This window comes from Marinobacterium sp. xm-d-564 (genome assembly GCF_013283345.1).
Classification (GTDB): domain Bacteria; phylum Pseudomonadota; class Gammaproteobacteria; order Pseudomonadales; family Balneatricaceae; genus Marinobacterium_E.
On record NZ_WBYO01000005.1, the window covers coordinates 57,548 to 172,890 of the forward strand.

The following is a 115,343-nucleotide window of genomic DNA, read 5'->3' on the forward strand; positions in this document are numbered from 1 at the left end:
TTCAGAGGTGAAAATCGAATATTCGCTCATGAGTAAATCCTATGGGTTAGGTCGAGCCGCACATGCACAGCTCTCAAAATGTGGCAGCCATTGTAACCGGTTAAGAGTCGAGTTCTAAGTAAAAAGAGCTCTACTTCGATGAAACCTTTGATCATTACCCATGAAATTGAGTCATTTTAGCTAATGTCATTTGAATCTAAGCCCCGTCTGCGAGAGAATTTACCCCTCAATTTTTAATACCCCCCGCAGGAGTAGATTAATGTCATCTCGCCGTGAGTTAGCCAATGCGATCCGCGCATTGAGCATGGATGCTGTTCAAAAAGCCAAATCTGGTCACCCAGGTGCCCCAATGGGTATGGCGGATATTGCCGAAGTACTCTGGAATGAGTTCATGAAGCATAACCCAAGCAACCCTCACTGGTTTGATCGCGACCGTTTCGTACTGTCAAACGGCCACGGTTCGATGCTGATCTATTCCTTGTTGCACCTAACCGGTTACGACGTCAGTGCAGAAGATCTGGCTAACTTCCGCCAACTGCATGCTAAGACGGCGGGTCACCCAGAGTATGGTTACTGCCCAGGCGTAGAGACGACGACCGGTCCATTGGGTCAAGGTATCACTAACGCCGTTGGTATGGCTGTCGCTGAGAAGACACTAGCGGCTCAATTCAACCGCCCGGGTCATGAGATCATCGATCACCACACCTACGTGTTCATGGGTGATGGCTGCCTGATGGAAGGTATCTCACACGAAGCTTGTTCACTCGCGGGTACTCTGGGTCTTGGCAAACTGATCGCATTTTGGGATGACAACGGCATCTCGATTGACGGTGAGGTTGAAGGTTGGTTCAGCGATGACACCCCTGCACGTTTTGAAGCTTACGGCTGGCAGGTGATTCGTGGGGTTGATGGTCACGATGCGGAACAGATCATTGCTGCTGTTGAAGCAGCTCAAGCAAACGAAGATCAGCCAACGTTGATCTGCTGTAAAACGATCATCGGCTTTGGTTCGCCAAACAAGCAGGGCAAAGAGGATTGTCATGGCGCACCTTTAGGTGATGACGAGATCGCTTTGGCTCGCCAAGAGTTGAACTGGCCACACGCCCCATTTGAGATCCCAGAAGAGATCGCAGAGGGTTGGGATGCACGTGAAGCGGGAAGCGTTCTTGAAAACGAGTGGAACGAACGCCTTGCAGAGTACTCTGAAGCCTTCCCAGAGCTTGCTGCTGAGTTGATGCGTCGCCTATCGGGTGAATTGCCTGCCGATTTCTCTGAAAAAGCGGATGCTTGGATTGCAGAAGTGGCAGAAAAGGGTGAGACCATCGCGTCTCGTAAGGCTTCTCAAAACGCTCTAAATTCACTGGGACCTATTCTGCCAGAGTTCTTGGGTGGTTCTGCCGACCTAGCGGGCTCTAACCTGACACTGTGGTCTGGCTCTAAAGCAATTAGCGCTGATGATGCGAGCGGTAACTACCTACACTACGGTGTGCGTGAGTTTGGTATGAGTGCGATCATGAACGGCATCGCACTGCACGGTGGTTTCATCCCATACGGTGCGACCTTCCTAATCTTTATGGAGTACGCTCGTAACGCGGTTCGTATGGCGGCTCTGATGAAGCAGCGCGCTATCTTTGTTTACACTCACGACTCTATCGGTCTGGGTGAAGATGGTCCTACTCACCAACCGGTTGAGCAGGTAGCTAGCCTGCGTATGACGCCTAACATGGAGACATGGCGCCCTTGTGACGCGGTTGAATCCGCTGTGGCTTGGCGTAACGCGGTTGAGCGTGCCGATGGTCCAAGTTCATTGATCTTCTCGCGTCAGAATTTGCCGCACCAATCTCGCAGTGGTGATCAGATCGCAGCGATCTCTAAAGGTGGCTACATCTTGCAAGATTGTGCCGGCACACCGGATCTAATCCTAATCGCGACAGGTTCTGAAGTTGAGTTGGCTATGGCATCAGCCGAAGCACTGACAGCAGAAGGCAAAGCGGTTCGCGTAGTCTCTATGCCATCAACTGATCGTTTTGATGCTCAGACTGCTGAGTACAAAGAGTCTGTTCTACCGGCTGCGGTTACAGCTCGTGTAGCGATTGAGGCGGGTATTGCAGACTTCTGGTACAAGTACGTTGGCTTTGGTGGCGCGATTGTTGGTATGGAATCCTTTGGTGAATCTGCACCGGCTGGCGAGCTCTTCAAGCACTTCGGCTTCACGGTAGAGAATGTTAAACAGAAGGCGCTAGCCCTCGTTTAAGTTGATCACGCCGGTTTTTAACCGGCGTTTTACTCTCTGAGAGGTGAGATGAGCTACCGAATAGCGATTAACGGTTATGGTCGAATTGGGCAGTGTCTGCTCAGGGCTCTGTTTGAGCGTGGCTTAGAGACTAAGCTTCAACCCATTGCGATTAATGAGTTGGCTGAGCCTGAGACGGTCTCCTATTTGACGCGTTATGACACGACGCATGGCCGCTTCCCGGCACCGGTGTCTCTTAAAGATGATCAGCTAGTTATTCGTGACCACGCCATCCAAATCTTAAATACTCCCAAGCCCGACCAACTCCCTTGGCGTGAAATGGGTATTGATCTGCTGATGGAGTGTTCTGGCTCGTTCAGTGACCGTCAAACAGCTGAGTTGCATCTGAAGCAGGGGGCCAAGCGCCTACTCTTTTCACAGCCCGCTACGGCTGAGGTAGACGCTACCGTTGTGTTTGGCTTAAACCAAGATTCAATAAACGTGAATCATAAAGTGGTCTCAGCCGCCTCCTGTACGACCAATTGTGTGATACCTATATTAGATCAGCTCGATAGGCATTTTGGCATTGAGCAGGGTGTGACCACGACGATTCACTCGGCGATGAATGATCAGCCAGTGATCGATGCTTACCATCACACCGATTTGCGACTAACCCGCAGTGCTCTGCAGTCGATTATTCCGGTGGATACAGGGTTGGCAAAAGGGATCGATCGCCTACTGCCGTCGCTGGAAGGGAAATTTAAGTGCCTCCATTTACGTGTGCCAACCCTTAATGTCTCACTGATGGATATGTCGATCAGCTTAGAGCGTGACACCACTGAAGAGGAGATCAACCAACTCTTTAAATCGCTCTCTGAAGGTCCGTTAAAAGGGTTGTTGGGATACACAGAGGAGCCGCATGCATCGACCGACTTTAACCACGACAGTCGCTCAGTCGTTGTTGATGGCACCCAGACTCGATTGTCCGGCAAGCGTTTACTGAAGCTGGTCTGCTGGTTTGATAATGAGTGGGGCTTTGCCAACCGAATGTTGGATATTGCTGAGCATTGGCTCGCACTGAAACAGAATTAATTAAATGATTGGAGAATAACAATGAACGTAAAACTGATGAAAGATTTGGATCTTGCAGGCAAACGCGTATTGATTCGTGAAGATCTGAACGTTCCTGTTAAAGATGGCAAAGTCACTTCCGATGCTCGTATTCGTGCGTCACTACCGACTATTCAGCTAGCGCTAGAAAAGGGTGCGACAGTGATGTTGATGTCACACCTTGGTCGTCCAACCGAAGGCGAATATGAAGAGCAGTATTCACTAGCCCCTGTAGCGGCCCACTTGGCGGGTCTGTTGGGTCGTGATGTTCCACTGATTAAGGATTGGGTTGATGGTGGTTTTTCAGTAGAGCCGGGTCAGGTCGTTCTTCTAGAGAACGTTCGTTTCAACGCGGGCGAGAAGAAGGATAACGAAGAGCTATCTAAGAAGATGGCCGCGCTCTGTGATGTCTATGTCATGGATGCTTTTGGTACTGCGCACCGCGCACAAGCATCAACTCACGGCGTGGCACGTTTTGCGCCAATCGCCTGTGCAGGCCCACTGCTAGCGAATGAGCTTGAAGCTTTGGGTAAAGCACTGGATAACCCAGCGCGCCCATTGGTGGCTATCGTGGGTGGTTCAAAAGTGTCTACTAAGCTTGAAGTACTTAACTCACTCTCTGAGAAGTGTGATCAGCTCATCGTTGGTGGCGGTATCGCCAACACCTTCTTGGCTGCAGCGGGCAAGCCCGTTGGTACGTCACTGCATGAAGCCGATCTTATTGATACTGCGAAAGCGTTAATGGCTCGCTGTGAAATTCCAATTCCATCGGATGTCGTGACAGCGACTGAGTTTGCAGAGAGTGCGGAAGCGATTACGAAGTCAGCGGACGACGTCGCCGACAATGAAATGATCTTGGATATTGGTCCAGAGACTGCGGGTCAGTTGGCACAAGTATTGCAGAATGCCGGTACCATCATCTGGAACGGTCCAGTAGGCGTGTTTGAATTTGATCAGTTTGGTAACGGTACGGAAGCGTTATCAAGAGCGATTGCTCAAAGTAACGGCTTCTCGATTGCAGGTGGCGGTGATACTTTAGCGGCAGTAGATAAATATTCTATTGCAGATGATGTATCCTACATCTCAACAGGCGGTGGTGCTTTCCTAGAGTTTGTTGAAGGTAAGGTACTGCCGGCAGTCGCTGTGCTTGAAGCACGCGCTAACGGTTAACAGCAAACGATTAATAGCAAATAGGTAAAAAATGGCTCTTATTTCAATGCGACAGCTGCTCGATCATGCAGCAGAGTATGGCTACGGCATTCCAGCGTTCAACGTGAATAACCTGGAGCAGATGCGCGCCATTATGGAAGCAGCTGATCGTGCCGATGCCCCTGTCATCGTGCAAGCCTCTGCCGGTGCGCGCAAGTACGCGGGCTCTAACTTCCTTCGCCACATGATCTTGGCAGCGATTGAGGAGTTTCCACACATTCCTGTCTGTATGCACCAAGATCACGGCACAAGCCCAGCAGTCTGTCAGCGCTCCATTCAACTAGGCTTCTCATCGGTCATGATGGACGGTTCACTGGGTGAAGACGGTAAGACACCGACCGACTACGACTACAACGTTGAGGTGACTCGTCGTACCGTTGAGATGGCTCACGCATGTGGTGTCTCTGTCGAGGGCGAGCTTGGCTGTCTGGGCTCACTAGAAACGGGTGAGGCTGGTGAAGAGGACGGTATCGGTGCAGTCGGTAAGCTTAGCCACGATCAGATGCTGACTGACCCTGAAGAGGCTGCGCAGTTTGTGAAAGCGACTCAGGTCGATGCGCTTGCCATTGCAGTGGGTACTTCACACGGTGCTTACAAGTTTACTCGCCCACCAACGGGAGACATTCTTGCCGTTGATCGTATTCGTGCGATTCACGAACGTATTCCTGGTACTCACCTTGTTATGCACGGTTCATCTTCCGTGCCACAAGAGTGGCTAGAGGTGATCAACCAGTTTGGTGGTGAGATTCCTGAAACTTACGGTGTTCCGGTTGAGCAGTTGGTTGATGGTATCAAGCACGGCGTGCGCAAGGTCAACATCGACACTGATCTTCGTCTAGCGTCGACCGGTGCTGTGCGTAAGTTCTTGGCTGAAAATACCGCTGAATTTGACCCACGTAAGTACCTAGCGAAAACGATCACAGCGATGTCTGATATCGCTTACGCGCGTTACGATGCCTTTGGTGCGGCGGGTAATGCTAGCAAGATCAAAGCGATCAACCTTGAAGATATGACAGAGCGTTACATCTCAGGTGAATTGGACGCAAAAGTGAATTAATCCAAGTCCAATGAATATCAAGGAGGCTTAGGCCTCCTTTTTTGTCTCTAGTGTACGGATTCAGTATGCAGCTTACTCCAGGGCTCGGTGATGTCGTACCAGATGACCGCACTGAAATACTCCATCTGTCCCGCTTCTAGCTGCTCATAGTTCACTTCAAAACTGTGAAGCGTCTGTAGGCCCTTTTGGTGGGTATGGTGATCGACGATCTGAAGGGATTGCCACTCTCGCTGCAGTCCCATCCTGCGCAGATGCTCACCCAGTAACTCCAGTAGATCAGAGTTGCCATTAATGGTGGAAGAGTGCACGACAAAAGGAGTCTCTGGCCAGCCTGTCCCTTCGGTTATGTTGAGCTGATAATCGGTTGTTCTGCGCATGATCTGATCCTTAATTAAATATACTTACGTTTCATCACGCTGAATCGATTGGTGCAATGATAGAATAGCGTCACAACAGAGCGATGGAGCCATAAGATGGAGAGCAAAACCCCCTTCTACTCAATGACGCCTGACCGAGTCATCGATGCGGTCGAGTCACAGGGGTGGCTGAGTGATTTCCGTATTCTTGAGCTAAACAGTTACGAAAACCGCGTCTATCAAGTTGGCATTGATCAAGCGGAGCCTTTAATTACTAAGTTCTACCGCCCGAACCGATGGAGTGATGCGCAAATCCAAGAGGAGCATGACTTCTGTTTTGAGTTGGCTGATGCCGATATCTCCGTCGTTGCACCCTTGAAAAATAGCGAAGGGGATAGTCTGCTCAACTTTGATCAATTCCGTTTCACCCTCTTTCCGCGACGTGGAGGACGGGCTCCCGAACTGGATGATCCTGAACACCTTTATCAGCTGGGTGTGGCCCTCGGCCAAATACACGCTGTTGGCGCAGCTAAGCCGTTTGTAGATAGACCCTCTTTAGATGTCGATAGCTACGGTTGGCAGAGTCGAGAGTTGTTACTGTCTGAACATATTCCACAGAGTCTTCGTGCAGCCTATGAGTCGATCTCACAAGAGGTGCTCGATAGGGTAGAGCAGCGTTTTTCAGACTATTCAGACCTAAAAGCCATACGCGTGCACGGCGATTGTCACAGTGGCAATGTACTTTGGCGTGATGATCGACCGCACTTCGTGGATTTCGATGACGCGCGTATGGCTTCCGCTATTCAGGATATCTGGATGCTTTTGACGGGCGAGCGCCATCAGATGGAGATGCAACTGAGTGAAGTGATTGCCGGCTATGAAGAGTTCTTTGAGTTCAATCCTCGCGAGCTCAACCTTGTAGAGCCACTTAGAACACTCAGAATGATGAACCACGCTGCTTGGATCGCAAAACGTTGGGATGACCCCGCTTTCCCCAAAGCCTTCCCATGGTTTAACACAGAGCGCTACTGGGGAGAGCATCTGCTCGATCTTAAAGTACAGCTTTCAGCACTCGATGAACCGGTACTGAAACTGCTTTAGATTTTACGAGCTCTTGCTGGCTTACCTTTAAGAGGGCGCTGGCGCAGGATCTCAACAGCGCGATCAGCCAGTGTTCTTGGCACGGCTACGTAGCTGTTAAAGTCTTGTACACTAATGTTGCCGATCTGATCGCCTTTGATCTCTTTTGTTGCGGTGAGTGCACCGACAATGTCTCCGGGGCGAATCTTGTTCTTGCGGCCCATTGAGATTGAAATGGTGCGCAGGTTCGATTGCAGCTTAATCACATTGTTAATCTGTGGGCGGGGCATCGGTTTCGCTTCCAGTGACAAACCAACTGCTGTATTGATCTTCTCTAAACGGAACCCATCTTTAGCGCCGACCAGAGAGATAGCTTGGCCCTTACGACCAGCACGGCCCGTTCGGCCACAGCGGTGTGTGTAGACAGCCGAATCACCGGGCAGGCTGGCATTGAGTACCAGATCAACCGAGTCGATATCCAAACCACGTGCGGCAACATCCGTGGCGATCAAAAATCTTAACGTGCCGTTACTGAAGCGAATCAGTACCTGATCACGATCACGTTGTTCCATGTCACCATGTAACACGCCCGCTTTTAGACCGTAAGAGCGTAGCTCTTGCCCTAACTGGTTACAGCTCTCTTTGGTATTACAGAAGATGATGGCGGATTCCGGCATTACGGACGTCAATACCGCCAAAGTGCCTTGCCCCATTTGAGTTCGATCGCACTGGTAGGCACGATGCTTAATCGTGCTGATATCGGGATCTTTGGCAGCGATGCGCACCTCTTTAGGGTTGCGCTGATACTCTTTACTCAGTGCTTGGATGTTCTCAGGGTAGGTAGCCGAAAACAGAAGTGTCTGGCGATCTTTCGGCATTTGGCCAAGGATACGATCTAGGTCATCTTGGAAACCCATATCGAGCATACGATCCGCTTCATCAAACACCAGTGTTGAGACTTGTGATAGATCGAGAGTACGTTTGCGCAGGTGATCAACGATTCGCCCCGGTGTACCGACGATGATGTGTGCTCCGTGCTCTAGTGAACCAATTTGCGGGCCGATAGGTTGGCCACCACAGAGTGATAAGATCTTGATATTACCGGGGTGGCGCGCGAGTTTACGAAGCTCATCGGCGACCTGGCCGGCCAATTCGCGTGTTGGGCATAGCACTAACGCCTGAATGCAGAAACGTTTGGGCTCTAGGCGCTCCACCAGTGGCAGACCAAAGGCCAATGTTTTACCACTTCCCGTGGCTGCTTGTGCAAGCAGATCAGTACCCTCAAGGCTGTAAGGAAGACTTTCAGCTTGGATCTCGGTCATCGACTCGTAGCCGATCGAAGCCAAATTGTTTAACTGGCCTTCAGAAAGGGGGAGGGATTTGAACGATTTAGATTTGCTCACGGGTATGCCTTCAACTTGATAGTGCGCGAAGTATACCAGAGCTGATATCAACTAGCGCCAATCTATTCCAAGCAGATTAGCGACCTCTTCAAGGGTGTGATTAATCTCAGCATCGATTTTGAGGTCTAGCATCTCATCGGCACGAGTCACTCCTTGCGTCAGCGCCGCTTGTGGAATCTGTTGTTGCCGTGCATGGCGGTTAAAGCGAAATCCGGAGAACACCTGTAGTGAAGTGCCAATACAGAGCAGCGCATCTGACCCCTCCAAAGCATCAATCGCACTGAAGACAGTCTCCTTGGGAACGTTATCGCCAAAATAGACCACTCGTGCCTTCATGACGCCACCACAATCAGGGCAGTTCGGCACATTGAAGTGACTAAAATCGGCTTCAAGGTCAGCATCCCCATCGGGTCTTGGCGACGAGAGCGGGACGTTAAACTCTGGATTTTCACGACGACACCACTGGTGCATCTCGTCTCGGGTAATCTCATGATCACACTCAATGCACGCCACAATATCAGCACGGCCATGCAGATCGACCACCTTCTGGCTACCCGCTTTTTGATGCAGACGATCGACGTTCTGGGTCACCAGCAGTTCAACGCGGTTCTGCTTTTCAAGTGCGGCCAATATTTTGTGTGCGTTACTCGGCTGAGCATCACGCATCGTATGCCAACCGGCTAAGCTTCTTCCCCAGTAGCGTTGACGTACCGCTAACTGACTGATGAATTGACCATGCTGCACCGGTGGAGGCGATTGCCAGTTACCCTCCGCATCGCGATAAGCCGGAATGCCTGAGCCAGTACTGATGCCCGCTCCCGTTAGTATGAACAGTTTTGGGTATCGCTCTATAAAGTCGGCCAGCTGTTGGCTCTGAGGGTTAAATTTTGTCATCAATTGCTTTCTAAATGCTTGCTTATTCTCTGATTTAGGCATGAAATGCAGATCTTATCTTTTTGAGTTCATCCCTATGTCACCTGCTCAACCCCTAACTGAATTACAAACCTATGCAGATGAAGAGGTTCTATTTGAACAGATCGCCAATAACCTGCAAAGCCAAGGCTATGCCATCTGCCCAGCGTCACTGCCGATTGAGCTGGGGCAGGAGATCTGTGAACAGTTATACGGGCTAGATGAAACTGAGTTCACTGCCGCGGGTATCGGTCGTCAAGATCAGCACATGCACAATGAATTTGTGCGAACGGATCGTATCTGTTGGTTTACAGGCGAGACTCCGACAGGCGCTCGCTGGTTAGCTTGGGCAAATCGGTTACAAGGCTATTTGAACCGTCGTCTATTCCTAGGCTTGTTCTCATTTGAAAGCCATTTGGCTCACTACAGTGCTGGTGACTTCTATAAGCGTCACTATGATGCGTTCCGAGATCAGCGTAACCGGGTGCTGTCGATGGTCGTATACCTCAACCCTAATTGGGGTCCGGATGATGGCGGTGAGCTGGTGCTTTACCAAAATGATGCAGATACCGAAGGACTTAAAGTCACCCCATTAATGGGCACGGTTGTTCTGTTTTTGAGTGAAGAGTTTCCTCACGAAGTGTTACCCGCACAACGAGATCGCTACTCCATTGCGGGCTGGTACCGCGTCAACGGTACAACCCCAGATCGAGTCGATCCACCTAGATAAAAAAACGGGCCCTAGAGGCCCGTTTTTGATCGTGCGGAGTTATCTATTAACGAGCCGCTTTTAGCTCTAGACGACGTGCGTGTAGTGCTGGTTCTGTGTAGCCGTTTGGCTGTTTGCAGCCATCGATGACCAAGTCACACGCCGCTTTGAACGCGATGTTGTTATCGATGTCGTCGCACAGTGGCGTGTAAGTTGGGTCGTTCGCATTCTGGCGATCAACAACAGCCGCCATGCGTTTTAGAGTCTCCATTGCCTGCTCTTCTGAACAGATGCCGTGACGAATCCAGTTCGCGATGTGCTGACTAGAGATACGCAGTGTTGCGCGGTCTTCCATTAGGCCCACATCATTGATGTCTGGCACTTTAGAACAACCGATACCCGAATCAACCCAACGAACAACGTAGCCAAGGATACCCTGTGCGTTGTTGTCCAGTTCCGCTTGGATCTCTTCTGCACTCCACTGTGGGTTTCGCTCGACAGGGATGGTTAGGATATCGTCTAGTGAAGCGCGTTCGCGCTTAGCCAACTCTTCCTGACGACCGAAGACGTCAACCTTGTGATAGTGAAGAGCGTGCAGGGTTGCACCAGTGGGTGATGGAACCCATGCGGTGTTTGCACCCGACATTGGGTGGCCAATCTTCTGATCGAGCATGTTCGCCATCTGATCAGGCATCGCCCACATACCCTTACCGATCTGCGCTTTACCGCTTAGGCCACAAGCAAGACCGATATCTACGTTCCAGTTTTCGTAAGCAGCAATCCAAGAGGCTGCTTTCATATCACCTTTGCGAATCATTGGACCCGCTTCCATCGAGGTGTGGATCTCGTCGCCGGTGCGATCTAGGAAGCCAGTGTTGATGAAGACAACGCGCGAGCTTGCGGCACGGATACACTCTTTCAAGTTGATCGTTGTACGACGCTCTTCGTCCATGATGCCAACTTTAATGGTGTTCTCTGCTAGGCCTAGTGCCTGTTCAACGCGACCCATAAGCTCGTTGGTGAAGGCCACCTCTTCAGGGCCGTGCATCTTCGGCTTAACGATGTAGATAGAGCCTGTGACGGTGTTGTTGAATTTGCCATTGTGCTTCACGTCGTGGATAGAGATCGTTGACGTGATCATGCCATCCATGATGCCTTCAGGCACTTCGTTACCCTCTTTGTCGATGATCGCGTTGTTGGTCATTAGGTGGCCAACGTTACGAACGAACATCAAAGAGCGGCCCTTCAGTGCCATAGGCTGACCATCTTTACCGGTGTATTCACGATCACCGTTGATGGTACGAGTGAATGATTTGCCACCTTTTTCGATGGTCTCGCTGAGTGTGCCTTTGATCAGACCCAACCAGTTGCGGTAAACCAGCGTCTTATCTTCAGCATCAACCGCAGCAACAGAGTCTTCACAGTCCATGATGGTTGTTAGCGCCGACTCCATCACAATGTCTTTAACGCCGGCTTTGTCTTCAGAACCGATCTGGCTTGATGCGTCGATCTGGATTTCAAAGTGCAGACCGTTGTTGATCAATAGAACCGATTCTGGAGCTGCAGCATCGCCTTTGTAGCCAACGAACTGCTCAGGGTTAGCCAGAGCAACGGCTTGGCCACCAATGGTAGCTACCAGTGAACCCTCTGCAATGGTGTAGGCTGTTACATCAGCGTGTGAACCTGAGGCAAGTGGTGCGGATTCGTTAAGGAAGTCGCGGCCGAATGCGATTACCTTAGCACCACGGGCTGGGTTGTACTCTTTAGTGATCTCGGCACCGCCATCGGTAGAGATCGCATCGGTACCGTACAGCGCATCATATAGGCTGCCCCAACGAGCGTTAGCCGCGTTAAGTGCAAAGCGTGCATTCATTACCGGTACTACCAGCTGTGGACCAGCCATGGTCGCCATCTCAGGATCGACATTCGAGGTCGTGATCTTAAAGTCAGGACCTTCCTCAACCAGGTAGCCAATCTCTTTTAGGAAGGCTTTGTACTCAGCAAAGTCGTAACCATCCTGATGCGCGCGGTACCACTCATCCATCTGCTCTTGGATCTGATCACGTTTAGCCAGCAGTTCGCGGTTGCGAGGCGCTAGATCGTGAATAATTGATGCGAATGAGCTCCAAAATGCATCGGTGCTGACGCCTGTGCCTGGAAGTACTTCGTCGTTAACGAAAGTGTAGAGTTCTGTAGCGACCTGTAGGCCATTAACTTCGGTACGTTGAATCATAATTACTCCTGAGTTTCGCGTAGGCCGGCATCTTTTCGCCGATGGGGTCGCGGTTTCAATTTGTGCTATGCAACATTAAACGACTGCTGCTTATATGTAACCCACCTTTAGTCTCAAGTGTGAAATGTTCTATTTCATACTGTGGAAAATGGGTCTTTTTTTCGTAGTGTGAAATTAGAAATGAAAAAGCCCAGCATCGCTGGGCTTTGGTCACTCTTTAAAGTCGACTTAGAAGAGTCGGCGGCAGCGAATCGTGCCATCAATTTCAGACAGTTTTTCAACCGCAATTTTTGAGCTGTCAGCGTCGACATCGATCACAACATAGCCCACTTTTTCATTGGTCTGCAGGTACTGACCGACGATGTTGATGTCATTTTCCGAGAAGATGTTGTTGATCTTAGAAAGGACACCCGGCACGTTTTTGTGAACGTGAAGAAGGCGGTGTGCATTGTTGTGGCCAGGAAGAGCCACCTCTGGGAAGTTAACCGAGGTGATCGACGAACCGTTGTCAGAGTACTTAACCAGCTTCTCTGCCACTTCGTAGCCGATGTTCATCTGCGCTTCCATTGTCGAACCACCGACGTGTGGCGTCAGGATGACGTTGTCGAACTGGCGCAGTGGGCTGATGAACTCATCATCATTTGAACGTGGCTCAACTGGGAATACGTCGATCGCAGCGCCCAGTAGTTTGCCGCTCTCTAGCGTTTCACAGAGTGCATCGATATCAACCACGGTTCCGCGAGCTGCGTTGATTAGGATTGAGCCCTGTTTCATCGCTTCAAACTGAATTGGCCCCATCATGTTCTGTGTTGCAGCAGTCTCTGGAACGTGAAGCGAGACAACATCACACATGCCTAGAAGCTCGTGCAGAGTGCCGACCTGTTTCGCATTGCCCAGTGGCAGCTTAGTGATGACGTCGTAGAAGTAGACCTCCATACCCAGGCCTTCAGCCATAACACTTAGCTGAGAACCGATGCTACCGTAACCGATAATACCGAGCTTCTTACCACGCACTTCGAAGCTATTCTTAGCCGTTTTCTGCCAACCACCACGGTGTGCAACCGCATTTTTCTCTGGTACACCGCGCATCAGCATGATGGTCTCAGCAAGAACCAGTTCAGCCACAGAGCGAGTGTTTGAGTAAGGTGCGTTGAAGACCGCTACACCGCGTTCAGTCGCTGCTTGCAGATCAACCTGGTTGGTGCCGATACAGAAACAGCCAACTGCGACCAGTTTTTCGGCCGCATCAAATACTTTTTCAGTCAGCTGAGTGCGCGAGCGAATGCCAACGAAATGAGCATCAGCGATGCGCTCTAGTAGCTCCTCTTCTGGAAGCGAGCCGGTGTGGAACTCAATGTTGGTGTAGCCTTGCGCGTTCAATGTATCAACGGCTGACTGGTGCACACCTTCCAATAGAAGAATTTTAATTTTGCCTTTTTCTAGAGACGTCTCTTTGCTCATTTTTGCCACTCGATTCTGAGGTTTAACCACTAGGGCTTAAAAATTTAGGGGCGCGATTATAGCACAAACGGGCGATTGGTCGGCTTTTATACAATCGTAGTGGGCGAAATATTCTCAGGTTAAGCTGAAGAATTTTGATTTAACAGGCGCCATTTTGTTCTGAACGAATCTTTAGACATAAAAAAGCCCTCTTTAAGAAGAGGGCCTTTTAAAAATGCCGGTTAGCTGTAGTAGCAGAGGTAAGCAGTTGCTGTTGCTACTTTGACATCGAATGAGCTGTTAGCGGGAACATTGAACTGGCTGCCAGCTGGAAAGCTTTGGAATTCAGTGGCTTCAGGGAGGCGAACAACCAGTTCACCGTGTACCACCTTCATTACTTCGTTCTGGCTAGTGCCAAACGTATATTCACCCGGTGCCATAACACCAGAGGTCACAGGACCGTCGGCTGACTCGAAGCCGATCGATTTTACATTGTCATCAAAGTAAGAGTTAACTGACAGCATGGGTGTCTCCTAAAAAATTGAACGCAAATAGTATTCAGAGTTGTTGGGTTTGTCACTACCGATCTAAAGGAGTAGGCTTCGCCCATTCATTGCACGGATTGCAGATTAACCATGATTGAAGCGAACAGCCGCGAATATTGGCGTGCCACCTTGGCCCTCTGTTTAGGGTCGTTCATGATTTTTGCCAATGTCTACATCACTCAACCTCTCCTACCGACCCTAGCCGAAGAGTTTCAGGTCTCAGCGCTAGAGGCCAGTTGGACCTTCACCATCACTACGCTGACCTTGGGTCTATCCTTGTTGTTCTACGGTGCACTGTCAGACTCTTTAGGGCGTCGAGGCATCATGATTCTGACGCTGGCGGGTGTGATGGGCTGTGGATTTGCGTTGAGTCAGGTTGAAGGCTATCACCAACTTCTAATACTACGGGCCGCTCAAGGGCTTTTATTAGGTGGGTTGCCTGCCATTGCTATCGCTTACATGAACGATGAATTTACTCCACGCGCACTCTCTTTGGCGGTGGGTCTGTACATTGGCGGTAACACCCTTGGGGGAATTGGCGGTCGCTTAATTGGTGGCTTTGTGGGTGAGTCATTGGGGTGGCAAGGCGCCTTTCTAGTGATGGCGCTGATCAGCCTAGCCTGCGTGGCGACCTTTGTTTATCTGCTACCTAGATCGAAACGCTTTGAATCCAGACCGTTAAGAGTAGGCCCCATGCTACGATCAATGGGCGATCACCTCTCCAATCCGATGTTGCTGAGCGCGTATCTCATTGGCGGCCTCAACTTCTTTATCTTCATTAATCAGTACAGCTACATTACCTTCGTTTTGGCGGATGATCCCTACAACTTGCCTGCCAGTCTGCTGGGTATGTTGTTTTTGACCTATCTGACCGGCACTTTTGGCTCAGCCATTTCGGGCAAAGTGTCAGACTATCTTTCTCAGCCGAGAGCGATGGCGTTGGGTATTGCCATTTTAGCGGTGGGCAGTTGTGTCACTCTGTTTGATTCGCTCATTATGATCATCATCGGCTTCTTAATTAATAGCTTTGGCTTCTTCTTTAGCCACTCTACTGCCAGCAGTTGGGTCAGCAAGCAAGCAACGCATGCCAAAGCGAGCGCCTCTTCACTCTATCTACTCTTCTACTACCTCGGCGCTAGTCTGGGTGGTTTCTATCTGCAGCCCTTCTGGTCGATCTGGCACTGGCCAGGTGTGATTTTAGGCTCTTTGATCGTGTTAGTTCTGACCTTCAGCTACTCAATCCGCTTAGAGAGAAAACGTCAGGCCCTTGCGGGTTAGAGAACCTGACAGCAGTTTGCATCCAGAACGCTGTTTAACGCGTATCTTTTAATTTTGGACGCACCATGGCCGATCTTTTAATCATAGGCAGTGGCGGAATTGGTCAGGCGTTTGCTGAACAGTCCACCATTCGCAGCCCTGACACTCGAGTGCTCACAACTACAAGATCCTCATCGGGTGACGAGCCGATAGTCCTTGATCTAACCGATACTAATACTTTTAAGCCCTGTATCGATCAGTTGAAAGAGCTTGAATTTGATCCCGTTAGAATCATTTTTTCTCAAGGTTTGCTGCACAACGAGACTCAACGTCCAGAGAAGTCTCTGCGCGAAATAGATCTTGATTGGATGACACAAGTAATGCAGGTCAATGCCCTCGGCCCAATGGCGTTTCTGGCCCAGTTGATGCGTCTTATTCCGCGTCAGTCAGAGCTGCAGATAGCTTTTCTATCGGCACGTGTTGGCAGTATTTCCGATAACCAACTAGGCGGTTGGTACGGCTATCGAGCATCTAAAGCGGCTCTGAATATGCTGATTAAAACCCTCAGTATCGAACTTGCAAGAACTCACCCTAAGGTTCAACTGTTGGCGCTGCACCCAGGTACAACCGATACAGAACTGTCTAAACCCTTTCAGGCCAGAGTACCGGAAGGTAAACTCTTTACTACGACCTTTGCCGCCAGTGCGCTACTGGATGTTATGGAGAGTGCTCGCGGGGGGCAGAGTGGTCAATTTTTAGCTTGGGATGGCTCTTCAATACCCTGGTAAGCCTTTAAGGAGTTTGTATGCTTTGGATTAAGATGTTTCACATTCTGGCGATGACGAGCTGGATGGCCGGTATTTTCTATCTACCTCGTATATTCGTGCACTATGTAGAGGGTAAGGCTGCAGGGCAAGATGTTGCGCGCTTGTCGATTATGGCGTCAAAACTCTACGGTTTTATGACCATTATGGCGATTTTCACACTGGGCTTAGGGCTCTGGTTATGGCTAGGATATGGCTTTAGCGGTGGCTGGATGCACGCTAAATTGCTGTTTGTTGGTTTTTTGATCGGTTTCCATTTCTGGTGTCGATCTTACTTACAGAGACTAAAGCGCGATGAGCTTACTCAGAGTGGCCGTTACTTTCGACTCTTTAATGAGTTACCACTACTCATCTTCGTGCCGATACTTATCTTTGTTGTTGTGAAGCCTTTCTAAGCGCCTTTTAACAACCTCTCTAAACGGCGCTCGATCAACTCAGCTCTCTGCTTCAGTTGTCGAGTGTCGTCAATAAACCCTTCAAACTCAACGCGCGTTGGCAGCAAGTTGATCTCCTCTTGGAGGTACTCTTTGGCGGTCGTTGTCAGAGTCTGACGACTGCTGTTTGCCCACTCGATCGACTGATTGATCGGCTTCATAACTATAGCGGCAGGAAGATCACCGATTTGATCTGCTAACCAAGCTTCCCAGTCTAGGCTTGGGTTATCAAATGCGTGAGAGAGGCGTTGTAGCAGCGCGGAATCGCCTTTTACCTCGACGCCTTGACCGAACATGACGCTATTGGGGTCATTCAGTAGTTTAAGCAGATCTGAGGCTGCTCCCGTTAAATGAGTGGTAGGTTCGCCATCGAATTCACGCATGACGGCGACTTGGTCATCGCTAAAAATCAGTGTGATTCTCAGCTCTTGTGGTATCAGGGTGATTCCTAAACTCTGACCGGCGAGCTTGCTGAGCGTGTTACGAGCGCTAGGACGCGTAGCGAGATAAGCGTTTATCGCTGATTCAATGGAGCCTGTTAGAGTCGCATCGATCAGATTCATAAACCTCTCCTCTCAACCGACTCTGTTAGGGTTTAATCCCAGTGTGAAGTGCGACAATGCCTTGGGTCAGGTTGCGGTAACGCGTCTGAACAAAGCCGGCACTGTCCATCATCCCTTTCAGAGTCTCTTGATCAGGATGCATGCGAATCGATTCTGCCAAGTAGCGGTAGCTTTCGGCATCGTTAGCAATCAACTGCCCCATTTTCGGCAGTAGATTAAAGGAGTAGAAGTCGTAGGCTTTTGTCAGTAGTGGGTTCTCAGTTTTAGAGAACTCCAACACCATCAATTTACCGCCTGGCTTCAGTACCCGATTCATAGAGCGCAGTGCAGCGTCTTTGTCGGTCACGTTGCGGAGGCCAAAGGCGATGGTGATGATATCGAAGGTGTTGTCTTCAAAAGGGAGGCATTCGGCATTGGCTTGAACGTACTCAACGTTGCCCGCAACGCCTTTATCGATCAGTTTGTCGCGACCCACTTTTAGCATGGAGTCGTTGATATCCGCCAACACCACCTTGCCTGATTGGCCAACGATCTGTGCAAAGCGGCGTGTTAAATCACCTGTTCCGCCAGCGATATCGAGAATTTTATGTCCAGGACGAGCACCGGAACTTTCGATCGTAATGCGCTTCCAAATACGGTGAATACCGCCCGACATCAGATCATTCATCACGTCATACTTAGCGGCTACCGAGTGAAATACGTCGGCAACACGGTTAACTTTTTCATCAACCGGTACCTCTTGGTAGCCAAAGTGCGTGGTGTTTTTCTGATTGTCTGACATGGGGTTGGATCCACTTAACTGTTCAATGGGGCTATTGTAACGACTGAGTGGGAGCTTGTCGTTAACCTATCGCAATCATTCCGTTGTCTCGGCTAGCACCGGCTGCATCAAGTCGAGCGAGATAATCACTCCAATACTGCTGTTGATTGTGCGCTAGGTCGTGGAGGTAGGCCCAGGTATAGAGCCCAGAGTCGTGCCCATCATCAAAGATCAGCTTCAGAGCATAGTTGCCGCTTGCTTCGACACCTTTAAGTCCAACCAAGCGCTTGCCAGTCTGAAGGACCTCTTGACCAATGCCATGCCCACGAACCTCTGCAGAGGGGCTATGAACACGCAAAAACTCTGCGGTCAGCTCATAGTTGCCATCTTCATAAACCAACTCAAGAGTCTTAGAGCGCTTGTGAAGATGGATCTGTTTAGGCATGGGCACAGAACTCATGGGGTAACCTCGTATTACAGAATGTAGTGACTCAAGTCCTCGTCGGCGCTCAGTTCACCAAGGTATTGGTCTACAAAGTTACGATCAATTTCGACGGTTTGACCACTCTTATCCGCAGCGCTGAAAGAGAGCTCCTCAAGTAGGCGCTCCATCATCGTGTGCAGACGTCGTGCTCCAATGTTTTCGGTCTTCTCGTTCACCGACCAGGCGAGCTCGGCGATGCGCTGAATCCCCTCTTGAGTAAACTCAATCGAAACGCCTTCAGTAGCCATCAGGGCTTTATATTGCTCTGTAAGAGCGGCTTTGGGCTCGGTCAAAATACGAGAGAAGTCTTCTGGTGTCAGTGCTTCCAGTTCTACACGAATCGGTAAGCGACCTTGGAGTTCTGGAATCAGATCTGATGGGCGAGCCAAGTGGAAGGCGCCTGACGCAATGAACAGTATATGATCGGTTTTGATCATGCCGTGCTTCGTGCTGACCGTACACCCTTCGATTAGTGGTAGAAGATCTCTCTGTACCCCTTCACGTGATACGTCAGCGTTACCAGACTCGGCGCGTTTACACACCTTGTCGATCTCATCTAAGAAGACAATGCCATTCTGCTCTACCGCTTCTAGCGCTTGCTGTTTGAGGTCGTCCTCTTTAATCAGCTTAGCGGCTTCCTCTTCGGTTAGAAGCTTGAAGGCTTCTGATACTTTAAGACGGCGCGACTGCTTCTTATCCTGCCCCATGTTGGCGAAGAGGCTCTGCAACTGATTCGTCATCTCCTCCATGCCTGGTGGTGTCATGATCTCAACACCAACTTTGGGTTGAGCAATTTCAATATCGATCTCTTTATCGTCGATCTGACCTTCACGCAGCTTTTTGCGGAAGATTTGGCGGGTTGCTGAGTCTGTTTTGTCTAGCTCTTCACTACCGATAGGGCGTGCTTCAGGTAGCAGTGCGTCCAGAATGCGCTCTTCTGCAGCCTCTTCAGCACGGAACTTGTTCTTCTCGATCGCCTGTTCACGCAGCATTTTGATCGATTGGTCGACCAGATCGCGGATGATGGTCTCAACATCACGACCCACATAGCCGACTTCGGTGAATTTTGTCGCTTCAACCTTAATGAATGGAGCGTTGGCAAGCTTCGCCAAACGACGTGCAATCTCAGTCTTACCCACACCGGTTGGACCAATCATAAGAATGTTCTTTGGGGTAACTTCTCCGCGCATCTCTTCATTCAGTTGCATGCGGCGCCAACGATTACGCAAGGCAATTGCAACAGAGCGCTTAGCGGAATCCTGACCAATAATGTGACGATCGAGTTCTGATACGATCTCGCGAGGGGTCATAGCTGACATAAAAGGCTCCTTAAGCGACAGACTCGAGTTGTTCGATGGTTAGGTTGGCGTTAGTGAAGACACAGATATCTGCTGCGATCTGAAGGCTCTTCTCAACGATGTCACGTGCGTTTAGTTCACTGTTATCGACCAGCGCGCGAGCTGCCGCAAGAGCATAGTTACCGCCTGAACCGATCGCAATGACACCGTCTTCAGGTTCGATCACATCGCCACTGCCAGAGATTAGAAAGGTCTTCTCAGAGTTGGCCACCAGCATCAAGGCCTCTAATCGACGCAACACTCGATCCGAGCGCCACTCGCGAGCAAGGTGGATAACCGCGTTCACAATGTTGCCTTGGTGTTTATCAAGCTGTTGCTCAAATAGATCGCGAAGAGTAATCGCATCGGCAGTACTACCAGCAAAGCCTGTGATGACTTTGTGTTTATCGATGACATTAACTTTACGGGCGCTACCTTTCATTACGGTATTACCCAGAGAGACTTGGCCGTCGCCGCCTACAACGACTTGATCACCGCGGCGAACAGAAACAATAGTGGTCATTAGAGATTTTCCCAATCATAAGCTTATCTGCATTTATTGGGATGAATCGCCCGTTTTCAAGGCTAGTTTACTTTGCGCTTAACTGGGTGGATGTTCAGCTTTTCGAGTTTGGCTGTGGCGCTTTTTAACTCGTTATAGGTCGAGAAGTTTCCAGTCGATACTCGGTACCAAACGCCGTTGCTCCCCTCTGTACGGGACATGGTCACGTTTGGCAGGCCAGAAAGTGCCAGTCGTGCACGCTGAGCTTCAGCATCGCGTGCATTGCGGAATGAGCCTGTCTGCAGTCGGTAAACGGCATCCAGTGAAGCCGTTTTGGGGGTCGAAACATAGGCTGACTCTTCAGGTGTTTGGACTTCGCTCTCTTCTAATAGCTTGTAGAAACCAAACCGCTCATCCTGTGACTCTAGGTCGATGTTATCTAAAGGCAGAGATTCCCCAGGTTGTCGGGGTTCGACTTTAGCGGGAATCACGGGCTCCAGTGTTGGAACCTGCTGAACCGCTTTGCTATTGCTCGTTGGTGCCGGTTGTTTAATCAAAAAGAAGATCAGACCAGCAAGCAGACCCAAAGCCACGACAACAGCAAGCACTAAACCTGCAGATACTCCTGAAGGTTGAGGAGCAGCCGGTGTTTTGCGAGCGCTCGAAGTGGTACGAGTGGCACCAGCTCGAGGCCTATTTGACTTGGGTTTGGATGCAAAGTCTCGATTCGACATGGTTACATCTGTTCAGGTGCTGACACACCCAAAATGGTGAGACCGTTTGCGATGACTTGGCGCACCGCCATGGAAAGCGTGATGCGTGCATTACGCAGTGCTTCATCCTCAATCAGCATCTTATGGCCGTTATAGTAGGCGTGGTAATCCGACGCGAGGTCACGCAGGTAGTTAGCCAGTTGGTGGGGCTCGAAGTTGGCTGCAGCCTGTTTAACCGTCTCTGGGTATTTGCTCAGTGCGGTCACAAGGTCACGCTCCGCTTCGCTATCCAAACGCTCCAGTGATGCTAAGCCCATCGCTTGGTCCCAAGCCATCCCTTCACTCTCTAATTTGCGCAGTACCGAGCAGATGCGAGCGTGAGCGTACTGGATGTAGTAGACCGGGTTATCCTTAGATTCTGACTTGGCAAGGTCTAGGTCAAAGTCCATGTGCTGATCGGCTTTACGAGTAACATAGAAGAATCGACAAGCGTCATTGCCCACCTCGTCGCGAAGCTCACGCAGTGTGACGAATGAACCTGAACGAGTCGACATCTGAACGCGCTCGCTACCACGGTAAAGTATGGCGAACTGAACCAGTTTCACGACCAGACGCTCTGGATCGTATCCAAGTGCCTGAATGGCCGCTTTGACACGAGTGATGTAGCCGTGGTGATCGGCACCCCAGACGTTAATGACCGTTTGGAAGCCGCGCTCAAACTTGTTCATGTGGTAGGCGATGTCAGAGGCAAAGTAGGTGGTTTGGCCGTTGGCACGTTTAACCACACGATCTTTATCATCTCCGAAATCGGTCGATTTGAACCAGATATTGCCACCCTCTTCGTAGAGGTAGCCCTTATCATCAAGGCGTTTCAGTGCCTCATCAACATCACCGCTGGAAGTAAGTGAGCGCTCACTAAACCAGCACTGATAGTTCACGCCGAACTCACCCAAGTCTTCGCGAATATCGCCTAGGATAGAGTCCAGGCCGGCATCGAATAGGGTTCTGTACTGTGCGCCAAGGATGTTTTGAGCGCGATCGATAAGCCCATCGATGTGAAGCTCTTTATCGCCGCCTGCCGGTTCATCAGCAGGGACATCGAGATAGAGATCATCGAGTGAACACTGCAGTGCATCACCCTGAGTGGCTTTTAAGCTAGCAGCGATGTCACGAATGTACTCACCCTGGTAGCCGTTGGCTGGGAAGGTGATGGTATCGCCAAGCAACTCGAGGTAGCGAAGAAAGACGCTGACCGCCAGAATGTTCATTTGGCGACCCGCATCGTTGACGTAGTACTCACGCTCAACGTTCATACCACCGGCTTCCAGTAGGTCGGCCAGTGTTGCACCGTAAGCGGCACCGCGGCCATGACCTACGTGCAATGGTCCTGTTGGGTTAGCAGAGACAAACTCTACCTGTACACGATCATCGCTGGTTGGTTTACTGCGGCCAAACTGGTCAGTCTGCTCCAGTACATCGGCAACTACTGAGTAGATTGCAGCATCGTTGACAAAGAAGTTGATGAAGCCAGGACCAGCGATCTCAGCTTTATCAACGACCGTTGAAGCTGGAAGAGCTTGCAAAATCATCTCTGCAATAGCGCGTGGGTTTTGGCGAGCCGGTTTGGCCAGTGTCATCGCAAGGTTGGTCGCAAGATCACCGTGCGCCTTGTCACGTGTGTTTTCAACTTGGATGTTTGGCTCAAGATCAGCAGGGAGTTTGCCCTCTGCTTTCAGTGCTTCAATGGCGCCGTTTAACAGGAGCGCTATCTGTTCTTTCATGTCTTTACTCAGTGAAATAGATCGATGGTGTAGTCTGTCACTACAAAGTTGGCTGCATTATATCGTTTTGCAGCCCTTAAAAGCTATCGACAGGGTCAATGTCTATGTTCCAGCGAACGCGACTCGACTCTTTGTCTTGCTCCAACCAATTTTGTGCCGCTTTCAGAGTGCCTTGGATCGACGTGCGAGAGTCTCCCGTGAACATCAGTTGTGCTCTAAACATGCCAGCGCGCTTCTCCATGAAGGAGGGGAAGGGGCCGCTGATCATCGGAAGCTGCTCTCTTGGGTAGGACGCCTCTAGGGATCTCCTTAAACGCATAAGGTGTGCTTCGGCCCAGCCCTGTTTTTTCGCTTCAGCACGGATAATCGCTTGGAAAGCAAAAGGGGGGAGTTGAGCCTGTTTGCGACTCATCAACTCCTGTTCTGCAAAGGTGAGATAGCCAGAGGTTACCAAGGTGTTTAGTAGAGGGTGATCAACCTGGTGGGTTTGTAACACCACTTCGCCCGGACGTTCCGCTCGCCCCGCTCGGCCGGCAACCTGCATAATAAGTTGCGCGGTACGCTCCATGCCACGAACATCGGCACTGAATAGGCCTGCGTCGGTATTGACGATGACGACCAGTGTGACGTTCGGAAAGTGATGGCCTTTGGCCAGCATTTGAGTACCGACCAAGATGCATGGATCGCCACTGTTAACTTCGTTCATCAAGGACTCAAAGGCTTGGCGAGAGTGGGTTGAATCACGATCCACACGTTTGATGCTGGTATGGGTGAATAGCTCTGACAATCTCTGTTCGATTCTCTCCGTACCGCTACCGGCCGGTCTTAGTTGATCACTGCCACAGTGCTGACAGTGGCGCGGGATAGGGGTTTGTCGATCACAGTGATGGCAGTGCAGCTTTGGTGGTTTGCGGTGCAGCGTCATGCGTGCATCACAGCGTGTACAGTCAACGGTTGATCCGCAATCCTGACAGGTCAGCGTTGGGGCAAAGCCGCGGCGGTTGATAAATACCAGGACTTGGTTGCCAAGGGTAATGTGATCGTTAATGCGACTGATAATCTCTGGAGCGAGGCCAGTATCTAACTCAACACCTTTCGTATCAAACAGCTCAAAGCTGGGCGCCGCTGCTCGACCCGCACGCTGTGTCAGTTGTAACTCTTTGAAGCGGCCCTGTTGAACGTTAAGTAGCGATTCCAGTGCCGGTGTCGCACTGCCCATGATGACCGGTATATCAAGCTGTTTTGCACGAACCAGAGCAAGGTCTCGTGCGTGATAGCGGAAACCCTCTTGCTGTTTAAACGATGGGTCGTGCTCCTCATCAATAACGATCATCCCAAGATTAGCAAAAGGAATGAAGATCGCTGAGCGTGTACCAATGACGATGCGTGTCTCCCCGGACCGGATCGACTGCCAAGCCTCAAAGCGCATTCGATCCGTAAGGCCTGAGTGCAGTGAAGCAATGTTCGTGTTGAAGCGAGCAGTAAAGCGCTCAACCAGTTGTGGGGTTAAGCCAATCTCGGGCACCAAAATCAGCACTTGCTTGCCGTCGGCCAACGCCTGCTCGATCGATTGTAGATAGACTTCGGTTTTTCCCGAGCCGGTCACGCCGACTAATAGAATTGGGCTGAATCCCTCGCTCTGTTTGATCTGATCAACTGCTCGTTGTTGCTCAGCATTCAGTGCCAAGCCTGCAACGCTAGGTAGGACAGTGTTGACCAGCTGTGCACCGATTAAAGGCGCTTCACAGGGTTCGATCTGCTCCGATTCAATCAGTGCCTTTTGCACTTGTGACGTGAATTCAGCCTCTCTAATTGCGGATGTGCTGATTGGCTGTCGGTTTTTAATGAGCGTAAACAGGGCGCGCTGTCTGACGGCCCGTTTGGGCAGCGATTCAATATCGGCGTGCTCGGTTAAACGCCAGTAATCGGGGGCTGAGAAGGGGTGCTGCTCTTTGCGTGCTAAGTTGGGTAGAAGGTGAATTAAGGTATCGCCCAGTGGGTACTTATAATAGCTTGCCGCCCACTCACCGAGTTGTATCTGCTCATCATCGACGAGGGGCTCCTGATCGAGTAACGCTTCGAAAGGTTTCAGCTTATTTAGTGGCACCTCGGTCTGCTCGCTAAGACTATGAATCATCCCTATCAAGCTGCGCTGCCCGAATTTGACCAGCACACGAGCTCCGATAGCGGGCACAGCCACTCCTTGCGGAATGGCGTAGTCAAACAGACGGTTTAGGGGTACCGGTAGTGCAACACGTACGATCATGGTCAAAATGTCTAATAAGCGAAGGGCAAGTCTAGCACCCATCGGGCAGTTGGAAATAGCGGCTTCAAGGTATTGGGTGATCAGTGGTTGTTATTCGTACAGTGCCTGCGTATAATTGCGCGCCTTGACATTTCCCGGCGAATTTTTCGTCAGTCGTGCGGTGCTTAAGCAGCATAATATATGCATCAAGCGTTAAGTGGCGGCACATAAAACATAGAGGTTTAATACTATGAAAGCTGGTATCCACCCAGAGTACAACGAAGTTACCTTCAACTGTTCTTGCGGTAACGTAATGACAACTCGCTCTACTATGAAAGAGAGCACAATGGCTGTCGACGTTTGCAGTCAGTGTCACCCTTTCTACACTGGTAAGCAGAAAGAAGCTCAGACCGGTGGTCGAGTGGATCGCTTCAACAAGCGCTTCGGTGCTCGCAGCCTCAAGAAGTAACTTGGGTCTCTGCATGCAGAACATTAAAAAGGCACTCATCGCGAGTGCCTTTTTTATTGCCTGTCAGTCAGCGCAAGCGAGTAGTTGTACCCCACAAGGTGCATCTGAATCGGTACGGGTAGCCAAAGTGGTCGATGGCGATACCGTTCATCTAACCGATGGGCGAAAGGTGCGCTTGATAGGCGTTAATACCCCTGAGCTCTACTCAAAGCCAAGGGCTGAAGAGGGGGCCCTGCAGGCTAAACGCCAATTGCAATCTTGGGTAAACGAGTCAGAATCTTTGCAGCTCTATTTCGGACGTGAGCCTAAAGATCGTTACGGTCGTGTATTGGGCTACTTGTTCGATGGATCGAAAACGCTCTCGCAACGTTTGATCCACGAGGGTTTGGGTTGGGCGATCAGTGTTCCCCCTAATGATCGACTAGCGGATTGTCTCTTCTCATCTGAAAACAGACCAAGAACTCTAGGAAAAGGAGTATGGTCAAAATCCATTGCTGCCGCTAAAGAGATTGAACAGGGTGGTTTCAATTTGGTGTCGGGACGCATTACCAAGATTGATCAGGCTAAAAAGTACCTCTACGTCGAACTGGATGATCGATTGGCGGTTCGCATACCGAAAGAGTGGAGCAGGAGTCTCACCTTTACATTGGGCAACTCACTGGAGGTGCGAGGCTGGATTTTGGATCGCCGTGACTCTTTAAAGCCGGGCTCGTTATTTAAACCCTTTTTGCTGCCGGTTTTAGATAAACGGCATATCAAAATGTGAAACGGTTATAAGCCCAATTGCTTAGACAGTTTCCAAGAATAGACCTTTCTACCGAGAGGTTATTTTTATATCATCCCACAACGACCTTTAACTAGAACATAACTTAGCCTATCTGCATTATGCCTATGGGCCTATAACCATTCAGGATTCTACAATGTCTCAAGACTTTAAACAGGCAGCACTGGATTACCATGAGTTTCCAATGCCAGGTAAAATCAGCGTAGAACTATCTACACCTGCTGAAACTTCACGCGACCTATCTCTTGCATACTCTCCAGGTGTTGCTGAGCCAGTGCGTGAGATCGCTAAAGATCCTGAAAATGCTTACCGTTACACAGCCAAAGGCAACCTGGTTGCCGTTATCTCAAACGGCTCTGCTATTTTGGGTCTTGGCGACCTAGGTCCATTGGCTTCTAAGCCAGTCATGGAAGGTAAAGCGCTTCTATTCAAACGTTTTGCAAACATCGACTCTATCGACATCGAAGTGGATGCTGAGAGCCCACAGGCGTTTATCGATACTGTCGCTCGCATCGCTGATACCTTCGGTGGTATCAACCTAGAAGACATCAAAGCACCAGAGTGTTTTGAAATCGAACGCACGTTGATCGAGCGTTGTAACATCCCAGTCTTCCACGATGACCAGCACGGTACTGCGATTGTTACCGCTGCCGGTATGATCAACGCACTTGAGCTTGCTGGTAAGAAGCTAGAAGAGGCATCGATTGTATGTCTTGGTGCTGGCGCTGCAGCAAGTGCTTGTATGAAGCTGTTGATCAACATGGGTGCTCGCAACGAGAATATCTACATGATCGACCGTAAGGGTGTTATCCACTCGGGTCGTGATGATCTAACTCCCGAGAAAGCGATCTTCGCAACTGAAACGGATAAACGTTCACTTGAAGATGCTATCGATGGCGCTGACGTATTCCTTGGTCTATCAGGTCCTGATCTGCTTTCAGCAGAGAACCTAGCTAAGATGGCAACTAATCCTGTTGTCTTCGCTTGTGCAAACCCTGATCCAGAGATCAAGCCAGAACTTGCTCGCGCGACTCGTGAAGATGTCATCATGGCAACAGGTCGTTCAGACTACCCTAACCAGGTAAACAACGTGCTAGGTTTCCCATTCATCTTCCGTGGCGCTCTAGATGTTCGTGCAACAGCGATCAACGAAGAGATGAAAGCCGCAGCCGTTATCGCACTAGCAGAACTTGCTAAGCAACCTGTTACACAAGAAGTACTGGATGCTTACGGCCTAGAGAGCCTAGAGTTCGGTCGTGAATACATTCTGCCGAAAGCGACAGATTCACGTCTTTTGGGCGCGGTATCTTACGCAGTGGCTAAAGCAGCGATCGATTCAGGTGTTGCCGTTAAAGGCATGCCAGAGAACTACCCACTGAGCTAATCACTCTGAGGTAAACAAGAAGGGAAGCCATTGGCTTCCCTTTTTTTGTGTTATACACATTACAGAACCTAAGTGATTATCGGAACAGCTCTTCAGAAGTAGGAGGGGCGACTTCACTGCCCGGTTTAGGAGCGACCTCAGTCGGTACCTGCTCCTCTTTGAAAATCTCGTTGTAAGCGTTTTTCTGTCCTTCGTAAGCTAGTAGTCCTGTCGCAGGATCAATCAGAGCCGTCGCAATACCTGCCGGTTCAGGCAGGTAACTTTCAGGGATGTTACGAAGAGCATCTCCCATGAAGTCGATCCACATAGGCAGTGCAGCCGTGCTACCCCATTCGCGCTTACCTAGATGAGACGGTTGGTCAAAGCCGACCCAAGCCGTTGCGCTCAATTTAGGGGTAAAACCGCTGAACCAAGAGTCTTTTTGATCATTGGTTGTTCCCGTTTTACCCGCTAGGTCACCACGTTTCAGAGCCAGTGCTCGACGACCAGTACCCTTTTTAATGACGTCGCGCATCATGTCGTGAATGATGTAAGCGGTGCGTTCATCTAGCAGACGTTCAGCGAGAGGTTGTCCCGTTAACGTCACTAGTTGCGGGTCACTCTCGGTGCTGGCTTGCGCCTCAGAAGCTGTATCATTGGAAGCCATGTCGGCGAGCTCTTGAGCGATTAACTCTGCTTGCTGGCGTTCAGGACAACTACCGCAGGCAATACTCGGATTGGCAGCAAACAGAGGTAGTCCTTCACGGTCTAGCACCGACTCAATGATGTAAGGATTGATTTTGAATCCACCATTGGCAATCGAGGCGTATCCTGTTGCAACCTGAAGCGGAGTGGCATCAGCACTGCCTAGCGAGAGTGATAAGTTTTTAGGAAGCTTATCCTCTTCAAAACCAAAACCGAGTATGAAGTTTCGTGTCTCTTCGATACCCAAAGCACGCATCAGACGAATAGAGATTAGGTTACGTGAGCGGTATAGAGCCTCACGAAGTCGAGTCGGACCACCAAACTTTCCATTATCGTTCTCAGGCCGCCAGTTACCCTCTAGGCTGACGTCATGGAAAACAACGGGAGCGTCATTGATAACTGACCCCGGAGTGTAGCCATTGCTCAGAGCGGCGCTATATAGGAAAGGTTTAATATTAGAACCTGGCTGACGGTACGCTTGAGTGGCTCGGTTGAACTTGTTTAGATAGAAACTAAATCCGCCGGTTAGGGATTGAATTGCGCCATTCTCAGGATTGATGGCAATGAACGCACCTTGCACTTCGGGCAGTTGCGAGAGACGCCAGCCTTCAGCGGTTTGGCGAATTCGAATCATATCGCCAACAGCCAGCACTTCGGATGCTTTTTTCGGTTCAGAGCCGGTTGAGTTAACCCCTTTATATGCTCGAGCCCAGCTGATACCTGACCAGCGCAGCGTCGTTTCACTGCCATCACCGAGTAGTAGTGTCGCTTCAGAATCATCCACCGCTTTCACCAGAGCCGCCTCAAGTCCGCCATAGGCTGGTGTCGCTTTAAGTTTTTTCTGCAGTGCAGAGGGTTCAATCTCTGTTAGATCAAAATGCTGCTCTGGACCACGGTAGCCGTGGCGTTCCGTGTAAGCCAGCAGCGCCGTTCTGAGCGCTTGATTGGCGCTGCGCTGCATGGTGCTGTCAATGGTCGTGTAGGCTTTCATACCCTCGGTGTAGATCCTTTCACCGTAGGTTTCATAGAGCTCCGCACGAACCATCTCTGCAACGTAAGGCGCAGGGATTTCAATATCAGCACCGTGGTAGCTAGCCGTAACCGGTTGATTGACCGCGTCGGAGTAGTCAGTCGTTGTAATGAAGCCTAGCTCCTGCATTCGACCAAGAATCCAGTTACGACGTTCGAGGGCTCGTTGCGGGTTAGTAATGGGGTTATAGGCTGATGGCGCTTTAGGTAAACCTGCGATCATTGCCAGTTGAGCGATGTTGAGCTGATCAATGGTTTTGCCATAGTAGACCTGTGCGGCGGCTTGTATGCCATACGATCGGTGGCCTAGATAGATTTTGTTGATGTAGAGCTCAAGGATCTCTTGTTTAGAGAGTGATTGTTCAATGCTGAGTGCTAACAGAATCTCAACAAATTTACGCTCAAAGGTACGCTCGCGCGTTAGGAAGAAGTTCTTAGCCACCTGCATGGTGATGGTCGAGCCGCCACTCTGAATTTTGCCAGAAGTTGCTAGCTGAAAGGCTGCACGAAAAAGCCCGCGAAGATCGATCCCTTGGTGTTCAAAAAATCGTGCATCCTCTGCGGCTTGAAGAGCATGGATAAAGTGTTGCGGGATATCGGCATAGCTGATTGGCGTTCGGCGCATTTCTCCAAACTCAGCAATCAACTTTTCATCTGCACTGTATACGCGCAGAGGGGTTTGAAACTCAACCTCACGCAGGGTCTCAGCGTCAGGCAATTGTGGGCTAAAGTAGTAGTAGATTCCGCCGGCTGCCAAAACGGCTCCCAGCAATCCAATTGCAGCCAGTGCCATCAACCATTTAATAATTTTTTTAATTATGCGCATTAATCTGCAAATTTCTTAAATTGAGCTAGGATTATAACGAGAACTTGATTTAGGTCCATAATGTCACTTGTAACTTTTGTGACCTAGTCTAGAGTGAAGTTAGATAATATCCACTAATTATTAGGTATTTTTGTGTTCAAACTCTTTGGTGGTAACAAACAAAGTGTTTTGGGAGTTGATATCGGGAACTCCTCTCTTAAGCTTGTTGCTTTAAGCTTTCGTGGAAAGACGCCTGTGCTGGACGGCTTTGGCGTCATCTCTCTGCCAGAAAAATCCTTTGTAGATGGCAGTATTGAGAAACCTGAAGAGGTTGCCGATGCCATTGTCAAAGCACAACGTCTGGCGGGTGTGAAAGCCACGCGAGCCATCACATCCGTAGCCGCCTCTGACGTGATCACAAAAGAGATTCAAATTTCTGAACTGTTCTACGGCTTTGACCTTGAAGAGCAAGTTAAAATTGAAGCCGATCAATTTATCCCCTATCCAATAGAGGATGTTGCACTGGATTTCGAGGTGCTAGGGCCTGTGCAAGGTAATCCGGCATTTAATCGAATTGGGATTGTCGCTTGTCGTCGCGACGGCGTCTCTGCTCGAGAGGATTGCCTAGATTTGGCTGGGCTCCAATGCGATGTGGTTGATGTAGATACCTATGTCTATGAACGCGCACTCCCACCAGAAGAGCTGGTGCCTGGAAGAGCCTGTGCGATTGTCGATTTTGGCGCTCATAATCTTACCTTTTACGCTTTTAAGGATGGCTTGATTAGCTACCATCGTGAGCATACCTTTGGGGGCGAGGAACTACTGCAGCAACTGCAACTCTACACAGAGCTGCCGCATGATGAATTGGCTGCACAGCTGCGACACGGTGAACTAGATCCCTCGCTTATCAGTCTCATGGAGAGCTTTGCTGATTCAGCGGTTCAGCAGGTCTCTAGAGCTTTGCAGTTCTATTCAGCTTCGGGGTCCCAAGAGCAGTTATCGACACTGTATATTACGGGCGGTCTAGCCTCTCTACCTGGTATTAAAGATAAATTGAGTAGTGAGTTAGGTATCAGGGTTCATGGTTTAGATCCGTTTGAGAGGGTAGAGATTGCATCCCAGATTAATATGGATCGATTAAATGCCGAGAAGAACGCTTTGACTAAAGCACTCTCTTTAGCCTTGCGTGGTGTCGGGGGGCAATATGAGAACCATTAACCTGAGACCTTGGCGTGAAGAGCGAAATGCTTTCCTGCAAAAACGTTTCTACACACAACTTATCGTCACTGCTCTGTTGGCCGCTTCGATTGTCGGAGCGAGTTACTACTACCTAACAGTTATGTTGAATAGGCAGCAGGATCGAAATGCCTATTTAACCAGCGAAATTTCGCGCCTAGATGTCAAACTGAAAGAGATACAAGAGCTTAAAAATAAGCGTGAACGCCTGCTAGAACGACTGACTGCAATTCAAGAGCTGCAGGGTACACGTCCTATTATTGTTCGCACCTTTGATGAGTTGGTAGAGGTTATGCCTGATGGCATTCACTACCAGTCACTGAACCGCTCTGGCCAAGAGATGTCGATCAATGGCCTTGCGGTTGCTAATGAAGATGTCTCGTCGTTGATGCGCACATTAAATGACTCCATCTGGTTTGGTGAGCCCTCGTTGTCGAAAGTCGCGACACAGAATGGTTTGAAGAGTTTTAATTTGCGAGTGCCGCTTGAGCGCCCCAATGTTGAGGAGGCTGCACAATGAGCTCAGTTTCCCTAAAACAGAAGTTTGAACGCGCGTTTCGCGGTTTTGACATCAATAACTTAGATCTGTCCGAAGCTTGGAGCTGGCCTTATGGCGTAAAAGCGATCGCGTTTGCTCTTTTGTTCATCGTTATTAATGGTGTCGGCTTTAACTTCTTAGTGATGGATCAAAAAGAGTCGCTCGACAGAGAGATTGGTAAAGAGCAGACACTCAAAACTCAGTTTGAAGCGAAGTCCTACCAAGTGGCCTCACTGGATGCACTGAGACGTCAAATGGCGGACGTTGAGTTGCGCTTTGCTGAGATGCTGGCGCAACTGCCAACAGAGAAAGAGGTACCGGGTCTGCTCGAGGATATCAGTGCGACAGGTCGAAACGCGGGACTTGAAATAGACTCCATCGCGCTGCAGCCAGAACGCAAAGCCTCATTCTATGTCGAGCTACCGATCGCCATTCAGGTTAAAGGTACCTACCATCAGATGGGTCAGTTCGTGTCGGGTGTTGCCAGCGTTAAGCGCATCGTAACCCTACATGATTTCAACCTTAGCCCAGCCAATGGTGATCTTTTGACCATGAGCATCAGCGCTAAAACTTACCGCTATGATGATGAGGAGTGATGTGATGAATAGAACAATCAAACATCTCTCTCTCATCGCGCTATTGGCATCTCTTTTGCAGGGTTGTATCTGGGTAGATGATTCGTCGGACCTTAAACTCTTTGTTCGTGAGAAGCTGGCGGCGCCTGGAGGTGGCATTGAACCGCTGCCTGAGCTGATCGCCTACGAAGCCTTTGTTTATGAAGGACCTTGGCAGCGTGATCCCTTTGTACCGCTATTGCCACAACAGTTTCTCGATGACGATGAGGTCGTGGTTGCACCAACAATCATGCCTGATTTCAATCGTATTAAAGAGTACTTGGAAGAGTTTCCGGTTGAGCAGTTGCAGATGGTAGGAACAATTACCTCGCCAATGGATGGTCAATTGATCGCCCTAGTCAGAGACAGTAACTCTGAAGTGCATCAGATTAAAATGGGTGCTCGCATGGGCATCGATTATGGTGTTGTAGTGAATATTGATGAACGCGGTATTGAGTTGAAAGAGATTGTATCGAACGGCCGCGGCGGCTGGATGAGCAGACCCAGAGTCGTCAAACTGCCGGGATTGGAGTAAGCCATGAATATGAAGAGATGGAAATTAAATATGTCGGTTCAGCGTTTAGTTACTCTGGTCACTTTGATGCTTATGTCGACGATGGCGTCGGCGCAAACGTTAAATGCTGTGGTTGCGACTGCGCTGCCGGGCAATCAGACAGAGTTGAGGTTTGACTTCACGGATCAACCGGCCGAACCAAAAATTTACGCAGTGGATACACCTGCGAGGTTGGTGGTTGATTTGTGGGGTGTTGATAAATCTGAGCAGTTGGATCGTTCAATCAGTGTTGGCTCTGGTCCCGTATCAAAACTGCTTTTTGCAGAAACCAACGATCGCCTTCGTGTCGTTGTCGAGCTGACGGAATCGGTTGGCTACCAAACCTCAGTGCAGGGTAATCAATTGATCCTCTCAATGGGTAACTCAACTCAAGCTTCAGCCGCTACTGCAGCAACGGCATCTAAAGCAGCTCCTGCTCAAAAAACCACTGTAGATGACACAACACGAGTAGTGGGTGTCGATTTTGAGCGTCTAGAAGGCAATCAAGGTCGGGTGACGATCTCTCTGAGTGACGATCGTGCTGGATTGGATATTATCGAAGAGGGTAACGGCGTCATTGTTAATCTGGTCGGGGCAACCTTGGCACCCGGGCTGTCTCAAAAGCTTGATGTCAAAGCCTTTGCGACACCGATTAACTTTATCGACTCGATGAATGCTGATGGCAGTGCGGCAATTTTGATTCTGCCCTCTAGCGACCCTTACGATTACCTCGCGTACCAATCCAACAACCAACTAGTGCTGGATTTCAAACCGATCTCGTTGAGTGCTCAAGCGGATCTTCAGAAAGATCTGTTCCCGTTTACCGGTGAAGAGATCGATCTAAACTTCCAAAATGTAGAGGTGCGCTCTGTACTCCAAATCATTGCAGAAGTGGCAGAGAAGAACCTAGTGGTAGGCGATGAAGTGAGCGGTAATACCACGCTTCGTCTGAAGAATGTCCCTTGGGATCAGGCGCTGGATATTATTTTGAAGACCAACGGGCTGGATAAGCGTGTCGTGGGTAACGTCATGCTAGTGGGCGATGCAACACAAATCGCCGATCGTGAACGTCAAGAGCTTGAAAACCAGCAACAGGTTAAAGAGCTGGCGCCGCTGGTAACCGAATACATCCAGATCGACTACCGCCGTGCCTCTGAGATGAAAGAGTATCTTTCGGCGGCCAATCTGATCAGTGAGCGTGGTTTTGTATTGGCTGATGACCAAACCAACGTCCTAATGGTGCGTGAGACTAACGCAGCCATCGAAGATATCCGCCGTACTCTGAAGCGCTTTGATGTTGAAGTCGCTCAGATCATGGTGGAGGCGCGCGTAGTCACGGCTTCGGCGAACTTCTCAGAAAGTCTTGGTGTTAAATGGGGTTTTGCTAATGGCCCAACCACCGTATTGGGTGATGGTCAGCTCTCTTTTGGTTCAGGCATTACGGCTCCAGGTGTGGCGGGCGTCACTCAGTCTGGTTTGAATGTGGACTTCGGTGTGGCAGGACCCTCTCTAGCGGTCGGCTTTATCAAAAACTCGCTACTGCTCTCGGCTGAACTTTCTGCGCTTGAGAGCTCAGGTAATGGTGAGGTGATTTCACAACCTAAGGTGATTACAACCAATGGTAAGGCGGCGAATATCACCTCTGGGCAACAGATTCCGTACCAAACTGTTGAAGACGGTACAACGACAACCGCATTCAAAGATGTCGCGCTCTCGCTTAACGTTACACCCCAGCTAAACCCAGGTGACCGAATCGCTATGGATCTGGCAATTAATCAGGACAGTGTGGGCTCAACCCTGGCTAATGGTGAAATTTCTATCAATACAAACCAATTAACTACTTCGGTTGTGGTTAACGATGGTGATACCATAGTGCTTGGTGGGGTATTCCGTACTGAAGCATCCGATGGTGTTCAGAAGGTTCCAGGTCTAGGTGACCTGCCTGTTATTGGTGCTGCGTTTAGAAATCGACAGACAACAGAACAGAAGAACGAGTTGTTGATCTTCATTACCCCGAAACTGATTCGTGAGTCACTGAACGTGCGGTAGTGTAAGGCTGTTTTTTGAAAATATTTTTAATTGGCCCTATGGGATCTGGAAAGAGCACCATAGGGCGTTTGCTTTCTAACGAGCTGAAATTGGAGTTTATTGACTCCGATAAAGTGATTGTTGACCGTGCTGGCGCCGATATTCCTTGGATCTTCGATGTTGAGGGTGAAGAGGGCTTTCGCGATCGCGAGCAGACGGTTATCGATCTAATCACTCAGCAAGATGACATCGTCTTAGCGACGGGCGGTGGTGCTGTGATGCGCCCAGCCAACCGAGAATTCCTCCGCAGCCGTGGTTTCGTTATCTACCTAGAAACCAGTATTGATCAGCAGATTGAGCGCACCGCGCGTGATCGCAACCGTCCTCTGCTGCAAACCCAAGATCCTCGCAAGACACTAGAGACCCTTTTAGAAAAACGAGATCCACTCTACCGCGACACCGCCGATATGATACTGCGCACTGATCGCAGACATCCGCGTATGGTCATCAGTGAGATCGTCAAAGCCCTTAAAAAACATCGCGTTCTGAAAAGCGCGTAGTCAGGATTCATCGCATGCAAGAGTTAAAAGTCGACTTAGGTGACCGTAGCTACCCTATCTACGTAGGCGACCATCTTTTTCAGAAAGTAGATATTGCGGGTGCGGTTCGGGGTAAGCAGGTAATGATCGTCACCAATGAGACGATTGCTCCACTCTACTTGAGCGCGCTGCGTGACCAGCTTCCTGGCCTTCAAGTGGACGAAGTGATTCTGCCAGACGGTGAGTCATTCAAAACTTTAGATACTCTTAACCTTATTTTCGATGCCTTGTTGCAGATGCGCCACAACCGCACGACCACACTGATCGCTCTAGGTGGTGGAGTTATCGGAGATATGACTGGTTTCGCAGCGGCCTCCTATCAGCGTGGTGTCGATTTCATTCAGATACCGACAACCTTGCTCTCTCAGGTAGACTCATCGGTGGGGGGGAAAACGGGCGTTAACCATCCGCTGGGTAAGAATATGATCGGTGCCTTTTATCAGCCCAAAGCGGTATTGGCCGATACCGATGTCTTGAAGACACTCCCAGAGCGTGAGTTGGCCGCGGGTCTTGCTGAAGTGATCAAGTACGGTTTGATCTACGATGTTGAATTTCTTGCTTGGCTGGAGAAGAACATCGATGGACTTAACGACTGTGATCCTGAGTTGATGGCATATGCCATTAAACGTTCTTGTGAAATCAAAGCAGAGGTCGTTGCACAAGATGAGCGTGAAGGCGGTATTCGTGCCATTTTGAATCTTGGTCACACCTTTGGCCATGCCATTGAGACTGATCAGGGCTACGGAAATTGGCTGCATGGTGAAGCGGTGGGAGCAGGTATGTGGATGGCTGCAGATCTTTCGATGCGTCTCGGTTGGTTAGAGCCTGCTGATTTAGCACGTGTTGAAACACTCTTGCGTCGAGCGAAGTTGCCGATAGCACCTCCAGCAGATATGACGCCGGATCGGTTTATTGAGTTGATGTCGGTTGATAAGAAGGTTTTAGACGGTCAGATTCGACTCGTCTTGCTGCAACAGCTAGGTCAGGCAGTCGTTACCAGCGAGGTCGACCCCGAAGCCCTAAAATCGACACTAAAGCAGCACTACAGCGGCGAATAAAAAAATTCCGACTTACAAAACGCGCCAACTTGGCGCGTTTTTTGTTTTTTCTTGGTCGATTTGTAGCCAGAGCCGTAGAAGTGTAGAATTACGGTCCCATTTTGCCTCTGTGTCATTTCTCTAGAGGTGTATTCAGGTTTTAAGTGCCTGATTTTATTTAAGTTTTTAGGTAGGAATAGCGTATGAGCAACGGTCTGTATCGCGCGGATGAATTTAAAGATAACTGCGGTTTTGGTCTAATGGCCCACATGCAGGGCGAAGCAAGTCATAAGGTACTTGATAACGCCATTGAAGCATTGGCCTGCATGACTCACCGTGGTGGTATTGCAGCGGATGGTAAGACGGGTGATGGCTGTGGTCTGTTGATGCAGATGCCACGCGATTTCATGCGTGCAGCCGCTAAGAATGAGTTGAATGTCGACCTAACTGACACCTTTGCTGTTGGCATGGTATTCCTATCTAAGGATGCCGCGGCGGCTGACAATGCTCGTACTGTCATGAATCGCGAACTTGAAGCGCAGGGCCTTACCGTTGCTGGCTGGCGTGTAGTTCCGACGGATGACAGCTGCCTTGGTCCTATCGCGAAAGAGACGCTTCCACAGATCGAACAAGTTCTGATCAATGTGTCAGACATGGATGCAAAAGCGCTTGAAGTTGCGCTGTTTGTGGCTCGCCGTAAAGTTGAGATCGCTCTGTCTGATGATGCAGATTTCTACATCTGTACCCTATCTGAGCGCGTGATCAGCTACAAAGGCTTGATGATGCCGGTCGATCTTCCTGTGTTCTATAAAGACCTTGCAGATCCTGAGTTGAAGACAGCGGTGTGTACCTACCACCAGCGCTTCTCAACGAACACAGCACCGCGCTGGCCTCTTGCACAGCCATTCCGTTTCCTTGCCCACAATGGCGAGATCAACACGGTTGAAGGTAACCGCAACTGGGCACGTGCTCGCGCCTCTAAATTTGCTACTCCATTGATTCCAAATCTTGATGAGCTACAGCCAATCGTTAACACCACCGGCTCTGACTCGTCATCAATGGATAACATGATCGAATTCCTACTGGTTGGTGGTATCGATATCTACCGCGCGGTTCGTATGATCATTCCACCTGCGTGGCAGAACGTTGACACCATGGACACTGAGCTACGTGCATTCTACGAGTACAACTCGATGCACATGGAAGCTTGGGATGGTCCTGCTGGTATGGTTATGACTGACGGTCGTTACGCGGTCTGTCTTCTAGACCGTAACGGTCTTCGTCCATCTCGTTGGGTGATGACCAAAGATGGCATGATCTGTACCGCTTCTGAGATCGGTGTATTCAGCTACGAGCCAAGCGATATTGTTGCTCAAGGTCGTGTTGGACCGGGTCAGATTCTAGCAATCGATACAGAGACAGGTGATGTACTGCACACTGATGATGTCGATAATCGTCTTAAGAAGGCACAGCCTTACAAGCAGTGGTTGAAAGAGAACACACTGCGTCTAGAGAACACGATGAATCTTTCCGTTGAAGCGGAAGCGCTCAGTGATATGTCCCCAGAAGAGACTAAGACTTACATGAAGATGTTCAATGTAAGTTTTGAAGAGCGTGACCAGGTGCTTCGTCCGTTGGGCGAAAGTGGCATGGAAGCGGTTGGCTCAATGGGTGATGACAAGCCGATGGCCGTGTTATCAGAGAAGATTCGTTCGCCATACGATTACTTCCGTCAGCAGTTTGCTCAGGTGACCAACCCACCAATCGACCCACTACGTGAAGCGATCGTGATGTCACTAGAGACCTGCCTAGGTCGTGAGCAAAACGTATTTGAAGAGACTGCGGATCACGCTCGTCGTGTTGTATTGACGATGCCAGTACTCTCTGCAAGCAAGTTCTACCGTATTCGTGACAACGATGAAAAAGGGTTTGAAGTTGCTGTTATCGATCTTAACTACAACCCAGAAGAGTTATCGCTTGATAAAGCGATCGTTGCTGTCTGTGATAAGGCGGAAGCTGAGGTTCGTGCTGGAAAATCGATCATCATCCTATCGGATGCCAACATTGAGAAAGGTAAGTTACCTATCCATGCAGCGATGGCGACGGGTGCCGTTCACCACCGTCTAATCGATACAGGTATCCGTACTGATGCCAACATCATTGTAGAGACTGGTACGGCTCGTGACCCACACCATTTCGCAGTTCTATTCGGTTTTGGTGCTACCGCGGTCTACCCATACTTGGCTTACCGTGTGCTGACTGATCTTTGTCGTACTGGCGAGATGCTACAAGATGCTCTACAAAGCCACGAGAACTACCGTAAAGGTATTGATAAAGGCCTGTTCAAGATCCTATCTAAGATGGGTATCTCGACCATCGCGTCGTACCGTGGTGCTCAGTTGTTTGAAGCGATCGGTCTTAGTGATGAAGTGGTTGATCTCTGTTTCAAAGGGGTTACTAGCCGTATTCAGGGCTCTAAATTTGCTCACTTTGAAGAGGACCAAGCGGCGTTGGCTAAAACAGCCTTCATCGCACGTAAGCCAATCACTGATGGCGGCCTACTGAAGTACAAGTTTGGTGGCGAGTACCATGCTTACAACCCAGACGTGGTTCAAGCAATCCACGAAGCGGTTAAGTCGGGTGATCAGAAGCACTACGACCGTTACGCTAAACTGGTTAACGAACGTGGCATTGCGACGATTCGTGACATGCTTAAGCTTAAAGATGTCACTCCGATCAGCATTGACGAAGTAGAACCCGCTGAAGCGATTTACCCACGTTTTGATACAGCGGCAATGTCGCTCGGTGCACTCTCTCCAGAGGCGCATGAAGCTCTAGCGGTTGCTATGAACGAACTGGGCGGTCGCTCTAACTCAGGTGAGGGTGGTGAAGATCCTGTCCGTCACGGCACCATTAAGCGCTCTAAGATCAAGCAGATCGCATCGGGCCGTTTTGGTGTGACACCGGAATACCTGGTGAATGCTGATGTTATGCAGATTAAAGTGGCTCAGGGCGCGAAACCAGGTGAAGGTGGTCAGCTACCAGGTGGTAAGGTTAACAGCCTAATCGCGCGCCTACGTTACTCGGTGCCAGGTGTGACATTGATCTCGCCTCCACCGCATCACGATATCTACTCGATCGAGGATTTGGCGCAGCTTATTTTCGACCTTAAACAGGTGAATCCTGAAGGTCTGGTCTCTGTGAAGCTCGTCTCTCGTCCAGGTGTCGGTACCATTGCCTGTGGTGTTGCTAAAGCCTATGCAGATTTGATCACAATTTCTGGTTACGACGGTGGTACTGCGGCATCACCTCTAACATCGATTCACTACGCAGGTTCACCTTGGGAACTTGGTCTAGCCGATACTCACCAGTCACTGCGCGGTAACCATCTGCGTGGTGCGATTCGTCTGCAGACAGACGGTGGTTTGAAAACGGGTCTAGACGTTGTTAAAGGCGCGCTACTGGGTGCAGAGAGCTTCGGTTTCGGTACCATGCCAATGGTTGCATTGGGTTGTAAGTACCTACGTATCTGTCACTTGAACAACTGTGCGACCGGTGTTGCGACGCAGAATGATCGTCTACGTAGCGATCACTTCCGCGGTACTGTAGAGATGGTTAAGAACTACTTCCGCTTTGTGGCAGAAGAGGTTCGTCAGATCATGGCTCAGCTGGGTCTGCGCACTGTCGAAGAGATGGTTGGCCGTGTTGATCTACTAGAGATCATCGAAGGCAAAACAGATCGTCAGAAATCACTGGATCTTTCGCCACTGATCAGCGATGCCGGTGTGCCAGCAGATCGTCCACAGACGGTTCAGCAAGAGCGCAACGTTCCGTTTGATGAAGGCCGTCTAAACACTGACATGCTAGCGATGGCGCAAGCAGCAATCGATTCAGCAGCCGGCGGTGAGTTTGAGCTGACAATCACTAACTGTGACCGTTCAGTCGGTGCACGCACCTCGGGCGCTATCGCTAAGAAACACGGCAACTTGGGAATGGAAAACAACCCAATTACCTTTAAGTTCCGTGGCCATGCAGGTCAATCATTCGGTGTCTGGAACGCCGGTGGTCAGAACCTTCTTCTAGAGGGTGATGCGAACGACTACGTTGGTAAAGGCATGGCGGGCGGTAAGATCGTCATCAAACCATTCTCAGAAGTGACTTACGCCTCACAAGAGACTGCGATTATCGGTAACACCTGTCTATACGGTGCAACAGGCGGTAAGTTGTTCGCAGCGGGCTGTGCAGGTGAACGTTTCGGTGTTCGTAACTCAGGTGTACACGCCGTGGTTGAAGGCGCCGGTGATCACTGTTGTGAGTACATGACAGGCGGTTTGGTAACGGTTCTGGGTGATACAGGTTACAACTTTGGTGCAGGTATGACGGGCGGTTTCGCTTATGTACTGGATAAAGATCGTAGCTTCGTGGATAAGTACAACCACGAATTGGTTGATATTCACCGTATCCACACCGAGCACATGGAGCAGTACAAAAACCACCTACGCTCAGTGATCATCGAATTCGTTCGTGAAACGGGCAGTGCGTGGGGTCAGGAAATTCTTGATAACTACGAAGATTTCCTCGGCAGTTTCTGGCTGGTTAAGCCAAAAGCGGCGAGCCTAGATGTTCTGCTAAACAGCATGACACACGCTCCAGAGTAAGATTTAGGTTTATTAGATTATCGCCCAGATGCGTCTGGGCTTAGACAAGAGGTGGGACTATGACTACCCGTCTTCACAACAATTTTCAGTTTGTTGAAGTAGGCCGTAAGGGCCCAGAAAAGATCGAAGCAGAAGTACGCCGTGGCGAGTTTGCTGAGATCTATCAGCCGTTTGAACAAGAGGACGTTAATGCACAGGCACACCGTTGTCTTGAGTGTGGTAACCCATACTGTTCATGGAAGTGTCCGGTACACAACCACATCCCTAACTGGTTGAAACTGGTATCAGAGGGTAACTTGTTTGAAGCGGCTACTCTGTCGCACCAGACAAACTCACTGCCAGAAGTGTGTGGCCGTGTCTGCCCACAAGATCGCCTCTGTGAAGGTGCTTGTACACTCAACGAAGAGTTTGGTGCGGTGACCATCGGTTCGGTAGAGAAGTACATCACGGATACCGCTTTTGCGATGGGCTGGCGTCCAGACATGTCCAATGTGACCTGGACTGATAAGAAGGTTGCTGTCATCGGTGCAGGCCCTGCAGGTCTTGGTTGTGCCGACATCCTTGCGCGTAACGGCGTTAAGCCAGTGGTATTCGATCGTAACCCAGAGATCGGCGGTCTACTGACCTTCGGTATTCCTGAGTTTAAGCTTGAGAAAGATGTCATGGTTCAGCGTCGTGAGATCTTCGAAGCGATGGGTGTTGAGTTCAAACTGAACACTGAAGTGGGTAAAGACATCACGATGCAGGAACTGGTTGATCAGTTCGATGCAGTCTTCCTTGGCATGGGTACTTACACCTACATGAAGGGTGGTTTCCCAGGTGAAGATCTTGACGGTGTCTACGATGCACTGCCTTTCTTGATCTCTAACGTAAACCACTGCCGTGGCTACGAGAAAGATGCTTCTGAATACATCAGCATGGAAGGTAAGAGAGTTGTTGTGCTTGGTGGTGGTGACACTGCGATGGACTGTAACCGTACCTCGATCCGTCAAAAAGCGGCGAGCGTAACCTGTGCTTACCGCCGTGACGAAGAGAATATGCCAGGCTCTAAGCGCGAAGTCGAAAACGCGCGTGAAGAGGGCGTCAACTTCATGTTTAACCGTCAGCCCGTTGAAGTGGTTGGTGAGAACGGCAAAGTAACCGGTATCAAAGTGGTTACGACTCAGATGGGTGAGCCCGATGAGAACGGTCGTCGTCGCGCAGAAGTGGTCGAAGGTTCAGAAGAGATCCTACCTGCTGATGCGGTATTGGTTGCATTCGGTTTCCGTCCTAGCCCAGCGCCTTGGATGGCTGATTTCGGTATCAACCTTCACCAAGACGGTCGTGTCGATGCTGCACTAGAGGGTGATCGCCTGCCGTTCCAGACGTCAAACCCTAAAGTGTTTGCCGGTGGTGATATGGTGCGTGGCTCTGACCTGGTCGTAACCGCGATTTACGAAGGCCGTAACGCAGCTGAAGGTATTCTTGATTACCTAGAGGTTTAATCCTCGCTGATCTACATCAAAAGCCGCTGACCCCAGCGGCTTTTTATTAACTGCTTAACAGGCTCAAAGCAGGTACAATCTGCGCAGTTATTTTTAGGAATTTGCGAACATGTCTGAATTGAAAAATGATCGTTTTCTTCGTGCTCTATTGAAAGAGCCAGTCGATTACACGCCAGTATGGATGATGCGCCAGGCGGGTCGTTACCTTCCTGAGTACAAAGCAACACGCGCCCAGGCGGGTGACTTCATGTCACTCTGCATGAACAAAGATCTAGCCTGTGAGGTGACCATTCAACCTCTAGAGCGTTTCGATCTGGATGCGGCGATTCTATTCTCTGACATTCTGACTATTCCAGATGCGATGGGTCTAGGTCTCTACTTTGAAGCGGGTGAAGGCCCACGCTTTAAGAAAGAGGTACGCACAGAGGCAGACGTTGACGCGATTCCGGTTCCAGACCCAGTCAAAGATCTTGGCTACGTGATGGATGCGGTGAAGACCATTCGTTCCGAGTTGAACGGCCGTGTTCCTCTAATCGGCTTCTCTGGTAGCCCATGGACACTGGCGACTTACATGATCGAAGGGGGCTCTTCTAAAGACTTCCGTCACATCAAAGCGATGATGTATTCACAACCAGAAGTACTCCACAAATTGATGGATAAGCTTGCTGAGTCGGTCACGCTCTACCTAAATGAGCAGATTCGCAGCGGTGCTCAAGCGGTTCAGATCTTTGATACTTGGGGTGGTGCTCTGAGCGGTCCTATGTACCAAGCCTTCTCACTCGACTACATGAAGAAGATCGCCGATGGTCTGATTCGTGAATACGATGGTCGCAAAGTACCGGTGATCATGTTCACTAAGAACGGCGGTCAGTGGCTTGAGTCGATGGCTGATGCGGGTGCGGATGCACTGGGTCTTGATTGGACAACAGACATTGCAGATGCGCGTCATCGTGTCGGTGATAAAGTGGCCCTGCAGGGCAACATGGATCCATCGGTACTTTATGCGCCGGCTGATACTATTCGCGCTGAAGTGAGCCGTATTCTTGAAGGTTACGGTTCGGGTACCGGTCACGTATTCAACCTTGGCCACGGTATTCACCAGTTTGTGAACCCAGATCATGCCAAAATCTTTGTCGATGCAGTGCATGAGCTGAGTGCCCCTTACCATAAATAAGAAGCGCCACAAATAAGAAGCACCAGGATTAAACTGAGACTGCGGTAGACGAGAGACTATGAAAAAACTGAGTGGGCTGTTTGAAAAAAACCGAGGCTGGTCGGAAAAGATCCACCGGGCTAATCCAGAGTTTTTCGCAACCTTGGCAGCACAGCAGGCGCCGGAGTACCTCTGGATAGGCTGTGCTGACAGTCGCGTCCCTGCCAATGAGATCGTGGATCTTATGCCGGGTGAGCTGTTTGTTCACCGCAACGTCTCGAATCTTGTCGTGCACTCAGACATGAACTGTCTGTCGGTGATTCAATACGCAGTCGATGTATTGAAAGTCAAAGACATCATGGTCGTGGGTCACTACGGCTGTGGTGGTGTCGTTGCCTCTATGGAAGATGAGCGCCACGGCCTCATCGATAACTGGCTAAGCCATATTCGTGATGTCTACTACAACCATCGCAAGTTCCTCGGTCAGTGGGAAGCGAAACCTTACCAGGTTGATCGTCTTTGTGAGCTGAACGTCGTCGAGCAGGCGTTAAATGTCTGTAACACCACTACGGTTACCGATGCTTGGGCGCGGGGCCAAGAGCTCAATGTGCACGGCTGGATTTACGGTCTCGGTGATGGCCTATTGCGTGATCTTGGCTTCACGGTTAGCGGCAGAGAGATGATCCGTCCTACCTTTATCGACGCGGTCAATCTGATTGAAGCGAAAGGCAAGCAGGTTGAAGGTCATACCTGCAGTACCTTCTGCGATCACGATTAGATCCAGTAAACAGTAAAAAGCCCGCATCAGCGGGCTTTTTGTTGGCTCTTCTTCGTATTAGACGCTTGCTAATGCCTGATCCAGATCGGCAATCAGGTCGTCAACGTGCTCAATACCGATCGATAGGCGCACCATATCCTCAGTAACACCGGCAGAGGCTAACTCTTCGGCATTCAGCTGACGGTGAGTCGTTTCGGCGGGGATAGAGGCGAGTGACTTACAGTCACCGATGTTCACTAGGCGCAGGAAGATCTGCAGCGCATCGTAGAATTTACGCGTTGCTTCACGACCACCTTTGACACCAAAGCTCATGACACCCGATGCATTACCGTCCATGTATTTTTTAGCCAGAGCGTTATCTTGGTGCGAGGCAAGGCCTGCGTATTTCACCCAAGTTACCTGATCGTGATTCTCAAGGAACTCAGCGATTTTCTGTGCGTTTGAGCAGATGCGTTCCATACGCAGTGGCAAGGTCTCAATGCCCTGTAGCAACAAGAAGACGTTCATTGGTGAGATCGCTGCGCCGGTATTACGCAGAGGCACTACGCGACAGCGACCGATGAATGCAGCCGGACCAAAGGCTTCTGTGTAGACAACACCGTGGTAAGAGATGTCTGGTGTGTTAAGTAGTGGGAAGCGGTCCGCGTGCTCAGCCCAAGGGAAGTTGCCGGAGTCGACAATCACACCACCAATGGAGTTGCCGTGGCCGCCGATGTATTTAGTCGCAGCAGTCACGATGATATCGGCACCCTGTTCAATGGGACGCCAAAGAGCAGGGCTTGGAACGGTATTGTCACAGATCAGCGGGATGCCATGACGGTGTGCAACCTCTGCCAGTGCTTCGATGTCTGCAACACGACCCGATGGGTTGCCAACCGATTCACAGTAGAGCGCTTTGGTACGCGCATCAATCTTAGATTCGATAGCGGCAATGTCATTGCTGGCAACAAAACGAACCTCAATGCCTTGGCGCGGCAGTGTGTGTGCAAATAGGTTGTAGGTGCCGCCGTATAGATCACTGGCCGAGATGATGTTGTCACCGACTTCGGCAATGGTCTGAATGGCGTAAGTGATCGCTGCCATACCTGAAGCGACGGCAAGACCGGCAATGCCACCTTCTAGCGCTGCGACACGCTGCTCTAAAACGTCAGTCGTTGGGTTCATGATGCGCGTATAGATGTTGCCGACTACTTTAAGGTCGAATAGGTCAGCGCCATGCTGTGCGTCGTCAAAAGCGTAAGAGGTTGTCTGGTAGATAGGTACCGCAACCGACTTGGTGGTTGGATCGATTTGATAGCCCGCGTGTACCGCTTGTGTTTCCAATTTCATTTATCTTTCCTTCTCTTCTTATTGATCTACGCTTAATGCAAAATAGATAGACATCTTGTACGCGTAATCCAAACCTTACGCAACTTCTATGGAGTAATAACCTTATATGGCAAAGGCAAAGTTAGCCTACGTCTGTGACGAGTGCGGAGCTGATTACAGTAAATGGCAAGGGCAATGTACTGCCTGTAAAGCTTGGAACTCATTGAAAGAGGTGCGTCTTGGCTCTGCACCGGCAGGTGGTGCTCAGGCTGCCGTGCGTCGTCAGGGTTATGCCGGTGAAGCGGGTCAGTCGAAAGTGGTGAGCCTCTCAGAGGTGGAGCTGAAAGCGACAGATCGTATCAGCAGTAAGATCGGTGAATTGGACCGAGTCCTAGGGGGCGGCTTAGTACCTGGATCTGCCGTGTTGATCGGTGGGCATCCCGGCGCCGGTAAATCGACTCTGTTGTTACAAACCATGGCCGCACTGGTGGCCGATATGCCAGCGCTCTATGTGACCGGTGAGGAGTCACTGCAACAGGTCGCCATGCGTGCTAAACGCTTAGGCCTAGCGGTTGGGGATCTGAAGATGCTCTCTGAGACCTCTGTCGAGACCATCTGTGATGTGGCGGATCAGCTCAAGCCTAGGGTGTTAGTCATCGACTCAATTCAGGTGATGCACGTATCCGATGTGCAATCGGCGCCGGGCTCAGTATCTCAGGTTCGTGAAAGTGCGGCCTATTTAACGCGTTACGCCAAACAGACGGGTACGGTGATCTTTCTGGTAGGCCACGTGACCAAAGATGGCTCATTGGCTGGCCCCAAAGTACTTGAGCATATGATCGACTGTTCACTGCAACTAGAAGGCGAGAGCGACAGCCGATTCCGCACACTGCGCAGCCATAAAAACCGTTTTGGCGCTGTCAACGAGCTGGGTGTGTTTGCCATGCTGGAGACAGGGTTAAAAGAGGTTAAGAACCCCAGTTCTATCTTTCTAAGTCGTGATGATAATGCAAGGCCAGGCAGCGTCGTGATGGTGGTCTGGGAGGGCACCCGTCCGATGCTGGTTGAGCTTCAAGCCCTAGTCGATACATCGCACCACTCCAACCCCAAACGTGTGGCTGTCGGAATGGATCAAAATCGACTTGCGATGCTGCTAGCGGTATTGAACCGTCATGGTGGATTAATGACCGGCGATCAAGATGTCTTTATCAACGTGGTTGGCGGTATACGAGTCATGGAGACCAGCGCGGATTTGGCGCTATTAACGGCGATTGTCTCCAGTTTTCGTGATAAGTCACTGCCAACCGACTTGATCGTCTTTGGTGAGGTTGGCTTGTCCGGTGAGATTCGCCCTGTGCCAAACGGGCAGGAGCGAATCAAAGAGGCGGCTAAACACGGCTTTACTCGTGCGATTGTGCCCAAAGGGAACAGGCCAAAAGAGAGCGTTCCGGGTATGAAGATCATCGCCGTTGATCGCCTCTCAGAAGCGCTGGACTCTATCTAATCTGAGTAAGCAGTAATGATTTCACAACAGGTACAACATCTACTCTCATGGTTAACCAATTATCATCAGCTTGGCACACGGGTTGTCATCGCTGTGGTTGGCCCGCCCGGTGCCGGTAAGTCGACGCTCTCTGAGGAGCTGGTCGACACTATCAATGACACTAAAGGGGATGGACAGGCCGCTGTTATCCCAATGGATGGATTTCATCTAACCAATGAGGTCCTGGTCGAACGAGGTCGTTTAGATCGAAAGGGTGCTCCAGACACCTTCGATGTAGAGGGATTGATCAGCCTGGTACGACGTATTAAACAAGCGGATGCTGATGTACGTTACCCAATTTTTGATCGCTCAATTGAGGCGAGTCATATCGATGCGGGTCTTCTGCCTAAAGGGTGTGAAGTGGTCGTAGTAGAGGGTAACTACCTTTTACTAGACGAAGCGCCTTGGTCAGAGTTGGCCCCCTATTTTGATCTGACAGTGTTCACATCACCCACATTTGAAGAGCTGGAACGTCGGCTGATTCAGCGTTGGTTAGATCATGGCTACACACAACAGCAGGCTGAGCAAAAAGCTTGGAACAACGACCTTCCGAACGCTAAAACGGTGGTAGAACGAAGCCGAAAGGCAGATTTGGTTTTTGATCAGGATTGAGAGATAAAAAAAGCCGCTGAGAAGCGGCTTTTTTGATGGTGATAGGAGCTTAGCTCATGCGGCGATACTTGATGCGCTCTGGCTGGTGATCCTTGCCGAAGCGTTTCTTGTAGTCTTCCGCGTACTCAGTGTAGTTACCTTCAAAGAAGGTCACCTGTGAGTCACCTTCGTAGGCGATCATGTGAGTACAGATACGGTCAAGGAACCAACGGTCGTGGGAAATCACTACCGCAGAACCTGGGAAGGCTAGAATTGCCTCCTCAAGTGCACGTAGCGTTTCGATATCCAGGTCGTTGGTTGGCTCATCGAGAAGCAGTACGTTGCCACCCTCTTTAAGCAATTTCGCCATATGCAGGCGGTTACGCTCACCACCTGACAGATCTTTGACAAACTTCTGCTGATCGGAACCGCGGAAGTTGAAGCGACCACAGTAGGCGCGTGAAGGGGTGGTGTAGTTGCCTACCGTGATCATATCAGAACCGTCAGAGATCTCTTCGAAGACCGTCTTGTTGCCATCTAATTCACGAGACTGGTTGACGTAGGCAAGCTGTACCGTTGAACCAAGCTCGACAGAGCCTGAATCTGGCTGCTCTTCACCGGCAATCATGCGGAACAGAGTCGATTTACCCGCGCCGTTGGCACCGATGATGCCGACAATTGCACCCGGTGGAATTGAGAAGTTGAGGTTTTCAAACAACAGCTTATCGCCGTAGCTCTTAGTCACGTTATTCAGTTCGATCACCTTGTCACCTAGGCGTGGGCCAGGTGGAATGTAGATCTCTTGTGTCTCGTTACGAGTCTGAAACTCTTTAGAGTTCATCTCTTCGAACTGCTTCAAACGCGCTTTCGATTTCGATTGACGACCTTTAGCGCCTTGGCGAACCCACTCAAGTTCCGCTTTGATCGCTTTCTGGTGAGCCGCTTCTTGTTTCGCTTCTTGCTCTAGACGTGCATCTTTCTGCTCTAGCCAAGAGCTGTAGTTGCCTTCCCATGGAATACCATGGCCACGGTCCAGTTCCAGAATCCAACCAGCCGCGTTATCAAGGAAGTAACGGTCGTGGGTAATCGCAACCACGGTGCCAGGGTACTCCTGGAGGAAGCGTTCGATCCATGCGATCGACTCAGCATCCAGGTGGTTGGTCGGCTCGTCGAGTAGCAGCATGTCTGGGTGATCAAGCAGCAAACGACACAGAGCAACACGACGGCGCTCACCACCAGATAGGTGTTTTACCTCAGCATCCCAAGGCGGTAGACGCATCGCATCGGCCGCACGCTCTAATGCTGTATCAAGGTTGTGACCATCTTTGGCGGTGATCAGGTTCTCTAATTCGCCTTGGCGTTTAGCTAGGGCATCAAAATCAGCATCTGGGTCAGCGTATGCTGCGTAGACTTCGTCCAGCTCAGCCATAGCGCCTTTAACATCGGCCACCGCCTCTTCGATCACTTCACGAACGGTTTTTGTCTCATCCAGCTCAGGCTCCTGCGGTAGGTAACCGACGTTAATGCCGGGCATTGGGCGCGCTTCACCGATGTAATCCTGATCAACGCCTGCCATGATTTTTAGCAGCGTTGATTTACCTGCACCGTTAAGACCGAGGACACCGATCTTCGCGCCAGGGAAAAAGGATAGAGAGATATCTTTAAGAATTTCGCGTTTAGGTGGGACCACCTTACCAACGCGGTTCATTGAGTAGACAAACTGTGCCATGTGTTGATTCCTAGCAAAATATCTGGGCTACAACGCCGTTGCATGACCCATTTAAAAAGGTTGCGCAGAGTATACCAGATAGGGGGCGGTCAAATCACAGGGCGGCACACTTAAACTTGAGAACAATTGCAGGTTGACCTGATCGCTTTTCAAGTGATTTTTCTACCCGTTTTGCCTTATAATGCGCGCCATCAAAATCTTTCGAGCTGACCAGGCTTCTCGATTGCAGCCAAAGTCGTCAGATCGTTGAACCAATACAGGGGATCTCCATGTTTAGTAAGGATATGAACATCGCTAGCTACGATGCAGAACTTTGGGCAGCAATGCAGTCTGAAGAGACGCGTCAAGAAGAGCACATCGAGCTCATTGCGTCAGAGAACTACACCAGTCCACGTGTTATGGAAGCGCAGGGTTCAGTTCTTACTAACAAGTACGCGGAAGGTTACCCAGGCAAACGTTACTACGGCGGTTGTGAGTACGTTGATAAAGCAGAAACGCTTGCGATTGAGCGTGCTAAAGAGCTTTTCGGTGCAACGTTTGCAAACGTTCAGCCACACTCAGGTTCACAAGCTAACGCGGCTGTATTTATGGCGCTTTGTAAAGCCGGCGATACTATTTTGGGTATGAGCCTTGCACACGGTGGTCACTTGACTCACGGTGCTGCAGTCTCTTTCTCAGGCCGTATCTACAATGCCTTCCAGTACGGTCTTGATGAGAACGGTGACCTAGACTACGCGGAAGTTGAGCGTCTTGCTCTAGAAAATAAACCGAAAATGATCATTGCCGGTTTCTCTGCTTACTCGCGTGTCGTTGATTGGGCTAAGTTCCGTGAAATCGCTGACAAAGTGGGTGCATACCTATTTGTCGATATGGCACACATTGCAGGCCTAGTGGCTGCTGGCGTTTACCCAAGCCCACTGCCATACGCTGACGTCGTGACAACAACGACTCACAAAACACTGGGCGGACCACGTGGTGGTTTGATTCTATCTGCGCGCGCTGATGAAGAGCTGCAGAAGAAACTGAACTTTGCGGTATTCCCAGAGTCTCAGGGCGGTCCATTGATGCACGTTATCGCGGCTAAGGCTGTCTGCTTCAAAGAGGCGATGGAGCCAGAGTGGAAAGCGTACCAAGCACAGGTTGTTAAGAATGCACAGGCGATGGCTGAAGTATTCCAGCAGCGTGGCTTTGATGTCGTTTCTGGCGGTACTGATGACCACCTATTCCTACTGAGCCTAATTGGCAAAGAGTACAGCGGTAAAGATGCTGATGCGGCACTAGGTCGTGCTAACATCACTGTGAACAAGAACTCGGTTCCAAACGACCCACGTTCACCGTTCGTCACTTCAGGTCTACGTATCGGTACTCCAGCCGTTACTCGTCGTGGCTTCAAAGAGGCTGAAGTGGCTGAGCTAACTAACTGGATCTGTGACGTGCTTGAGAACATCGACAATGATGATGTGATCAACCGCGTGAAAGAGCAGGTTAAAGCGATCTGCGCGAAGTACCCAGTTTACGCTTAATTGTGGATTTGAGAGTTCGCTCTCAACCACATAGAATACCGAGGGCAGCATTGAGCTGCCCTTTTTCGCTCTTTTAACAGCACTGAGAGGCCAATATGCATTGTCCCTACTGTGGCGCATCGGACACCAAAGTGAACGACTCAAGACTGATCTCAGAAGGTCAGCAAGTTCGTCGTCGTCGCGAATGCGTGAGCTGTCATGAGCGATTCACCACCTTTGAAGCGGCTGAACTGTTAATGCCGCGTCTGATTAAGAATGATGGCAGTCGCCAGCCGTTCGACGAAGAGAAACTCCGTTCAGGTATTACACGTTCCCTAGAGAAGCGCCCGGTCAGTATTGAACAGATTGAAGCCTGTTTGAACCGTGTAAAGCAGCGTTTGCGTGCACCGGGAGAGCGTGAAATTGAGTCAAAACTGGTCGGCGAAGCGGTCATGGCTGAACTGCGTAAGCTTGATCAGGTCGCTTACGTTCGTTTTGCTTCGGTCTACCGTGACTTCCAAGACATCAATGAGTTTAAACTTGAAATTGAGCGTCTAGCTGAGCCCGAAGTAGTTGAGACTAAAAGTGCCTCGAAATCGGCACTGACGGCTAACGCCCAACCAGAACCTAAATCGAAACCGAGTCGTAAATCTCGTCAGAAAAAACAGGAACCACAGGTTCCAGATAGTCCAGATCTGTTTGGAGACGAGCTACTTTGAGTTTTACGATCGAAGATCGCCAGTACATGGCAAGAGCCATACAGCTGGCGGCTAAAGGCACCTACACCACAGACCCTAACCCCAGAGTCGGCTGTGTATTGGTGCGCGATGGTGTGATTATCGGCGAGGGTTACCACCAGCGCGCCGGTGAGGGCCATGCAGAAGTCAACGCGTTAAAAGCGGCCGGTGATGCAACCGGTGCGACTGCCTATGTCACTCTGGAACCCTGCAGCCACTTTGGTCGGACGCCACCCTGCTCTCAAGGACTCATCGACGCCGGAGTGACGCGTGTCGTTGCGGCCATGGTTGATCCAAACCCTGAAGTCGCCGGAAAAGGCATTGCAATGTTGAAAGCGGCGGGAATCGATGCGGCTGCCGGGTTACTTGAGAGTGAAGCGCGGGCACTGAATCCTGGGTTTCTTTCCAGAATGGAGCGCGGCCGTCCTTTTGTTAGATTGAAACTTGCCACCAGTATTGATGGCCGAACGGCCATGGCATCGGGTGAGTCGCAGTGGATCACTGGCCCTGAAGCGCGAGCCGATGTGCAACGACTGCGAGCCCGCAGTAGTGCAGTGATTACCGGGGTCGGATCGGTTCTACAAGATGATTCTGCTTTGACGGTTCGGGAAGCTCAGTTGCCGGCATCGGTTGTGCCGCTGACTGAAGGTCGTCAACCCTTGCGCGTGGTACTGGATTCGCAGGGCAGGCTGCCAGCCTCAGCACAGATGCTGGCGCTGCCTGGCAGAACCTTGCAGGTTGTCGCTGCAAACAACTGCAACCCACTTGAGGGTGCTGAGCAGGTTCAACTAGCGAATGAAGCAGGGCGTATCGATTTGCCACAGTTGCTTAGCTATTTGGCCGAAAAAGAGTCCTGTAATGAGGTGTTGGTGGAGTGTGGCTCCCAGTTAGCCGGTGCCATGCTAGCAGCAGGGTTAGTAGATGAGTTGGTTCACTATATGGCACCTAAATTGATGGGGTCTGATGCCCGCCCTCTAGCTGAGCTTCCATTAACTGAGATGTCTGAAGCGATCGAGATGAAACTGAAAGATGTCCGACAGTTTGGTCATGATCTTCGCATGACCTGGACAGTTTAGGAGCAGAAGGTGTTTACCGGAATTATAGAAGCGATCGGTACCGTCGCTGCCAAACAAGAGGTTGGTGGCGACCTTCGATTGACCCTAGCAACGGGTCAATTGGACATGTCCGATGTGGCGTTAGGCGACAGTATTGCCACCAATGGGGTCTGCCTCACCGTGATTGAGTATGATCAACAACATTTTACGGCCGATGTTTCGCAAGAGAGTCTGGCACATACTCGATTGATGGATCTGCGACCCGGTGAAGCGGTCAATCTGGAAAAAGCACTGCTGCCAACAACCCGTTTAGGCGGGCACTTAGTCTCTGGACATGTCGATGCTGTGGGTAGCATCGCTTCCATTGAGCGCGATGCCCGCTCAGTGCGCATAGCCGTCGACATGCCTAGCTCGTTAGCTCGCTATATCGCGCCGAAGGGATCGGTTACAATAGACGGTGTAAGTTTGACGGTGAACAGCGTTGATGAACACAGCTTTTACCTCAACATTGTGCCTCATACGGCAGATACAACGATCATTAGTCAGTATGAAGTGGGGCATGGTGTTCATATCGAAGTAGATATGATCGCTCGCTACTTGGAGCGTTTGCTTCAAACGAAGCAGGAATCTGAATCGTCCAGTGAAGGGATTTCATTGGAGATGTTGGCCTCTGCAGGCTTTATGCACAGGCGTTAATTTAGGAGTGGATATGCAATTAAACAGCGTCGAAGAGCTACTCGACGACATTCGCCAAGGTAAGATGGTTATCCTGATGGATGATGAAGATCGTGAGAATGAAGGTGATCTAGTGATTGCGGCCGAAATGGTGCGTCCAGATGACATCAACTTCATGGCAAAGAATGCCCGCGGTCTAATCTGTCTTACCTTGACGCGTGAACACTGTGAACGTCTGAACCTCCCGCTGATGGTGCAGAGCAACGGTGCAGCCTACTCCACCAACTTCACGGTCTCTATTGAAGCGGCTGAAGGTGTGACCACGGGTATATCAGCCGCTGATCGTGCTCATACTGTGCGTACAGCCGTGCGTGGTGATGCTAAACCTGAGGATATCGTTCAGCCAGGTCACATCTTCCCATTGATGGCACAGCCAGGTGGTGTATTAAGCCGTGCAGGTCATACAGAAGCGGGTTGTGATTTGGCTCGTATGGCAGGTATGAGCGCAGCGTCTGTGATCGTCGAAGTGATGAACGAAGATGGCACCATGGCGCGTCGTCCCGACCTTGAGATCTTTGCCAAAGAGCACGGTTTGAAGATCGGTACTATTGCGGATCTAATCCACTACCGTACGACTAATGAGCAGACAGTGACGGTGGCAGACACAGGTTCACTGGAGACAGATTACGGTCAGTTTAATTACACGACCTATAACGATGAGATCCTCGGCTGTACCCACCTTGCACTTCACAAAGGTGATATCAGTGCTGATGAGCCGACTATGGTTCGTGTACACAACCGCTCTGAAGTTCTGCGTGACGTGGTTGGCGTAGCTGAGGAGAGTGAAGCTAAGTGGACACTGCGTCGCGCACTAGAGCGTATCGCTGCAGAAGGTAAGGGTGTTGCCCTGCTTCTGGATAGTGGTAATCGCATCGATCTTGGCGACTCTATCAGCCAGATCACCAGTGGTTCTAAACCGTCTAAAGTGAATGTCAGCGCGTCCGGCGCTTACCTGACAGTAGGTACTGGTTCACAGATTCTACGTGATCTTGGGGTAGGCAAAATGCGCCTGCTCAGTTCACCAATGAAATTTAATGCAATCTCAGGCTTTGATCTTGAGATTGATGAATACATCCCTTTTGCAGAGTAAAAGATCATGAGTGTAAAAGTAGTTGAAGGCGATTTTGTCGCTGCAAATGGTCGCTACACAATCGTTGTTGGCCGTTTCAATTCATTTGTCGTAGAGAGCCTATTAGAAGGTGCTATCGACGTTCTTAAACGCCACGGCGTTTCTGAAGATAATATCCGCATCGTTCGTGTACCGGGTGCGTTTGAGATTCCATTGGCGGTTAAGCGCGTCGCTCAACAGAAACAAGATGATGCAATCATCGCACTGGGTGCGGTAATTCGTGGTGGTACGCCACACTTTGAGTACGTCTCTAACGAAGCGTCTAAAGGTGTAGCCCAGGTATCTCTCGACTTTGATATCCCAGTTGCAAACGGCGTTCTGACAGTGAACTCTATCGAGCAGGCAATCGAGCGCTCTGGCACGAAAGCAGGTAACAAAGGCGCTGAAGCCGCGCTATCAGCTGTTGAGATGGTGAGTCTTCTTCGCCAACTTGAGGTTTAAGATGAGCGAAGAACAGGCTCCTAAGCGCAAAAAAGTCTCTAATACAGAGAAGCGTCGCAACGCTCGCAGCTTTGTGCTGCAGGCACTCTACTCTCAAGAGCTGACAAAAAACCCAACGAATGAGGTAGAGGCTCATTTTCGTGTCGACAACGACATGAGTGAAACCGATGTACCGCTCTTCTCTGAACTGTTGCAAGGCGTGAATGCGCAAAAAGCAGAGCTTGATCAAGCGTTTAACATCTATCTGGATCGTAACGTCGAAGAGTTAGATCCGGTGGAAGTGAGCGTACTTCGTATCGGTGCTTATGAGCTGATCAATCGTATCGAAGTCCCTTATAAAGTCGCTATCAACGAGAGCGTTGAGTTGGCGAAAATTTTTGGGGCAACCGAGAGCCACAAGTACGTTAATGGCGTCCTCGATAAGCTGGCGCAAAAAGTCCGCGCTGTCGAGATCAAAGCCAACCGCGGTAAGTAATGCCAGGCGAATTCGATCTGATTCGCCGCTATTTTGACTCCATCAGTGGCGATCATCCCAGTGTTCAACTCGGCATTGGTGATGATTGCGCTCTGTTAACGTCCAGTCCCCATACCGAACTCGCTATCTCTGTCGATACGCTGGTTGAAGGTGTTCATTTTCTACCGGACATCGATCCAGAAGATTTGGCGTGGCGATTAGTTGCCAGTAGTGTCAGCGACTTGGCGGCAATGGGGGCATTCCCCAAATGGCTGACACTTGCCTGTACACTGAATGGGCCTACGCGAGAGTGGTTAGCAGCCTTCTCAAAAGGTTTAGCAGAGGCCTGTCATCACTACTCACTGATATTGGTCGGCGGGGATACCACCTCAGGGCAACAACAAGTGTTTACGGCTCAGGTGCATGGAGAGGTTCCGTTAGGCATGGCGCTTAAACGTAGCGGTGCTAAAGCTGGCGATGCCATTGTGGTCAGCGGCACTCTAGGCGATTCCCGAGCCGGATTAGCGCTATTAACTGCTGAGTGTGAAAGTGGGTCTGATTACCTACTTGAACGCTACTATCGCCCAACCGCGCGACTTGCGCTGGGTGAGGCGCTGCGTGGAATTGCGAATTCAGCCGTGGATGTGTCGGATGGTCTATTAGCGGATCTTGGGCATCTATTAACCGCTTCGGGTGTTGGGGCAGAGATCCATACTGAGTCACTACCTCTATCAGCCGACATTAAAGATCTTGCCCCAGATTTGGCAGAGAGATGGGCGCTTTCAGGCGGTGAGGATTTTGAACTCTGCTTTACACTTCCACAGGATAGAGTGCCTGAACTTCAACAAATCAGTGAACGTCTAGCACTACCCCTGACTCTAGTAGGCAAGATCACACAACAAACAGGGATCACACTGTTGAAATCGGGCGAACCTGTGCCTCTGCCTGCCTCATTGGGTTTCAACCATTTTGGAAACGAACATGAATAGAGCGCCTGCCAGTATCTGGCGAAACCCCATTCACTTTTTAGCCTTTGGTTTGGGCAGTGGTGCCGCGCCAAAAGCACCCGGCACCGTCGGTACGCTTGCGGCCATTCCTATTTGGTACCTATTCAACGATTGGGCACTGATACCCTATCTTTTATTAATGTTGGTGACCTTTTTATTGGGTTGCTGGTTGTGTGGCAAAACCTCAGACGATCTGGGTGTTCATGATCATGGCGGCATTGTCTGGGATGAGTTTGTTGGCCTATGGATTACCTTTATTGCGCTTCCGACGGGCTGGGAGTGGGTCGTGTTCGGGTTTGTGATGTTCCGTCTATTCGATATCTGGAAGCCCTGGCCGATAGGCTGGGCAGACCGACGCGTCTCGGGTGGCCTAGGCATTATGTTGGATGATCTATTGGCTGGATTGATGGCGCTAGGGGTCGTGCAAGCGGTAAACTATGCTGTATAGCAATCTGCTTTAGTGATCTGGTCGTAATACCTTTCACTAATTCAGAGGTAAAGATGCAAGGATGCATCGAATTGAGGATAAGATTTTGGATATTAAACTGATAGCGGAATGTAAATTGCCAATGCCTATGGGTGTATTCCGTATGGTTGGTTTCGAAGAGGTCGAGAGCGGTAAAGAGCACATCGCGCTGGTATACGGTGATGTTGCAGGTGACGAACCCGTTCTAGCCCGCATGCACTCAGAGTGTCTAACAGGTGATGCCTTGTTCAGCTTGCGCTGTGACTGTGGCTTTCAACTGCAAGAGGCCCTAAAGCGCATTACCGAAGAGGGCAAAGGCGTTCTGCTCTACCTACGCCAAGAGGGCCGTGGTATCGGTCTTTTGAATAAGGTCAAAGCCTACAACCTGCAAGACTCTGGCTGTGACACGGTAGAGGCCAATGAGCGCTTAGGTTTTGCCGCTGATATGCGTAACTACTCAATGTGTCAGCCAATGTTGGATGCGATCGGTGTTAAGAGCGTTAACTTAATGACCAACAACCCGCGTAAAGTCGCTGCACTCGAAGAGTATGGTGTGAATGTCTCGTCGCGTGTGCCACTGCAAGTCGGTAAGAACCGCTACAACGAGCACTACCTAGAGACGAAAATGGGTAAACTCGGTCATATGATGAGCGAAGTGCATTTCAAACCGGATGCTTAATGGCATAGGTTGGTACTGATTTGGTGCATTGATAAACCTCAGCAGCAGTGCTGGGGTTTTTTTAGGTCTGTAGAAAGTGCTCTATCTGCTCTCGAATTGAGTCAGCATCTAAGCCGGCATCTTGTAACTGTTCATCCCGAGTCGCATGCTCAATCCAACGATCGGGAATGCCAAGGTTAAGACAACGTAAGTTCTGGCCATTATGAGTCAGCCACTCATTCACAGCACTGCCCGCTCCGCCCGCAATAGCCCCATCTTCCAGGGTGATAAAGTGAGAGTAAGTATTCACTAGCTCTTCAAGCATAGCTTCATCGAGTGGTTTGACGAAGCGCATATCGATTAAGCCAAGATCCAACTGATCAGCGACCTGCTCGGCTGCTGGTAAAAGAGGGCCAAAGTTGAGTATGACGCCACCTTTACCAACTCTTACCAACCGGCTTTGACCCATGGCTAAGGACGCTAATGGAGTTCTGCTCTTAACGCCTTCGCCTCGAGGGTAGCGGACCACAGCACAGCCATTGTATTGGTAGCCTAGAGTCAGCATCTGCTGCTGCTCATCCAGTGTGGAGGGCGTCATAATGACAACCTCGGGTAGCGAGCGAAGCATTGGGATATCGAAGATACCTGAGTGGGTTGGACCATCTTCCCCAACCAATCCTGCACGATCTACAGCGATCAAACAGTCGAGATTTTGCAGGGCGATATCGTGGATGACCTGATCCAAAGCGCGCTGCAAAAAAGTTGAGTAGATTGCCAGAACCGGTTTCATCCCACCTACCGCAAGGCCGGCTGCAAAGGTGGCTGCGTGCTGTTCTGCAATGGCAACATCAAAGTAACGTGTTGGGTATTGGTCAGCGAATTGCACAAGGCCAGAACCCTCCCTCATGGCCGGGGTAATCGCGACTACTCGAGGGTCACTTGAAGCAGTTTCACAGATCCATTGGCCAAACTGATCGCTGTATTTCAGATTAGGAGCACTGATCTCTGATGGTTTTTCCAGTTTAGTGATGGCGTGATAGCCGACCGGATCCTCTTCAGCTGGCTTAAACCCAAACCCCTTACGAGTTCTAATATGCAGGAATTGAGGCCCTGTTTGGCTCAATGACTGCTTAAGGGCAGGGATTAATTGGCTCAGGTCATTACCATCAATAGGGCCAGAGTATTCAAAGTTCAGTGCTTCAAATAGAGGCATCACAGGGTTAGTGGGTGCTTGCTCACGTAGATTCTTGGCTAGATAGGTGGCCAATCCCCCTTGGTTGGGCGAGATCGACATGTCGTTATCGTTCAGAATGACGAGTAGATTCGCATCAGTATGTGCTGCGTGGTTGAGTGCTTCAAAGGCCTGACCAGCCGTCAGAGCCCCATCACCTATAACAGCCACCGATTTACGATCATTGCCTTGCAGTGTGTCGGCAATCGCCATGCCGAGAACGGCGCTGATAGAGGTGCTGGAGTGCCCAGTGCCAAAGCAGTCGTAAATACTCTCAGCTCGATCGGGAAAGGGAGTAAGCCCCTCTCGTTGCCGTATGTTAAGCATCGCCTCACGACGACCCGTCAGAATTTTGTGCGGATAGGCTTGGTGACCTACATCCCAAACCAGATGATCGTCTGGTGTGTCTAATAGCTGGTGAAGCGCTAGTGTCAGTTCGACAACCCCTAGTCCGCCACCAAGATGTCCCCCAGTCTGACCGACACAGAAGAGCAGATAGAGACGTAACTCATCCGCTAGCTGCTGTAATTGGCCCAGATTCAACCCTTTTAAATCTGAAGGGGTGTCAATCTGGTCCAACAGTGGAGTCGCAGGACGTTGTGTGGGGATATCAGTAATCATTAATGGTTACGGGCAATGACAAAATCAGCAAGGGCTATTAATGACTGGTTACGTTCACCGAAGGTTTCTAGAGCTTCAATCGCCTGTTGGTGCAATTCATTCAACCACTGCTTGCTTTGAGTAAGCCCAATAAGTGCAGGGTAGGTGGCTTTGTCTCTCTCTTCATCAGAACCTTGGGGTTTGCCCAGTTGTTCTGTGGTGCTTTCGATATCTAAGATGTCATCTTGAATCTGAAATGCTAGTCCAATCTTTTGCGCGTAACGATCGAGTGCCTCTAGATCCGTATCGGTAGCATTACCACTGGCTAAAGCGCCTAAACGCAGAGCTGCACGAATGAGTTCGCCCGTTTTAGCTGCGTGCATGCTTTTCAGCTGCTCTAGACTCAGTCTTTTACCCTCTGAGCCTAGGTCAAAGGCTTGTCCATCAACCATACCCAGATCACCACTGCATCTAGCTAGGGTATGAACCATCTGTAACTGAGTGGACGCTGGTAGTGCATCAATAGGCTGGCTGAGCAGTTCAAATGCCCAGGTTAGCAGTGCATCACCGGCTAATATGGCGGTCGCTTCATTGAACTGGATATGGCAGGTTGGTTTGCCGCGGCGCAGCTCATCATTATCCATAGCCGGTAGATCGTCATGCACCAGTGAATAGCTGTGAACGCACTCCAAAGCACACGCGGCCGTATCCGCTTGCTCAATTTGTCCACCTAGTAACTCAGTGGCCAGGTAGACCAGCGTGGGACGAAGGCGCTTGCCTCCATTCATCAGGCTGTAGTGCATCGCCTGATGAAGGCTAGGGTCAATCCCGTTACGTTCAGCTAAACGTCGACTGAGCTCAGCTTCAACTCTCTGTCGGTACAGGGCTAACATCGGTTGCGGCATTAGGCTTGTTCAGATTCGTTAAACGGTTGTTCAACCAGCTCGCCGGATTGCTCTGTTAGCATCACGACTTTCTGTTCGGCCGATTGCAGAATGTTTTGGCATTCGCGGGTCAGGCTGATCCCCTCTTCAAAGGATTTTAGTGCCTCTTCGATAGAGAGATCCCCCTTCTCCATCTCTGAAACCAGGGCTTCTAACCGTTTTAGGGAGCCTTCGAAGTCCGTTGTCTGTTTGCTTTCTGCCATGATTACTCAGTCCTTAAATTTAGGAAAACTGCGAACAAGCTTTGTAGTATACCCTGTCCTTAAGCAAAGGTCCGTGCAATACCGATGGTGCTGGTAATGATCAGCACTGTGCCAATAATTTTGAAGAAACGGGCGGAATCGGTCTTGACCAGATAGCGGTGCAGCTTTTGCCCAAGAAGGTGGCCGATGAATGCGCAGGGCAGCAACCAGAGGTGGTGGATTAACTGCAGATCGACGCCTACGACAAAGAAGGATCCCATCTTGATAACCACCAGAATGAACCAGAGAACAAACAGAGTATCGCGCAGTTGCTCTTTAGCGACATGGCTAGCGTAGACGGCCATGACCAGTGGCGCTGCAATCAAAGAAGTACCACTGACATAGCCTCCCAGCATTAAGAAGAGGTTATCGATCCAAGCGGAGTTGCTTTTAAAGGGTTTATTAAGAATGTAACCAATTGAATAGACGATGACGATGACAAAAATTAGCCCAGACATGATCTCGTTGGGCAGTGTTAAGAGCCCGAATACCCCAATCAGCTTCGGGATAATCATCACTTTTAGGGTTTTCTTCAGATAGGGCCAATCGACATTCTCTTTGAGCCCACTGGTTCCCAAACGCTTCGCTTTGAAATGATTCCCCAGCGTAATAGCCCCTGAAAAGATGAGCAGGTGCACGGCGATTATGGGCAGAAAGATGAGGGGATCATCAACGATTAACAGCAGAAACGGTAGGGCGAGTACGGCACCACCAAAGCCAAGGCCGGTTCGAACAAAGCCGCTCCAGACAAAGATGAGTGCAATGAGAAGGTATTGCCACCAGATTAGATCAGACAAGCTGTACCCCGAGAGTTTTTAAGAGCCGCTATTGTATGCCAGAAAACAAAAAACCGGCACTAGGCCGGTTATTTGTAGAGACGTCTAAAACTTATTTAGAGGAATCTAGCATGTGTTGGATAGCGCCCTGAAGTTCAGCATCAGAACAATCCATGCAAGTACCCATTGGAGGCATTGCGTTGATACCCGTCTTAGCAGTCGCTAGAAGCGCATCGATACCTTTAGCGGCACGTGGAGCCCATGCTGCAGCGTCACCCATTTTAGGAGCGCCAGCAACGCCAACCATGTGACAAGCTAGACAGTATGTGTTGTATACAGTTGCGCCATCACGCTCAGCCATTGCAGTTGCAGGAACCATAAGAGCAGCGGCTGTTAGGCCAAGTAGAGTCTTTTTCATTATATCCACCTCAATTCATGAACTTTCGTTTGCTCTTATGGAGCTAAATTTAGCTTAGAGCGCCCGATCGAATAAGTTTATAACCAAAGGTTCGTGTAAGTCCAATTAATCTACGAAGATGAGGGGCTATTGGAGCAATTAGCGTCTAAAGTCGCATCGCAAAGCTTGCTTGCGAGTGTTGAGCTAGACCTCTTTTAGAGGTTTCATGCTCGCGTTCGATCTTTTTCAACGCAGCATCAAGATCGGTGCGGTCAATATTAGGTTGGTTTTTAAGCTCAGAAACGTTAAAGCCACGATGGTGCATTCTTACTAGCGCATCACTATGATTCATTGTGCAGCTACCTTTTTATTGTTTATCAATTTAGTAGCGTGATTAAACGCCTTAAACATGACAGTTTGGTGACGTTTGGGTTAACAATTAATAACAGCGAGTCAAAGAAAGTTAGCGGGGTTAGTCATGAGTCATTTGGAATTAATAGCGTTACCGAAAGCTCATCTACAAAATCAAGGTTCTCAGCTCGATATATTAACGGGCGACATAAGGACTGAGTTTGGTGTGGCTCGATCTGCATGGTTTAACGACCGTCTCCTTTTTCTTGGGTTTTATGAAGGGGATGAGGTTTGTGGTTGGGATGATTTAAGCAAACGATTTGCCAACGCAAACTGGTACATCTCGAATGAGAAGGCGGTTGAGTTGTTTGGGAGTTTTTGTCATCAACCCAAACCTTCAGCATGGGTGATCGGTACAGAATTTCAAAAAGAGGTCTGGCAAGCGGTTTGTCAGATTCCAGAGGGTGATACAGTGAGCTACTCGCAGCTTGCTTTGAACATTAAAAAGCCAAAAGCCGTTCGTGCGGTTGGATCAGCACTGGGTGCAAATAACATTGCTTATTGGGTGCCATGCCATCGTGCGGTCAGAAGTGATGGCTCATTAGGGGGTTACCGTTGGGGGGTATCTTTAAAGGCTAAATTGCTATCTGCTGAAGCTACTGATCTTTGATTTTTTCAAAAGTGATGAAGCGCAAAGCATAAAGTGCAAAAGGTGGGATTGATAACAGTAGAGCAGCTATTTCATAAGCATTAAAAGCCTCTCTCTCGGTAAACACCGTAGTGATAATTAACCATAGAACGGCTAAAAAAAACGGCAAGATAAGAATTTGATTCTTACCACTGAGTGACAGTTTTGTTTTGCACCTTGTACAAATGTAGTCAGTGCCCATACCCTCTTCACGTTGAATAGGGCGTCGAGTTTCACAAACTGGACACCAACCTTTCATGCAATCAGGCTCCTTTAAGTGCGTCCGCTGCTGCGGTAATACCCAACTTGTAGCTGGTCAAACCAAAGCCTGATATCTGACCAATAACGACCTGTGAGAAGACCGATTTATGTCGGAACTCCTCGCGCGCGTGAACGTTGGACATGTGCACCTCAACGATAGGGCCTTTGTCTTTGAATATCGCCAACGCATCGGTGAGACCGTAGCTGTAGTGAGTCCAAGCACCTGCGTTGATAACGATCGCATCAACATCTTCCAAAAACGCTTGATGAATTTTGCGTGCCAGCTCACCTTCGATGTCTGTCTGGTAGCACTCAAGCTCACACCCCTGCTCAGCAGCCCAATTAGCTGCGGCCGATTCGATATCTTGCAGCGTAAAGGTGCCGTAATGTTTCGGATCACGCTTGCCGAACATTGCGTGGTTGATGCCGTGAAGCAGAAGTATTTTTGCCATGGTTCTATCCTTAACTGTTTGCCAGACAACTGGTCGCTTTGGAAGCCTGCGAACAAGTCCATGGCATCTCAGGCTTACAGTCAAATTCATTATCAAGGCGTGTTTTCGAAGGCCTAGCGGGCTAAGTCGAGAAAGCACAACGCTGAAGATGGATTTGACTGTAAGCCCCGCAGGGCGTGACCTGTAATGTGCATCTACTGTGTTGCTCTTCTTGCTAAGGACTACGGCCATTAGCGGCAAAAAGCGCCTTGTATCTACACATTTCAGATCTCGCTGAGATGCTATGGACTTATTCGCAGGCTTCCTAGTCTAAGATCCTGCCACATGAGTGCAACATCTTTTGTACATAGATTGAAAAAGAGCCGTATACTTTGAAGCTCTTTATGTTCAGTGCAGGTTTCCCTAATTGATTGAATTTGGAAGTACAGCCTTTGTCATTGCGTTGATTGCCGCCTGGTTTGTTGGCCTATCAAAAGGTGGATTGCCCATCATTGCTATGTTGTCGGTGCCGATCCTCTCCCTAGTGATGTCACCTATGACGGGTGCCATTCTGTTGCTACCCATCTATATCATCAGTGACATGGTGGCGGTGTGGCTCTATCGAAAACACTTCTCAATGATCAATCTGAAAAATCTTATCCCCGCGGGTCTGCTAGGGGTGTTTATTGGTTGGGCAACGGCATCCATTGTCTCTGATCAGTTTGTCGCCTTGCTGATTGGTATTATGGGCCTCACGTTTGTCTCCTATATCTGGTTTGGTAAGCGCCAAGTAAAAGAGGCGAAAAAACCGACCAAAGTGGGCGGTTGGATCTGGGGCACCATTGCCGGTTTTACCTCGTTTATCTCCCATACTGGTGGCCCACCCTTTCAGGTCTATGTTCTGCCACAAAAACTGGAGAAACTGGTGTTTGCCGGGACAGCAACGCTCTTCTTTGCTGTGATCAACCTCTCAAAACTGCCACCCTACCTAGCGCTTCGTGGCTACTCCACAGAGGATTTAACGCTGGCGCTTTGGATGGTGCCCAGTGCACTGTTGGGTACCTTTATGGGGGCTAAGCTGACTAAGATTTTGAAGGATCGATGGTTCTTTGGCTTAGTAGAAGTCGGACTGCTGCTGGTCTCTATAAAGCTGATCCACGGAGTAGTAATCGACTCATTATGAGTAACATTGGTGACAGGCTTCAGCCTGTCATCCGCATTCTTGTTACGCTCAGAATTAGCAGGTGCTGATAAAGCGGATGACTGGTTAAAACCAGTCACCGGAGCGATGGCAAACTATTTTAATTTAATAAACGTGCTCTGAATGTCAAACTCTTCAATGAAGCGTCCCAAAGCTTCATGACCATCGGCTTTGATGCCAGTAAAGGTATCAAAGGCATCAATGCCCTGGTGGAAGAAGAGGTCAAAGCCACTGACGATATCTAAACCCGCTTCGTGTGCAGCAGTCAAAAACTCAGTCTCTAATGGGACATAGACCGCATCAAACGCCCACTCTTGGCCACCAAATAGTTCTGGATCAAGTGGGATACCTGGTGTAGCGTAATGTCCTACGGGCGTACAGTTGACCAAACCGTTTGCGGCTTTAGCTGTTTCGGCTAGCTGCTCTTTAGAGATAACCTCAGCGTTGTACCCTTTAGCCCGTACTGCAGCCGCTAACGCTTCAGCCCCTTCAATGTTCAGGTCAAAGATGTTCAGCTTAGTTGCGCCACAATGGAACAGTCCAAAGGCAACCGCACGTCCGACACCGCCGGCGCCTAGCATCAGTACTTCACCTGCTGGCTTGTCACCACGTTGAGCTTTGTAGCCGTGAATAAAACCGGTGTAATCCGTGTTTGTTGCCTTTACAGCACCATTGGCTAGGTAGAGTGTATTGGTTGCACCTACTTCACGTACCGCTTCATCGGGCTCATCAACGAACTCAACGGCAATGGATTTGAAGGGGAAGGTGACGTTGCAACCGGTAAATCCATCATTACGAAGTGATTGAAGCATGGTTTTAAATGCCTCTTTGTCACTTTGACCCGGATCCTTCAAGTCGTAAGAGACATCAAAGCCATAGATATCGCCCAACATCTTGTGCAGGAAAGGGGCACGCGATTGTGAGATTGAGTTACCGATTAAACCCAGTTTAAGTTGCTTCATAGCTGTCATCCTTTACAGCAAGCCCAGTGCTGTTGGTAATCCAATCACCAAATCTGGAACGAACGTGATAATAATAAGAACTAAAAGCTCCACTAAGAATAGCGGCAAAATCACCTTGCTCAGCTTCGCCATACCGACCTTAGCGATGGAGTCCGCGACAAACAGGCAGAGTCCCATTGGTGGTGTGATCAAGCCAATCATTAGGTTGAAGATAATTATGATGCCAAGGTGAGTTGGGTCGACGCCTAGACTCACAGCAATTGGGTGCAGAATCGGCACCAGTACCAACATTGCCGCGATGCCCTCTAGGAACAGACCGACCACTAAGAAGAGAATGATGACGCCGACTAAGAACATCCACTGAACCGTCATGTACTCCAAGGCGAAGTCAGTGATCATGTTGGGAACGCGGTTGTAGTTCATCAACCAGTTAGCAGCAGCAACCGCACCGATAACGACCATGATGATCGAGCTGTCGCGCATCGCTCGGGCGAAAAGACCGGCCAGTTTAGAGACTTTCAGCTCTTTGAAGACAAAGATTCCGACAAACAGGGCGTAGGCCACGGCAAAGCTGGCCGCTTCCGTTGGCGTCACGACCCCCATCAGTATTGAGCCAACCACGAAGACAGGCATCAATAGAGGAATAATCCCTTGGATCAGGACGCGAGAGTTGCTCTGCTTTTCGCCAAGTTCGTGCTCTGTGCCCTGCTTCTCGTAGTGGCCTTTGAAGAAGTAGACGTAGACCGAAAGGAAGATCGCAAGCATTACACCGGGAACCACACCGGCCATGAATAGCGCGGGTACCGAGACACCCGTCACAGTCAGGGCATAGATGATGACAGGAATCGATGGTGGAATAATCGGACCAATGACGGAAGAGGCCGCCGTAATGGCAGCAGCAAACTCACGTGGGTAGCCTTTCTTCTCCATCTCTGGAATAAAGACACGACCAATCGCCGATGTATCCGCAACCGCAGAGCCAGAGAGACCGGCAAATATGACCGAAGCCCAGATATTCACCATGGCTAAGCCGGCACGCATTTTGCCGACCAAAACGTTCGCAAATGCGATGATACGACTGGTGATACCCGACTCATTCATCAGCTCGCCGGCAAGAATAAATAGAGGGATCGCCAATAGTGGGTAAGAGGCCATGCCACCAAACATCTGTGTTGCCACGATGCGAAGGTGGTATGGGAATTCGCCCACAGCCATGAAGTAGAGCAGTGCAGCGATGATGGCAAAAGCGATGGGTAGGCCAATAAAGATACCGCCTAGAAGAATGGCATAAGTCATTAGAATGCGCCCTCCGCTTCATGTTGATCGGTATTCGCAGCTCGATTTAGCAGGCGCAGTAGTGCTGCTACTGCAAGCATGGCGCCACCCAGCACCATAGCGAAGTAGTAGGGGTACATCTGCCCAAGAACCGCAAGCTGTTCGATACCGAATAGATCTCGAAGTTCACGCGCACTTGAAAGGATGCTGGATGCATCGACTTTGCCGCGCTTCATCATGAAGAGGTAGCCGGAGTAGCTCAACAGCGCACCTATAACGACCATGCAGAGGTCCACAAAGAAATTGATCGGTTTGTGGGCTGCTTTAGGCAGCAGACCCGCGACAAGATCAAAAGAGACATGGCGATCGAGCAGGTAAGCCCAAGCCATGCCAAACATAATTCCGTAGACTGCCAGGTAGACGGGTAACTCCTCGCCCCATGGGATCGACTCTCCGATGGTGTAACGGCGTACTGAGTTTATGAAGATGATCAGGAACACTGAAGCCATAGAGATGGCTGAACCTGCTGCAAAAAAGGTACCGACGAAGCGGGTCACCTTACGCAATAGAGTGTGCATAAGTCATACCGACAGTTATAAGTTTTTTGAGAAATAGGCTCCGACCGGATGGTCGGAGCCGTGCAAACCTGAAGAGGTTTGGAGTATTACTTAGAAGCAGCTTCTACAGCAGCGTCTAGTTTAGCGATCCACTCATCGCTACCTAGCTCTTTAGCAAGCCACTCTTTAACCGCTGGCTGTGCAAGCTTCTTGAACTGAGCCATTTCGTCAGCTGTTGGTGAGTGTACTTTCATACCTTCAGCAACCACTTTCGTTACGCCTTCAGCCGTGTTGAACTGCTGAATTGCGCGACCCATTAGGCCTGCAGTACGAGCGGCTTTAGCAATGATGTCCTGCTCAGCAGCGCTTAGAGACTGGAAGAGTTCGTCGTTGATTACGATGAAGTCAGCAGCGTAAACGTGGCCATCAAGAACCATGTACTTCTGTAGCTTGTGAAGGTTGTTGTTGTAGATAGTGCCGACAGGGTTTTCCTGACCGTCAACAACACCAGTTGTAAGTGCGTTTGGAAGTTCAGACCAAGCGATAGGCGTTGGTTCACCGCCAAGACCTTCAACCATCTCTACGTATAGAGGGATTGGCTGAACGCGGAACTTAAGACCTTTCATGTCTGCTGGAGATTTGATCTCACGAACGTTGTTAGTGAAGTTACGGAACCTGTCTCACCGTATGCAAGTGTGCGTAGGCCAGTCTCTTCTAGACAGTGTGCAGCAAGATCTTGACCAAACTGACCGTCAAGTACGTCCCAGGCGATCGTTGCGTTTGAGAATGTGTAAGGAATGTTTAGAACGTCAGCTTCTTTACAGATTTTAGCCATAGCGCCAGAAACGATCGCCATGTGCGTAGTGCCTTCCTGTGCTTGCTGAACTAGATCGCCTTCGTTACCTAGAGCTTTTGCTGGGAAAAGTTCTACTTTGATATCTGTCTCACCTTCAACAATGTTTTTGAAGATGACACCAGCAGCACCTTTTTTAGATGTCTGCCAGTCAGCGCCGTCAACGTGACCTAGTTTGATAGTGGGTGCTGCAAAAGTTGAAACAGAAGCAGCGGCTACAGCAGTAGCAACAAGAGTTTTTAGCATCGCCTTTTTCATTGGGCTCTCCAATTTATTATCGTTTCACGCCTAGAGATGACGTTTCCAAGATTTTTTGTAGCAAGATGTCTAAAACCACCTACCCCAAGCAAGCTGGTTTTATTGTCTTGCTCTTAGCTTTTGTACTACTTGGTTAAAACTAAGTAGTGCAAATTTGCCATAGCCCTATACAGGCATTCAAGCTTTTTGTACTATTTGGTTAAAACAATTTGTTAGAACCTTTATAACCGTTTTTTAAACGTTTGGTTAAAAGTAAAATGAGTATCCCTTCTACATCGAACCGTTCAGCCGCAAAAAAACGTAATCCTGAAGCAGTTAAAGCCAATATCCTGCGTGTCGCCACCGAAGAGTTTGCCACCTCAGGCTATGCCGGTGCGCGGGTCAATGTGATCGCTGAAAAAACCGATACATCCAAGCGGATGATCTACTACTACTTTGGCGATAAAAAAGAGCTCTACCGTACCGTTCTTGAGGCTGCCTACCGAGATATCCGTTTGGGCGAGCAACAGCTGCATTTGAATGATCTCAATCCCGAGCAGGCGCTTCGCTCACTGGTGGCGTTCACTTTTGAACATCAGCGCAACAATCCGCAGTTTATTCGCCTGGTTATGATTGAGAACATTCACGAGGGACGCAATCTGATCGCAAAAGAGGCGTTTGAGGAGGTTAACAACCCTGCCATCGATCGGCTTGGCGAGATCTACCAACGAGGTGTTGAGGAGGGTGTTTTTCGATCGGGCATCAGTGTCATTGAGCTTCACTGGTTGATCAGTTCAGCCTGTTTCTTCAATAACTCAAACCGCTCAACCTTCAGTGCAGCCTTTGGCAACGATCTATTTACGGAAGAGGGGCAAAGTCATCTTAATCAGCAGGTACAAGAGATGATCCTGCGCTTTGTCGCCAACTGATATTTAAGAACATTTTGGATTGGTAACTTCATTACAGCTTCGCTAGATTGAAGCTCTTTTTAGTGAGTTTTACATGCATCCTAGCCGCCTTCTTTTAATTCTCTGTTTTATCGCGTTCATCTCCTTAGGCCTGCCTGATGCGCTGCTCGGTGTGGCTTGGCCCACTATGGCCGATGAGTTCTCAACCACTCTGGATCGTCTCGGAATCATCATGACCGGCGGAACCGTCGGTTATGCTCTGAGCAGCTTCATGATCGGTGCAATTGTTAATCGTATTGGATTGGCTGGCCTGCTGATTCAAAGTGCTTCACTTACCGTCATCGCATTGGTGCTGTTTATGGTTGTGCCTGACTGGTATTGGATGCCCTTTGTCGCACTGATTGCCGGTCTGGGCGGTGGTGGTATCGATGCGGGCCTCAATGCCTATGTGGAGAAACACTACTCAAGCCGTATCATGCAGTGGTTGCATGCCAGTTTTGGTGTCGGAGTCACTCTAGGTCCTGCCATCATGACCCTATCGCTGGCGATGACAGGTCTGTGGCGGCCTGGCTATCTGTTGGTCGCGTTTTTGATGTTATTGATGCTTTCTGCTTTTATCCACTATCGCGGCTTATGGAGTGACCAGCCTAGTGCTGGTGAACCGGAAGAGCAGGGTAATGCCAGCATGCTCGCCACGCTCAAACTACCGGCGGCATGGCTAAGTATGTTGGCCTTTTTTCTCTACACCTCGGCCGAAATTGGTTTGGGCTTTTGGGCATTTACCCTGTTGACGGAATCGCGGGATGTGGTCCTTGCCACGGCAGGGCTTTGGGTAACGATCTATTGGGGCTCTTTTACCCTTGGTCGAATCCTTGCTGGCCTGCTTGCGCCCAAGTTTGGTGAGATGAACCTGACGCTCTTCGGTCTGTTAATGTCACTGATTGGATTGGTTCTGTTCACCCTTCAATTAGGTGGGCCAGGTGGGGTCTATGGGCTTGCTCTGGTCGGCCTTGGCTTTGCACCAACCTTCCCAGCACTGCTTTCAACCACCTCAGAGCGAGTCGCAAAAGCGCATGTGACCAACCTGATCGGCATGCAGATCTCTGCTGCCGGTGTTGGTTTAGTGGTTATGCCCCTCTCCTTGGGGCTTCTAGTCTCTAGCGTTGGGTTGGAAGCGCTGGCGCAGGTTTTCTTGGGCATGACCGCCAGCGTCTTTTTGCTGCTTACCTTGATTCGTAAAAGATAAATTTCCTTTAAGTTATATCTAATCAATTAAATACTATTTATTAATTTAAATGGTATTTGCTAATATGCACTCATAGTTTTGAACCGTTTGGTTCAAAGTAACCCAATGTGAGTCCTCATTATGAAAACATCAATTGCTACCGTTACTCTCTCTGGCAGTTTGCCAAACAAGCTTGAAGCCGCTGCGGATGCGGGTTTTGATGCGGTTGAGATTTTTGATAATGACCTGATTCAGTTTGCTGGTTCACCTCGTGAGGTGAAGTCGATTGCCGATGACTTAGGTTTGGATATTCTAGCGCTGCAGCCGTTCCGTGATCTGGAAGGTCTGCCTGCTGAGTTAAAGCGTCAAAAGTTCTATCACATGCAGAGTCGATTCGAGATGATGCATGAGCTGGGCACTCAACGAATTTTGTGCTGTTCCAGTGTCTCTCCCCATGCCAGTCATGATCGAGCACGTTGTGCTGCGGACCTTAACGAAGCAGCTGAGCTGGCAGCAAAAGAGGGCTTTATTATGGGCTACGAGGCTCTCTCTTGGGGGCGCTTTATTGCTGATTATGAGGATGCTTGGGATCTGGTTAAGCGTGCCGACCATCCAGCGCTAGGCATCAACCTTGATACCTTCCATATGTTCTCACGAGGCAACACACTCGACTGTCTGCGCGATGATATTCCGGTTGATAAGATCGCTCTGGTTCAGGTGGCCGATGCGCCTGTCATGCATTTGAGCGACTTAATGAGCTGGAGCCGTCACTATCGCAGCTTCCCGGGTCAGGGGGATCTGCCGGTCGTCGATTTCATGAAGGTGCTGTGTGACAAAGGCTTTGATGACTACGTTTCGCACGAGATCTTCAACGATGAGTTCCGTGCTTCTCCTGCCAAAGAGCGTGCTGTAGATGGTATGCGTTCTCTGATCTGGCTAGACAAACAGTGTAAGGATGAAACACCTAAGGCTGAGATTACCGACGTTGAATTCATTGAATTTGCGATTGCCGGTGAAGAGGGCGAATCGATCGTCTCCATGTTGAATTCGTTAGGCTTTCAAGAGACTCACAAACATCTATCCAAGGATGTCGGTCTGATGCAGATGGGTGATGTAAACCTAGTGCTTAACCGTGAGCCTGCCAGTCAAGCTCACCAGCACTTCCAGCTACACGGCGCATCAGTGTGTGCTTTGGCATTGACGACGTCGAGTGTCAAAGAGTCGCTGAAGCAGGCAGACGAGTATCAAATTAAACGCTTCAATAACACAGCAGGCCCTGGTGAGTTGAATATTCCAGCGCTGCGCGGTGTTGGCGACAGTTTGGTCTATCTTGTTGAGCGTCATAAGAAGTTCCGTTTCTTTGATGTCGATTTTGAATCGGTCGAGGGTGTCGAGCTGCCGAAAGTCGGTGTTAAACGCGTCGATCATATGGCGCAGTCCGTCACTAATACCGATTTCCTATCGGCGGCGTTCTTCTATAAATCGGTGTTCAACTTTGACATTACACCTGTACAGGATCTGCCTGACATTTATGGCCTTGTGACCAGTCGAGTGGCCTCTAGTCAGAACGGACAGGTGAAGATTCCAATCAACATGACCGAGGCTCGTCAGGCGTCACCGCAGCGCTTTATTCAGCGAACCCATGGTGCCGGTGTGCAGCAGATCGCATTTGAGTGTGAGGATATTTTGGCCTTTGCAGCGCAGGTCAATTCGGAATCGGTGTTGCCGGTACCCAACAACTATTACCGTGAAATTAAGGGTAAGTTTGGTCTCTCTGCTGAGCGTATTGAGACGTTACAGCGCTTTAATATTTTGTATGATGCGAATGATGACGGTGAGTTTTTGCACTTCTACACGCGTGAAGTACAGGGTGTCTTCTTTGAAGTTGTGCAGCGTATCGGTGGGTATCAGGCCTACGGTGAAGCGAATGCTCACATTCGTTTTGCAGCCCAGGCGGCGTTGCGTGAGTATGAAACGAATTTGTTGCTTTGATCTTCGCTGAGTATTTGTTGGAGCTTTCTCGAAGAGGAAGCGATGCAGGTTTTGCACATCGCGGCCTTTTTAAGACCGCTCCAACGAACGCTCTTTGTTGGAGCCTTATCGAAGATGAGGCGAAAGGTTTGAAAGAGAATCGCGACCTTTGCAAGATCGCTCCCACGGGGGCGGAGGATCGCTCCAACCTTTTAGCTGCTACTGAGCGGCCTTAAGGAAGGCTTGGTTATCTAAGCCAAAGTTAGAGTAGATCGGCAGGAGTGCACCGCCTAACGCGCGGGCTTCAAATCCAAGGTTGCCTGCGATCACCGGGGGTTTGTTGAGACCTTCCCAGTTCACATCGCTCGAAGCACGGTTGATCGCCAGTACTAAGTACTGTGTCGCCACTGCCGGTAGGCGTCCATCAATGATCACACCATCTGGATCCACAAAGGCAGAACCTGCCGCAATGGTCTGGGCAATGTAGGGTGCTGCGTTGTCAGCCCAATCTGTAAACAGAGCCCAGGCATCCTGTTCTAGGGTTTCCGATAGATTGGCAAAATCCGCCACGATCGATTCTGACTTCAATCGTTTATCAAGTTGGTGCAGTGACGCATGGTGAATCAGTTGCTTGCCATTGGCGCTCGGAACTGAACCCAGTGCACCGGCATTGGCATGGCTGCCTGGAAGAATCTGTCCGTTAAGAACGACACCACCACCGATGAACGTACCCACGTAGAAGTAGAGTAGGTTCTCCCAGCTCTGCGGATTACCGTAGGTTAGCTCGGCTAGGCAAGCTGCTGTTGCATCGTTCAGCATGGCCGCATCTAGGTCGGTGACCTTCTTTAGTTCTTCGAGCAGATCGATTTTCGCCCACTCAGCTAAAGCCTCTTTCGCTTCAATTAGCTCATCGCCCCAACCTTCCAGCGCAAACGGCGCTGCCAGGCCAACACCGGTAACGCGATCGCGTTGCATCTCGTCAAGAGGTTCAAGAAGCGTGTTGATGCTCTGCTCGATCTTGGCATAGACCTCTTTAGGCGTCGGGAAGGGGTATTCGTGCGATATGCGGGTACGAATATTCCCTGTCATATCCATAAACAGCACCTCCAACGAGGCGCGGCCAATTTTGACACCGATACTGTACGCCCCTTCAGGATTGAGGGCGTAGGGTGTAGAAGGCTGTCCCAAACCGCCGCGGCGTTTAGTGCCTGCGATTAACAGGTCCTGTTCCATCAATCGATTAATAATCGTTGAGGCGGTTTGTGGAGTAAGGTTGGTTGCTTTGGCAATTTCGGCTTTCGTCAACGCATCATGCTCACGAATTAACGAGAGGATGAGTCGTTCATTGTATTGGCGAACACCGACCTGGTTTGAACCAGAGGCGCGTTGAGAAGCCGAAGCGCTGCGCATAATTAGATGTAACTCGCGTTTTCGTGGACACCCTGATCTGCTGCACCGGTGATCAACGAGACGATCTCGTTGCCGGTCGTTTCAGCCGCTACAACGTTGCCAACGATACGACCTTGGCGGAAGACAATAATGCGATCCACAAGGTTAAAGACTTGGCGAAGGTTGTGGCTGATCAAAATTAGAGGGATGCCCTGATCTTTCAAGCCACGAATAATGTTTTCAACACGAGTGGTCTCTTGGATACCCAAAGCGGCGGTTGGCTCATCCATGATGATCAACTTCTCGCCCCAGCCTGCCGCTCGGCTGATTGCTACACACTGGCGTTGACCACCCGACATGCCACGTAAGGACTGGCTTAGGTCAGGAATCTTAACGCCGGTCTTTTCAAGCAGTGCTTCTGACTCTTGGCGCATCCCTTTCTTGTCCATCCAGCTGAATGGGCCAAGATTGAATTTGGTCTTTTCACGTCCCAAAAAGATATTGGCTGGCACGTCTAGTTCATCTGCCAGTGCCAAGTTTTGATAAACGGTCTCAATACCAGCATCGCGAGCCTCAAGAGGAGAGTCGAAGTTGACCTCTTCACCATAGAATTTGATCGAACCGCGAGTGCGTTGCTCTACACCGGTTAGGTTACGAACGAAGGTCGATTTACCCGCACCGTTATCTCCAACAATCGCTACGTGCTCACCCGGAGCAAGATCAAAGTCCGCATCATTCAGCGCGTGTACACCGCCGTAGTGCTTGGTTAACCCTCTGATCTCTAAGACTTTTTGAGACACTTTAAGACTCCTGAACGAAAATTCTCTTTATTTGAATGTGACTAAATATGACTAACAATTAAGAGCGAGTCAATAATTAAATCAATTCAATTTAATTATTGACAGGGCGCTATAAAGTATTAGAAGATCGCAGTTAGGCATCGAAACAGACCGCCGAAAACAAAAACAAACAAATGTGGAGATCTACACATGAAATTGAAAAAAATGCTTAGCGTAATGGCTGCTGGCGCACTTATGTCTGGCTCTGTATACGCAGGTTCTATCGGCTACATCACTAAATCAGCAACAAACTCAGGTTGGATGATGATCAACCAGGGTGCAGCAGACGCAGCTCAAGAAGCGGGCGTTGACCTAGTAACTGTAGGTCCAGCATTCCAAGGCGACCTATCAAGCCAGCTAGAAGTGTTCGAAAACCTAGTAGCACAGGGTGTGGATGCAATCGGTATCGCGCCAGTTGACTCTTCAGGTGTTGCTCCAGCAGTAAACGATGCAATGGATGCAGGTATCCCTGTTGTTGCAATCGATACTGGCGTATCAGGCGCTGCAGTTACGTCATTCGTTGCTACAGACAACTACGCAGTGGCTAAAGTACAGGGTGCTGTTGCAGCAACTCTGATCAACGATGGCGATGCGATCATCTACGTGACGGGTAACCAAGCTCAGTCTACTGGCCAAGAGCGTCGTAACGGCTTCGTTGAAGCGTTCAAAACAGCTCGTCCAAACTCTGAAATCTTAGAAGTACCAACTGAGTGGGACTCTAACCAAGCTCAGGAAGGTGTTGAAGCGATCCTAAACTCACGCAGCGACATCAAAATGGTTGCTAACGCATGGGACGGCGGCACTATGGGTGCTAAAGCAGCGATGGAAAACCTTGGCCTAGGCGCAGGTGACATCAAACTGGTTGGTTTCGACGGCGCAACTGACGCAATCGAAGCGATGGATAAAGGTTGGGTACACGCTGACACAGCTCAGATGCTTTACCAGATGGGTTACCAAGGCATCAAAGCTGCGGTTGCTGCATCACAGGGTAAAGATGTATCACCACGCATCGACACTGGTTTCTTCCTAGTGACTCCATCTACTTCAGGTGCTTACAAAGACCTAGTAGGTATCAAGTAAGTTTTACTTACACTCCGTCGAGATCGGGCATTAGCCCGATCTCTTCTTTAACTGTTTAAAACAAACGGTCCTGAATAATGACTTCTAAAAGCCTTCAAGATAAAGCGATCGGCGTTACGGTTTCTTTCTTCCGTAAAGAGTGGTCTGGCGCACTGCTGGCGATTCTGATTCTTGCTCTAGCCATTGAGCTAGTAACGGATGGTAAACCCTTCTTCCATCCCACTAACTTAATGACCATTCTGAACAACTCAGCCGCTATCGGTATTGTTGCGGGTGGTATGACGTTGGTGATTCTTGCGGCAGGTATCGATCTTTCGGTTGGATCTGTTATGGGCTTAATCGCAGCGGTCACCGGTTACATTGTTAGCTACTGGGGTTTCCCACCTTGGTTAGCGATCATGTCTGGCCTAGCGATGGGTGCATTAGTGGGTATTATTCATGGCACGTTGGTCGCCTATCTCGGGATGCCGGCCTTTATCGTTACCCTGGCGGGTCTTTCGATTTGGCGTGGTACGGCACACCTTTCAACGGATGCGCGTGCAACACCTAAGCTACCTGAAACGTTCGACCTATTTGGTCGCTACAACCCCTTTGCCGAACTTCGTGCTGATTACAAAGCGGGTGAACTGAGCGGCTTTATGGAGTCGATTGGCGCCTTCGTGAACGAGCACTGGATGGACTTCTTCCGTACCTTCCAGATGTCTATGATCATCTTCATCGTCTTCTTCATTCTGTTGGCGGTCGTTGTATCCAACATGCGTTTGGGTCGATACATCTATGCGATTGGTAGTAACGAACAGGGCTCTCGCCAAGCGGGTATCAATACGCGTCTCTACACTCTCTACACCTACGTAATCTGTTCGATGGGCGCTGCATTGGGTGCGATGCTCTTCCTAGGTCGCGCGCCTTATGCAAAATCTGACTACGGCCAGATGTGGGAGCTGGATGCCATTGCTGCGGTTGTTATTGGTGGTACCTCTCTGTTTGGTGGCCGCGGTACGATCATCGGTACCTTCATGGGTGTCATCCTTCTGAAACTGATCAATAACGGTCTGACCCTGGCTCAGCTAGAGACTTTCTGGCAGATGGTGGTACTGGGTCTGATCATTTTGGTTGCCGTTGGATTGGATATTGTTCGCCAATCTAAATCAGCGGTTAAAGTTCAGCGTATGCTGGGTGTTGTGGCTCTGGTTCTTGCTCTGTTTGCCTGCTTAACACCGGGTTCTGCACTGATCAGCTCGGCGATTTCACTGCATGAGCACAACAGCATGGTGGCAATGCAAGCAGCTGGACTTGATCTTGCGGCTAACCAAACGGCTCGCCTACTGGATGCGCCGGCTGTGGCTGAACTACAAGCCATTGTGTCTGGCAACTGGCAATCCTTCGCGTCGCTTCTCGTGCTTGTGTTGGGTGCCGTGGCTGTAGCTGTGACCTTGAAACGTTCACTGGCGCTTATCCTTGCAGCCGTCTACGTGGCAGCAGCGGTTCTGCTAGTATCAATGGGCATGGCAGCTGTTGCGCCTCTATTGATCTTGGGTGCGGTAGTACTGGCTGGTATGACGACGGTGCCTTACATGTTTGAAAGAGCTCGTACGCTAGAAGGCTAATCACCCAATGATTAAAAAACCCCATCGCCTAGGCTATGGGGTTTTTTGTTGAAAGCAAATAGCATCGCGGCCTTTTTAAGACCGCTCCAACAGTACGTGCAGTACCCCTTCAATGCACTTAGTTGGAGCCTTATCGAAGATGAGGCGAATGGGGATTGAAAGAATCGCGACCTTTGCAAGATCGCTCCAACGGTAATTTGGTGGTGAACTTAGTAAGGCTAGCTCTCGTAAGTGTTTCTCGTTAGAGTAAAAAGATAACAATTAGGAAGTTACCCTACATGCCTGTCATTGCACTCGTTGATGATGATCACGAGATACGCTCACTGCTCTCGGATTACTTAGAGAAAAACAGTTTCACGGTACTTGCGTTTGAGTCGGCTGAAGCGCTGCTTGAGGGCGACTACAGTGCTGCCGAGCTGTTGATTCTTGATGTCGGTTTGCCGGGCATGGATGGACTGGCTCTCTGTCGTACTCTGCGTCAGGACTCCAACTTGCCGATCATTATGCTCACCGCTGCCAGTGACGATGTGGATCGTATCCTGGGTCTTGAGTTGGGTGCAGATGATTACATGGGTAAACCCTTTAACCCTCGCGAATTGTTGGCTCGCATTAAAGCGCTGCTGCGTCGATCCGCCCCCGTCGAATCACCAACTGCTAGCTCTACTCTACTGTTAGACAGGGCGAAACGAACCGTGTCAGTCAATGGTGAAGCGCTTAGTTTGACTGGGGCTGAGTTTGATCTGTTGGCGCTACTGCATGGCCATGACGGTGTCATCAGCCGTGATCAGCTCAGCATGGAGCTTAAGGGGCATGCGGCGCTTCCGCAAGATCGTTCGATTGATACCTTAGTCAGTCGACTCCGCACCAAATTGACCCCCTTCAGCGAGGATGAGACGATCAAATCCATTCGCGGCAAAGGGTACCACCTGGTTCTAAAATGATCGGTTTTTGGTCCCGCCTACGCGATCGGCTGATGCCTAAGTCGATCATTGCACGCATGTCTCTGGTGTTGATCATCGGTGTCTTAGTGGCACAGGCGGTCAGTTCTTATGTCTGGACACGCCAGATTCAACAGGCAGAACGCGAGCGTCTCGTCGAGATCTCGGAAGTGATGGGGGCGCGCATAGGTCAAACGATTCAGTTCTTCTCTAAACTGCCGCGTGAATATCGACACATCGTACTCGATCAGCTGCGCGATATGGGCGGCACGCGCTACTTTGTCTCGATTAACAGTCAAAAGATTCATCTAGAGACCTTGCCCAACACTGAGCTGCAGCAGCTTGTTGGTGAGCGTGTAAAACAGAATGCAGCCCGCCAATTAGCCTATAAATCTGAAGACTTTGCCGTTGAGTTTGTAGCGTTTTCGAATCTTCGCATTCTCTCTGATGACAACCTAATGGTGCAGCTGCCACCCAAATGGCAGCGGTTTGCCCTGTTAGATCCCGGTGATGACAGCCCTGTCGTTGTTGTGCAGCTTAAATTAAACCCGGACGAGTGGGTCTATCTGGCCACTGTATTCCCCGGTGGGGATTTCATGGGCAGTACTCTGTTTGAGTCTGAGCGGTTGGTCTCTTTAGTCGCTGTGACATTGACCGTGGTTGTGTTGGTGACCCTGCTGGTTGCCGGTATTGTTCGACCCTTGCGAAGGTTGGCTCGTGAGGCAGATGCTCTGGGGCGCGGAAAAACCCCCTCTCTGATTCCGGCCGAGGGTACGCGGGAGATGCAGACAACGATTCGTGCCTTTAACCAGATGGCGCAACGGCTAGAGAAGTTCATCTCCGATCGTGAGAAGCTGTTTGCCGCAATCTCCCATGATCTGAAAACCCCTCTGACACGCGCCCGCTTGCGGGTTGAGATGATTGATGACGATAAACTGCGTGATAACCTGATCGGCGACATTGAGAACGTCGATCTGCTGGTCAAAGCGTCCTTGCAGATGATTAAAGATGGCGCCATTCACGAGAATAGCGAACAGATCGATCTGAAACAGGTGATTGAGTCAGCCCTTGCCAGTGCAGAGATCGAAGGGCTGCCCAGCTCTGCGACACTGCCCGATGAGTTTGTCTTAGAGGGTCGCCGTCTCTCGCTTGAACGCCTGTTTACTAACCTGATCGATAACGCGTTGCACTACGGGCGTGGAGTCGAGATCTTTGGCCATAAAGAGCCGGAAGACAATGAGTTGGTGGTGCAGGTGTGTGACCGAGGCCCGGGTCTCAGTGATGAATTGAAGCAGCGAGTCTTTGAGCCTTTTTATCGCATCGATAAAGCGCCCTCATCGGTTCATGTCGGTCTGGGCATGGGCATTGTTAAGTCGATTGCCCAGCTGCACGGAGCCAGTATTGAGCTGCTTGATCGTGAAGGGGGCGGTTTGATCGTTGAGCTTCGTTTTCCATTGTCACACTTTGTAACAGAACGAAACTCTGCGTAAGACTCAAGTTGTTATATTGATTTTAGTGAATCTGTCCGCAGGTTCCCTAGGTATTCTTACCTATAAACAACAATAAAGAGGTTTACTCAATGATCAAACGTACTTTAGCTGCATGCGTAGCTGCAGCAACACTATCAACTGCAGCACAAGCTGCTGACGTAGAAGTTCTTCACTACTGGACAAGTGGCGGTGAAGCGAAATCGGTTGCATACCTAAAAGAGAAACTGACTGAAGCGGGTGTGGGCTGGAAAGATTTCGCAGTTGCTGGTGGTGGCGGTGAGAACGCAATGACCGTTCTTAAGTCACGTGCAGTATCGGGTAATCCACCGACTGCAGCACAGATCAAAGGCCCATCGATCCAAGAGTGGGGTGAGCTAGGTTTCCTATCAGACATCGACAGCGTCGCTAAAGCGAACAACTGGGATGCACTTCTACCTGGTGTGGTTTCGGATGTAATGAAGCACGATGGTAAATACGTAGCGGCTCCAGTAAACGTACACCGCGTAAACTGGTTGTGGGCTAACCCAGAGATCTTCCAAAAAGCGGGCGCTACCATCCCAACCACTTGGGACGATTTTCTAGTTCAAGCTAAAAAGATCCAAGACGCTGGCTACATTGCACTAGCGCACGGTGGCCAAGCTTGGCAGGACGCGACTGTATTTGAAGCCGTTGTGCTTGGTGTTGGCGGTCCTGAGTACTACCAGAAAGCATTCGTTGAGCTAGATGCAGACGCTCTTAACAGCGCAACCACTGAAGAGGTGTTCCGCGTATTCGGTGAGATCCGCGGTCTGATCGATGAGAACTCTCCAGGTCGTGACTGGAACGTTGCGACATCAATGGTCATCAATGGTGAAGCAGCCATGCAGATCATGGGTGACTGGGCTAAGGGTGAATTCACGGTTGCGGGTAAGACACCAGGCGTTGATTACGCATGTGTTGCAGCACCAGGCACGTCAGGTTCATTCACGTTCAACGTCGACTCTTTTGCCTTCTTCGCGCAGTCTGATGCTGACGCACAGAAAGCTCAACAAGAGATGGCTAAGCAGATCCTAGGTCAGGACTTCCAGAAAGTCTTCAACCTTAACAAAGGGTCTATTCCAGCACGTCTAGGCATGGCTCGTGACGAGTTCGATAGCTGTGCACACGCGTCAATGGATGCCTTTGTATCTTCTGCACAAACTGGCGGTCTAGTACCAAGCTTCGCGCACGGTATGGCTGTCCCTGAAGCCGTTTCTGGTGCTATCTACGATACCGCTACTAACTTCTTCAACTCAGATCAGTCGGCTGCTGAGGGTAAAGCTCAGCTAATCGCTTCTATCCAAGCAGCGATGTAATCCGACCAAGAGCCCTCAACCCTGGGGGCTCTTATTTATTTTTTTAGGAGATTCACGATGAGTGTGTCAAAGGCTAAAAAGCCAATGACGCTAGAGTCCTTATTGCCAAAAATTGTGTTAGCCCCCACCACCGCGGTGATGTTGGTCTGCATGTATGGCTTTATGATTTGGACCGGAGCGCTATCTTTTACCAAGAGTCGAATGTTGCCTCAGTGGGACTTTGTCGGCTTTGATCAATACGCCAAGCTGTTTGCTAACCCGCGCTGGGATGTGGCTCTGAATAACCTGGTAGTGTTTGGCGTTCTGTTTATCGCGGTCTCGTTACTGCTAGGTCTGTTCCTAGCGATCCTACTGGATCAAAAAATTCGTTTAGAGGGTACGCTGCGTACCATCTATCTCTACCCCATGGCGGTCTCGTTTGTGGTCACGGGTACGGCCTGGAAGTGGATCCTCAACCCAGGTCTAGGTCTTGAGAAACTGGTCCGTGATTTAGGCTTCGAGAACTTCGAGTTCCGCTGGCTGGTTGAGCAGGACATGGCGATCTACACCATCGTGATTGCAGCGGTATGGCAGTCGAGTGGTTTTGTTATGGCGATGTTCCTTGCGGGCCTTCGTGGTGTTGACGACAGCTTGATTAAAGCAGCTGAGATTGACGGCGCGAGCAAGATGAAAGCCTATTGGTATGTGATTCTGCCTATTCTGCGTCCGGTCTTCTTCAGTGCGATTGTCATTCTCTCTCACATTGCGATTAAGAGCTTTGACCTGGTGCAAGCGTTGACTGGCGGTGGTCCGGGTTACGCGTCTGACCTACCGGCTAACTTTATGTACACCTACGCCTTTAACCGAGCGCAGATGGGTGTGGGTGCCTCCAGTGCGATGATTATGTTGATGGGTGTGTTGGCGATTATTGTGCCGTACCTCTACTCAGAACTACGAGGTGGAAAAAATGGTCGCTAATCGTTCATTTAACTTAGGTCGTCTATTTATTTATGGCTGTCTGCTCGCTTTTGCGCTGTTCTACCTAGCGCCGCTCTATGTGATGCTGACAACCTCGTTTAAAGACATCGAAGAGATTCGTAGCGGTAACCTACTGGCACTGCCACAGGATCCAACCCTGTACGCTTGGATCAAAGCGTGGAGCAGTGCGTGTACCGGTTCCGAGTGTCAGGGTCTGGCACCCTTCTTTATGAACAGTGTGAAGATCGTCGTTCCGGCCGTCATTCTGTCGACTGTTATAGGTGCGCTGAACGGCTACGTGCTCTCGAAGTGGCGTTTCCGCGGCAGCGACCTAATGTTTGGTATGTTGCTGTTTGGTTGCTTCATTCCGTTTCAGGTAATTCTGCTGCCGATGGCGCGTCTACTGGCTGAATTGGGCTTGGCGAACACGGTGACCGGTCTGGTTCTGGTGCATGTCATCTACGGGGTTGCGTTTACAACGCTTTTCTTCCGTAACTTCTATGTCTCTGTGCCGACTGAGTTGGTGAAAGCGGCGCAACTGGATGGCGCAAGCTTTTTCCAGATTTTCCGCCACATCTTCCTGCCGGTATCTCTACCTATCTTCACGGTTACGATCATTTGGCAGTTCACTCAGATCTGGAACGACTTCCTATTTGGCGTGGTCTACTCAGGTCCGGGCACGCAACCGATCACGGTGGCACTGAACAACCTAGTCAATACATCAATGGGCGGTAAAGAGTACAACGTCGATATGGCGGCTGCCGTGATTGCAGCGCTTCCCACTCTGTTGGTCTACATCTTTGCAGGTAAATATTTTGTACGCGGCCTGACAGCTGGCGCGGTAAAAGGATAACAATTATGGGCTCTCTATTAATCGATAACGTCACTAAATCCTTTGGTGAAACAGACATCCTTAAAGGAATCAACATCGACATTCAGGATGGTGAATTCCTCATTCTGGTAGGCCCATCAGGCTGTGGTAAGTCTACGCTGATGAATATCATCGCGGGTCTTGAAGATGCGACCAGCGGCACACTCGAGTTGGCCGGCAAGGATGTGACTCTAGCATCGCCTAAAGATCGCGACATTGCGATGGTCTTCCAAAGCTACGCGCTCTACCCAACAATGAACGTTGCGCGCAACATCTCCTTTGGCCTTGAGATGCGTAAAGTCCCTAAAGAGGAGCGTGATCGCATCGTCAACGAAGTGGCTAAGCTGCTTCAGATCGATCACCTACTGGATCGTAAGCCGAGCCAGCTTTCAGGTGGTCAGCGTCAACGTGTTGCCATGGGCCGTGCCCTAGCGCGTTCGCCGCGCGTCTTCCTATTCGACGAGCCTCTATCGAACTTGGATGCTAAGTTGCGTGTAGAGATGCGTACTGAAATCAAGAAGCTGCACAAGCGTCTTGGCACGACCATTGTTTACGTGACGCACGATCAGATCGAAGCGATGACTCTGGCTGATCGTATTGCCGTTATGAAAGATGGCATCGTGCAACAGTTGGGTACTCCGGACGAGATCTACAACAACCCAGCCAATATGTTTGTCGCAGGATTCATGGGCTCGCCGCCGATGAACTTTATTGAGGTCGACATCAAAGAGGGGCAAGCGGTTGTTGAATCCGCGGGTGAAACTCATCACCTAAAACTGCCTTGTGCCGAGGCAATTGCTGCAAAAGGCCTTGATCGTGTGGTGTTGGGCATTCGTCCAGAGATGATCACCGAGCCTAAGCCGGCACCTGAAGATCAGGATTGGTTGCACAGCATGAAGTTGGACTTTGATGTTGTGGAGCCTATGGGGGCTGACACTATGGCGATTGGTCAATGGAACGGCATTGATGTTCACTCACGTCTCTCCCCTAAAGCGGGCATGACGGCAGGCGCTGGTACAGAGGTGCAGGTTAATACGGCGAAAGCGGTCGCGTTTGATATCCAAACCGGTGAGCGTATCTGCTAAACCTTGCCCTATATCTGTTGGAGCTTTCTCGAAGAGGAGGCGATGAGCGTTAAAGTATCGCGACCTTTGCAAGATCGCTCCAACGGTTCGTACAGTCTCTCTAAACGCTCTTGTTGGAGCTTTCTCGAAGAGGAGGCGATGAGCGTTAAAGTATCGCGACCTTTGCAAGATCGCTCCAACAGTTCGTGCAGTCTCTCGTTAACGCTTTTTGTTGGAGCCTTATCGTAGATGAGGCGATGAACGGTAAAGCATCGCGACCTTTGCAAGATCGCTCCAACAGTTCGTGCAGTCTCTCGTTAACGCTTTTTGTTGGAGCCTTATCGTAGATGAGGCGATGAACGGTAAAGCATCGCGACCTTTGCAAGATCGCTCCAACGGTTCGTGCAGTCTCTCTAAACGCTCTTGTTGGAGCCTTATCGCAGATGAGGCGATGAACGGTAAAGCATCGCGGCCTTTTTAAGACCGCTCCAACGGGGTAGTTAATTCGCCTCTATCTCTTTTAACGCTGTCTCTAATTGGTCGAGATTCAAAGGCTTCGGCATCACTCGATCGGCCCCTTTCGCCAGCAGGTTGTCTGCCTCATTACCCACCGTGGCACCGGTAACCCCAATAATCGGAAGCGTTGCACCCCAGGATCTCAGCGTTTCGGTCAGTTCATAGCCATCCATTATCGGCATCATGATGTCAGTAATGATTAGGTCAAAGCTCTGCTTAGAGTAGGCGTCTAGGGCTAATTGACCGTTCTCTACATCAACCACCTCGGCACCCTCGCGTGTCAGTATGGTTTTGCCAAGCATTCTTAATGTGGCGGTATCTTCGACTAGTAGTATCTTTTTGCCTTTGATTGCATGCTCTTTTGCTGCTGCTGCTGCTGCTGCTGCTTCTTCGTGTTTGGCCTGTTTGAGTGTGAAACTCAGGGTAAAGATGGCACCCCCTTCAGGGTTAGGGCTGAAGACCAAATCTCCATTAGATAAACTGCGTGCAAGTTCGCGACTGATATGCAGACCGAGACCGGTTCCGGACGCTTTAGTGTCGCCTCGTTCAAAGGCCTCAAAAAGTCGATCAACATCTTTGTCGGGAATGCCTTTGCCATTATCAATGATCTGCAATCGATATTCGGTTTCCTCTTCTGAAGCCTTATGACTTAGATCTAATGTGACCTGAGTGCCCTGACTGTGCACAATGGCATTTTTAGTCATATTAATAATGATTTGGCGAATCTGTTTTTTAAAACCAATATGATTCCCATCACTGTTGCCGCGCACCTGAATATCGACACCGTATTGATTGGCCGTGTAGTAGAGAGTGTGGCTAGCCTCTTTAATGATGCGATAGACCGAAAGTTGGGTCTCGACTCGACTCTCAGTGATTAATGATTTATCGGTGCCTACCCTCATATCATCCAGCACGTCGAGTAGGTGTTGGGACGTGGCATGTACCTCCTCAATTCGCCGGTTGTGCCCATCTTGAAGCCGCAGCTCATTCAGTTGCATATTTAAGGCGGCAGCAGGGGTTCTTAATTCGTGCCCAATGATGGCAAACATCTTATCTTGCTGCTTTAGTGTTTTTGCAAGCGATGAAGAGGCTTGCATCGCTTGTTCAGAGGTCTCTTCAATCTGGTGAATGGCGCGCAGCATAAATCGGAATATCAGTATTAAAAGAAACTGAGTCACCAATGCAAAGAGAATGGATCGCCCTGCTAGTTGATCGGTCCTATCATGTTTTGATGCCAATAAGCTTATATAGGTCTCTTCAGTGACATCATACAATTGCTCTATTTCGTCAAGGGCCTCAGTTGCTTTTAAAAAGAGATCGAGATCGTAGTCTTTTGTTGGATCTTTCAACTCCATGAAACGGTATCGATCTAATCGCTCAAAGTGCTCAACGATCTGCTGTTCGATGATTTCAAAATCGAGTAAAAATTCTGACGGGGAGCTACTTGCATTGGCCTGTTCGAAGGCTTCTATGGTGTTTCGGGTGTTGCTAAGGATCTCCGTAACTCGACCTTCTGCAATGTAAAGAGCATTACGTGGAGCCAGTCCAGAATTGGCTAAGCCCGTTATGCCGCGAAGGACACCCAATTTTTCAATCAGATCGGGTAGGTGTACAAAGATGGTTCGGCCGGCTGTGTACGAGAGGGTGCCCTCTTCCAACTGTACTCCTGAATCACGGTAGATTTGAAAAAGCTCTTTTAACAGTTGCTCAGAATAGGCACTCTTTCTTAAAAAGATCTCGTAGTACTGTCCATCGACGGAGAGAATCTGATCGATTTCGGCGTCTGGGTAATCCATCGCTTCCAGCGCTTCGACTAGGTTAAAACTGGCGCTTTCGCAGAGCTGAATGAGCTCACTAGAGGGTGTGGGTTCAATTCGCGCCAGTGTGCAGAGCCCACGAAACTCACCCAGTCTGGTAATGCTGTTGCGATAGAGCTTCTGCTGTTGCGTCGCTCGCTCATAAGCTAGATGTCTTTGGTGGTCTGAATAGAATCCTTGCAGCGTGATCCCTACCGCAAAAAAGAATAGACCTTGCATGGCGAGAATGACGACTTTCAGCCAGAGAGGGATGCGTTTAATGCTGTCGAGCATGTGGATCATTGAGAGCACTCATATTTTGTTTATCTATGCGAAGACAACACAACTTTCGCAATCAGTTAGAGTCAGCATAGACGGCTTTGTAGTAAAATCCAATAAAGTCACAACTTTTTTATCTGTCACTAATGACAGTTTGTTTTTAGGGAACAGATATGGCGCAAAACTCCACCGTTTTTAAAATCTTTCTGCAAATTGCCGATATGGATCGCAACTACTACGCCGATCATTCACTAACACTTGCCAGACACCCCTCGGAGACAGATGAGCGCATGATGATGCGCCTGTTAGCCTTTGTGATGAACGCGCAAGAGCGTCTGGAGTTTACCCGTGGCCTCTGTGAAGAGGATGAACCCGATCTATGGCTAAAGAGCTACGCTGATGAGATCGAGCTCTGGTTAGAAGTGGGGTTGCCGAGTGAAAAACGTTTGAAGAAGGCGTGCAACCGCTCACAAAAGACGGTTTTGATCACCTATGGTTCAGATCAGGCCTTCAACCCTTGGTGGGAAGGTGTGAAAAAGTTGGTCGCTAGCTATAAGAGTTTGACGATCTACCGCATCAGCGAGGATCAAAGTGAGGCGTTAACCGCCTTGGCCGAGCGCGGTGCGCAAATCAGCGCGTCGATTACTGATGGGCAGATCTGGTTCAGTTCAGAGGCTGGCTCAGCGACCATTGATCCACAACAGATCTACCCAGCCACTTAAAACCCGGCGGTATAAAAGCAACAGTGATTACTGCAGCTGTTGCACCAGATCGTTACAGGTCTGCAGCTCCTGCACAAAGGGTGAGTACTCAGTCGAGTTGACCACCGCTTTGATCGGTTTGTCATCATCGAAGGTGATCACCAGCTCGCACTTCCCTTGGTTCGGGCTCTTATTGGGCATCATGTCTGAGTGGTAGGTCCAGACCCAAGTGTGTGGCCCCTCTTGTGCGATGGTACGCGGTTGTCCGAGCTGCATCTCGATGGTTGCTTTGTCCTTCTCAATAAGAAGGTCGCTGATCTCTTCGGTGGTTTTAAACCGAAGGTCCGGTGCTGTAGCACAAGCAGTGATACTGAGAGACGCGAGTATAAGGGCAGTGTGTCTAAACATGGTGATCTCCTTAAGCAGTAACATTAATCACGTTTAGCCGTTTGCGGTAGGACAAAGGGCATGGACTCAGTCGGTGTCCGATTCACTCGAACCGGCCACTGATAGGCTGTTGAAAGATTGTCATCGGTTAACACGGCATCGGGCGACGCTTGGATCAGCAGTCGTCCCTTCTCAAACAGTGCAATGCTGTCCGAGAACATCGCGGCCAAGTTCAGGTCGTGCATGACGCAAATGACACCACCGCCAGCGTTGGCATAGTCTCTAGCAAGTTGCATCACTTCGATTTGGTGGCCGATGTCCAAAGAGGAGACTGGCTCATCGAGCAGCAGCCAGTTGGCTTTAACATCGATCACAGGCTGCCAGACTTGTACCAGAATACGTGCCAGTTGAACGCGCTGTTTCTCACCGCCAGAGAGCTCTTGATAAAAACGTGATTCAAAGCCTTCTAAACCGACACGCTGGAGAGCCTGAAATGGACGTTCTGATCGGCGATCTAGGTCCGCCATCTGTACCACTTCCAACACAGTAAAGGGGAAAGCCAACTGGGTCGCTTGCGGTAGAATCGCGCGGCGTTTGGCGAGTGTTTGGTGTGAAAGATCAGCTAGGTTTTCGCCATCAAAATGAATCTCGCCTCGGTAATCAATTTCACCTGAGAGTGCCCTTAATAGGGTGGTTTTCCCCGATCCATTCGGTCCTGCAATCGAGACCAACTGCCCCGGTTCGGCGCGAAAATCGACCTTCGACAGTACCTCGGTTTGGTGGAATCCTACGCTGAGATCCTTGGTGATAATCATGATTAGAGATCCAGCAGATTACGATTACGCAGCAGCAGGTAGAGGAAGAATGGCCCACCCAATATCGCCATGACAATGCCGATGGGTAGCTCCGCCGGTGCAATCAGTGTACGACTGAGAATGTCGGCTAACATAAGAGCAATAGCGCCTAACAGTGCCGCGGCAGGCAGTAGATAGCGATGGTTTGGTCCTATGACCAGGCGCAGCAGGTGGGGCACGATGATGCCGACAAATCCGATCGCACCTGAAACGGCTACGGCGACCCCAACGGATAATCCAACCAGTAGGATAGCGGCTCGTTTAAGACGCTGCACCGAAACGCCTAAATGCATGGCAGCGGCTTCACCCAGCGCTAAACGGTTTAAGCCAGAAGCGAGTAACGGAGCTAACAGTAGCGAGATTAGCATCAACGGCCCAGCGACTTTCAGTGAGCTCCAACTAGCACCGGCAATGGAGCCAAGATTCCAGAAGGTTAGGTTACGCAACTGACTGTCGTTGGAGTAGTAGATCAACAATCCCGACAGTGCCGCAGCAAAGGCGCTGAGTGCTAAGCCAGCTAACAGCATCACGGCGACCGAGGTTCTGCCTTGACGCGTCGCGATCTTGTAGAGAATCAGCATACAGCCCCAGCCACCTAAGAAGGCCGCGATTGGGACCAGAAATCCACCGATACTATTTAAGAGTGAGATGGGTAACAGCCCACCTATGACAATGGCTGTCACGGCACCCAAACCTGCACCGGAGCTGACACCAATAAGACCTGGATCAGCCAAAGGGTTGCGGAACAGCCCCTGCATAATGGCACCCGAGACAGCTAAGCTAGCGCCGACCAATAGGCCCATGACTGTTCTGGGGGCGCGAATATCAAACAGGATGACCTGCTCTTGAATGCCGATGGCTTCGCCCTGCATTAACGCCCAAAGTGAGCTGGCGAGAGAAGTGTTTGATGAGCCAATGGTCAGGCTGAATAGGGCAACCAGGCACAGAGCCAACATCAATAGAGAGATGGTGAACTTTGCCTGTAAAGAGCGATCGCCCGTAGCCTGCATTAGCTCTTCTTAAGGCCGTAGATGTGAAGAGTTCGACCGGTCATCTCATAGCCGTGCTCTTTCGCGATCTCTTCGATGCGAGCGTTGATGATGGGGTCGTTAAACTCTTTAACTTCACCGGTTTTAACACAGACGATGTGATCGTGGTTGTCATCCGACGCCAGCTCAAAGACTGAGTGGCCGTTCTCAAAACGGTGACGCATAACAAGACCGGCCGCTTCAAACTGAGTCAGAACACGGTAGATCGTGGCTAAACCTATCTCTTCGCCCTGAAGCATGAGGTGCTTGTAGATGTCTTCAGCACTCCAATGGTCATTCTCATTGGCATCTTCGAGTAGCTGGTAAATCTTGATGCGCGGAAGAGTCGCTTTGAGTCCCGCTTTTTTAAGTTCTTGGTTGCTTGAAGACATAGTTGTTCTCGTCAATGTTTACTGTTCAGACGCTAAGAGACATCTTAGCGGGCCTCGTTTTTAGGTTCAATTTTACCTAGGTCATCCGTGACTAAAAATCGGTGTTGTTTCAATGCTAGATAGACCGTATCACCCACGCTGGGGGCTTGAACTGCATGACAGGTCACCGCAAGTGACTGGCCATCCTCCAAGAGCACACTCAATAGAGATTGCCCACCACGAAAACGCTTGGATTCTACCTGTGCGCTAACCTCGCTCTGTTCAACAATCTCGACATCATCCGGTCGTATAAATAGCTCTTTATTGTAGGGTGCCTCACTCACCTCGGTGGTTGAGCGGCTCTGGCCAAACAGAGAGTTCACATGCTGGGTATCGACGTACTCTGCTTTTATGAACTCACCTTCGCCGATGAATTCAGCTACAAACCGGCTTTTCGGCTCGTAATAGATCGCTTCAGGCAGGCTGATCTGTTCCAGCTTGCCTTGATTCATAACCGCAACGCGATCTGCAAAAGCAAAGGCCTCTGCCTGATCGTGTGACACCATCAGCGTGGTAATTTGCTCTTGCTTTAGTAGCTCGGCAATTTCCGGAATGAGCTCATCTCGCAGTGCGGCGTCCAAGCCAGAAAAGGGCTCATCGAGTAGCAGTAGATCGGGTTTGGGTGCCAGTGCTCTCGCTAAGGCGACACGTTGCTGTTGTCCACCTGATAGCTCATGTGGGTAACGACCGCCCATGCCTTGTAGGCCGATCATTGTAAGTAACTGCTCACTTCGGGCTTTAGCCTGTTGGCTTGACCACTCAAACAGTCCGAACTCAATGTTTTCCCTGACGCTAAGATGGGGAAACAGAGCGATGTCCTGAAACACCATACCGATGTTGCGCTGTTCCGGCGGGAGTTGAGACTTTCCATCATCCAGACGTTTTGTGCCCAGCATGATGCTGCCGCTAGAGAGCGCGTGAAATCCTGCAATGCAACGCAGTAGCGAAGATTTGCCACAGCCACTGGGCCCCAACAGGCAGATGAGTTCGCCCTGTTGAATGTTCAGTGTGACCCCATTCACAACCGACAGATCAGCATACCCGGCATAAGCATTCTCAATACTTAGGTGTGTAGATGTCGGTATGTTTGACTCAATACTCATAGAGTTCCTTAGTGCTTGTGGCGGCTTATGGCACGATTCAACAACAAAACTGGGACTAGCCCAACGGCAACGATCATTAATGAGGGTGGTGCCGCCTCGATAAGCTGTTCATCCGAAGCCAGCTCAAAGGCCCGAACGGCCAGGGTGTTAAAGTCGAACGGGCGCAGCATTAACGTAGCCGGCAGCTCTTTGAGGACGTCAACAAAGACCACCAGTAGTGCAGTTAGAAGACTGCTCTTCATTAAGGGCGCATGGATTTGTCGCAACACTTGAAAGGGGGATCGTCCCATCCCTTTGGCCGCTTCATCCAGGCTAGGGCTAATTTGCCCCAAGCCAGACTGCACACTGCCAAGCGCGACGGCTAAAAAGCGCACGGTGTAGGCGATCAACAGAGCAAACAGAGTGCCACTGAAGATCAACCCGCTCATACCTAAGCCGAAGCGTTCGGAGAAAGCAAGCAGACTCTGATCGACAAACACTAGCGGTGCTAAGACTCCAATGGCGATAATGGTACCCGGCAGTGCGTAGCCCAATGCGGCGAACTCTGTGGCCTGTTTCACCAGTGAACCGGAATTAAAGCGTTGGGTGTACGCCAGCAGCGTGGCCAGAACAAGGGCGATTAGCGCTGCAAGACCTGCCAAATAGAAAGAGTTCCAAGAGAGGATGAGGAAGTCACTCCACGGCATTTGCGCATCAAACACCGACCAAGAGAGCAGTTGACCGGCCGGCAACAAGAAGCCAAAGAAAAACGGAATGAAACAAGCCAGAGCCGCCAACCAAGCGCGTCCACCGTTAAGCTGAATTCGGCTAGCCATCGCTCGAGATCCTGCTCGGACGTTGTAGCTCAGTTTGCGTCGTGAATAGCGCTCGACAAAGATCAATGTCGCCACGAACACTAGCAACAGACTGGCTAACTGTGCCGCACCATTGGCATCACCAAAGCCATAGAAGGTTCTAAAGATACCAGTAGAGAAAGTTGGAATACCGAAGTACTGCACTGTTCCATAGTCGGCCAGTGTCTCCATCAAGGCCAAACTGACGCCGGCAATGATGGCGGGTCTAGCCATCGGAATGGCGACCTTGATAAAGGCTCGAAACGGTGAGTAACCAAGATTGCGAGACGCTTCAAAACTAACAGCTGACTGCTCAAGGAAGGTCGCGCGAGCCATCAGGTAGACGTAGGGGTAGAGCACCAACACCAACATAGCAATGGCACCGCTGTGAGATCGAATCTCCCAGAACCAGTAGTCACCATAGCCCCAACCGGTCAGTTCACGCAGTAGGGTTTGTACTGGGCCGGCAAAATCGAGCATACCGGTATAGGTATAGGCGATGACGTAGGCGGGCATAGCTAACGGAAGAAGCATTCCCCAATCGAGCCAACGACGACCGGGGAAGTCACACATCGCTGCCAACCAAGCAGCCGGTACTCCCATAATGACGGTGCCGATACCAACACCAGCCATCAGGATTAAAGAGTTGAGAACGTAGTCGGCGAGGACGGTATCAAGAAGGTGAGAGAAAGCCTCAGATCCAGCAAATAGGGACTGACTAACAACGGTTAGAATGGGAAGGGCAACCAGACCGGCGATCGATAAGGCTACCCAATTTGCTCGGATACTATTGATAGTTAACTCTCATCTGTTTTACTTCCAGCCAGCACGATCCATAAGGCGAAGGGCCTCTTGGTTCAGTTCGCCAAGTTTAGACAGTGCCACGTCATCGCTCTTAGCTGTGCCAAAGGCTTTTAGTACATTGGATGGCTCAACGCCGGCTACGACAGGGTACTCATTGTTGACTTCAGCGTACCACTCTTGTGCTTCCTGGCTCACCATGTACTCAAGTAGGGCAACTGTTTCGTCACGATTCTTAGATGACGCCGTCAATGCAGCACCACTGATGTTGAAATGGGTACCGCGATCGTTCTGATTGGGCCAGAACACCGCTAGCTGATCAGCAACCGCTTTGTCACTCGCTTTATCAGAGCGAACCAAACGCGCTAAGTAGTAGGTGTTGGCAATAGCGATGTCACAGACACCCGCGGCTGCCGCTTTTAGTTGGTCAGTATCACCGCCAGCCGGTGGGCGAGCAAAATTAGCCACTAGACCTTCAACCCAAGCTTCTGTTGCTTCGACACCGTTAGCAGCAATCGCAGAGGCAATCAGTGACTGGTTGTAGACATTGCTTGAGGAGCGAATACAGATACGACCTTTCCACTGCTCATCGGTTAGTGCTTCGTAGGTACTGAGTTGTTCTGGATTAACTCGATCTTTGGCATAGATGATTGGGCGAGCACGACTGGTCATACCAAACCAGTGGTTGTCACTGTCGCGCAGGTTGGCAGGAATCGCCTCGTTCAATGCAGTGGATTCAACCGGCTGAGTTAGACCCATCTCTTTCGCGCGGTGAAGACGTGCAACGTCTGCAGTGATAAGAAGATCCGCAGGGGAGGCGCCACCTTCCATCTTCAAACGGCTTAACAGTGCATCATCTTTACCGGTGAGCAGGCGTACTTCGATACCTGTCTTCTCGGTAAACTGATTCAGTAATGGTTGAATCAGGGCCTCTTTACGTGATGAATAGAGGTTAATGTCAGCGACAGCAGTGGTAGTAAAGCAGAGTGCTGCTACAGCGCTAATACGACGAATCCACATGTTTGTTTCTCCTTGAAGGTACGAATTATAAACCGGCCTTACTCATTCCTTAAATAAGAGCCTTAGAACATTTGAGAATCATTACTACTAATTTATTGAAGTAATGATGCGATTCTACATGAGAATCATTTGCATTTGCAATAAGGTTTTGCAAATAGATTTTGACATCGTCCCGCTCTTTAGTAGGCTGTCCCTTGTCGTTAAATCATAAGAGTCATGGCAATGAGCGTTGTTCAGTTTCACGAATACCCCACCCAAGATGGTTATAAGCTGTTAGAGATCTCCCTGAATGCTGAGAAGTCCCTCAATGCGTTGACGTTGGAGATGATTCAGCTGATCGAGCCTCGTCTGGACCAGGCGGCAAAGGATGACTGCATCAAAGCGGTGCTATTAACTAGCGTCGGAGAAAAGGCATTTTGTGCCGGCGGGGATGTGGTTAGACTCTACCGCTCGATTACCTCAGGCGATAACCCCAACTTCCCGACCGAATACTTCACACACGAGTACCGTCTGGACTACCGCATTCACACCTTCCCTAAACCGATCATCTGTTGGGGCAGTGGCATAGTGATGGGCGGTGGTATGGGGCTGATGAATGGCTGCAGCCACCGTATCGTGACAGAGACGTCACACATGGCGATGCCAGAGGTGACGATTGGGCTCTTCCCCGATGTTGGTGGTTCATTCTTTCTGAACAGGATGCCGGGTCGTACAGGACTCTTCTTGGGTTTAACGGGTAACCCTATCTTCGCGGCGGATGCGTTGTTCTTAGGGTTAGCGGATCGCTTTATTGAATCGGCGCGATACACTGAGATGGTGACTGGCCTCCAATCAGCCGAATGGCACTGTGATAGTGTTCAGACGGTCAACCAGACGCTTCGCCAGTTAGAGCAGCAGTCGCAAGCGGCGTTTCGACAAGAGTCACCGATTCAAGATCACTATGATTTCATTCAATCGGTGACTGATCAGGATGACTTAACTCAGTTGATGCAAGCAATGGCCAACATTGAGAGTGACGATCCATGGATTCAACGATCACAAAAGGCGATCACTCACGGGTCGCCTCTGTCGGTTCATTTAATTGCTGAGCAGTTGAAACGCACTCGTCATCTCTCTTTAAAAGAGGTGTTTATGTCCGAACTGGTACTGGCCGTTCAGTGCTGCCAACACCCTGAATTTCCTGAGGGCGTTCGAGCACTGTTGGTCGATAAGGATCGCAGTCCAAACTGGATGTTCAAGTCGGTTGATACTGTGGAGTCAGCCGTTGTTGAAGCGTTCTTTGAAGCGCCATGGCCGGTGAATCCGCTGGCTGATCTTTAAGACTCACAGACGATAGGGTATCAATGCAGGATAATATGCTGGTTATCTTGCATTGAACTCTGCCATTACTGATTAGCTTTGCGCTGAGCTTCGCGTTTCGCTTTTTTCTCTTGGCGACGTTGCTCGAAATCGTGCACTGCGTCTTTACCCAAGTGATGTTCGCCACGCGCTTTTGCCAATTCGAGCTGGTGCTGGCGCTCTTGAAAACGTTTACGCTGCTTATCGGTTACTTTGTCGTAGCAGTGGTGACAGCTTAACCCCTCTTGGAAGTGTTCATTCTGACGATCTTTAGCGGATAGCGGCATACGACAGGCGTGGCAGAGTTGGTAGTCACCGGGCTCTAAACCGTGTCCAACCGATACACGGTTGTCGAAGACGAAACATTCACCATCCCACATCGAGTTATCGGCAGGCACCTCTTCAAGGTATTTAAGAATGCCGCCCTCTAGGTGGTAGACCTCATCAAAGCCCTGTTCACGGAGAAACGCGGTCGACTTCTCACAACGGATACCCCCAGTACAGAACATGGCGACTTTTTTATGCTTACTTGGATCTAGCTGCTCTTTAACGTAGCTAGGGAAGTCACGAAAGGTGTCGGTATGAGGGTTGATGGCCCCTTTAAATGTACCGATATCCACTTCGTAGTCATTACGTGTGTCGACCAACAGTACTTCTGGATCGGAAATCAGGTCATTCCACTCGTTAGGTTTGACATAAGTGCCGACGGTTTTCAGTGGATCGATGCCTTCAACACCCATTGTGACGATTTCACGTTTCAGTTTTACCTTGGTGCGGTAGAAGGGTTGCTCATCAAAGAACGACTCTTTGGAGCTGACTTGATCCAGCGGTGGGTGCTCTTTAAACCATGCGTAGAGCGCATCGATCGCTTCACGGCTACCAGAGACCGTGCCGTTGATACCCTCTTTAGCCAGGATTAACGTACCGCGAATATCTTGCTCGTTCAGGAACTCCAGCAGAGGCTGCCGCAGTGCTTCACACTCCTCGAAGCGAACAAATTGATAGAGTGCGGATACAACGATATTGGCCATAATCTCCCCGGCGTAATCTGGATAGTTGAAAACCGCGCAATTTTACCAGATAAGGCATTGAGGTTTATAGAGTAGAGTTTTCAAGCTTGAAAAACGTTAGAATAGCGTGGTTCAGATAAACAACTTTTTTGGGGCTTAGGTAGTGGCAGATAGAGAGATGATCGGTTTTATTGGGCTTGGCGTTATGGGTAAAAACTTGGTGCTCAACCTCGTTGATAATGGTTACCAAATTGCAGCCTTTGACCTGGATGCCAACAAAGTAGATGACGCGATCGCTCAAGCAGCTGCTGAAGTTCCGGATCGCCCTCAACCGATTCAAGCCTGTTCATCGCTCGGTGAACTGTTAGCGGCTTTGCCTTCACCAAGAACCATTTTTGTCTCTGTGCCAGCAGGTGATCCTGTCGATGCAGTCTGCCGTCAGCTGATTGAGGCAGGCGTTGAAGGCGATGATATCGTTGTGGATACCGGAAACTCACTCTGGACCGACACTCGTGATCGTGAAGTGAACTATAAAGAGCACTTTACCTTCTTCTCTACTGCGGTATCGGGTGGTGAAGTCGGTGCACGCTTCGGCCCTTCTTTGATGCCATCTGGCGATCAAAAAGCTTGGTCACGTTTACGCCCTATTATGGAGGCGATCGCAGCGAAAGTGGATGCAACCACAGGACTCCCTATTGAGCGTCGTGAGCCCGGTAATCCAGTCACTGAGGGTGAGCCTTGTGCGACGTACATTGGCGATTCTGGTGCAGGCCACTACGTAAAAATGGTTCATAACGGCATCGAGTATGCCGACATGCAGTTGATCTGTGAGGTCTACCACTTCATGCGGTACGCCATGCAGATGGCTCCCTCCGAGATCGCTTGTGTATTCCGAGAATGGAGTCGTGGCCCACTGCACTCCTACTTGATCGAAATCAGTGCTGAAGTTCTGGATCAAGAGGATCAGTTTACCGGCCTGCCGTTGGTCGATGTCATTCTTGATAAAGCGGGTCAAAAGGGTACCGGTTTATGGACCGCGGTTAGTGCCCTTCAGCTAGGTACACCTGCGCCAACGCTGACCAATGCAGTCTTTGCTCGCTCACTATCCACCCTTAAATTGATTCGCGTTGAAGCGTCTAAAGTTCTGTCTGGCCCAACAGATGTTACTTTAGATACTCCCAAAGAGCAGTTAATTGAACAGCTGCATGATGCACTCTACTGTGCAAAAATTTGTGCCTACGCGCAGGGTTATCATCTGATGCAGATGGCAGCAAAAGAACAGGGTTGGGCGCTCGATTTATCCGCCATCTCAAGAATTTGGCGTGCCGGGTGTATTATTCGTGCAGCGTTTCTTCAGCCGATCTCAGCAGCGTTTCAGCGTAATCAGGATCTGCCAAGCCTGCTAATGGATCCGTTTTTCTCTGAAAAGTTGGCTAAACATCAACATAATTGGCGCGCGATTGTGGCGCAATCAGCTCTAGCGGGTATCCCTGCTGGGGCGATTAGTTCCGCCCTAGGTTACTACGACTCATTCCGAACCGAGGTGCTGCCTGCCAACCTACTGCAAGGTCAGCGAGACTATTTTGGTGCGCATACATTCGAGCGAACAGATCGTGATGATGGAAAATACCACGTGCGTTGGAGTGAACCGGGTAGGCCGATGGAGAAGGTGTAAATACCTACTCCCCAGGTTGAGGGCCTTCGTAGCCCTCGACAACCACTAGATCAGCAATGCCTGCATGTTCACGTAGCGCTTTAGCATTTTGGTAGCCAGAGGAGTGGTAGCAATTCAACGCCTGTTGGTAACTCGGGAACTCAATGATCACATGGCGTGATCGTACGCTCCCCTCAACCTGTTGGTTATCGCCTGCACGGACTAAAAATTTAGCCCCATACTGTTTAAATGGCTCAGTATTAGCGGCCTGATAGAGTTTGTAACCCTCTGGGTCTGAGATATCGACATGAGCCATCCAGTAACCTTTAGCCATCGTGTTTTACCCTTTTGATTCTAATGGCACCTAGCCTAACCTCAGAACAGTCACTGCTCAAGATACTGCTTTTACACTGGTTTAATATCGTTCTTAAAACGTCTAGTGTTGATAAGGGTTAGGATTAGGATAACCGTTGCAACGCCTAGCATTGGCCATTCAGCATTCAACAGATGAGTGGCCACGGCACCTATCATCACGCAGTTGAGCCCTACTGATGTGATTAAGCGAAGCCGCTTAACCCAAATAACTAAGCCTCCGATCACTTCGACGACACCGGTGAAATACATAAACCAGAGCGGGTAACCCCAGCGTTCAAAGGCTTCTAATTCAAACTCCAGACCAAGCAGCTTAGCACTGCCTGATGCAACGAAGATGAGAGTGACTAATGGGGTGATTATCTTATCCATGTGTATCCTTTTAGGTGGGTGGGTATGGATTAAGTGTAGTTGAGGATTTTGGAGGTGGGGCGGGATTTTTATGGGAATGTGTGGCGGGTGTGACTCGCGCCGTCCTGGCCCTCGGTCCTTCGGACCTGACTAAAGTCAGACCAAAATTGCTAACCTGCAATTTTGTCGAACCCGCTCCGCGGGTTCTCAAGTCGCGCCGAATACAAACAAAAAGGGCCACTCCCTTCGGGGTGGCCCTTTTTAATTTTGTATGGTGGAGGTGGCGTCAATCGAATAGTCCTTACAAGAATTTGATAATCAATAACTTAGTGATTTTTCGTGTAAGAAAAAGGCCCCCAAAAGAGCCCCCGTTTTAGGCCGGCTATTGAATTTACTGGCTATTCGATTGAGGATTTTTTAGCTAAAAAACCGCTTTTGTGACTCAAAATGTACCAAATTTTGGAGGGTAAATTAAGCCTAAAATGCGCTGTAAATGACCTCACTTTTTATCCTTTGTTTTGATGTGTGTGTTAGCTAAAACTGCGATTGCACAGACCACGATAAAAGTAACAGCGTTAGCTGGGATTTGAAGGTTGAAGTCGGTGATCGAATGAATGCCGATGGCAATGATTGCCATAGAGGCACCAAAGCCAATCCCGCTTCGGTATGCAGACTCTAGATTAAAAAGCGCCCTTAAGCTGTTAAACAGTGCCAGCAAGACAAAAGCTAAAAGGGGCAAGAACCCTATAACGCCAAACTCAATGGCGAACTCCATGTAATCATTATGCGCATGGTCGAATTTACCGATCTCGGGCCCTGGGAACTTCTGGAAGCCCGCTTCAAAACTGCCTGCTCCCCAGCCTAGCCAAGGGCGTTCTTTAAACATGGGCCAAGAGTATTCGTTTAGATCATCACGAACTTCGTTGGCTTTGAGTACGCGCTGTTCAAGTTGTCCATCCGTGGTTGACTGTATTACAACCTGATCTTCAAAGCGGGTATTGATGAGCCGGTCTTTAAGCTTCTCTAACCCGAAGTATTGGCTAATCACGAGCACATCAATGACGATCAAGCTGGTTAGCAGCAGTACGTTGCGTAAACGGTTCTCTTTGTTTAAAGCGGTATAGAGTCCTCCAATCACCATGAGGCTCACGAAGAAGCCGGTATTACCCATGCGAGAACGTGTCATTACCAGCGCAATGACCATAATCACCAATGCAAGACGAATCCGGGCTTTAGGGCCCATGAGTAGCTCGAATAGGTTACGCAGGCTCATGCGACGGTTGTCTTTAAAAGCCAGCATTAAACCTAGGCCTAGGCCTAGCATCATCTCTAGATACCCGGCCAGATGGTTACGATTGTAGAAGGTGCCAGTCGCTACACCACGATATTGGGTCTTCTCTTCAACGAGTTGCCACTCAATCCCCGTTAACGTCATCAGCGTCCCGTAGAAAGCTTGCAGAGTGGCGCTAATCAGTAAAGCGCTAATCAGTAGGGTAAGGCGTTTGCGAGTCCTAAATAGGCCAATAGTGAGGATAAAAAAGCCAGTGTAGGCGATGCCTAGCAAAAACGACTGTGCTGTAGATCCGAAGTCAACAGTAGTGCCCATCACAATGGAAAGTCCCACCCAGGTCTGAACGGCAACGAGCAGTCCTATCATTGGTAGCGCGGGTGTCCAGGCTGGGTTTGATAGTTGTTTACCAACGGCAGCACGAAACGCCCAGCTGGCTAATAGAGCGCCTGTTAAGAGAATAAATAGCCCGTCACCCCAGTCTCGGTTTCGTGTGGTATCGAGATAAAGCGGGGTGGTCAGCAGTATGGCTAGGAACGCCGCCATGTGAATGTTGTCGGCGAGGGATCGAGATGCTCTGCTCAATTTAAGTCTCTTAAATATTAATTAAGTGTTTGATTACAGAGAGACATTAGTGTCTGTGTCGCATTATTGCAACCGTGCTTATTTAAGTCTTCTTTATTTTGATTAAAGCCAAGGAACGTTAGTTTTTGTATCAAATCGGGGGGGGAGGTGGAAAGAATTTATGCGATAAATACTTGGGTTTTTTGATTTATATGTATATTATTTAGGAATTGAAAATCTATATATGTACTCTAATGGAGACAAAATATGCGCAAGTCATTGCTGGCGGTAGCTTTATCGATGGCTTTAGGGTCATCAATGGTGGTGGCAGATCAAGCTGCTCTAGATGCAGTATTAGAGACTGGTGTTGAGCTGTCTGCTGAGCTTCAGCAAGAACTACTTAACGCAACACCAGATCAAATCGCAGCTGTAATGGGGAAAGCGGTGGAAAGTTTAAGTGCAAATCCTGATGCTGTTAGCGCAGTTGTGGCAGCAGCAGTTAAAGCAGCGCCTCAACTGGCTGCTGAAATCACTCAAGCAGCGGTAGCTTCTGCTCCAGCATCGGCTGTAGCGATTACTAAAGCGGCTGTATCTGCAGCGCCAGAAGCGGCAGCAGCAATTACTAAAGCAGCGGTAGCAGCGGCACCAGCGGCAGCAGCAGCGATTACTCAAGCAGCAATTGCAGCAGCACCTGCTGAAGTGACAGCGGCAATTACTCAGGCTGCGGTTGAAGCTGCACCAGAAGCTGCGGCAGAAGTAACTGCGGCTGCGGAAGCGACTGCTCCAGCACCTGCACCTGCTCCAGCAGCAGCGCCAGCGCCTGCACCAACTGTAGCGGCAGCTGCACCAGCGCCAACAGGTGGTGGCGGCGGCTCTTAAGTTTTCGATTGAGTTGTTGAATTGTTTTTAAAGCTTTAAACGAGAGCTAGTTGCATGTTTAAAAAATCTTTAATGGCTGTTGCTTTGGCAACAGTTTCATTTTCAGCCAGCGCGCTGGAAGTAAGCGGTATCAAAACCGCAAGTGGTTTGGTGATCAAGCCAACAGTATCTTTGACGCAAACGCACAACGATAACTGGATGGAAACTGCGACTAATACACGCAGTACTTGGGTAACTAACCTTGCTCCAGCAGTTGAAGTGCTTGCTGAGCGTGGCGTTAACTATTACTCGCTTAACTTGTCAGCTAGTCGTGAGAGCTACTCTGACAATAGCAATGCCAATAACACGGATTTCACAATTGGCGCAGTTGGCCATATGGAATTCAGTAAACGTAGCCGCCTAGACCTGAATCTTTCTAAAACGACTGATGAAGATAACAAAGCGACTTCACCTGAAGATTTTGATTCGACAACGTATGGCGTTAAGTATGGTTACGGTGCCGAAGCAGCAAAAATGCAGCTTGAGTTCGCCTACAATCGTACGGACAAACGTTACGATCTAGCAGCGCACGACGGTAAAGAGTCGGATGTCAGTGGTTTCACTACGACGGCCTACTACAAGGTAGGTGGTTTTACGAAAGCACTTGTTGAATACCGCTACAACAACTTTGATTATGTCAGTCTGAATTCCCTAGACAGTAAATCAAATGGTCTGCTTGCCGGTGTGACTTGGGATATGACGGGTAAAACGACGGGTTCATTGAAAGTAGGTTCTGCTAAGAAGGACTTCTCTAGCGCATCGATCGCTGATCGTACGACAACGATTTGGGAAACTGGTATCACTTGGAATCCTAAAGAGCACGCAACTTTTACATTTGATGCTTCTACATCCGTAGGTGAAGGTAGTTCGACAGAGAACTATAAAGACACTGATTCTTACAAGATTGGTTGGATGCACCAGTGGAACTCGTCACTTAAAAGTGATTTGAGCTTTGCTAAGCTTGAAGAGAAGTACAAAGGTGGTTCTAGTGCGGGTCAAAACGATAAGACGGATACTACCGCGCTTAATCTGACTTACGCTTTCCGTCCACAAATCGACTTCACCGCAGGTATTGGTCGTACAGACAAGAGCTCAACACTGGCGTCTGCTGCATACGATTCAAACACCTACCACATTGGTGTAGTTGCAGGGTTCTAATCCTCAGTTTTAAGCCTAGATACTTCGGGGGCAATTGCCCCCGTATTTTCTAAACAGGTGATAACGTGCAGTTAATTCGTTCCATCGCTTTTTTGGCTCTATCTTTAGTTTCCATCGTCTCTTTCGCTGCAGGTGATTCTGCCTACCGTCTAGGTTCGGGTGATGTCATCAGTATCAACGTATTCGGCGAAGAAGATCTTAGCTTTGACAAAATTCGTCTGACCGATGCGGGTACTTTGTCCTTCCCGTTCTTGGGTGAGGTGCGTGCAAACGGCAAAACTGCCATTGAACTAGAGAGCATCATCATCCAAGGGCTCAAAGGCGACTATCTGATCGACCCTAAAGTCTCTGTCAGTGTCTTGGAGTACCGCGAGTTCTTTATCAGCGGTGAAGTGAAGTCCCCTGGTGGTTACCCATTTAAGCCAGGTCTTAACCTTCAAAAAGCGATCACCTTAGCCGGTGGTTTAACGGATAGGGCGTCAGAGCGAAAGATGTTCATTGTGCGTGATGGCGAATCTGAAGCGAATGCTGAAAAAGCGGATATGAATACGCCGATCCTACCTGGCGATATGATTAAGATCGAAGAGAGTTTCTTCTAGTATGACAACCAATATCGCCCAAGAGCGACAAACCATCTCCAATCGTCTACTAGAAGCAGACACCATTGATCTTCTGGAGATCTGGAACGTCATTTGGCGCCGCAAGTGGAGCATCATCTCCCTTACCGTCATTCTAATGATGATCTCTGCATTAATCGTGTTGAGCATGACGCCTATCTACCGTGCAACGGCGACCCTCCTGATTGAGAAGAAATCAGCGCAAGTGGTATCGATTGAGCAGGTCTACGGCCTTGATGGCAGCGGTAGCGAATACCTGCTAACGCAGTTTGAGCTTCTTAAATCACGTGACCTAGCTGAGCGAGTGGTACGACAATTAAACCTAGTTGAGCACCCAGAGTTTGACCCGCGCCAAGCACCAGAACCACTACTGGATGTTAAGAAGTTGGTTAACGACTTCAATATTCAAAACTACCTACCAATGACACTGCCCGGTGATTTGGCAGCAGAAGATGCTGAGCTAACTGAGCAAGAGGTTTTTGAAGCGGTAGTTAAAAAGGTCATGTTGAATACAAGCGTAACGCCTGTTCGTAAAACGCAGTTGGTTGAAATTGCATATGAGGGCACAGATCGCCTAATCGCTACTGATATTGCGAATGCATTAGCTAATGGTTACATCGAAAGCCAGCTAGAAGCCAAGCTCAATATGACGCAAACCGCGACTAACTGGATGAATGAGCGTATCGGTTCGCTTAAAAGTAAGTTGCAAGATTCAGAGCGACGTCTGCAAGCCTTTCGTGATCGTGAAAACCTAGTTGACGTAGAAGGTGTTACCACCGTTGCGGCGGGTGAGCTTTCGCAAACCAACTCGCGTTTGATCGATGCGCGTCGTGCGCGCGCTGAAGCGGAGAGTCAGTACAAACAGATCGAATCACTAGGGTCTTCAAACTGGCGCCGCCTTGCGACCGTGCCTGCTATTTTGGGCGATCCGCTCGTACAGCAGTTTAAAGCCGATGAAGCGCGTGCACGTTCCAAAGTAGAAGAGCTGGCGCGTCGTTATGGCCCTAAACACCCTAAAATGCAGTCGGCACAAACGGAACTTGCAGCATCAGAAACCAACCTCAAAAGCCAGGTTGAGCAGGTCGCTGCAGCTATTCAGCGTGAGTATCAGCTAGCGTCAGCCAATGAGCGTTCACTTAAGAGCTCGTTCGAGGCTAACAAGCAAGAGATTCAAGACATTACCCGTAAAGAGTTTATGCTGCGTGAGCTACAGCGCGAGGTGGATACCAACCGTCAGCTATACGACACCTTCTTTACCCGTCTAAAAGAGACATCGGCAACCTCAGACCTAGAGTCAGCCAATGCGCGTGTAGTGGATAAAGCGGTTGTACCCAGTGACCCCGTTAAACCTAAGAAGAGTTTGATTGTGGCGCTAACGGGTGTGCTAGCGATGATGTTAGGGGTAGGTCTAACACTGCTGATTAACTCGCTGAACAACACCTTTAAAGGAACAGAAGAAGTAGAGAACAAGCTCAACCTGCCGGTGCTAGGTGTATTACCACTGTTAAAAGGGATGGAACGTAAAAATATGTTCCGCCTGTTTAACTCCAATAAGAACAAAGCCTTTTCGGAATCGATTCGTACCATTCGAACCGGAGTGGTGCTATCGGGATTAGATAACCCGCATAAAGTGTTGGTGGTGACATCTTCAGTACCAGGCGAAGGTAAATCCTCAGTATCAGTCAACCTTGCAACGGCACTCGGTCAGATGGAGAAAGTCCTACTGCTCGATGCGGATATGCGTCGTCCAACGATAGCTAAATCATTTGAGTACCCAGTGGGTACGCCAGGTCTTGCCAATATTGTTAGCGGTAATGCAACGATTGAGGATGCATTGCAATCAGAAGAGGGCATGGATGTCATCGGCGCAGGTACCGTTCCGCCAAATCCACTAGAGCTATTGTCATCTCATAAGTTTGCAGAACTGCTTAAAGAGTTGGAAACGCGTTACGACCGCATCGTAATCGATAGTGCCCCAACCCAAGCGGTAAGTGATGCGATGGTACTGGGACAACATGCCAATGCCGTGATCTATGTGATTAAGTCAGATTCAACGCAAACCGACCTGGCTAAGAAAGGTGTAGGTCAGTTGTTACAAAACCAAGTGCCGGTAACGGGTGTGGTACTGAATCAGGTAGACATCAAAAAAGCCCAGAAATACGGCTACAGCTACACCGGTTACTACGATTACTACGGCTACAGCAGCGGTAAGGCGAGTTAACCATGCGTACGCTTGTCGATCTTCATAACCACCTGCTACCAGGCATAGATGACGGAGCGCCAGACCTAGCGACCGCAATCTCACTTGCGCAGTTGGCAGTCGAAGACGGCATTACCCACATGGTGTGTACACCCCACATTCATCCCGGGCGTTACGACAATACCCAAGCAACCATTGCAACAGCGCTTAGTCAGTTCAAGCAGGGCCTAACTGAGCGTGGGATTAACCTTAAAGTCTCAGCGGCTGCAGAAGTACGATTTGGTATGGAGTTGATGGAGTGGGCAGTAACAGGTCAATTGCCATTTGTAGGCGAGTACCAGGGTAAAAACGTTTTGCTACTTGAGTTCCCACACGGTGAAATTCCATTTGGTGCAGAGAAGCTGATCAAGTGGCTAATCTCAAAAGAGATTACACCCATGATCGCCCACCCAGAGCGCAATAAAGGCATCATGGCGAAGCCATCTAAGCTAAAGCCATTCTTACAGCTAGGGTGCTTAACCCAGGTAACCGCCCAATCGATTACCGGTGGGTTTGGGTCTGCTTGCCAAGAGATAGCCCATAAATTCTTAGCGGAAGAAAAAATCACCATCATCGCCTCCGATGCACACAACATTCAGCACCGCCCACCCAAGATTGCGGATGCCTTTGGTGTTATTGAAACGTTAACCAACAAACAACAAGCCGATCAAATCGCTGCCAATGCAGCTGAGATCGCAAACATTCATTTTAGTCAGGCGGCCTAATATGAATCGTTCAGCACCTAACCCAGTGAAAACTATAGCCTTTGTCCTATTATTTGGAGTTGGGGGAGCCCTGATCTTTTTTGGTGGTTCGCTATTCAGTGCAGGCCTTGCAGATTACCAAGCCAGAACGTTTCAAGAAGATTGGCAACAAAAGCAAACGCCACCTTCCATTAAAGCCTGGCGCATAGCAAAAGAAGCATCAGAAACAGCGGTAGCAAGACACCCGTTCACCGCAAACGGCGAATACCTAGATCGCCTAGGCCGCATCAACGAATGGCTGCATTTCGATAAACCAGTAGGCGAGGCAGTAGCACAACTCACCCGCTCAAAAGCAGAAAATTATTACTCGCAAGCAATAGCGGCACGCCCAGTCTGGCCCAATACCTATTCGCAACTAGCCTACGTTAAAGCGATGCAAGGTGAGTTGGACGAATGGTTTTATGAGGTGGCAGAAGCAGCTTACATTTTAGGCCCTTGGCGTAAACCAACATTGGAGCAGTTGGCCCAGGTGTCGACGTTCATCCCTGAAAACCAGCAGGCAGATCTCGAATGGCTAGTTGCAGTGAGTGATAGAGCTAAAGCTGTTAAACGACAGCCGCAGTACTAGGAGGGAGTATGTATGAATACACTTAATCAAACCTCTCAACTCAGCCGCAGTAATAGCCGCAACTCAATCTTAGAGTCTTTTACTGACCCAGGAAGAGCATTTTGGATGCAGTGGCTTGCTGGCGCTTTAACCTCGGCAGCTTTTTTGTATGGATTAACCCATTACAAAATGGGTTCATTTAATGAGCTTTACAATCTAGTGCTTGGTCTGCATTTCATTATAACCCCGGTGACCTATCTGTTAGCCAATGCCTACGAGGTGAAAGGCGGTTACCTTAAATCCGCTATCAAGATAGGGTTAGGGTGGTCAGGTCTCTTTATCATATTTGCCTTTTTAGCGTTCATTAGCAAAAGCTCATCAACTTACTCACGTGAAGTGATGTTGACCTGGTTTGTGTTGGGTTACCTAGGCCAGTTAATCGTCTATTTCCCCCTTAAGCGACTCCAAACAAAAGCCTATGAGGCGATAAAGGCCCAGCGCCGTGTTCTGATAATTGGTGAGGGGGCTAACAACGAAGAGCTAATTGATTACTTCAAACAGAATGATTCAGAAACCCTGGTCGGCTGGGTCAGCCTTAGAGAGCCAGAACAAGCGACTGCTGCTCAGTTAAATAGGCTCGGCAATATCGATAAGCTAGAAGATATTCTCAGTACACAATCAATTGAGCGTGTTTATTTATTTCTGTCAGCTAAAGAACAGGCAGCTCTAAAACCACTTTATCTGTGGTTAATGTCTAAACAAATTGATTTGATCTGGATGCCTGATCTTTCCGGCCTAATACTAGTCAATCACCATTCAAAAATGTTGAATGGTAGCCCAGCGTTTTATCTAAACCAAAGCCCGTTAACAACAAGCCCAACAGCTGCGATGTTTAAATCACTATTCGATCGCACTGTTGCTCTACTGGGGCTAATCGCATTAGCACCGTTATTAATCTTGGTAAGCCTGATAATCAAACTAACCTCAAAAGGCCCTGTGTTCTTTAAACAGACAAGGCAGGGATGGAACGGTAAACCTTTTAGCATTTACAAGTTTCGATCCATGTACCTGCATGAAGATACAACCGTTAAGCAAGCCACAAAAGATGATGCCCGTATCACACCAATTGGTCGTCTATTAAGGCGGACATCAATTGATGAGCTGCCTCAGCTAATTAATGTAATTAAAGGCGAAATGGCTTTGGTTGGGCCGCGCCCACACGCTATTGCACACAATCAACAGTACTCGAACACAATATCAACCTACATGATGCGCCATAAAATAAAACCGGGCCTAACCGGATGGGCGCAGGTAAATGGATCTCGCGGTGAGACAGACACACTAGAAAAAATGGAAACCAGAATTAAATACGACCTGGAATACATCAATAACTGGTCGATTTGGTTTGATATAGAGATTTTATTGAAGACACCTTATGCCCTATTTAAAGGGGATGCCTACTGATGTACTTACGCACGTTCGAGAACACAACACTTCTGAAAGTTATCAGTGAAGCCAGCCTTGCGCTTCTTGCTTTGTCACCGCAATTGATCTGGGCGGCTTATAAAGTTAAGAGATCATCACCCGGCCCCATACTGTTTAAGCAGGATCGACACGGCTGGGATGGTAAGATTATTAAGGTCTGGAAGTTCCGCAGTATGAAGCTGCATACGGAAGAGAAGGGCACCATCACCCAGGCGAAAGCGAATGATGACCGAGTAACATCTTTCGGTAAGTTTATCCGCCGTACCTCTATCGACGAGCTACCGCAGCTATTCAATGTGATTCAGGGGACACTATCGCTAGTAGGCCCAAGACCTCACGCGGTAGAGCACAACGACTATTACGTTGAGAAGATCAAAGCCTACTTCGCGCGTCATAGAATCAAGCCGGGTATTACAGGGCTGGCTCAGATTAGTGGCAGCAGAGGTGAAACTGAGACGGTTGAGAAGATGCAGCAGCGGTTGGAATATGATCTTTCGTATATCAATAACTGGTCTTTGCTGACGGATATTAAGATCTTGATTAAGACGCCGTTGACGTTGTTTGGGAAGAATATCTACTAAGTGGGATACCCCCTTTTACTACATAAAGTGAATGATCGAGTTATAAATTGTACTATGAAATTCGATAATTATGGTTAACAAACAGTAAAATGTTTAAATCAATCTTAGCCAAAGGCTATATATTGTACGTTGAACAGGGGTTGTATTTCGGTATAAATTTTTTACTCATTACCTTTCTTTCGCTTTATTGGAGTCCGGAAGATTTTAAGGAGTGGGCTGTACTCAATATGCTTGTGTACATGGGGGGTGGTGCTGTTACGCTTTTTACAGGGCAGCCATACCTTACTAAAAATCATGAGTTTTCAAAACAATATTTTGCAGTTTGCGTGATGCTGTCCTTAGTCGTGGCTACGTTTATAGCAGCTTTTGTTGGTTTGGTGTATACAAGTTTAAGTTGTTGCGAGTCTGTATCTATTATCGGCCTGTTCTTTGTCGGAATATTGAGTATCGGGTTGTATGACTTGTTAAGAAAGAAGCTAATTACAATCGGTGCTCAGAAGGTTTTAATTTCCTTGGTATTGTCAAACATAGCATTAATCATGATAGGGATGTACGTTTTTGAAATAAGCCCGATTTCATTTCTTTACTACACTCATTCAATAATATTGGTGGCTACTATATTAGGGATTATTATTGTAGCAGGGTTAGATAGATTGTCTCACTCATTGCATTTCGATGCAGTCCGGCGTCAAGTAAATTACAATGTAAAATTTGGTTCCCCTCTCATTTTTGGTTTTTTTATTTACTGGATATACAGTAACGGGCTATTAATATTTTTGTCCGACGATATGGGGGATGACGATTTTGGAATGCTTCGCGTCATAAATAACCTACTTTTCTTTGGAAACCTGATTCTGGTGGTTTTTGAAAATAAAAAAACAAATGAAATTGCTAGAATTGTATCAGAGAGTAATAACAGAGAAATAATAATATCGATCACCAAATTTACAAAGTTTTTTACAATTGTTTATGCCTTTGGTTTGTTTTTAGTTGGTGGGCTGTTTTTCTTTTTATACGAAGATTCGTCAAGATACTCGCTACCATTTTTATTGATCTCTCTAGCAATTTATGCGCTATCTATAAGTAAACCTTTTACGATTCTGATAAAGGTTATGAATAAAAATATAAAAATTTTTCTATCGCACATCTTAACTCTAATTATGTTTCTGTGCTCATATTTTTTCGTCTATAAATTTCTTGATGTGAGTTCTGTGATCGCTTTTACATTATCAATGCTCATAGCGTATGCCTCATTTTTTCTTAGCCAATTAACTTTTTGTAGAAAAATTTTACGATGAAGAAAATTCTTTTTGTTAACGCTTATTCGGCGAGAAACCTTGGTGATTACGCTATTGTGTTGGGTATGAAGCACGTGATTGATGCAATAACTGATGACGCCGAAGTGACTGTATTGTCAAGTTATCATGAAGATAATCAAAATATATATTCAGATGAATTGAAGTCTGATAATTCATTGTGGAATATAAGCTCGGGAAGTTTAATTAAAAAATATGCCGAAGGAATAATTCTTTTTATACATGCTTGCTTGTTTCCGAAGTCTGAAAAATACAAGATCTACCATGATAGCGATTTGATTTGCTCTGTGGGAGGGGGGTATTTGTATTCTTCGGGAAGGGGGCCTATGGGCGCTGGGCTACTTAATATGCTATTTCATATATGGCTGGGTAAACGGCTTGGAAAAAAAGTTGTGTGTTTCCCTCAGAGTGTAGGGCCGATTAATTATAAGCTGGATAGGCTTGTTATTAGTTATGTCTTGAGTAAAGTGGACTTATTTGTTTCTAGAGAAAAATTTACCACTACTTATTTGAAAGAAACTATCCCTGGGGTTGCGATACTGGAAATTCCTGATGTTGCTTTTGCGTTAGAGCCGGGAGTGCCATATTTCAAGAGAGAAGATTTTAAAGAATATGACTTAGTCGTTGGAGTATCTGTTTTAGATTATCGTTTCGCGAGAAGAGGTAACGATTTAACTATAGATCGTTACTTGTCAAAAATAGCCGAATTCATATCATTATTGTCGAGTGAGTTGAAGGTATATACGATAATTTTTCCTCAGGTAAACGTGCAAGAGGGGGATAGTGATTTACAAGTGTCAAACCTGCTGAAAGGTAAGTTAGAAAGTGACTCAGAGGTTTTTTGCTTCCCTAGTCGATTAGATCCAGAAAAAACGATGGCTACCTATGGGGAAACAGACATATTTGTCGGATCCCGAATGCACTCTACGATTTTTGCGATGAGAGCTGGTTGTAATACTATAGGTTTGGCTTATCAGCCCAAAACGTTTGGAACATTCGCGCTATTAAATAACGAAGACAACGTTTTTGATATCGATCAGTTCACAGTTGATTCGTTAAAAAATAGAGTTATTCACAGCAAGGATGAAGCGGACGTCCGTGGGCGGATACATCGTAAAATGATGGATTTCAAGACTTCGCTAAGTCATATTATATGATTTTTTTTGAGTTTGTTTTTATCCTGACTATTTCACTATTCTTTTTGTTGGTAGTGAAAAAGTATTCAGCTATATCAATTTTCCATCCTGTTACAATGGTTGGATTGTGGATGATATTCTTTATTTGTGGAGATGCTTTTTATATTAGGTATTCAGGTTATTACGGTCCTAGCAATTTCGAACAGTATCCTATCCATTCTTTGCAGGTAAGCTATGCTTTATTGATTTGGTTTATAGCGTTCTTGTTATTTATCCTAGGTGTTGAATTATCTAGATTGCGAGGTAGTCGAAAAAACAGCGCGCTTGGCTTTAGTCGTAACACTGATCATGAATTGAATTTTATTGACGACACTCCTAGACGACGGGTTTTGGGTGTTGTGGCTGCCTTTTCGTTGCTGTTAGCTTTCTATTTGATTGTGATGAAGATAATTGCTGGAGGATTTACATTGGCGCAAGCGCCACATGTTAGGAATTTTATCTTTCGGGAAAGTGGTTTTTTTCTTGTATTGATTCAGTTGTTTTTAATATATCTTTTGGTAGAGGTTGGATCATCAGTATTAATGGGTGAGTTCTCAAGAAAATTAATTTTCTTTTCGACGGTCGCAGCGACAGCAATTACGTTATTTTTTGGAATGAGATCATTATTAATTTATTTGTATATTTTGCCGGTTTTGTTTTTTTTGGATTTAACTAAATATAAATTATCAATTGGTCGCTTGGTGCTATTTGCTATATTTGGTATCTTTTTTATAGCAATTCTCTATAGGTCGTTAGCAAGAGATATTTACTTTTCTGCAAACGAAGGTCTGTCAGCTTTTGAGGTTTTTTACCAAAATCTTATTAATTTTCCGCAATTTCTATGGGGTGGCTTTGAGATTAGCTCTTTGGACGGAACTATAGATATTATATCCTTGGAGCATGGGCTTCTGTTGGGTGAATCCCTTTTTAATGGTCTTGTTGCTTTTGTTCCTCGATTTTTTTGGGAAGGTAAGCCTTTAGGAGGGGGCAATACAATGTACACCGACGAATTCTATCCTGGATTCTATTCCACTATGAATGCAGAATACTCTCTGTCGGGTGTCGGTGATTTATATTGGAATTTTTCAGTATTCGGTGTTGTTGTTTTTTTAATTTTCGGGTTCGTATTGGGTTTGGTGTATTTTAGAACATTGCGTTATGTTTATAACACCAATAGACTAAGTCTTGCGGCACTTTCTATGTCGCTATATGCTATCATTTTATTTCGATTTTTTAGCTTTTTAAGAGGCGATTTGTTTAATTTTGTTTCGCAGTTATTTACTGCGCTCATCCCGGTCGTACTTGTATATATTATTCTGGTTGTTGGTTTTAGGAGGAATGTTTGAAGGGTGACGTTCTTTTAATCGGTCCCTTCCCTGAACCTGTGCATGGCTGTAGTCTTGCAAATATGGTTCTATATAAAGGGCTTGTAAGCAAACAGATTGCCGTTGACCGTATTAATATGGGTACTGTTCTATCTGAGGATATTGGGAGTTTCACTTGGAAGAAACTTTTTTTCGTTTTCGGAAGATATTTAAGTATTTATAAAATATTCTTTTTTAAGAATATCTATCTCACGCCGGGCCAGACATTTTTGGGGGTGCTGAAGTACGCGCCGTATATTTTGATTGGTAGGTTATTTCGAAAGAATGTAATTTTTCATGTTCACGGTAATTATCTTTGGCAAGAATACGAGAGGTCTGGTTTTGTAAAGCGGAAGATAGTTAGGTTTTTGATTTCACGATCTTCTAAAGGAATCGTATTGTCAGAATCGCTTAGAAAAAATTTGCTACCTTTTTTACCTTCGAAAGATATTCTTACGGTTCATAACTTTTTTGAAGATTTTCTAATTAGTCCAGAGTTAGTTAAAGAGTTCTCGTCGCTCAAAGTAGTTTTTCTCAGTAATCTGATGACAGAAAAAGGGATTTTCGACCTTTTGGATGCTCTAGAAATTTTGGTGGCTGAAGGTGTTTCTTTTGAAGCGAGGATCGCCGGAGGTATTGATACAGATGTGCAAAAAGCTGTCAGAGATAGGTTGCATGCTCTTGGGCCCAGCGTTAGCTATGTCGGAGTTGTTGCAGGGGCTGAAAAGAAAAGCTTACTGAGTTGGGCTAATACGTTTGTTTTGCCCACTTATTATCGTTCCGAGGGTCAACCTATTTCGTTAATCGAAGCTATGGCTACCGGAAACGCTATTGTGACGACACGTCATGCCGGGATACCGGATATCTTAACCGATTGCAACGCATTTTTTGTTGATGATAGATCCCCTTCGCAGATAGCAGCGGTTTTAAAGGATTTTTATTCAGACACTAGTGCTTTTGTAGCAAAGTCAGAATTTAATTTATTAGATAGCAAAAAGTTTAATGAAGTAGCTTATACAGAGAACATTTTAGAGGTGCTTCATGCGTGAGAAGCTTCAAGATCTATCTTTATTTCAGTTACCTCAAAATTTTCGCGGTGCTTCTCCAGTAAAAGTGCAGTCGTGGTGGGTAGTCCAAGCGCTACTGTTTTATATGTTCTCCTCAATTTATGTATGGCTGCCACATATTTTGATCAATTTTTTTCAAAAGAATAAAAAAAGCTGTCTATTGGAGGCTGGTTGAAAAATTTGTTGTACAAAAAGCATGTAAAGTAATCTTTCTAGGTAAAGGGGAGTTAAGTACAGTTTCAAACTATTTTGAGAGATTGTCTAAATATAAATCTATGATAGTGCCAGTGGAGTTTGAATCACTTAATTTTAACTACGTAAATGAAATGCAGCGAAGTAAGTTGATAATTACTTACATTGGTAGGGATGATGATATAAAAGGATTGGAAGGCTTTATTTCTGAATTGAACAGTATCTCAAGAAGTTTAAGTTTTTCTATAACGTTGAATCTTGTCGGTTCTTTTTTAGAGAGTAATGTTGAACGATATAAAAATTTGAGTAAATCATTTGATTTAAAGTATCTTGGGCCAATTTTTGGTTCTAAAAAATATGATTTATTATCCAGGTCTTCTTGTTTGGTTGTGCCAAGTAAGTATGAAAGCTTTTGCATTTCTGCGCTTGAGTCCCTTTCAGTTGGTCGGCCTGTTTTGATGTCTGATAAAGTCGGGATTTCGAGAGATCTAGATAAATCGGACTATTGTTTTGTATATGAATTAAATAGTTCTTCTTCGT

The 115,343-nt window shown here is 49.1% G+C and carries 106 protein-coding genes and 2 pseudogenes (2 of these 108 running past the window's edge); 64 read left to right on the forward strand and 44 right to left on the reverse strand.

Annotated elements, in window-relative coordinates; genetic code table 11:
• Positions 1-30: the start of a methionine adenosyltransferase gene (gene metK / locus XMD564_RS06945; protein ID WP_173508036.1), read on the reverse strand. The gene continues 1,161 nt to the left of window position 1, outside the view; 30 of the gene's 1,191 nt are visible here — the first part of the coding sequence; it begins with the start codon at positions 28-30; the stop codon falls past the left edge of the window.
• Between the two features lie 229 nt (positions 31-259).
• Between metK and tkt the strand changes: the two genes are divergently transcribed.
• From tkt to fba, 4 genes are read left to right on the forward strand one after another with little or no spacing between them, the layout of a single operon-like run.
• On the forward strand, positions 260-2,254 hold the full coding sequence (gene tkt / locus XMD564_RS06950) for a transketolase (protein WP_173505831.1): 1,995 nt from the start codon (positions 260-262) through the stop codon (positions 2,252-2,254).
• Between the two features lie 48 nt (positions 2,255-2,302).
• Entirely contained in the window at positions 2,303-3,325 is a 1,023-nt protein-coding gene (locus tag XMD564_RS06955) for a type I glyceraldehyde-3-phosphate dehydrogenase (RefSeq protein ID WP_173508037.1), read from the forward strand.
• A gap of 21 nt (positions 3,326-3,346) precedes the next feature.
• Complete coding sequence (locus tag XMD564_RS06960) at positions 3,347-4,513, forward strand: phosphoglycerate kinase (protein WP_173506703.1); 1,167 nt, start codon at positions 3,347-3,349, stop codon at positions 4,511-4,513.
• A gap of 31 nt (positions 4,514-4,544) precedes the next feature.
• Positions 4,545-5,609, forward strand: a complete 1,065-nt coding sequence (fba, locus tag XMD564_RS06965; RefSeq protein WP_173508038.1) for a class II fructose-bisphosphate aldolase — start codon at positions 4,545-4,547, stop codon at positions 5,607-5,609.
• A 47-nt stretch (positions 5,610-5,656) separates the two neighbouring features.
• Here the strand turns inward: fba and XMD564_RS06970 are convergent, their stop codons facing one another.
• Positions 5,657-5,986, reverse strand: coding sequence for a hypothetical protein (locus XMD564_RS06970; RefSeq protein WP_173484422.1), 330 nt, complete (start codon positions 5,984-5,986; stop codon positions 5,657-5,659).
• A gap of 96 nt (positions 5,987-6,082) precedes the next feature.
• Between XMD564_RS06970 and XMD564_RS06975 the strand changes: the two genes are divergently transcribed.
• Entirely contained in the window at positions 6,083-7,066 is a 984-nt protein-coding gene (locus tag XMD564_RS06975; protein WP_173508039.1) for a serine/threonine protein kinase, read from the forward strand.
• Here the strand turns inward: XMD564_RS06975 and dbpA are convergent.
• Positions 7,063-8,448, reverse strand: coding sequence for an ATP-dependent RNA helicase DbpA (gene dbpA / locus XMD564_RS06980; protein WP_173508040.1), 1,386 nt, complete (start codon positions 8,446-8,448; stop codon positions 7,063-7,065). The two genes, XMD564_RS06975 and dbpA, sit on opposite strands and share 4 nt — an antisense overlap.
• A gap of 51 nt (positions 8,449-8,499) precedes the next feature.
• Complete coding sequence (locus tag XMD564_RS06985; RefSeq protein WP_173505828.1) at positions 8,500-9,342, reverse strand: NAD-dependent protein deacetylase; 843 nt, start codon at positions 9,340-9,342, stop codon at positions 8,500-8,502.
• 76 nt (positions 9,343-9,418) lie between these two features.
• Between XMD564_RS06985 and XMD564_RS06990 the strand changes: the two genes are divergently transcribed.
• The gene (locus XMD564_RS06990; protein WP_173505827.1) at positions 9,419-10,090 is read left to right on the forward strand and encodes a 2OG-Fe(II) oxygenase; all 672 of its coding nucleotides are present in this window, start codon (positions 9,419-9,421) and stop codon (positions 10,088-10,090) included.
• A 46-nt stretch (positions 10,091-10,136) separates the two neighbouring features.
• On the opposite strand, the gene XMD564_RS06995 is transcribed toward XMD564_RS06990, so the two are convergent.
• The 3 genes from XMD564_RS06995 to XMD564_RS07005 form a co-directional block, all read right to left on the reverse strand.
• On the reverse strand, positions 10,137-12,302 hold the full coding sequence (locus XMD564_RS06995) for a malate synthase G (protein WP_173480090.1): 2,166 nt from the start codon (positions 12,300-12,302) through the stop codon (positions 10,137-10,139).
• A 228-nt stretch (positions 12,303-12,530) separates the two neighbouring features.
• Positions 12,531-13,763 (reverse strand): phosphoglycerate dehydrogenase, encoded by a 1,233-nt coding sequence (serA, locus tag XMD564_RS07000; protein ID WP_173508041.1) that lies wholly within the window; start codon positions 13,761-13,763, stop codon positions 12,531-12,533.
• A 221-nt stretch (positions 13,764-13,984) separates the two neighbouring features.
• Entirely contained in the window at positions 13,985-14,266 is a 282-nt protein-coding gene (locus XMD564_RS07005; RefSeq protein WP_173480092.1) for a pyrimidine/purine nucleoside phosphorylase, read from the reverse strand.
• Positions 14,267-14,377: 111 nt separating this feature from the next.
• On the opposite strand from XMD564_RS07005, the gene XMD564_RS07010 reads away from it, so the two are divergent.
• From XMD564_RS07010 to XMD564_RS07020, 3 genes are all read left to right on the forward strand, one after another.
• Positions 14,378-15,565 carry an MFS transporter gene (locus XMD564_RS07010; RefSeq protein WP_173480093.1) on the forward strand — a complete coding sequence of 396 codons (1,188 nt, stop codon included), beginning with the start codon at positions 14,378-14,380 and terminating at the stop codon, positions 15,563-15,565.
• A 65-nt stretch (positions 15,566-15,630) separates the two neighbouring features.
• Positions 15,631-16,332, forward strand: coding sequence for an SDR family NAD(P)-dependent oxidoreductase (locus tag XMD564_RS07015; protein ID WP_173480094.1), 702 nt, complete (start codon positions 15,631-15,633; stop codon positions 16,330-16,332).
• Between the two features lie 17 nt (positions 16,333-16,349).
• Positions 16,350-16,763, forward strand: a complete 414-nt coding sequence (locus XMD564_RS07020) for a CopD family protein (RefSeq protein WP_173480095.1) — start codon at positions 16,350-16,352, stop codon at positions 16,761-16,763.
• Here XMD564_RS07020 and XMD564_RS07025 read toward each other — a convergent pair.
• The 8 genes from XMD564_RS07025 to XMD564_RS07060 all read right to left on the reverse strand — a co-directional run bounded on the left by XMD564_RS07025 (position 16,760) and on the right by XMD564_RS07060 (position 25,208).
• The gene (locus tag XMD564_RS07025) at positions 16,760-17,365 is read right to left on the reverse strand and encodes an SCP2 domain-containing protein (RefSeq protein WP_173498642.1); all 606 of its coding nucleotides are present in this window, start codon (positions 17,363-17,365) and stop codon (positions 16,760-16,762) included. The two genes, XMD564_RS07020 and XMD564_RS07025, sit on opposite strands and share 4 nt — an antisense overlap.
• Before the next feature lie 25 nt (positions 17,366-17,390).
• Positions 17,391-18,146 (reverse strand): bifunctional demethylmenaquinone methyltransferase/2-methoxy-6-polyprenyl-1,4-benzoquinol methylase UbiE, encoded by a 756-nt coding sequence (gene ubiE / locus XMD564_RS07030; RefSeq protein ID WP_173480097.1) that lies wholly within the window; start codon positions 18,144-18,146, stop codon positions 17,391-17,393.
• Positions 18,147-18,207: 61 nt separating this feature from the next.
• Positions 18,208-18,585, reverse strand: a complete 378-nt coding sequence (locus XMD564_RS07035) for a gamma-butyrobetaine hydroxylase-like domain-containing protein (protein WP_173480098.1) — start codon at positions 18,583-18,585, stop codon at positions 18,208-18,210.
• A 14-nt stretch (positions 18,586-18,599) separates the two neighbouring features.
• On the reverse strand, positions 18,600-19,928 hold the full coding sequence (hslU, locus tag XMD564_RS07040; protein ID WP_173480099.1) for an HslU--HslV peptidase ATPase subunit: 1,329 nt from the start codon (positions 19,926-19,928) through the stop codon (positions 18,600-18,602).
• A 10-nt stretch (positions 19,929-19,938) separates the two neighbouring features.
• On the reverse strand, positions 19,939-20,469 hold the full coding sequence (hslV, locus tag XMD564_RS07045; RefSeq protein WP_173480100.1) for an ATP-dependent protease subunit HslV: 531 nt from the start codon (positions 20,467-20,469) through the stop codon (positions 19,939-19,941).
• A 62-nt stretch (positions 20,470-20,531) separates the two neighbouring features.
• Positions 20,532-21,182 carry an SPOR domain-containing protein gene (locus XMD564_RS07050; protein WP_173480101.1) on the reverse strand — a complete coding sequence of 217 codons (651 nt, stop codon included), beginning with the start codon at positions 21,180-21,182 and terminating at the stop codon, positions 20,532-20,534.
• 2 nt (positions 21,183-21,184) lie between these two features.
• Complete coding sequence (gene argS, locus XMD564_RS07055) at positions 21,185-22,942, reverse strand: arginine--tRNA ligase (protein ID WP_173505823.1); 1,758 nt, start codon at positions 22,940-22,942, stop codon at positions 21,185-21,187.
• A 76-nt stretch (positions 22,943-23,018) separates the two neighbouring features.
• The gene (locus XMD564_RS07060) at positions 23,019-25,208 is read right to left on the reverse strand and encodes a primosomal protein N' (protein WP_217364283.1); all 2,190 of its coding nucleotides are present in this window, start codon (positions 25,206-25,208) and stop codon (positions 23,019-23,021) included.
• A gap of 229 nt (positions 25,209-25,437) precedes the next feature.
• On the opposite strand from XMD564_RS07060, the gene rpmE reads away from it, so the two are divergent.
• The 3 genes from rpmE to XMD564_RS07075 all read left to right on the forward strand — a co-directional run bounded on the left by rpmE (position 25,438) and on the right by XMD564_RS07075 (position 27,824).
• The gene (rpmE, locus tag XMD564_RS07065) at positions 25,438-25,656 is read left to right on the forward strand and encodes a 50S ribosomal protein L31 (RefSeq protein ID WP_173480103.1); all 219 of its coding nucleotides are present in this window, start codon (positions 25,438-25,440) and stop codon (positions 25,654-25,656) included.
• Between the two features lie 13 nt (positions 25,657-25,669).
• Positions 25,670-26,422 carry a thermonuclease family protein gene (locus tag XMD564_RS07070; RefSeq protein ID WP_173508042.1) on the forward strand — a complete coding sequence of 251 codons (753 nt, stop codon included), beginning with the start codon at positions 25,670-25,672 and terminating at the stop codon, positions 26,420-26,422.
• A 154-nt stretch (positions 26,423-26,576) separates the two neighbouring features.
• Positions 26,577-27,824, forward strand: coding sequence for a malic enzyme-like NAD(P)-binding protein (locus tag XMD564_RS07075; RefSeq protein ID WP_173480105.1), 1,248 nt, complete (start codon positions 26,577-26,579; stop codon positions 27,822-27,824).
• Between the two features lie 76 nt (positions 27,825-27,900).
• Here the strand turns inward: XMD564_RS07075 and XMD564_RS07080 are convergent, their stop codons facing one another.
• Entirely contained in the window at positions 27,901-30,363 is a 2,463-nt protein-coding gene (locus XMD564_RS07080) for a penicillin-binding protein 1A (protein ID WP_173482765.1), read from the reverse strand.
• Positions 30,364-30,495: 132 nt separating this feature from the next.
• Here XMD564_RS07080 and pilM point away from each other — a divergent pair, with 132 nt between their 5' ends.
• The 11 genes from pilM (at position 30,496) to can (ending at position 45,020) form a co-directional block, all read left to right on the forward strand.
• Positions 30,496-31,560, forward strand: coding sequence for a type IV pilus assembly protein PilM (gene pilM / locus XMD564_RS07085; protein WP_173480107.1), 1,065 nt, complete (start codon positions 30,496-30,498; stop codon positions 31,558-31,560).
• Complete coding sequence (locus XMD564_RS07090) at positions 31,547-32,098, forward strand: PilN domain-containing protein (protein ID WP_173480108.1); 552 nt, start codon at positions 31,547-31,549, stop codon at positions 32,096-32,098. The genes pilM and XMD564_RS07090 overlap by 14 nt, the downstream gene beginning before the upstream one ends.
• Positions 32,095-32,712 (forward strand): type 4a pilus biogenesis protein PilO, encoded by a 618-nt coding sequence (locus XMD564_RS07095; RefSeq protein ID WP_173480109.1) that lies wholly within the window; start codon positions 32,095-32,097, stop codon positions 32,710-32,712. Before XMD564_RS07090 ends, XMD564_RS07095 begins: the two co-directional genes overlap by 4 nt.
• Before the next feature lie 4 nt (positions 32,713-32,716).
• Positions 32,717-33,265 carry a pilus assembly protein PilP gene (locus XMD564_RS07100; protein WP_173480110.1) on the forward strand — a complete coding sequence of 183 codons (549 nt, stop codon included), beginning with the start codon at positions 32,717-32,719 and terminating at the stop codon, positions 33,263-33,265.
• Positions 33,266-33,268: 3 nt separating this feature from the next.
• Entirely contained in the window at positions 33,269-35,332 is a 2,064-nt protein-coding gene (gene pilQ, locus XMD564_RS07105; RefSeq protein WP_254442890.1) for a type IV pilus secretin PilQ, read from the forward strand.
• Positions 35,333-35,346: 14 nt separating this feature from the next.
• Positions 35,347-35,871, forward strand: coding sequence for a shikimate kinase AroK (aroK, locus tag XMD564_RS07110; RefSeq protein WP_305792067.1), 525 nt, complete (start codon positions 35,347-35,349; stop codon positions 35,869-35,871).
• 14 nt (positions 35,872-35,885) lie between these two features.
• Positions 35,886-36,968, forward strand: coding sequence for a 3-dehydroquinate synthase (gene aroB / locus XMD564_RS07115; protein ID WP_173480111.1), 1,083 nt, complete (start codon positions 35,886-35,888; stop codon positions 36,966-36,968).
• Positions 36,969-37,150: 182 nt separating this feature from the next.
• Complete coding sequence (gene gltB / locus XMD564_RS07120; protein WP_173480112.1) at positions 37,151-41,605, forward strand: glutamate synthase large subunit; 4,455 nt, start codon at positions 37,151-37,153, stop codon at positions 41,603-41,605.
• Positions 41,606-41,664: 59 nt separating this feature from the next.
• Positions 41,665-43,089 (forward strand): FAD-dependent oxidoreductase, encoded by a 1,425-nt coding sequence (locus tag XMD564_RS07125; RefSeq protein ID WP_173480113.1) that lies wholly within the window; start codon positions 41,665-41,667, stop codon positions 43,087-43,089.
• A 109-nt stretch (positions 43,090-43,198) separates the two neighbouring features.
• Positions 43,199-44,263 (forward strand): uroporphyrinogen decarboxylase, encoded by a 1,065-nt coding sequence (hemE, locus tag XMD564_RS07130; RefSeq protein ID WP_173508043.1) that lies wholly within the window; start codon positions 43,199-43,201, stop codon positions 44,261-44,263.
• A 58-nt stretch (positions 44,264-44,321) separates the two neighbouring features.
• Entirely contained in the window at positions 44,322-45,020 is a 699-nt protein-coding gene (gene can, locus XMD564_RS07135) for a carbonate dehydratase (RefSeq protein WP_173508044.1), read from the forward strand.
• Positions 45,021-45,077: 57 nt separating this feature from the next.
• Here can and XMD564_RS07140 read toward each other — a convergent pair whose 3' ends face one another.
• Complete coding sequence (locus XMD564_RS07140; protein ID WP_173482761.1) at positions 45,078-46,349, reverse strand: O-acetylhomoserine aminocarboxypropyltransferase/cysteine synthase family protein; 1,272 nt, start codon at positions 46,347-46,349, stop codon at positions 45,078-45,080.
• Between the two features lie 106 nt (positions 46,350-46,455).
• Between XMD564_RS07140 and radA the strand changes: the two genes are divergently transcribed.
• Positions 46,456-47,832: a DNA repair protein RadA gene (gene radA / locus XMD564_RS07145; RefSeq protein WP_173508045.1), complete on the forward strand. Its 1,377-nt coding sequence runs from the start codon at positions 46,456-46,458 to the stop codon at positions 47,830-47,832.
• Between the two features lie 15 nt (positions 47,833-47,847).
• Entirely contained in the window at positions 47,848-48,483 is a 636-nt protein-coding gene (locus XMD564_RS07150) for a nucleoside triphosphate hydrolase (RefSeq protein WP_173480126.1), read from the forward strand.
• Positions 48,484-48,532: 49 nt separating this feature from the next.
• Here XMD564_RS07150 and ettA read toward each other — a convergent pair whose 3' ends face one another.
• The gene (ettA, locus tag XMD564_RS07155; RefSeq protein WP_173480127.1) at positions 48,533-50,191 is read right to left on the reverse strand and encodes an energy-dependent translational throttle protein EttA; all 1,659 of its coding nucleotides are present in this window, start codon (positions 50,189-50,191) and stop codon (positions 48,533-48,535) included.
• A gap of 269 nt (positions 50,192-50,460) precedes the next feature.
• Here ettA and glyA point away from each other — a divergent pair, with 269 nt between their 5' ends.
• The 10 genes and pseudogenes from glyA (at position 50,461) to ribA (ending at position 58,396) form a co-directional block, all read left to right on the forward strand.
• Positions 50,461-51,714, forward strand: coding sequence for a serine hydroxymethyltransferase (gene glyA / locus XMD564_RS07160; protein ID WP_173480128.1), 1,254 nt, complete (start codon positions 50,461-50,463; stop codon positions 51,712-51,714).
• 95 nt (positions 51,715-51,809) lie between these two features.
• Positions 51,810-52,271: pseudogene (nrdR, locus tag XMD564_RS07165) on the forward strand (transcriptional regulator NrdR); the annotation flags it as partial.
• A gap of 137 nt (positions 52,272-52,408) precedes the next feature.
• Positions 52,409-53,506: a bifunctional diaminohydroxyphosphoribosylaminopyrimidine deaminase/5-amino-6-(5-phosphoribosylamino)uracil reductase RibD gene (ribD, locus tag XMD564_RS07170; RefSeq protein ID WP_254445597.1), complete on the forward strand. Its 1,098-nt coding sequence runs from the start codon at positions 52,409-52,411 to the stop codon at positions 53,504-53,506.
• Between the two features lie 9 nt (positions 53,507-53,515).
• Complete coding sequence (locus XMD564_RS07175) at positions 53,516-54,181, forward strand: riboflavin synthase (protein ID WP_173484448.1); 666 nt, start codon at positions 53,516-53,518, stop codon at positions 54,179-54,181.
• Positions 54,182-54,194: 13 nt separating this feature from the next.
• Positions 54,195-55,310: a bifunctional 3,4-dihydroxy-2-butanone-4-phosphate synthase/GTP cyclohydrolase II gene (gene ribBA, locus XMD564_RS07180; protein WP_173480131.1), complete on the forward strand. Its 1,116-nt coding sequence runs from the start codon at positions 54,195-54,197 to the stop codon at positions 55,308-55,310.
• 6 nt (positions 55,311-55,316) lie between these two features.
• Positions 55,317-55,790 carry a 6,7-dimethyl-8-ribityllumazine synthase gene (ribE, locus tag XMD564_RS07185; RefSeq protein WP_173480132.1) on the forward strand — a complete coding sequence of 158 codons (474 nt, stop codon included), beginning with the start codon at positions 55,317-55,319 and terminating at the stop codon, positions 55,788-55,790.
• A 1-nt stretch (position 55,791) separates the two neighbouring features.
• Entirely contained in the window at positions 55,792-56,265 is a 474-nt protein-coding gene (nusB, locus tag XMD564_RS07190) for a transcription antitermination factor NusB (RefSeq protein WP_173480133.1), read from the forward strand.
• Positions 56,265-57,233: a thiamine-phosphate kinase gene (thiL, locus tag XMD564_RS07195; protein ID WP_173480134.1), complete on the forward strand. Its 969-nt coding sequence runs from the start codon at positions 56,265-56,267 to the stop codon at positions 57,231-57,233. Before nusB ends, thiL begins: the two co-directional genes overlap by 1 nt.
• The gene (locus XMD564_RS07200; RefSeq protein ID WP_173480135.1) at positions 57,226-57,699 is read left to right on the forward strand and encodes a phosphatidylglycerophosphatase A; all 474 of its coding nucleotides are present in this window, start codon (positions 57,226-57,228) and stop codon (positions 57,697-57,699) included. Before thiL ends, XMD564_RS07200 begins: the two co-directional genes overlap by 8 nt.
• A gap of 85 nt (positions 57,700-57,784) precedes the next feature.
• Positions 57,785-58,396 carry a GTP cyclohydrolase II gene (ribA, locus tag XMD564_RS07205; protein ID WP_173480732.1) on the forward strand — a complete coding sequence of 204 codons (612 nt, stop codon included), beginning with the start codon at positions 57,785-57,787 and terminating at the stop codon, positions 58,394-58,396.
• 61 nt (positions 58,397-58,457) lie between these two features.
• On the opposite strand, the gene XMD564_RS07210 is transcribed toward ribA, so the two are convergent.
• The 6 genes from XMD564_RS07210 to XMD564_RS07235 all read right to left on the reverse strand — a co-directional run bounded on the left by XMD564_RS07210 (position 58,458) and on the right by XMD564_RS07235 (position 62,917).
• Positions 58,458-60,227: a 1-deoxy-D-xylulose-5-phosphate synthase gene (locus XMD564_RS07210; RefSeq protein WP_173508046.1), complete on the reverse strand. Its 1,770-nt coding sequence runs from the start codon at positions 60,225-60,227 to the stop codon at positions 58,458-58,460.
• Entirely contained in the window at positions 60,227-61,099 is an 873-nt protein-coding gene (locus XMD564_RS07215) for a polyprenyl synthetase family protein (RefSeq protein ID WP_254443533.1), read from the reverse strand. Before XMD564_RS07215 ends, XMD564_RS07210 begins: the two co-directional genes overlap by 1 nt.
• An 11-nt stretch (positions 61,100-61,110) precedes the next feature.
• On the reverse strand, positions 61,111-61,353 hold the full coding sequence (locus XMD564_RS07220; RefSeq protein ID WP_173480138.1) for an exodeoxyribonuclease VII small subunit: 243 nt from the start codon (positions 61,351-61,353) through the stop codon (positions 61,111-61,113).
• 59 nt (positions 61,354-61,412) lie between these two features.
• Positions 61,413-62,189 carry a sulfite exporter TauE/SafE family protein gene (locus tag XMD564_RS07225; protein ID WP_173480139.1) on the reverse strand — a complete coding sequence of 259 codons (777 nt, stop codon included), beginning with the start codon at positions 62,187-62,189 and terminating at the stop codon, positions 61,413-61,415.
• 91 nt (positions 62,190-62,280) lie between these two features.
• Complete coding sequence (locus tag XMD564_RS07230; RefSeq protein ID WP_173480140.1) at positions 62,281-62,586, reverse strand: cytochrome c5 family protein; 306 nt, start codon at positions 62,584-62,586, stop codon at positions 62,281-62,283.
• Positions 62,587-62,731: 145 nt separating this feature from the next.
• Entirely contained in the window at positions 62,732-62,917 is a 186-nt protein-coding gene (locus XMD564_RS07235; protein WP_173480141.1) for a hypothetical protein, read from the reverse strand.
• Positions 62,918-63,043: 126 nt separating this feature from the next.
• On the opposite strand from XMD564_RS07235, the gene XMD564_RS07240 reads away from it, so the two are divergent.
• A complete protein-coding gene (locus tag XMD564_RS07240) occupies positions 63,044-63,586 on the forward strand; it encodes a methylated-DNA--[protein]-cysteine S-methyltransferase (RefSeq protein ID WP_173484454.1) in 543 nt (180 codons plus the stop codon).
• On the opposite strand, the gene XMD564_RS07245 is transcribed toward XMD564_RS07240, so the two are convergent.
• Together XMD564_RS07245 and XMD564_RS07250 are read right to left on the reverse strand one after the other, a co-directional pair.
• Positions 63,573-63,863, reverse strand: a complete 291-nt coding sequence (locus XMD564_RS07245; protein WP_173508047.1) for a hypothetical protein — start codon at positions 63,861-63,863, stop codon at positions 63,573-63,575. The genes XMD564_RS07240 and XMD564_RS07245 overlap by 14 nt on opposite strands.
• A 4-nt stretch (positions 63,864-63,867) precedes the next feature.
• Positions 63,868-64,317, reverse strand: coding sequence for a type II 3-dehydroquinate dehydratase (locus tag XMD564_RS07250; RefSeq protein ID WP_173484455.1), 450 nt, complete (start codon positions 64,315-64,317; stop codon positions 63,868-63,870).
• A gap of 406 nt (positions 64,318-64,723) precedes the next feature.
• On the opposite strand from XMD564_RS07250, the gene XMD564_RS07255 reads away from it, so the two are divergent.
• Entirely contained in the window at positions 64,724-65,479 is a 756-nt protein-coding gene (locus XMD564_RS07255; protein WP_173480144.1) for a sulfite exporter TauE/SafE family protein, read from the forward strand.
• Positions 65,480-65,592: 113 nt separating this feature from the next.
• Here the strand turns inward: XMD564_RS07255 and XMD564_RS07260 are convergent, their stop codons facing one another.
• The 4 genes and pseudogenes from XMD564_RS07260 to dctP all read right to left on the reverse strand — a co-directional run bounded on the left by XMD564_RS07260 (position 65,593) and on the right by dctP (position 69,402).
• Positions 65,593-66,459: a shikimate dehydrogenase gene (locus XMD564_RS07260; RefSeq protein ID WP_173508048.1), complete on the reverse strand. Its 867-nt coding sequence runs from the start codon at positions 66,457-66,459 to the stop codon at positions 65,593-65,595.
• Between the two features lie 12 nt (positions 66,460-66,471).
• A complete protein-coding gene (locus tag XMD564_RS07265) occupies positions 66,472-67,755 on the reverse strand; it encodes a TRAP transporter large permease (RefSeq protein ID WP_173508049.1) in 1,284 nt (427 codons plus the stop codon).
• Positions 67,755-68,312 (reverse strand): TRAP transporter small permease, encoded by a 558-nt coding sequence (locus tag XMD564_RS07270; protein ID WP_173480147.1) that lies wholly within the window; start codon positions 68,310-68,312, stop codon positions 67,755-67,757. The genes XMD564_RS07265 and XMD564_RS07270 overlap by 1 nt, the downstream gene beginning before the upstream one ends.
• An 86-nt stretch (positions 68,313-68,398) precedes the next feature.
• A pseudogene (gene dctP, locus XMD564_RS11580) lies at positions 68,399-69,402 on the reverse strand (TRAP transporter substrate-binding protein DctP).
• Between the two features lie 257 nt (positions 69,403-69,659).
• Here dctP and XMD564_RS07280 point away from each other — a divergent pair.
• The 3 genes from XMD564_RS07280 (at position 69,660) to XMD564_RS07290 (ending at position 73,506) form a co-directional block, all read left to right on the forward strand.
• Positions 69,660-70,310: a TetR family transcriptional regulator gene (locus tag XMD564_RS07280; RefSeq protein ID WP_173480149.1), complete on the forward strand. Its 651-nt coding sequence runs from the start codon at positions 69,660-69,662 to the stop codon at positions 70,308-70,310.
• A 73-nt stretch (positions 70,311-70,383) separates the two neighbouring features.
• Positions 70,384-71,535 (forward strand): sugar MFS transporter, encoded by a 1,152-nt coding sequence (locus tag XMD564_RS07285; RefSeq protein WP_173508050.1) that lies wholly within the window; start codon positions 70,384-70,386, stop codon positions 71,533-71,535.
• A 120-nt stretch (positions 71,536-71,655) separates the two neighbouring features.
• Entirely contained in the window at positions 71,656-73,506 is a 1,851-nt protein-coding gene (locus tag XMD564_RS07290; RefSeq protein ID WP_173508051.1) for a bifunctional sugar phosphate isomerase/epimerase/4-hydroxyphenylpyruvate dioxygenase family protein, read from the forward strand.
• A 198-nt stretch (positions 73,507-73,704) separates the two neighbouring features.
• Here XMD564_RS07290 and XMD564_RS07295 read toward each other — a convergent pair whose 3' ends face one another.
• A complete protein-coding gene (locus XMD564_RS07295) occupies positions 73,705-74,895 on the reverse strand; it encodes an ROK family transcriptional regulator (RefSeq protein WP_173484460.1) in 1,191 nt (396 codons plus the stop codon).
• 2 nt (positions 74,896-74,897) lie between these two features.
• On the reverse strand, positions 74,898-75,674 hold the full coding sequence (locus XMD564_RS07300; RefSeq protein ID WP_173480153.1) for an ATP-binding cassette domain-containing protein: 777 nt from the start codon (positions 75,672-75,674) through the stop codon (positions 74,898-74,900).
• Between the two features lie 189 nt (positions 75,675-75,863).
• Here XMD564_RS07300 and XMD564_RS07305 point away from each other — a divergent pair, with 189 nt between their 5' ends.
• From XMD564_RS07305 to XMD564_RS07340, 8 genes are all read left to right on the forward strand, one after another.
• A complete protein-coding gene (locus XMD564_RS07305) occupies positions 75,864-76,793 on the forward strand; it encodes a sugar ABC transporter substrate-binding protein (RefSeq protein ID WP_173480154.1) in 930 nt (309 codons plus the stop codon).
• 77 nt (positions 76,794-76,870) lie between these two features.
• Positions 76,871-78,400 carry an ABC transporter permease gene (locus tag XMD564_RS07310; protein ID WP_173480155.1) on the forward strand — a complete coding sequence of 510 codons (1,530 nt, stop codon included), beginning with the start codon at positions 76,871-76,873 and terminating at the stop codon, positions 78,398-78,400.
• A 278-nt stretch (positions 78,401-78,678) separates the two neighbouring features.
• Complete coding sequence (locus XMD564_RS07315) at positions 78,679-79,341, forward strand: response regulator transcription factor (protein ID WP_173480156.1); 663 nt, start codon at positions 78,679-78,681, stop codon at positions 79,339-79,341.
• A gap of 32 nt (positions 79,342-79,373) precedes the next feature.
• Positions 79,374-80,828 carry an ATP-binding protein gene (locus XMD564_RS07320; RefSeq protein WP_173508052.1) on the forward strand — a complete coding sequence of 485 codons (1,455 nt, stop codon included), beginning with the start codon at positions 79,374-79,376 and terminating at the stop codon, positions 80,826-80,828.
• 89 nt (positions 80,829-80,917) lie between these two features.
• A complete protein-coding gene (locus XMD564_RS07325; protein WP_173480157.1) occupies positions 80,918-82,162 on the forward strand; it encodes an ABC transporter substrate-binding protein in 1,245 nt (414 codons plus the stop codon).
• A gap of 57 nt (positions 82,163-82,219) precedes the next feature.
• Positions 82,220-83,119: a carbohydrate ABC transporter permease gene (locus XMD564_RS07330; protein ID WP_173480158.1), complete on the forward strand. Its 900-nt coding sequence runs from the start codon at positions 82,220-82,222 to the stop codon at positions 83,117-83,119.
• On the forward strand, positions 83,109-83,972 hold the full coding sequence (locus tag XMD564_RS07335; RefSeq protein WP_173480159.1) for a carbohydrate ABC transporter permease: 864 nt from the start codon (positions 83,109-83,111) through the stop codon (positions 83,970-83,972). Before XMD564_RS07330 ends, XMD564_RS07335 begins: the two co-directional genes overlap by 11 nt.
• A gap of 5 nt (positions 83,973-83,977) precedes the next feature.
• Positions 83,978-85,075: an ABC transporter ATP-binding protein gene (locus XMD564_RS07340; RefSeq protein ID WP_173480160.1), complete on the forward strand. Its 1,098-nt coding sequence runs from the start codon at positions 83,978-83,980 to the stop codon at positions 85,073-85,075.
• A 479-nt stretch (positions 85,076-85,554) separates the two neighbouring features.
• Here XMD564_RS07340 and XMD564_RS07345 read toward each other — a convergent pair whose 3' ends face one another.
• Positions 85,555-87,669, reverse strand: a complete 2,115-nt coding sequence (locus tag XMD564_RS07345; protein ID WP_173508053.1) for a hybrid sensor histidine kinase/response regulator — start codon at positions 87,667-87,669, stop codon at positions 85,555-85,557.
• A gap of 149 nt (positions 87,670-87,818) precedes the next feature.
• On the opposite strand from XMD564_RS07345, the gene XMD564_RS07350 reads away from it, so the two are divergent.
• Positions 87,819-88,367 (forward strand): YaeQ family protein, encoded by a 549-nt coding sequence (locus tag XMD564_RS07350; protein WP_173508054.1) that lies wholly within the window; start codon positions 87,819-87,821, stop codon positions 88,365-88,367.
• Positions 88,368-88,394: 27 nt separating this feature from the next.
• Here XMD564_RS07350 and XMD564_RS07355 read toward each other — a convergent pair whose 3' ends face one another.
• The 7 genes from XMD564_RS07355 to XMD564_RS07385 form a co-directional block, all read right to left on the reverse strand.
• Entirely contained in the window at positions 88,395-88,754 is a 360-nt protein-coding gene (locus tag XMD564_RS07355; protein ID WP_173489021.1) for an outer membrane protein assembly factor BamE, read from the reverse strand.
• Positions 88,755-88,777: 23 nt separating this feature from the next.
• On the reverse strand, positions 88,778-89,548 hold the full coding sequence (locus tag XMD564_RS07360) for a heme ABC transporter ATP-binding protein (RefSeq protein WP_173508055.1): 771 nt from the start codon (positions 89,546-89,548) through the stop codon (positions 88,778-88,780).
• 2 nt (positions 89,549-89,550) lie between these two features.
• Positions 89,551-90,597: an iron ABC transporter permease gene (locus XMD564_RS07365; RefSeq protein WP_173480166.1), complete on the reverse strand. Its 1,047-nt coding sequence runs from the start codon at positions 90,595-90,597 to the stop codon at positions 89,551-89,553.
• Positions 90,597-91,007: a ferric iron uptake transcriptional regulator gene (fur, locus tag XMD564_RS07370; protein WP_173480167.1), complete on the reverse strand. Its 411-nt coding sequence runs from the start codon at positions 91,005-91,007 to the stop codon at positions 90,597-90,599. The genes XMD564_RS07365 and fur overlap by 1 nt, the downstream gene beginning before the upstream one ends.
• Before the next feature lie 44 nt (positions 91,008-91,051).
• Positions 91,052-92,149, reverse strand: coding sequence for an ABC transporter ATP-binding protein (locus XMD564_RS07375; RefSeq protein ID WP_173480168.1), 1,098 nt, complete (start codon positions 92,147-92,149; stop codon positions 91,052-91,054).
• A gap of 8 nt (positions 92,150-92,157) precedes the next feature.
• Positions 92,158-93,615, reverse strand: a complete 1,458-nt coding sequence (locus tag XMD564_RS07380; RefSeq protein ID WP_371740257.1) for an ABC transporter permease — start codon at positions 93,613-93,615, stop codon at positions 92,158-92,160.
• A gap of 180 nt (positions 93,616-93,795) precedes the next feature.
• Positions 93,796-94,803: a Fe(3+) ABC transporter substrate-binding protein gene (locus XMD564_RS07385; protein ID WP_173480169.1), complete on the reverse strand. Its 1,008-nt coding sequence runs from the start codon at positions 94,801-94,803 to the stop codon at positions 93,796-93,798.
• A gap of 222 nt (positions 94,804-95,025) precedes the next feature.
• On the opposite strand from XMD564_RS07385, the gene XMD564_RS07390 reads away from it, so the two are divergent.
• Positions 95,026-96,123, forward strand: coding sequence for an enoyl-CoA hydratase/isomerase family protein (locus tag XMD564_RS07390; protein ID WP_173480170.1), 1,098 nt, complete (start codon positions 95,026-95,028; stop codon positions 96,121-96,123).
• 65 nt (positions 96,124-96,188) lie between these two features.
• On the opposite strand, the gene XMD564_RS07395 is transcribed toward XMD564_RS07390, so the two are convergent.
• Positions 96,189-97,172, reverse strand: a complete 984-nt coding sequence (locus XMD564_RS07395; RefSeq protein ID WP_173489025.1) for a rhodanese-related sulfurtransferase — start codon at positions 97,170-97,172, stop codon at positions 96,189-96,191.
• Between the two features lie 142 nt (positions 97,173-97,314).
• Here XMD564_RS07395 and gndA point away from each other — a divergent pair, with 142 nt between their 5' ends.
• Positions 97,315-98,826: an NADP-dependent phosphogluconate dehydrogenase gene (gene gndA, locus XMD564_RS07400; RefSeq protein ID WP_371740258.1), complete on the forward strand. Its 1,512-nt coding sequence runs from the start codon at positions 97,315-97,317 to the stop codon at positions 98,824-98,826.
• A gap of 4 nt (positions 98,827-98,830) precedes the next feature.
• Here gndA and XMD564_RS07405 read toward each other — a convergent pair whose 3' ends face one another.
• From XMD564_RS07405 to XMD564_RS07415, 3 genes are all read right to left on the reverse strand, one after another.
• Positions 98,831-99,139 (reverse strand): DUF1330 domain-containing protein, encoded by a 309-nt coding sequence (locus XMD564_RS07405; RefSeq protein WP_173482747.1) that lies wholly within the window; start codon positions 99,137-99,139, stop codon positions 98,831-98,833.
• Between the two features lie 71 nt (positions 99,140-99,210).
• Positions 99,211-99,549, reverse strand: coding sequence for a DoxX family protein (locus tag XMD564_RS07410; protein ID WP_173508056.1), 339 nt, complete (start codon positions 99,547-99,549; stop codon positions 99,211-99,213).
• Positions 99,550-100,027: 478 nt separating this feature from the next.
• A complete protein-coding gene (locus XMD564_RS07415) occupies positions 100,028-101,401 on the reverse strand; it encodes an O-antigen ligase (RefSeq protein WP_254445600.1) in 1,374 nt (457 codons plus the stop codon).
• 246 nt (positions 101,402-101,647) lie between these two features.
• On the opposite strand from XMD564_RS07415, the gene XMD564_RS07420 reads away from it, so the two are divergent.
• The 13 genes from XMD564_RS07420 to XMD564_RS07480 all read left to right on the forward strand — a co-directional run.
• Positions 101,648-102,259 carry a hypothetical protein gene (locus XMD564_RS07420; protein WP_173508057.1) on the forward strand — a complete coding sequence of 204 codons (612 nt, stop codon included), beginning with the start codon at positions 101,648-101,650 and terminating at the stop codon, positions 102,257-102,259.
• Between the two features lie 54 nt (positions 102,260-102,313).
• Complete coding sequence (locus XMD564_RS07425; RefSeq protein WP_173508058.1) at positions 102,314-103,456, forward strand: outer membrane beta-barrel protein; 1,143 nt, start codon at positions 102,314-102,316, stop codon at positions 103,454-103,456.
• A gap of 65 nt (positions 103,457-103,521) precedes the next feature.
• Positions 103,522-104,055, forward strand: coding sequence for a polysaccharide biosynthesis/export family protein (locus XMD564_RS07430; protein WP_371740259.1), 534 nt, complete (start codon positions 103,522-103,524; stop codon positions 104,053-104,055).
• A 1-nt stretch (position 104,056) separates the two neighbouring features.
• On the forward strand, positions 104,057-106,294 hold the full coding sequence (locus XMD564_RS07435; RefSeq protein ID WP_173508059.1) for a polysaccharide biosynthesis tyrosine autokinase: 2,238 nt from the start codon (positions 104,057-104,059) through the stop codon (positions 106,292-106,294).
• Between the two features lie 2 nt (positions 106,295-106,296).
• Positions 106,297-107,037, forward strand: coding sequence for a tyrosine-protein phosphatase (locus tag XMD564_RS07440; protein WP_173508060.1), 741 nt, complete (start codon positions 106,297-106,299; stop codon positions 107,035-107,037).
• Between the two features lies 1 nt (position 107,038).
• Positions 107,039-107,644: a type IV pilus biogenesis/stability protein PilW gene (locus XMD564_RS07445; RefSeq protein WP_173508061.1), complete on the forward strand. Its 606-nt coding sequence runs from the start codon at positions 107,039-107,041 to the stop codon at positions 107,642-107,644.
• A gap of 12 nt (positions 107,645-107,656) precedes the next feature.
• Positions 107,657-109,087, forward strand: coding sequence for an undecaprenyl-phosphate glucose phosphotransferase (locus XMD564_RS07450; protein WP_173508062.1), 1,431 nt, complete (start codon positions 107,657-107,659; stop codon positions 109,085-109,087).
• A complete protein-coding gene (locus tag XMD564_RS07455; protein ID WP_173508063.1) occupies positions 109,087-109,689 on the forward strand; it encodes a sugar transferase in 603 nt (200 codons plus the stop codon). The genes XMD564_RS07450 and XMD564_RS07455 overlap by 1 nt, the downstream gene beginning before the upstream one ends.
• A gap of 89 nt (positions 109,690-109,778) precedes the next feature.
• Positions 109,779-110,987 (forward strand): hypothetical protein, encoded by a 1,209-nt coding sequence (locus XMD564_RS07460; protein WP_173508064.1) that lies wholly within the window; start codon positions 109,779-109,781, stop codon positions 110,985-110,987.
• On the forward strand, positions 110,984-112,162 hold the full coding sequence (locus tag XMD564_RS07465; RefSeq protein WP_173508065.1) for a polysaccharide pyruvyl transferase family protein: 1,179 nt from the start codon (positions 110,984-110,986) through the stop codon (positions 112,160-112,162). The genes XMD564_RS07460 and XMD564_RS07465 overlap by 4 nt, the downstream gene beginning before the upstream one ends.
• Positions 112,159-113,526 (forward strand): O-antigen polymerase, encoded by a 1,368-nt coding sequence (locus XMD564_RS07470; RefSeq protein ID WP_173508066.1) that lies wholly within the window; start codon positions 112,159-112,161, stop codon positions 113,524-113,526. The genes XMD564_RS07465 and XMD564_RS07470 overlap by 4 nt, the downstream gene beginning before the upstream one ends.
• Positions 113,523-114,593: a glycosyltransferase family 4 protein gene (locus XMD564_RS07475; protein WP_173508067.1), complete on the forward strand. Its 1,071-nt coding sequence runs from the start codon at positions 113,523-113,525 to the stop codon at positions 114,591-114,593. The genes XMD564_RS07470 and XMD564_RS07475 overlap by 4 nt, the downstream gene beginning before the upstream one ends.
• Before the next feature lie 305 nt (positions 114,594-114,898).
• Positions 114,899-115,343: the 5' portion of a glycosyltransferase gene (locus XMD564_RS07480; protein ID WP_173508068.1), read on the forward strand. It continues 134 nt past the right edge of the window; the window shows 445 of its 579 coding nt (coding positions 1-445); the start codon lies at positions 114,899-114,901; the stop codon falls past the right edge of the window.

Bases quoted from the DNA above. Each gene is read 5' to 3' on its own strand.
- nusB (WP_173480133.1), top strand. From the start codon at position 55,792: ATGAGCGAAGAACAGGCTCCTAAGCGCAAAAAAGTCTCTAATACAGAG.
- XMD564_RS07395 (WP_173489025.1), bottom strand. From the start codon at position 97,172: ATGGCCAATATCGTTGTATCCGCACTCTATCAATTTGTTCGCTTCGAG.
- XMD564_RS07320 (WP_173508052.1), top strand. From the start codon at position 79,374: ATGCCTAAGTCGATCATTGCACGCATGTCTCTGGTGTTGATCATCGGT.
- XMD564_RS07355 (WP_173489021.1), bottom strand. From the start codon at position 88,754: ATGTTTAGACACACTGCCCTTATACTCGCGTCTCTCAGTATCACTGCT.
- ribE (WP_173480132.1), top strand. From the start codon at position 55,317: ATGAGTGTAAAAGTAGTTGAAGGCGATTTTGTCGCTGCAAATGGTCGC.
- XMD564_RS07295 (WP_173484460.1), bottom strand. From the start codon at position 74,895: ATGCGCAGCGCTTCGGCTTCTCAACGCGCCTCTGGTTCAAACCAGGTC.
- XMD564_RS07345 (WP_173508053.1), bottom strand. From the start codon at position 87,669: ATGATCCACATGCTCGACAGCATTAAACGCATCCCTCTCTGGCTGAAA.
- gltB (WP_173480112.1), top strand. From the start codon at position 37,151: ATGAGCAACGGTCTGTATCGCGCGGATGAATTTAAAGATAACTGCGGT.
- XMD564_RS07005 (WP_173480092.1), bottom strand. From the start codon at position 14,266: ATGCTGTCAGTTAACTCTTACTTTGATGACAATGTAAAATCGATCGGC.
- argS (WP_173505823.1), bottom strand. From the start codon at position 22,942: ATGAAAGAACAGATAGCGCTCCTGTTAAACGGCGCCATTGAAGCACTG.
- glyA (WP_173480128.1), top strand. From the start codon at position 50,461: ATGTTTAGTAAGGATATGAACATCGCTAGCTACGATGCAGAACTTTGG.
- can (WP_173508044.1), top strand. From the start codon at position 44,322: ATGAAAAAACTGAGTGGGCTGTTTGAAAAAAACCGAGGCTGGTCGGAA.
- XMD564_RS07265 (WP_173508049.1), bottom strand. From the start codon at position 67,755: ATGACTTATGCCATTCTTCTAGGCGGTATCTTTATTGGCCTACCCATC.
- XMD564_RS07360 (WP_173508055.1), bottom strand. From the start codon at position 89,548: ATGATTATCACCAAGGATCTCAGCGTAGGATTCCACCAAACCGAGGTA.
- XMD564_RS07305 (WP_173480154.1), top strand. From the start codon at position 75,864: ATGAAATTGAAAAAAATGCTTAGCGTAATGGCTGCTGGCGCACTTATG.
- XMD564_RS07015 (WP_173480094.1), top strand. From the start codon at position 15,631: ATGGCCGATCTTTTAATCATAGGCAGTGGCGGAATTGGTCAGGCGTTT.
- XMD564_RS07245 (WP_173508047.1), bottom strand. From the start codon at position 63,863: ATGAAAGGTTGGTGTCCAGTTTGTGAAACTCGACGCCCTATTCAACGT.
- XMD564_RS07025 (WP_173498642.1), bottom strand. From the start codon at position 17,365: ATGAATCTGATCGATGCGACTCTAACAGGCTCCATTGAATCAGCGATA.
- XMD564_RS07410 (WP_173508056.1), bottom strand. From the start codon at position 99,549: ATGGATAAGATAATCACCCCATTAGTCACTCTCATCTTCGTTGCATCA.
- XMD564_RS07285 (WP_173508050.1), top strand. From the start codon at position 70,384: ATGCATCCTAGCCGCCTTCTTTTAATTCTCTGTTTTATCGCGTTCATC.
- XMD564_RS07440 (WP_173508060.1), top strand. From the start codon at position 106,297: ATGCGTACGCTTGTCGATCTTCATAACCACCTGCTACCAGGCATAGAT.
- XMD564_RS07445 (WP_173508061.1), top strand. From the start codon at position 107,039: ATGAATCGTTCAGCACCTAACCCAGTGAAAACTATAGCCTTTGTCCTA.
- ettA (WP_173480127.1), bottom strand. From the start codon at position 50,191: ATGGCACAGTTTGTCTACTCAATGAACCGCGTTGGTAAGGTGGTCCCA.
- ubiE (WP_173480097.1), bottom strand. From the start codon at position 18,146: ATGTCAGACAATCAGAAAAACACCACGCACTTTGGCTACCAAGAGGTA.
- XMD564_RS07125 (WP_173480113.1), top strand. From the start codon at position 41,665: ATGACTACCCGTCTTCACAACAATTTTCAGTTTGTTGAAGTAGGCCGT.
- XMD564_RS07090 (WP_173480108.1), top strand. From the start codon at position 31,547: ATGAGAACCATTAACCTGAGACCTTGGCGTGAAGAGCGAAATGCTTTC.
- XMD564_RS07375 (WP_173480168.1), bottom strand. From the start codon at position 92,149: ATGAGTATTGAGTCAAACATACCGACATCTACACACCTAAGTATTGAG.
- XMD564_RS07325 (WP_173480157.1), top strand. From the start codon at position 80,918: ATGATCAAACGTACTTTAGCTGCATGCGTAGCTGCAGCAACACTATCA.
- XMD564_RS07470 (WP_173508066.1), top strand. From the start codon at position 112,159: ATGATTTTTTTTGAGTTTGTTTTTATCCTGACTATTTCACTATTCTTT.
- XMD564_RS07210 (WP_173508046.1), bottom strand. From the start codon at position 60,227: ATGATTACTGATATCCCCACACAACGTCCTGCGACTCCACTGTTGGAC.
- XMD564_RS06975 (WP_173508039.1), top strand. From the start codon at position 6,083: ATGGAGAGCAAAACCCCCTTCTACTCAATGACGCCTGACCGAGTCATC.
- XMD564_RS07280 (WP_173480149.1), top strand. From the start codon at position 69,660: ATGAGTATCCCTTCTACATCGAACCGTTCAGCCGCAAAAAAACGTAAT.
- XMD564_RS07080 (WP_173482765.1), bottom strand. From the start codon at position 30,363: ATGCGCATAATTAAAAAAATTATTAAATGGTTGATGGCACTGGCTGCA.
- hslU (WP_173480099.1), bottom strand. From the start codon at position 19,928: ATGTCAGCTATGACCCCTCGCGAGATCGTATCAGAACTCGATCGTCAC.
- fba (WP_173508038.1), top strand. From the start codon at position 4,545: ATGGCTCTTATTTCAATGCGACAGCTGCTCGATCATGCAGCAGAGTAT.
- serA (WP_173508041.1), bottom strand. From the start codon at position 13,763: ATGAGCAAAGAGACGTCTCTAGAAAAAGGCAAAATTAAAATTCTTCTA.
- XMD564_RS07215 (WP_254443533.1), bottom strand. From the start codon at position 61,099: ATGTTAGCCCTGTACCGACAGAGAGTTGAAGCTGAGCTCAGTCGACGT.
- XMD564_RS06960 (WP_173506703.1), top strand. From the start codon at position 3,347: ATGAACGTAAAACTGATGAAAGATTTGGATCTTGCAGGCAAACGCGTA.
- XMD564_RS07140 (WP_173482761.1), bottom strand. From the start codon at position 46,349: ATGAAATTGGAAACACAAGCGGTACACGCGGGCTATCAAATCGATCCA.
- XMD564_RS07020 (WP_173480095.1), top strand. From the start codon at position 16,350: ATGCTTTGGATTAAGATGTTTCACATTCTGGCGATGACGAGCTGGATG.
- XMD564_RS07230 (WP_173480140.1), bottom strand. From the start codon at position 62,586: ATGAAAAAGACTCTACTTGGCCTAACAGCCGCTGCTCTTATGGTTCCT.
- XMD564_RS07420 (WP_173508057.1), top strand. From the start codon at position 101,648: ATGCGCAAGTCATTGCTGGCGGTAGCTTTATCGATGGCTTTAGGGTCA.
- XMD564_RS07460 (WP_173508064.1), top strand. From the start codon at position 109,779: ATGTTTAAATCAATCTTAGCCAAAGGCTATATATTGTACGTTGAACAG.
- tkt (WP_173505831.1), top strand. From the start codon at position 260: ATGTCATCTCGCCGTGAGTTAGCCAATGCGATCCGCGCATTGAGCATG.
- XMD564_RS07035 (WP_173480098.1), bottom strand. From the start codon at position 18,585: ATGAGTTCTGTGCCCATGCCTAAACAGATCCATCTTCACAAGCGCTCT.
- fur (WP_173480167.1), bottom strand. From the start codon at position 91,007: ATGTCTTCAAGCAACCAAGAACTTAAAAAAGCGGGACTCAAAGCGACT.
- XMD564_RS06990 (WP_173505827.1), top strand. From the start codon at position 9,419: ATGTCACCTGCTCAACCCCTAACTGAATTACAAACCTATGCAGATGAA.
- XMD564_RS07070 (WP_173508042.1), top strand. From the start codon at position 25,670: ATGCAGAACATTAAAAAGGCACTCATCGCGAGTGCCTTTTTTATTGCC.
- XMD564_RS07075 (WP_173480105.1), top strand. From the start codon at position 26,577: ATGTCTCAAGACTTTAAACAGGCAGCACTGGATTACCATGAGTTTCCA.
- XMD564_RS07240 (WP_173484454.1), top strand. From the start codon at position 63,044: ATGAGTCATTTGGAATTAATAGCGTTACCGAAAGCTCATCTACAAAAT.
- rpmE (WP_173480103.1), top strand. From the start codon at position 25,438: ATGAAAGCTGGTATCCACCCAGAGTACAACGAAGTTACCTTCAACTGT.
- XMD564_RS07385 (WP_173480169.1), bottom strand. From the start codon at position 94,803: ATGTGGATTCGTCGTATTAGCGCTGTAGCAGCACTCTGCTTTACTACC.
- thiL (WP_173480134.1), top strand. From the start codon at position 56,265: ATGCCAGGCGAATTCGATCTGATTCGCCGCTATTTTGACTCCATCAGT.
- XMD564_RS07315 (WP_173480156.1), top strand. From the start codon at position 78,679: ATGCCTGTCATTGCACTCGTTGATGATGATCACGAGATACGCTCACTG.
- XMD564_RS07060 (WP_217364283.1), bottom strand. From the start codon at position 25,208: ATGATCGTACGTGTTGCACTACCGGTACCCCTAAACCGTCTGTTTGAC.
- XMD564_RS07455 (WP_173508063.1), top strand. From the start codon at position 109,087: ATGTACTTACGCACGTTCGAGAACACAACACTTCTGAAAGTTATCAGT.
- XMD564_RS07465 (WP_173508065.1), top strand. From the start codon at position 110,984: ATGAAGAAAATTCTTTTTGTTAACGCTTATTCGGCGAGAAACCTTGGT.
- XMD564_RS07365 (WP_173480166.1), bottom strand. From the start codon at position 90,597: ATGCAGGCTACGGGCGATCGCTCTTTACAGGCAAAGTTCACCATCTCT.
- XMD564_RS07270 (WP_173480147.1), bottom strand. From the start codon at position 68,312: ATGCACACTCTATTGCGTAAGGTGACCCGCTTCGTCGGTACCTTTTTT.
- XMD564_RS07340 (WP_173480160.1), top strand. From the start codon at position 83,978: ATGGGCTCTCTATTAATCGATAACGTCACTAAATCCTTTGGTGAAACA.
- XMD564_RS07450 (WP_173508062.1), top strand. From the start codon at position 107,657: ATGAATACACTTAATCAAACCTCTCAACTCAGCCGCAGTAATAGCCGC.
- XMD564_RS07220 (WP_173480138.1), bottom strand. From the start codon at position 61,353: ATGGCAGAAAGCAAACAGACAACGGACTTCGAAGGCTCCCTAAAACGG.
- hemE (WP_173508043.1), top strand. From the start codon at position 43,199: ATGTCTGAATTGAAAAATGATCGTTTTCTTCGTGCTCTATTGAAAGAG.
- XMD564_RS06955 (WP_173508037.1), top strand. From the start codon at position 2,303: ATGAGCTACCGAATAGCGATTAACGGTTATGGTCGAATTGGGCAGTGT.
- XMD564_RS07330 (WP_173480158.1), top strand. From the start codon at position 82,220: ATGAGTGTGTCAAAGGCTAAAAAGCCAATGACGCTAGAGTCCTTATTG.
- XMD564_RS07335 (WP_173480159.1), top strand. From the start codon at position 83,109: ATGGTCGCTAATCGTTCATTTAACTTAGGTCGTCTATTTATTTATGGC.
- XMD564_RS06985 (WP_173505828.1), bottom strand. From the start codon at position 9,342: ATGACAAAATTTAACCCTCAGAGCCAACAGCTGGCCGACTTTATAGAG.
- hslV (WP_173480100.1), bottom strand. From the start codon at position 20,469: ATGACCACTATTGTTTCTGTTCGCCGCGGTGATCAAGTCGTTGTAGGC.
- XMD564_RS07390 (WP_173480170.1), top strand. From the start codon at position 95,026: ATGAGCGTTGTTCAGTTTCACGAATACCCCACCCAAGATGGTTATAAG.
- XMD564_RS07350 (WP_173508054.1), top strand. From the start codon at position 87,819: ATGGCGCAAAACTCCACCGTTTTTAAAATCTTTCTGCAAATTGCCGAT.
- ribBA (WP_173480131.1), top strand. From the start codon at position 54,195: ATGCAATTAAACAGCGTCGAAGAGCTACTCGACGACATTCGCCAAGGT.
- XMD564_RS06995 (WP_173480090.1), bottom strand. From the start codon at position 12,302: ATGATTCAACGTACCGAAGTTAATGGCCTACAGGTCGCTACAGAACTC.
- XMD564_RS07425 (WP_173508058.1), top strand. From the start codon at position 102,314: ATGTTTAAAAAATCTTTAATGGCTGTTGCTTTGGCAACAGTTTCATTT.
- XMD564_RS07050 (WP_173480101.1), bottom strand. From the start codon at position 21,182: ATGTCGAATCGAGACTTTGCATCCAAACCCAAGTCAAATAGGCCTCGA.
- aroB (WP_173480111.1), top strand. From the start codon at position 35,886: ATGCAAGAGTTAAAAGTCGACTTAGGTGACCGTAGCTACCCTATCTAC.
- pilQ (WP_254442890.1), top strand. From the start codon at position 33,269: ATGAATATGAAGAGATGGAAATTAAATATGTCGGTTCAGCGTTTAGTT.
- XMD564_RS07405 (WP_173482747.1), bottom strand. From the start codon at position 99,139: ATGGCTAAAGGTTACTGGATGGCTCATGTCGATATCTCAGACCCAGAG.
- XMD564_RS07095 (WP_173480109.1), top strand. From the start codon at position 32,095: ATGAGCTCAGTTTCCCTAAAACAGAAGTTTGAACGCGCGTTTCGCGGT.
- XMD564_RS07260 (WP_173508048.1), bottom strand. From the start codon at position 66,459: ATGAAGCAACTTAAACTGGGTTTAATCGGTAACTCAATCTCACAATCG.
- XMD564_RS07290 (WP_173508051.1), top strand. From the start codon at position 71,656: ATGAAAACATCAATTGCTACCGTTACTCTCTCTGGCAGTTTGCCAAAC.
- XMD564_RS07100 (WP_173480110.1), top strand. From the start codon at position 32,717: ATGAATAGAACAATCAAACATCTCTCTCTCATCGCGCTATTGGCATCT.
- XMD564_RS06970 (WP_173484422.1), bottom strand. From the start codon at position 5,986: ATGCGCAGAACAACCGATTATCAGCTCAACATAACCGAAGGGACAGGC.
- XMD564_RS07150 (WP_173480126.1), top strand. From the start codon at position 47,848: ATGATTTCACAACAGGTACAACATCTACTCTCATGGTTAACCAATTAT.
- radA (WP_173508045.1), top strand. From the start codon at position 46,456: ATGGCAAAGGCAAAGTTAGCCTACGTCTGTGACGAGTGCGGAGCTGAT.
- XMD564_RS07235 (WP_173480141.1), bottom strand. From the start codon at position 62,917: ATGAATCATAGTGATGCGCTAGTAAGAATGCACCATCGTGGCTTTAAC.
- XMD564_RS07380 (WP_371740257.1), bottom strand. From the start codon at position 93,615: ATGGCTGGTGTTGGTATCGGCACCGTCATTATGGGAGTACCGGCTGCT.
- XMD564_RS07310 (WP_173480155.1), top strand. From the start codon at position 76,871: ATGACTTCTAAAAGCCTTCAAGATAAAGCGATCGGCGTTACGGTTTCT.
- XMD564_RS07435 (WP_173508059.1), top strand. From the start codon at position 104,057: ATGACAACCAATATCGCCCAAGAGCGACAAACCATCTCCAATCGTCTA.
- XMD564_RS07010 (WP_173480093.1), top strand. From the start codon at position 14,378: ATGATTGAAGCGAACAGCCGCGAATATTGGCGTGCCACCTTGGCCCTC.
- XMD564_RS07250 (WP_173484455.1), bottom strand. From the start codon at position 64,317: ATGGCAAAAATACTTCTGCTTCACGGCATCAACCACGCAATGTTCGGC.
- XMD564_RS07200 (WP_173480135.1), top strand. From the start codon at position 57,226: ATGAATAGAGCGCCTGCCAGTATCTGGCGAAACCCCATTCACTTTTTA.